This is a genomic window from Pseudoalteromonas sp. BSi20429 (genome assembly GCF_000238895.1).
In the GTDB taxonomy this organism is placed as follows: Bacteria; Pseudomonadota; Gammaproteobacteria; order Enterobacterales; family Alteromonadaceae; genus Pseudoalteromonas; species Pseudoalteromonas arctica.
This window is the reverse complement of the sequence record NZ_BADV01000023.1, coordinates 1-115,343: the sequence shown is the minus strand read 5'-3', so window position 1 is coordinate 115,343 and position 115,343 is coordinate 1. Positions and strand designations below refer to the sequence as shown.

105 protein-coding genes, 2 tRNA genes and 1 pseudogene (1 of these 108 running past the window's edge) are annotated in these 115,343 nt (G+C 38.8%); 47 read left to right on the top strand and 61 right to left on the bottom strand.

Features of this window, described 5'->3' with window-relative positions; genetic code table 11:
• Nucleotides 1–1,049 carry the 5' portion of a peptide chain release factor 3 gene (gene prfC / locus P20429_RS14330; RefSeq protein ID WP_007581628.1) on the bottom strand. Its footprint begins 541 nt before the window's first position, so the window shows 1,049 of its 1,590 coding nt (coding positions 1–1,049); its start codon is at nucleotides 1,047–1,049; the stop codon falls past the left edge of the window.
• An 851-nt stretch (nucleotides 1,050–1,900) separates the two neighbouring features.
• Here prfC and P20429_RS14335 point away from each other — a divergent pair.
• A complete protein-coding gene (locus P20429_RS14335) occupies nucleotides 1,901–4,567 on the top strand; it encodes an ATP-binding protein (protein ID WP_007581624.1) in 2,667 nt (888 codons plus the stop codon).
• 75 nt (nucleotides 4,568–4,642) lie between these two features.
• Here P20429_RS14335 and rimI read toward each other — a convergent pair whose 3' ends face one another.
• The 5 genes from rimI to guaB form a co-directional block, all read right to left on the bottom strand.
• On the bottom strand, nucleotides 4,643–5,110 hold the full coding sequence (gene rimI, locus P20429_RS14340) for a ribosomal protein S18-alanine N-acetyltransferase (protein ID WP_007581622.1): 468 nt from the start codon (nucleotides 5,108–5,110) through the stop codon (nucleotides 4,643–4,645).
• The gene (locus P20429_RS14345; RefSeq protein ID WP_007581620.1) at nucleotides 5,097–5,402 is read right to left on the bottom strand and encodes a hypothetical protein; all 306 of its coding nucleotides are present in this window, start codon (nucleotides 5,400–5,402) and stop codon (nucleotides 5,097–5,099) included. The genes rimI and P20429_RS14345 overlap by 14 nt, the downstream gene beginning before the upstream one ends.
• Before the next feature lie 64 nt (nucleotides 5,403–5,466).
• Nucleotides 5,467–5,543: transfer RNA gene (locus P20429_RS14350), tRNA-Trp, on the bottom strand.
• 155 nt (nucleotides 5,544–5,698) lie between these two features.
• Entirely contained in the window at nucleotides 5,699–7,276 is a 1,578-nt protein-coding gene (guaA, locus tag P20429_RS14355; RefSeq protein ID WP_007581618.1) for a glutamine-hydrolyzing GMP synthase, read from the bottom strand.
• A gap of 102 nt (nucleotides 7,277–7,378) precedes the next feature.
• Nucleotides 7,379–8,848 (bottom strand): IMP dehydrogenase, encoded by a 1,470-nt coding sequence (gene guaB / locus P20429_RS14360; protein ID WP_002958783.1) that lies wholly within the window; start codon nucleotides 8,846–8,848, stop codon nucleotides 7,379–7,381.
• A gap of 135 nt (nucleotides 8,849–8,983) precedes the next feature.
• On the opposite strand from guaB, the gene xseA reads away from it, so the two are divergent.
• On the top strand, nucleotides 8,984–10,324 hold the full coding sequence (gene xseA, locus P20429_RS14365) for an exodeoxyribonuclease VII large subunit (RefSeq protein WP_007581616.1): 1,341 nt from the start codon (nucleotides 8,984–8,986) through the stop codon (nucleotides 10,322–10,324).
• Between the two features lie 12 nt (nucleotides 10,325–10,336).
• On the opposite strand, the gene P20429_RS14370 is transcribed toward xseA, so the two are convergent.
• Both P20429_RS14370 and cysE read right to left on the bottom strand, forming a co-directional pair.
• On the bottom strand, nucleotides 10,337–11,017 hold the full coding sequence (locus P20429_RS14370; RefSeq protein ID WP_007581614.1) for a hypothetical protein: 681 nt from the start codon (nucleotides 11,015–11,017) through the stop codon (nucleotides 10,337–10,339).
• Nucleotides 11,018–11,052: 35 nt separating this feature from the next.
• Nucleotides 11,053–11,871, bottom strand: a complete 819-nt coding sequence (cysE, locus tag P20429_RS14375; protein ID WP_007581613.1) for a serine O-acetyltransferase — start codon at nucleotides 11,869–11,871, stop codon at nucleotides 11,053–11,055.
• Between the two features lie 618 nt (nucleotides 11,872–12,489).
• Between cysE and P20429_RS20975 the strand changes: the two genes are divergently transcribed.
• Nucleotides 12,490–12,615, top strand: coding sequence for a hypothetical protein (locus tag P20429_RS20975; RefSeq protein ID WP_007581611.1), 126 nt, complete (start codon nucleotides 12,490–12,492; stop codon nucleotides 12,613–12,615).
• Nucleotides 12,616–12,695: 80 nt separating this feature from the next.
• Here the strand turns inward: P20429_RS20975 and P20429_RS14380 are convergent, their stop codons facing one another.
• Nucleotides 12,696–15,578, bottom strand: a complete 2,883-nt coding sequence (locus P20429_RS14380) for a pitrilysin family protein (protein ID WP_007581610.1) — start codon at nucleotides 15,576–15,578, stop codon at nucleotides 12,696–12,698.
• 260 nt (nucleotides 15,579–15,838) lie between these two features.
• On the opposite strand from P20429_RS14380, the gene P20429_RS14385 reads away from it, so the two are divergent.
• Nucleotides 15,839–16,795, top strand: coding sequence for a methylenetetrahydrofolate reductase (locus tag P20429_RS14385; protein ID WP_024593278.1), 957 nt, complete (start codon nucleotides 15,839–15,841; stop codon nucleotides 16,793–16,795).
• A gap of 117 nt (nucleotides 16,796–16,912) precedes the next feature.
• On the opposite strand, the gene P20429_RS19255 is transcribed toward P20429_RS14385, so the two are convergent.
• From P20429_RS19255 to P20429_RS14400, 4 genes are all read right to left on the bottom strand, one after another.
• Nucleotides 16,913–17,110: a hypothetical protein gene (locus P20429_RS19255; RefSeq protein ID WP_024590050.1), complete on the bottom strand. Its 198-nt coding sequence runs from the start codon at nucleotides 17,108–17,110 to the stop codon at nucleotides 16,913–16,915.
• A gap of 16 nt (nucleotides 17,111–17,126) precedes the next feature.
• Nucleotides 17,127–18,107: a sensor domain-containing diguanylate cyclase gene (locus tag P20429_RS14390; RefSeq protein WP_007581606.1), complete on the bottom strand. Its 981-nt coding sequence runs from the start codon at nucleotides 18,105–18,107 to the stop codon at nucleotides 17,127–17,129.
• Between the two features lie 58 nt (nucleotides 18,108–18,165).
• Nucleotides 18,166–19,413 (bottom strand): DEAD/DEAH box helicase, encoded by a 1,248-nt coding sequence (locus tag P20429_RS14395; RefSeq protein ID WP_007581604.1) that lies wholly within the window; start codon nucleotides 19,411–19,413, stop codon nucleotides 18,166–18,168.
• Nucleotides 19,414–19,590: 177 nt separating this feature from the next.
• Complete coding sequence (locus P20429_RS14400) at nucleotides 19,591–20,292, bottom strand: DUF3581 domain-containing protein (protein WP_007581602.1); 702 nt, start codon at nucleotides 20,290–20,292, stop codon at nucleotides 19,591–19,593.
• A 112-nt stretch (nucleotides 20,293–20,404) separates the two neighbouring features.
• Here P20429_RS14400 and P20429_RS14405 point away from each other — a divergent pair, with 112 nt between their 5' ends.
• Together P20429_RS14405 and P20429_RS14410 are read left to right on the top strand one after the other, a co-directional pair.
• Nucleotides 20,405–21,274: a CPBP family intramembrane glutamic endopeptidase gene (locus P20429_RS14405; RefSeq protein ID WP_007581600.1), complete on the top strand. Its 870-nt coding sequence runs from the start codon at nucleotides 20,405–20,407 to the stop codon at nucleotides 21,272–21,274.
• A gap of 104 nt (nucleotides 21,275–21,378) precedes the next feature.
• A complete protein-coding gene (locus tag P20429_RS14410; protein ID WP_007581599.1) occupies nucleotides 21,379–21,771 on the top strand; it encodes a hypothetical protein in 393 nt (130 codons plus the stop codon).
• 4 nt (nucleotides 21,772–21,775) lie between these two features.
• On the opposite strand, the gene P20429_RS14415 is transcribed toward P20429_RS14410, so the two are convergent.
• From P20429_RS14415 to proB, 4 genes are all read right to left on the bottom strand, one after another.
• The gene (locus P20429_RS14415) at nucleotides 21,776–22,075 is read right to left on the bottom strand and encodes a hypothetical protein (protein ID WP_007581596.1); all 300 of its coding nucleotides are present in this window, start codon (nucleotides 22,073–22,075) and stop codon (nucleotides 21,776–21,778) included.
• Between the two features lie 157 nt (nucleotides 22,076–22,232).
• Nucleotides 22,233–23,717 (bottom strand): glutamate--tRNA ligase, encoded by a 1,485-nt coding sequence (gene gltX, locus P20429_RS14420; RefSeq protein WP_007581594.1) that lies wholly within the window; start codon nucleotides 23,715–23,717, stop codon nucleotides 22,233–22,235.
• A gap of 39 nt (nucleotides 23,718–23,756) precedes the next feature.
• Nucleotides 23,757–24,116 carry a glutaredoxin domain-containing protein gene (locus tag P20429_RS14425; protein WP_007581591.1) on the bottom strand — a complete coding sequence of 120 codons (360 nt, stop codon included), beginning with the start codon at nucleotides 24,114–24,116 and terminating at the stop codon, nucleotides 23,757–23,759.
• A 116-nt stretch (nucleotides 24,117–24,232) separates the two neighbouring features.
• On the bottom strand, nucleotides 24,233–25,336 hold the full coding sequence (gene proB / locus P20429_RS14430) for a glutamate 5-kinase (RefSeq protein WP_007581590.1): 1,104 nt from the start codon (nucleotides 25,334–25,336) through the stop codon (nucleotides 24,233–24,235).
• 119 nt (nucleotides 25,337–25,455) lie between these two features.
• Here proB and P20429_RS14435 point away from each other — a divergent pair, with 119 nt between their 5' ends.
• Nucleotides 25,456–26,415: a DMT family transporter gene (locus tag P20429_RS14435; RefSeq protein WP_007581586.1), complete on the top strand. Its 960-nt coding sequence runs from the start codon at nucleotides 25,456–25,458 to the stop codon at nucleotides 26,413–26,415.
• Here the strand turns inward: P20429_RS14435 and P20429_RS20255 are convergent.
• From P20429_RS20255 to pdsO, 3 genes are read right to left on the bottom strand one after another with little or no spacing between them, the layout of a single operon-like run.
• Nucleotides 26,310–26,915: a class GN sortase gene (locus P20429_RS20255; RefSeq protein WP_081473425.1), complete on the bottom strand. Its 606-nt coding sequence runs from the start codon at nucleotides 26,913–26,915 to the stop codon at nucleotides 26,310–26,312. The two genes, P20429_RS14435 and P20429_RS20255, sit on opposite strands and share 106 nt — an antisense overlap.
• Before the next feature lie 17 nt (nucleotides 26,916–26,932).
• The gene (locus tag P20429_RS14440; RefSeq protein WP_007581584.1) at nucleotides 26,933–28,954 is read right to left on the bottom strand and encodes a marine proteobacterial sortase target protein; all 2,022 of its coding nucleotides are present in this window, start codon (nucleotides 28,952–28,954) and stop codon (nucleotides 26,933–26,935) included.
• Nucleotides 28,955–28,999: 45 nt separating this feature from the next.
• On the bottom strand, nucleotides 29,000–29,731 hold the full coding sequence (gene pdsO, locus P20429_RS14445; protein WP_007581582.1) for a sortase-associated OmpA-like protein PdsO: 732 nt from the start codon (nucleotides 29,729–29,731) through the stop codon (nucleotides 29,000–29,002).
• A 204-nt stretch (nucleotides 29,732–29,935) separates the two neighbouring features.
• On the opposite strand from pdsO, the gene pdsR reads away from it, so the two are divergent.
• The 3 genes from pdsR (at nucleotide 29,936) to P20429_RS20695 (ending at nucleotide 33,209) form a co-directional block, all read left to right on the top strand.
• The gene (gene pdsR / locus P20429_RS14450; protein WP_007581578.1) at nucleotides 29,936–30,625 is read left to right on the top strand and encodes a proteobacterial dedicated sortase system response regulator; all 690 of its coding nucleotides are present in this window, start codon (nucleotides 29,936–29,938) and stop codon (nucleotides 30,623–30,625) included.
• Nucleotides 30,625–32,763, top strand: coding sequence for a proteobacterial dedicated sortase system histidine kinase (gene pdsS, locus P20429_RS14455; RefSeq protein WP_007581576.1), 2,139 nt, complete (start codon nucleotides 30,625–30,627; stop codon nucleotides 32,761–32,763). The genes pdsR and pdsS overlap by 1 nt, the downstream gene beginning before the upstream one ends.
• A gap of 281 nt (nucleotides 32,764–33,044) precedes the next feature.
• On the top strand, nucleotides 33,045–33,209 hold the full coding sequence (locus tag P20429_RS20695) for a hypothetical protein (protein WP_007581574.1): 165 nt from the start codon (nucleotides 33,045–33,047) through the stop codon (nucleotides 33,207–33,209).
• A 5-nt stretch (nucleotides 33,210–33,214) separates the two neighbouring features.
• Here the strand turns inward: P20429_RS20695 and P20429_RS14460 are convergent, their stop codons facing one another.
• Nucleotides 33,215–34,465: a multifunctional CCA addition/repair protein gene (locus P20429_RS14460; RefSeq protein WP_007581573.1), complete on the bottom strand. Its 1,251-nt coding sequence runs from the start codon at nucleotides 34,463–34,465 to the stop codon at nucleotides 33,215–33,217.
• A gap of 132 nt (nucleotides 34,466–34,597) precedes the next feature.
• On the opposite strand from P20429_RS14460, the gene P20429_RS14465 reads away from it, so the two are divergent.
• A complete protein-coding gene (locus P20429_RS14465) occupies nucleotides 34,598–34,825 on the top strand; it encodes a hypothetical protein (protein WP_007581571.1) in 228 nt (75 codons plus the stop codon).
• 30 nt (nucleotides 34,826–34,855) lie between these two features.
• On the opposite strand, the gene P20429_RS14470 is transcribed toward P20429_RS14465, so the two are convergent.
• Genes P20429_RS14470 through P20429_RS14485 form a run of 4 tightly spaced genes read right to left on the bottom strand, consistent with a single transcriptional unit; the run spans nucleotide 34,856 to nucleotide 38,721 of the window.
• Entirely contained in the window at nucleotides 34,856–35,356 is a 501-nt protein-coding gene (locus tag P20429_RS14470) for a DUF1543 domain-containing protein (RefSeq protein ID WP_007581569.1), read from the bottom strand.
• Between the two features lie 8 nt (nucleotides 35,357–35,364).
• Nucleotides 35,365–36,714: a sigma 54-interacting transcriptional regulator gene (locus P20429_RS14475; RefSeq protein ID WP_007581567.1), complete on the bottom strand. Its 1,350-nt coding sequence runs from the start codon at nucleotides 36,712–36,714 to the stop codon at nucleotides 35,365–35,367.
• A gap of 2 nt (nucleotides 36,715–36,716) precedes the next feature.
• Nucleotides 36,717–37,262: a hypothetical protein gene (locus P20429_RS14480; protein WP_007581565.1), complete on the bottom strand. Its 546-nt coding sequence runs from the start codon at nucleotides 37,260–37,262 to the stop codon at nucleotides 36,717–36,719.
• 1 nt (nucleotide 37,263) lies between these two features.
• Complete coding sequence (locus P20429_RS14485; RefSeq protein ID WP_007581563.1) at nucleotides 37,264–38,721, bottom strand: sensor histidine kinase KdpD; 1,458 nt, start codon at nucleotides 38,719–38,721, stop codon at nucleotides 37,264–37,266.
• 330 nt (nucleotides 38,722–39,051) lie between these two features.
• On the opposite strand from P20429_RS14485, the gene P20429_RS14490 reads away from it, so the two are divergent.
• From P20429_RS14490 to P20429_RS14505, 4 genes are all read left to right on the top strand, one after another.
• Nucleotides 39,052–39,285: a cag pathogenicity island protein Cag25 gene (locus P20429_RS14490; protein WP_007581561.1), complete on the top strand. Its 234-nt coding sequence runs from the start codon at nucleotides 39,052–39,054 to the stop codon at nucleotides 39,283–39,285.
• 11 nt (nucleotides 39,286–39,296) lie between these two features.
• The gene (locus P20429_RS14495; RefSeq protein WP_007581559.1) at nucleotides 39,297–39,524 is read left to right on the top strand and encodes a hypothetical protein; all 228 of its coding nucleotides are present in this window, start codon (nucleotides 39,297–39,299) and stop codon (nucleotides 39,522–39,524) included.
• Between the two features lie 186 nt (nucleotides 39,525–39,710).
• On the top strand, nucleotides 39,711–39,947 hold the full coding sequence (locus tag P20429_RS14500; RefSeq protein ID WP_007581558.1) for a hypothetical protein: 237 nt from the start codon (nucleotides 39,711–39,713) through the stop codon (nucleotides 39,945–39,947).
• A gap of 9 nt (nucleotides 39,948–39,956) precedes the next feature.
• On the top strand, nucleotides 39,957–40,193 hold the full coding sequence (locus tag P20429_RS14505) for a calcium-binding protein (protein WP_007581557.1): 237 nt from the start codon (nucleotides 39,957–39,959) through the stop codon (nucleotides 40,191–40,193).
• Nucleotides 40,194–40,250: 57 nt separating this feature from the next.
• Here the strand turns inward: P20429_RS14505 and P20429_RS14510 are convergent, their stop codons facing one another.
• Nucleotides 40,251–40,703, bottom strand: coding sequence for an energy transducer TonB (locus tag P20429_RS14510; RefSeq protein WP_007581555.1), 453 nt, complete (start codon nucleotides 40,701–40,703; stop codon nucleotides 40,251–40,253).
• Between the two features lie 181 nt (nucleotides 40,704–40,884).
• Nucleotides 40,885–41,406 (bottom strand): energy transducer TonB, encoded by a 522-nt coding sequence (locus tag P20429_RS14515; protein WP_007581553.1) that lies wholly within the window; start codon nucleotides 41,404–41,406, stop codon nucleotides 40,885–40,887.
• 172 nt (nucleotides 41,407–41,578) lie between these two features.
• Here P20429_RS14515 and P20429_RS14520 point away from each other — a divergent pair, with 172 nt between their 5' ends.
• Complete coding sequence (locus P20429_RS14520; RefSeq protein WP_007581550.1) at nucleotides 41,579–43,261, top strand: amidohydrolase; 1,683 nt, start codon at nucleotides 41,579–41,581, stop codon at nucleotides 43,259–43,261.
• A gap of 52 nt (nucleotides 43,262–43,313) precedes the next feature.
• Here the strand turns inward: P20429_RS14520 and P20429_RS14525 are convergent, their stop codons facing one another.
• Nucleotides 43,314–44,153: an HDOD domain-containing protein gene (locus tag P20429_RS14525; protein WP_007581548.1), complete on the bottom strand. Its 840-nt coding sequence runs from the start codon at nucleotides 44,151–44,153 to the stop codon at nucleotides 43,314–43,316.
• Between the two features lie 296 nt (nucleotides 44,154–44,449).
• Between P20429_RS14525 and P20429_RS14530 the strand changes: the two genes are divergently transcribed.
• Nucleotides 44,450–46,150 carry an NUDIX hydrolase gene (locus P20429_RS14530; protein ID WP_007581546.1) on the top strand — a complete coding sequence of 567 codons (1,701 nt, stop codon included), beginning with the start codon at nucleotides 44,450–44,452 and terminating at the stop codon, nucleotides 46,148–46,150.
• 41 nt (nucleotides 46,151–46,191) lie between these two features.
• On the opposite strand, the gene P20429_RS14535 is transcribed toward P20429_RS14530, so the two are convergent.
• Entirely contained in the window at nucleotides 46,192–46,596 is a 405-nt protein-coding gene (locus P20429_RS14535; protein ID WP_007581544.1) for an HIT domain-containing protein, read from the bottom strand.
• Nucleotides 46,597–46,707: 111 nt separating this feature from the next.
• Between P20429_RS14535 and P20429_RS14540 the strand changes: the two genes are divergently transcribed.
• Nucleotides 46,708–48,933 carry a S9 family peptidase gene (locus tag P20429_RS14540; protein ID WP_007581542.1) on the top strand — a complete coding sequence of 742 codons (2,226 nt, stop codon included), beginning with the start codon at nucleotides 46,708–46,710 and terminating at the stop codon, nucleotides 48,931–48,933.
• Nucleotides 48,934–49,075: 142 nt separating this feature from the next.
• On the top strand, nucleotides 49,076–50,713 hold the full coding sequence (locus P20429_RS14545; RefSeq protein WP_007581540.1) for a methyl-accepting chemotaxis protein: 1,638 nt from the start codon (nucleotides 49,076–49,078) through the stop codon (nucleotides 50,711–50,713).
• A 72-nt stretch (nucleotides 50,714–50,785) separates the two neighbouring features.
• Here P20429_RS14545 and P20429_RS14550 read toward each other — a convergent pair whose 3' ends face one another.
• Nucleotides 50,786–52,306, bottom strand: coding sequence for a leucyl aminopeptidase family protein (locus P20429_RS14550; RefSeq protein ID WP_007581538.1), 1,521 nt, complete (start codon nucleotides 52,304–52,306; stop codon nucleotides 50,786–50,788).
• Between the two features lie 129 nt (nucleotides 52,307–52,435).
• Entirely contained in the window at nucleotides 52,436–53,488 is a 1,053-nt protein-coding gene (gene dinB / locus P20429_RS14555) for a DNA polymerase IV (protein WP_033026422.1), read from the bottom strand.
• A 727-nt stretch (nucleotides 53,489–54,215) separates the two neighbouring features.
• Here dinB and P20429_RS14560 point away from each other — a divergent pair.
• The 3 genes from P20429_RS14560 to P20429_RS14570 all read left to right on the top strand — a co-directional run bounded on the left by P20429_RS14560 (nucleotide 54,216) and on the right by P20429_RS14570 (nucleotide 56,755).
• Nucleotides 54,216–54,644, top strand: coding sequence for a thioesterase family protein (locus P20429_RS14560; RefSeq protein ID WP_002958095.1), 429 nt, complete (start codon nucleotides 54,216–54,218; stop codon nucleotides 54,642–54,644).
• Between the two features lie 18 nt (nucleotides 54,645–54,662).
• On the top strand, nucleotides 54,663–55,715 hold the full coding sequence (locus P20429_RS14565; protein ID WP_007581532.1) for an aldo/keto reductase: 1,053 nt from the start codon (nucleotides 54,663–54,665) through the stop codon (nucleotides 55,713–55,715).
• A gap of 116 nt (nucleotides 55,716–55,831) precedes the next feature.
• Nucleotides 55,832–56,755, top strand: a complete 924-nt coding sequence (locus P20429_RS14570) for a hypothetical protein (RefSeq protein ID WP_007581531.1) — start codon at nucleotides 55,832–55,834, stop codon at nucleotides 56,753–56,755.
• On the opposite strand, the gene P20429_RS14575 is transcribed toward P20429_RS14570, so the two are convergent.
• From P20429_RS14575 to P20429_RS14600, 6 genes are all read right to left on the bottom strand, one after another.
• Nucleotides 56,706–57,326: a fumarylacetoacetate hydrolase family protein gene (locus P20429_RS14575; protein ID WP_007581529.1), complete on the bottom strand. Its 621-nt coding sequence runs from the start codon at nucleotides 57,324–57,326 to the stop codon at nucleotides 56,706–56,708. The two genes, P20429_RS14570 and P20429_RS14575, sit on opposite strands and share 50 nt — an antisense overlap.
• A 331-nt stretch (nucleotides 57,327–57,657) precedes the next feature.
• Nucleotides 57,658–59,625 carry a hybrid sensor histidine kinase/response regulator gene (locus P20429_RS14580; RefSeq protein ID WP_007581527.1) on the bottom strand — a complete coding sequence of 656 codons (1,968 nt, stop codon included), beginning with the start codon at nucleotides 59,623–59,625 and terminating at the stop codon, nucleotides 57,658–57,660.
• A gap of 10 nt (nucleotides 59,626–59,635) precedes the next feature.
• A complete protein-coding gene (locus tag P20429_RS14585) occupies nucleotides 59,636–60,097 on the bottom strand; it encodes a response regulator (protein WP_007581526.1) in 462 nt (153 codons plus the stop codon).
• On the bottom strand, nucleotides 60,098–61,582 hold the full coding sequence (locus P20429_RS14590) for an ATP-binding protein (protein ID WP_007581524.1): 1,485 nt from the start codon (nucleotides 61,580–61,582) through the stop codon (nucleotides 60,098–60,100). It abuts the gene before it with no gap.
• Nucleotides 61,583–61,620: 38 nt separating this feature from the next.
• Entirely contained in the window at nucleotides 61,621–61,830 is a 210-nt protein-coding gene (locus P20429_RS14595) for a histidine kinase dimerization/phospho-acceptor domain-containing protein (protein ID WP_007581523.1), read from the bottom strand.
• A 14-nt stretch (nucleotides 61,831–61,844) separates the two neighbouring features.
• Nucleotides 61,845–63,185: a sigma-54 dependent transcriptional regulator gene (locus P20429_RS14600; RefSeq protein WP_007581520.1), complete on the bottom strand. Its 1,341-nt coding sequence runs from the start codon at nucleotides 63,183–63,185 to the stop codon at nucleotides 61,845–61,847.
• A gap of 233 nt (nucleotides 63,186–63,418) precedes the next feature.
• Between P20429_RS14600 and P20429_RS14605 the strand changes: the two genes are divergently transcribed.
• Nucleotides 63,419–63,934, top strand: a complete 516-nt coding sequence (locus tag P20429_RS14605; RefSeq protein WP_007581518.1) for an NUDIX hydrolase — start codon at nucleotides 63,419–63,421, stop codon at nucleotides 63,932–63,934.
• Nucleotides 63,935–64,152: 218 nt separating this feature from the next.
• Nucleotides 64,153–65,529 (top strand): NAD-dependent succinate-semialdehyde dehydrogenase, encoded by a 1,377-nt coding sequence (locus tag P20429_RS14610; RefSeq protein WP_007581517.1) that lies wholly within the window; start codon nucleotides 64,153–64,155, stop codon nucleotides 65,527–65,529.
• 300 nt (nucleotides 65,530–65,829) lie between these two features.
• On the opposite strand, the gene P20429_RS14615 is transcribed toward P20429_RS14610, so the two are convergent.
• From P20429_RS14615 to P20429_RS14625, 5 genes and pseudogenes are all read right to left on the bottom strand, one after another.
• Nucleotides 65,830–66,267: a hypothetical protein gene (locus P20429_RS14615; RefSeq protein WP_007581515.1), complete on the bottom strand. Its 438-nt coding sequence runs from the start codon at nucleotides 66,265–66,267 to the stop codon at nucleotides 65,830–65,832.
• A gap of 1 nt (nucleotide 66,268) precedes the next feature.
• Nucleotides 66,269–66,583, bottom strand: coding sequence for a hypothetical protein (locus P20429_RS19250; protein WP_033026440.1), 315 nt, complete (start codon nucleotides 66,581–66,583; stop codon nucleotides 66,269–66,271).
• Nucleotides 66,584–66,826: 243 nt separating this feature from the next.
• Nucleotides 66,827–67,898 (bottom strand): annotated as a pseudogene (locus P20429_RS20250) (endonuclease/exonuclease/phosphatase family protein).
• Nucleotides 67,899–67,921: 23 nt separating this feature from the next.
• Complete coding sequence (locus tag P20429_RS14620; protein WP_007581512.1) at nucleotides 67,922–68,284, bottom strand: hypothetical protein; 363 nt, start codon at nucleotides 68,282–68,284, stop codon at nucleotides 67,922–67,924.
• A 76-nt stretch (nucleotides 68,285–68,360) separates the two neighbouring features.
• The gene (locus tag P20429_RS14625; protein ID WP_007581511.1) at nucleotides 68,361–68,609 is read right to left on the bottom strand and encodes a TIGR03643 family protein; all 249 of its coding nucleotides are present in this window, start codon (nucleotides 68,607–68,609) and stop codon (nucleotides 68,361–68,363) included.
• 123 nt (nucleotides 68,610–68,732) lie between these two features.
• Here P20429_RS14625 and P20429_RS14630 point away from each other — a divergent pair, with 123 nt between their 5' ends.
• The 3 genes from P20429_RS14630 to P20429_RS14640 all read left to right on the top strand — a co-directional run bounded on the left by P20429_RS14630 (nucleotide 68,733) and on the right by P20429_RS14640 (nucleotide 72,243).
• The gene (locus P20429_RS14630; RefSeq protein WP_007581510.1) at nucleotides 68,733–69,422 is read left to right on the top strand and encodes an ABC transporter substrate-binding protein; all 690 of its coding nucleotides are present in this window, start codon (nucleotides 68,733–68,735) and stop codon (nucleotides 69,420–69,422) included.
• A gap of 29 nt (nucleotides 69,423–69,451) precedes the next feature.
• Nucleotides 69,452–70,108 (top strand): YoaK family protein, encoded by a 657-nt coding sequence (locus tag P20429_RS14635; RefSeq protein ID WP_007581509.1) that lies wholly within the window; start codon nucleotides 69,452–69,454, stop codon nucleotides 70,106–70,108.
• 74 nt (nucleotides 70,109–70,182) lie between these two features.
• Nucleotides 70,183–72,243: a TonB-dependent receptor gene (locus P20429_RS14640; RefSeq protein ID WP_007581508.1), complete on the top strand. Its 2,061-nt coding sequence runs from the start codon at nucleotides 70,183–70,185 to the stop codon at nucleotides 72,241–72,243.
• Between the two features lie 36 nt (nucleotides 72,244–72,279).
• Here the strand turns inward: P20429_RS14640 and P20429_RS14645 are convergent, their stop codons facing one another.
• The gene (locus P20429_RS14645) at nucleotides 72,280–73,071 is read right to left on the bottom strand and encodes a helix-turn-helix domain-containing protein (RefSeq protein ID WP_007581507.1); all 792 of its coding nucleotides are present in this window, start codon (nucleotides 73,069–73,071) and stop codon (nucleotides 72,280–72,282) included.
• Nucleotides 73,072–73,177: 106 nt separating this feature from the next.
• On the opposite strand from P20429_RS14645, the gene P20429_RS14650 reads away from it, so the two are divergent.
• Nucleotides 73,178–74,374 (top strand): MFS transporter, encoded by a 1,197-nt coding sequence (locus P20429_RS14650; RefSeq protein WP_007581506.1) that lies wholly within the window; start codon nucleotides 73,178–73,180, stop codon nucleotides 74,372–74,374.
• Here P20429_RS14650 and P20429_RS14655 read toward each other — a convergent pair.
• From P20429_RS14655 to P20429_RS14670, 4 genes are all read right to left on the bottom strand, one after another.
• The gene (locus P20429_RS14655) at nucleotides 74,363–74,584 is read right to left on the bottom strand and encodes a hypothetical protein (protein WP_007581505.1); all 222 of its coding nucleotides are present in this window, start codon (nucleotides 74,582–74,584) and stop codon (nucleotides 74,363–74,365) included. The genes P20429_RS14650 and P20429_RS14655 overlap by 12 nt on opposite strands.
• 94 nt (nucleotides 74,585–74,678) lie before the next feature.
• Nucleotides 74,679–75,092 (bottom strand): GFA family protein, encoded by a 414-nt coding sequence (locus P20429_RS14660; RefSeq protein ID WP_007581502.1) that lies wholly within the window; start codon nucleotides 75,090–75,092, stop codon nucleotides 74,679–74,681.
• 234 nt (nucleotides 75,093–75,326) lie between these two features.
• Complete coding sequence (locus P20429_RS14665) at nucleotides 75,327–76,619, bottom strand: amidohydrolase (RefSeq protein WP_007581500.1); 1,293 nt, start codon at nucleotides 76,617–76,619, stop codon at nucleotides 75,327–75,329.
• 216 nt (nucleotides 76,620–76,835) lie between these two features.
• A complete protein-coding gene (locus P20429_RS14670; RefSeq protein ID WP_007581497.1) occupies nucleotides 76,836–77,732 on the bottom strand; it encodes a LysR family transcriptional regulator in 897 nt (298 codons plus the stop codon).
• A gap of 137 nt (nucleotides 77,733–77,869) precedes the next feature.
• On the opposite strand from P20429_RS14670, the gene P20429_RS14675 reads away from it, so the two are divergent.
• Nucleotides 77,870–78,469 carry a short chain dehydrogenase gene (locus tag P20429_RS14675; protein WP_007581495.1) on the top strand — a complete coding sequence of 200 codons (600 nt, stop codon included), beginning with the start codon at nucleotides 77,870–77,872 and terminating at the stop codon, nucleotides 78,467–78,469.
• 118 nt (nucleotides 78,470–78,587) lie between these two features.
• Here the strand turns inward: P20429_RS14675 and P20429_RS14680 are convergent, their stop codons facing one another.
• A complete protein-coding gene (locus tag P20429_RS14680) occupies nucleotides 78,588–79,694 on the bottom strand; it encodes a hypothetical protein (RefSeq protein ID WP_007581492.1) in 1,107 nt (368 codons plus the stop codon).
• A gap of 282 nt (nucleotides 79,695–79,976) precedes the next feature.
• On the opposite strand from P20429_RS14680, the gene P20429_RS20560 reads away from it, so the two are divergent.
• From P20429_RS20560 to P20429_RS14690, 3 genes are all read left to right on the top strand, one after another.
• Entirely contained in the window at nucleotides 79,977–80,138 is a 162-nt protein-coding gene (locus P20429_RS20560; protein ID WP_007581489.1) for a TonB-dependent receptor, read from the top strand.
• 118 nt (nucleotides 80,139–80,256) lie between these two features.
• Entirely contained in the window at nucleotides 80,257–80,724 is a 468-nt protein-coding gene (locus P20429_RS14685; protein WP_007581488.1) for a DUF4405 domain-containing protein, read from the top strand.
• On the top strand, nucleotides 80,724–81,017 hold the full coding sequence (locus tag P20429_RS14690; RefSeq protein WP_007581486.1) for a hypothetical protein: 294 nt from the start codon (nucleotides 80,724–80,726) through the stop codon (nucleotides 81,015–81,017). The genes P20429_RS14685 and P20429_RS14690 overlap by 1 nt, the downstream gene beginning before the upstream one ends.
• 104 nt (nucleotides 81,018–81,121) lie before the next feature.
• Here P20429_RS14690 and P20429_RS14695 read toward each other — a convergent pair whose 3' ends face one another.
• The 3 genes from P20429_RS14695 to P20429_RS14705 all read right to left on the bottom strand — a co-directional run bounded on the left by P20429_RS14695 (nucleotide 81,122) and on the right by P20429_RS14705 (nucleotide 82,813).
• Nucleotides 81,122–82,114, bottom strand: a complete 993-nt coding sequence (locus tag P20429_RS14695) for a fatty acid desaturase (RefSeq protein WP_007581484.1) — start codon at nucleotides 82,112–82,114, stop codon at nucleotides 81,122–81,124.
• 111 nt (nucleotides 82,115–82,225) lie between these two features.
• Complete coding sequence (locus P20429_RS14700) at nucleotides 82,226–82,588, bottom strand: hypothetical protein (protein ID WP_007581481.1); 363 nt, start codon at nucleotides 82,586–82,588, stop codon at nucleotides 82,226–82,228.
• 140 nt (nucleotides 82,589–82,728) lie between these two features.
• Nucleotides 82,729–82,813 (bottom strand) — tRNA-Leu (locus tag P20429_RS14705).
• A gap of 359 nt (nucleotides 82,814–83,172) precedes the next feature.
• Between P20429_RS14705 and P20429_RS14710 the strand changes: the two genes are divergently transcribed.
• Nucleotides 83,173–84,183: an SMI1/KNR4 family protein gene (locus P20429_RS14710; RefSeq protein WP_007581479.1), complete on the top strand. Its 1,011-nt coding sequence runs from the start codon at nucleotides 83,173–83,175 to the stop codon at nucleotides 84,181–84,183.
• A 74-nt stretch (nucleotides 84,184–84,257) separates the two neighbouring features.
• Here P20429_RS14710 and P20429_RS14715 read toward each other — a convergent pair whose 3' ends face one another.
• Nucleotides 84,258–84,956, bottom strand: a complete 699-nt coding sequence (locus tag P20429_RS14715; RefSeq protein WP_007581478.1) for an NUDIX domain-containing protein — start codon at nucleotides 84,954–84,956, stop codon at nucleotides 84,258–84,260.
• A 186-nt stretch (nucleotides 84,957–85,142) separates the two neighbouring features.
• On the opposite strand from P20429_RS14715, the gene prs reads away from it, so the two are divergent.
• Together prs and P20429_RS14725 are read left to right on the top strand one after the other, a co-directional pair.
• Nucleotides 85,143–85,997: a ribose-phosphate diphosphokinase gene (gene prs / locus P20429_RS14720; protein WP_007581476.1), complete on the top strand. Its 855-nt coding sequence runs from the start codon at nucleotides 85,143–85,145 to the stop codon at nucleotides 85,995–85,997.
• Nucleotides 85,998–86,007: 10 nt separating this feature from the next.
• Complete coding sequence (locus P20429_RS14725; RefSeq protein ID WP_007581474.1) at nucleotides 86,008–87,603, top strand: nicotinate phosphoribosyltransferase; 1,596 nt, start codon at nucleotides 86,008–86,010, stop codon at nucleotides 87,601–87,603.
• Nucleotides 87,604–87,705: 102 nt separating this feature from the next.
• Here the strand turns inward: P20429_RS14725 and P20429_RS14730 are convergent, their stop codons facing one another.
• A complete protein-coding gene (locus P20429_RS14730; protein WP_007581472.1) occupies nucleotides 87,706–89,778 on the bottom strand; it encodes a catalase in 2,073 nt (690 codons plus the stop codon).
• 243 nt (nucleotides 89,779–90,021) lie between these two features.
• Nucleotides 90,022–90,855, bottom strand: coding sequence for a mechanosensitive ion channel family protein (locus P20429_RS14735; RefSeq protein WP_007581470.1), 834 nt, complete (start codon nucleotides 90,853–90,855; stop codon nucleotides 90,022–90,024).
• A 370-nt stretch (nucleotides 90,856–91,225) separates the two neighbouring features.
• Between P20429_RS14735 and P20429_RS14740 the strand changes: the two genes are divergently transcribed.
• The 7 genes from P20429_RS14740 (at nucleotide 91,226) to P20429_RS14770 (ending at nucleotide 101,747) form a co-directional block, all read left to right on the top strand.
• Nucleotides 91,226–91,612 (top strand): hypothetical protein, encoded by a 387-nt coding sequence (locus P20429_RS14740; protein WP_007581468.1) that lies wholly within the window; start codon nucleotides 91,226–91,228, stop codon nucleotides 91,610–91,612.
• Nucleotides 91,613–91,942: 330 nt separating this feature from the next.
• Complete coding sequence (gss, locus tag P20429_RS14745; protein WP_007581466.1) at nucleotides 91,943–93,811, top strand: bifunctional glutathionylspermidine amidase/synthase; 1,869 nt, start codon at nucleotides 91,943–91,945, stop codon at nucleotides 93,809–93,811.
• 136 nt (nucleotides 93,812–93,947) lie between these two features.
• Nucleotides 93,948–94,316, top strand: coding sequence for a DUF2237 family protein (locus P20429_RS14750; protein ID WP_007581464.1), 369 nt, complete (start codon nucleotides 93,948–93,950; stop codon nucleotides 94,314–94,316).
• Between the two features lie 236 nt (nucleotides 94,317–94,552).
• Nucleotides 94,553–95,077 (top strand): DNA starvation/stationary phase protection protein Dps, encoded by a 525-nt coding sequence (gene dps, locus P20429_RS14755; RefSeq protein WP_007581462.1) that lies wholly within the window; start codon nucleotides 94,553–94,555, stop codon nucleotides 95,075–95,077.
• Between the two features lie 625 nt (nucleotides 95,078–95,702).
• Nucleotides 95,703–98,642, top strand: coding sequence for a TonB-dependent receptor (locus P20429_RS14760; RefSeq protein WP_007581455.1), 2,940 nt, complete (start codon nucleotides 95,703–95,705; stop codon nucleotides 98,640–98,642).
• 311 nt (nucleotides 98,643–98,953) lie between these two features.
• Nucleotides 98,954–99,745 carry a hypothetical protein gene (locus tag P20429_RS14765; RefSeq protein WP_033026419.1) on the top strand — a complete coding sequence of 264 codons (792 nt, stop codon included), beginning with the start codon at nucleotides 98,954–98,956 and terminating at the stop codon, nucleotides 99,743–99,745.
• Between the two features lie 262 nt (nucleotides 99,746–100,007).
• Nucleotides 100,008–101,747, top strand: a complete 1,740-nt coding sequence (locus P20429_RS14770; protein WP_007581449.1) for a SulP family inorganic anion transporter — start codon at nucleotides 100,008–100,010, stop codon at nucleotides 101,745–101,747.
• A 53-nt stretch (nucleotides 101,748–101,800) separates the two neighbouring features.
• Here the strand turns inward: P20429_RS14770 and P20429_RS14775 are convergent, their stop codons facing one another.
• Both P20429_RS14775 and P20429_RS14780 read right to left on the bottom strand, forming a co-directional pair.
• Entirely contained in the window at nucleotides 101,801–102,478 is a 678-nt protein-coding gene (locus P20429_RS14775) for a glutathione S-transferase family protein (protein ID WP_007581448.1), read from the bottom strand.
• 317 nt (nucleotides 102,479–102,795) lie between these two features.
• Nucleotides 102,796–105,867, bottom strand: a complete 3,072-nt coding sequence (locus P20429_RS14780; RefSeq protein WP_007581446.1) for a S8 family serine peptidase — start codon at nucleotides 105,865–105,867, stop codon at nucleotides 102,796–102,798.
• 636 nt (nucleotides 105,868–106,503) lie between these two features.
• Here P20429_RS14780 and P20429_RS14785 point away from each other — a divergent pair.
• Complete coding sequence (locus tag P20429_RS14785; RefSeq protein ID WP_007581442.1) at nucleotides 106,504–107,274, top strand: DUF1223 domain-containing protein; 771 nt, start codon at nucleotides 106,504–106,506, stop codon at nucleotides 107,272–107,274.
• Between the two features lie 25 nt (nucleotides 107,275–107,299).
• Here the strand turns inward: P20429_RS14785 and P20429_RS14790 are convergent, their stop codons facing one another.
• On the bottom strand, nucleotides 107,300–107,953 hold the full coding sequence (locus P20429_RS14790) for a hypothetical protein (protein ID WP_007581440.1): 654 nt from the start codon (nucleotides 107,951–107,953) through the stop codon (nucleotides 107,300–107,302).
• A 184-nt stretch (nucleotides 107,954–108,137) separates the two neighbouring features.
• Between P20429_RS14790 and P20429_RS14795 the strand changes: the two genes are divergently transcribed.
• Both P20429_RS14795 and P20429_RS14800 read left to right on the top strand, forming a co-directional pair.
• Nucleotides 108,138–109,496 carry a serine hydrolase gene (locus P20429_RS14795; protein WP_007581439.1) on the top strand — a complete coding sequence of 453 codons (1,359 nt, stop codon included), beginning with the start codon at nucleotides 108,138–108,140 and terminating at the stop codon, nucleotides 109,494–109,496.
• A gap of 203 nt (nucleotides 109,497–109,699) precedes the next feature.
• Nucleotides 109,700–110,974, top strand: coding sequence for an alpha/beta hydrolase (locus tag P20429_RS14800; RefSeq protein ID WP_007581437.1), 1,275 nt, complete (start codon nucleotides 109,700–109,702; stop codon nucleotides 110,972–110,974).
• A gap of 24 nt (nucleotides 110,975–110,998) precedes the next feature.
• Here the strand turns inward: P20429_RS14800 and P20429_RS14805 are convergent, their stop codons facing one another.
• Nucleotides 110,999–111,820, bottom strand: coding sequence for an AraC family transcriptional regulator (locus P20429_RS14805; protein WP_007581435.1), 822 nt, complete (start codon nucleotides 111,818–111,820; stop codon nucleotides 110,999–111,001).
• Between the two features lie 126 nt (nucleotides 111,821–111,946).
• Between P20429_RS14805 and P20429_RS14810 the strand changes: the two genes are divergently transcribed.
• On the top strand, nucleotides 111,947–112,417 hold the full coding sequence (locus P20429_RS14810) for a YHS domain-containing (seleno)protein (RefSeq protein ID WP_007581434.1): 471 nt from the start codon (nucleotides 111,947–111,949) through the stop codon (nucleotides 112,415–112,417).
• Between the two features lie 112 nt (nucleotides 112,418–112,529).
• On the opposite strand, the gene P20429_RS14815 is transcribed toward P20429_RS14810, so the two are convergent.
• Nucleotides 112,530–112,871 carry a YajD family HNH nuclease gene (locus tag P20429_RS14815; protein ID WP_007581433.1) on the bottom strand — a complete coding sequence of 114 codons (342 nt, stop codon included), beginning with the start codon at nucleotides 112,869–112,871 and terminating at the stop codon, nucleotides 112,530–112,532.
• A gap of 144 nt (nucleotides 112,872–113,015) precedes the next feature.
• Here P20429_RS14815 and P20429_RS14820 point away from each other — a divergent pair, with 144 nt between their 5' ends.
• Nucleotides 113,016–113,492 (top strand): YqhA family protein, encoded by a 477-nt coding sequence (locus P20429_RS14820; RefSeq protein ID WP_007581432.1) that lies wholly within the window; start codon nucleotides 113,016–113,018, stop codon nucleotides 113,490–113,492.
• A gap of 95 nt (nucleotides 113,493–113,587) precedes the next feature.
• On the opposite strand, the gene P20429_RS14825 is transcribed toward P20429_RS14820, so the two are convergent.
• Both P20429_RS14825 and P20429_RS14830 read right to left on the bottom strand, forming a co-directional pair.
• Entirely contained in the window at nucleotides 113,588–114,523 is a 936-nt protein-coding gene (locus P20429_RS14825; protein WP_007581431.1) for a hypothetical protein, read from the bottom strand.
• Between the two features lie 85 nt (nucleotides 114,524–114,608).
• On the bottom strand, nucleotides 114,609–115,223 hold the full coding sequence (locus tag P20429_RS14830; RefSeq protein ID WP_033026414.1) for an ACP phosphodiesterase: 615 nt from the start codon (nucleotides 115,221–115,223) through the stop codon (nucleotides 114,609–114,611).
• Nucleotides 115,224–115,343 lie beyond the last annotated feature (120 nt).

Here is a 115,343-nt window from a genome sequence, read left to right as displayed (position 1 = left end):
GCCATAAAGGTTACCGCATCAGAAATGCTCACTTGCTTGCCAATTCGCACGTGATTCATTTTCATGCCTTGGCTATACTTACCCGATACAATACGCATAAATGCAATACGGTCACGGTGCTTAGGGTCCATGTTGGCCTGAATTTTAAATACAAAACCAGTAAAGTTTTCTTCAGTTGCAACAATAAGTCTGTCTTCGGTTTCACGAGGCAGTGGCGTTGGTGCCCATTTAGTTAAACCATCTAAAACGTGGTCAACACCAAAGTTACCAAGTGCGGTACCGTAATAAACTGGCGAAAGCTCACCGGCTAAAAACAGATCTAAATCAAATTCGTTTGATGCGCCAATAACAAGCTCAAGCTCATCGCGTAATTGCGCAGCTAAATCTTCACCAATGGCAATATCAAGTTCTGGGTTATCAAGACCTTTAATGGTACGAACTTCTTGAATTTTATGACCCTGACCTGTTTTGTATAAAACAGCTTCGTCATTATGAATGTGATAAACACCTTTGAACTCTTTACCACAGCCAATTGGCCAAGTAATGGGTGCACAGGCAATATTTAGCTCTGTTTCAACTTCGTCAAGCACTTCCATTGGGTCACGAATTTCACGGTCACATTTATTCATAAACGTAACTATTGGCGTTGTACGCAGGCGTGTAACTTCCATTAGCTTACGGGTACGATCTTCTACACCCTTTGCCGCATCAATAACCATTAAACACGAATCTACCGCAGTTAATGTGCGGTAAGTATCTTCCGAGAAATCTTCATGTCCTGGAGTATCAAGTAAATTAACAAGTGCGTTGTTATATGGAAACTGCATTACAGAGGTAGTAACAGATATACCACGCTCTTTTTCCATTTCCATCCAGTCAGACTTTGCATGCTGGTTAGAGCCACGGCCTTTTACAGTGCCGGCTCGTTGAATAGCTTGTCCGAATAACAATACTTTTTCGGTAATGGTTGTTTTACCAGCATCTGGGTGAGAGATGATAGCAAAGGTTCGTCGTTTATTAATTTCGCTAAGGAGATTTTGATCTGCCATTAAAAAAGTTCTTTTAGTTTGTATACGGATATTATCCACTTTAAGTATGCTGAGCTTTCAAGGCTTAAATAATACCAATTGCATTAAATTAGCGTTCTATTATAGCGATAATAAAATAGCGCAATAACAAGGCGAAATTATCACATAGAGTTATTCTCTATGAATAATTTTTAACGTAGTTAGTGAGTTATTTAATACGCTAGAACGATCTTGTTTTAATAAAATTGGTATAGAGCAACCTCGAAAGCTCAACACACCATCAGAAAAGCCCTAAATTGGCCCTTCACATGCGATCCGTTATGTTAATCGTAATTGGAGACTATTTTCGCTGATCTTGGCCTTATAAACAATCAATGGTTGGTTATTAGCTGATCTTTTTTATTAATATGGATTTTGGGAAGCCTAACTGCAAATGAGGTACAAAAAATCAGTAATAAGCCAAATAAATAGAATCAGCACACAATACACCAAGCCTCTGCACACCATTAGAATTTTCAAGCCTTGCTTGAAAATATAACCTAGTGGCCCGGCTAACAGCCCTGCGTTAACCCACTAGTATTTATAACTGAGAGTAAATTAGAAAATTCAATTTTAAGTGATAGCATTTATCTTTAAAAAAATGACTTTAAAAGATGTAAATTTATGTAAACTTTTGTGAACAATAAAATAACGGTTATAAGCATGTAACTTATTAAATTAAAATAACTTAATAAAATAAAAAAACACCAATACAGAGCTAAATACCATGCAACTACTGATTGTAATTTAGCCACCAAGACCACCACAAGCTTGTGTAATAAAGTCGTAACGCATATTATTGATAGATTGCATGGAGGATAAGTCGTTTGGTCATGAAAACCAGTAAGTTAAGTATTAGATTATTATGGTATATAACACCCCTTGTTATTCTACCGCTGCTATTTTTAGGTGGCTTTACGCTCACCAATGTAACTAATTCAACACAAAAACAAGCTGATTTAATAATGAGCCGTTTTGTTGAGCAACAACAGCAAAAAATATTTAATTATATCGACTCTTTTCACTCTACAGCAAAACTACTTTCAACCTCGCCAGTACTTAGTGATTTTTTAGCAAACGACATTCGTGCCAACGGTAATTACACCCGAAAACTTGGCGCGCTTATGGATGTATTTGCCAGTTACAGTGAGGCTTATCCCGATATAATTAGCATTAATTTAGTTTCAGCCAGTGGTAAAAGCGATGCCTACTACTCTAACAACCTAACAACAGCGCCTAAAAGCTACCCGTTTTTTAATCAAGTATTGCAAAGTAATTTAAGTAAACAGCAATTTATGATTCAAAAGGATGATGGCACCACTAGTTTGTATTTTATTCAACGAATTTATAGTGTTGATTACTATTTAAAACGACCACAGCAGCTTGGTTTTATTGTAATACATATAGAACCTTCAATACTAAACTCTAGTATTTTAGAAGCGCCATATAACAACACGCTTAATTTAATGTTGACTAAAGACGGGAAAATTTTATTTAGCTCCGATTACAATATGCGTGGCCAATACATAAGCGAGTACGAACTTAATCAAGTGCACGACCTCGCTGATATCGGCATGCTTTCAACTATTGAACTCTCAAGCATAGACAAAATAGAGCGAATGATTTTTGCAGTGCAAATGCCCGGCGGATATTATTACGTATCGACCATTCCCAAAGGGGTGCTTTATCAATCAGGTAAAGCCATAAGTTTAATAACAGGCTTAATTGTTATTATTTCGGTGATCACCCTGCCAATATTAATTTTTGTAGTGGTCCGCAATTTATTACTTAACCCAATTGAGTTACTCGGGGCTGCGAGTCATCGTGTTGGTGATGGCGATTTGTCGGTGCACTTACCAGCTCATACAAATGATGAAGTAGGTGTTTTATTTAACGACTTTAACCACATGGTTAATCAAATAAGGCACTACCAACAACAGCTTGAAGAATACAAACACCACCTTGAAGATAAAGTGGAAAGTCGTACCCAAGCACTTGAAGCTATGAACAGCCAACTTGAGTTAGCTATTGGCCAAGCTGAGCAAGCTAATCAACTTAAGAGTCGTTTTTTAGCTAACATGAGTCACGAAATACGCACGCCGCTCACGGCCATCATGGGCTTTACAGAGCAGTTACTACATAACGATAAAGTAGCGAATGACAAACAACACCTAAGCACTATTTTACGTAATTCAAAACACTTACTAGAGTTAATAAATAACATACTCGATTTATCTAAAATTGAAGCTGAAAAGCTGGCTGTTGATTTGTCAGCGTTAAACGTAGTGCAGCTTGTGCACGACATTGAATCAATTATTCAACCACTGGCACAAGAAAAACAATTAACCCTTAATATCGACTATCAACTGCCGCTACCCCGCACCATTTATAGTGATGTGACCCGCTTAAAACAAATACTTATAAACATTGCTAATAACGCTGTTAAATTTACCGAAAATGGCAGCGTGTCTATTTGTGTGCATTATTTACAAGCAAGTCAAAAGCTAGAGTTTGTAATTAAAGATACTGGTATTGGTATGTCTGAGCATCAAATAGAACGTGTATTTAAGCCGTTTGAACAAGCCGATGCCACAACTACACGTCGTTTTGGTGGTACAGGTCTTGGGTTGTGTATTTCTAAAAACTTAGCACTGTTACTTGGTGGCGATGTAAACCTTGAAAGTGAAGTGGGTGTAGGTAGCCGAGTTACAATTAGGGTGGCATGTCAGCTATCTGATGATCAACCCATGCTTGAATTTTTAACGCAAGACAGCCAGTTAATACCAGAGAAAGACCCTCTCTTATCGTTTGCAACCAATAGCTTCGACGCCAATATATTAGTGGCTGAGGATAACCCAGATAACCAACTATTAATTAAATTATTACTGCAAACCTGGGGCCTTGAACCCGATATTGCCAGTAATGGCGCACAAGCTGTAGAAATGGCGCTCGTAAACGACTACCAACTTATTATTATGGATATGCAAATGCCTGTAATGGGCGGATTAGAGGCGACCAAAATGCTTCGTCATGCAGCGTATGATGGCCCTATCATTGCCCTTACTGCCAATGTAATGAACCATGATATAGGCACTTATCTAGAAGCTGGTTGCGACAAAGCACTGGCTAAACCCATTGATAAAGATGCTCTGGAAAACGTACTCGTAAGCTACCTGCATCTTGAAAAAGATAATCAAAATAAATGGGATAGCCTATTAAAGAGCGAAAAGTTTCAGCAAATTGCCGATAATTACTTAGCTAACTTACCTACATATTTAGAAGAAGTTAAAGCTTTGCAGCATTGTGATGATTGGGAAGCATTAAGAGGCATAGCGCACAGTGTTAAAGGCAGTTCTGGATGCTTTAACTTTGATGAAATTTACCATAGCGCTGCGGCACTTGAAGAGAACTTAAAAAGTAACAATAAAGTACCAAGAGACGAGTTGGTAAATGATTTAATAGCAGCCATTGAGCAAGCAATTAGCGACAAAGTAACCTAAAAAGCAAACTTACAAAACGGTACAAATGCAGTACTTTAGCGGCTCTATATTTTAAATGCTAATTACCGACTTTAATTATGAAAAGTTTAAACCTAGCGCCATACCCATTAAAATAGCGTCTTCAAAGCCATTTTTAGCAGGGTTATCGCTTGGGTAGTAGTTTTTACGCACTGACATCTCAGCAAAGCCTGCGCGCTCGTACAGCGCAATAGCACGCGTATTTGATTCGCGTACTTCTAAAAAGAGGTTTTCAGCATTTTGCTGCTCACCATATTCAATAAACTGCGCTAACAACTGCCTTGCAATACCCTTACCCTGGTGACTTGGTGTTACACAAATATCCATAAGTGTAAAATCAGGCCCTGCTTTTTCACCAATATAAAAACCAATCATGCTCGCCTCATCAAATGCGGCAACATTAAAATAGCGCCCACCTATACATGAACCCATTGTATTTAAAGTCCACGGATGGCTATGACACGCTGTTTCGATGGCCATTAATTGAGGTATTGCAGTTTCATCTACTGATTTAAAGTTTATCAAGGTATTCACTCATTAAAGCCCATAAAGCACGCTTCTCAGAGCCGTTGAGCTGTGGGGTTGGCAATGTAAGCTTATTGTCGTTTAATTGCATCTCACTGCCCTGTACAACGCTATTTATAATAATAGGCTCTGCACTGAGTTTAATGTCTGCAAGTAGTTGCTCATTTAGCGTTAAAGAACTAGCTATCGTGCTTTGCGATAAAGTATTAGCTTGATCATTTGCTTGAGGACAATAATGTTGATTGAGTTCAAGATTTTCTATATCAAAAATAGCTGCGTAACGTGGATGCATAACAACTCAGTAGATTAGACATTTGAACAATATAAGAAGTAATAAAAACGATGTAAAGAAGAAATGGCAGGGGCGGAGAGATTCGAACTCCCAACCATCGGTTTTGGAGACCGCTGTTCTACCAATTGGAACTACGCCCCTGCAATGACGACGAATTATAGAGAAGTTTCGCCAAAGGTAAAGAGAAAAATCACTCTTTTAGTTTAACTGCTTTTTAAATAAACAAAACGGCGAATTAGCATGCTAATTCGCCGTTTTTTAATCACTTAAAATTAGTTAATTAAAACTAAAATTAATTATTCCCATTCGATAGTTGCAGGTGGTTTACCTGAAATATCGTAAACAACACGAGAAATACCGTCTATTTCATTAATGATACGGTTTGATACCACACCTAAAAACTCATAAGGTAAATGTGACCAGCGCGCTGTCATAAAGTCGATTGTTTCCACACAACGAAGTGATACAACCCAATCGTACTTACGTGCATCGCCCATAACCCCTACCGATTTAACAGGTAAGAATACAGTAAACGCTTGGCTTACTTTATGGTAAAGATCAGCTTTGTGAAGCTCTTCGATGAAAATCGCATCAGCGCGACGTAATAAATCACAGTATTCTTTTTTGATTTCGCCAAGTACACGCACACCTAAACCTGGTCCAGGGAAAGGATGACGGTAAAGCATGTCGTACGGTAAACCAAGCTCTAGGCCAATTTTACGTACTTCGTCTTTGAATAATTCACGTAATGGCTCAACTAGGCCCATTTTCATGTCATCTGGTAATCCGCCCACATTGTGGTGAGATTTAATAACATGCGCTTTACCAGTTGCAGATGCCGCTGATTCAATTACATCAGGATAAATTGTACCTTGCGCTAACCATTTTGCATTTTTAAGCTTTTTGGCTTGCTCATCAAATACATTAATAAACGTATGACCAATGGCTTTACGTTTATCTTCTGGGTCTGACTTACCCGCTAGATCATTTAAAAACTGCTCTTCAGCCTCAACTTTAACAATATTTAAGCCAAATTTATTACCAAACATGTCCATTACTTGTTGGCCTTCGTTTAAACGAAGTAAACCATTATCAACAAATACACATGTTAGTCTTTCGCCAATTGCACGGTGAATAAGCATAGCCACAACCGATGAATCAACACCACCAGAGAGGCCTAAAATAACTTCGTCATCGCCAACTGTTTCTTTAATACGCTCGATAGCATCATCGATAATTTTTGCAGCAGTCCACAATTTTTCACAGCCACAAATATCAATAGCAAAACGCTCTAATAAGCGCTGACCTTGGTGCGTGTGTGTTACTTCTGGGTGAAACTGTACACCGTAAAAACGTTTTTCTTCGTTAGACATTGCAGCATGTGGACAAGTAGATGTTTTAGCTGTTGTTGCAAAACCAGCTGGAATATCCATTACTTTGTCGCCATGGCTCATCCATACGTCGAGTATGCCGTTGCCGCCATCGGTAATGCTGTCTTCAATTGCATCAAATAATGCACAGTTGCCTACTTTTTCTACTTGTGCGTAACCAAACTCTTTTTTATCAGAGCTGTGTACACTTCCGCCAAGTTGAGCTGCCATTGTTTGCATACCGTAGCAAATACCTAGCACAGGCACGCCTGCATTAAATACATACTCAGGAGCGCGCGGGCTGTTTTCAAGTGTTGTTGATTCTGGACCACCAGAAAGAATAATACCTTGTGGGTTGAACTCGCGGATTTGCTCTTCAGTCACATCCCATGCCCAAAGTTCACAGTAAACACCAATTTCACGCACACGACGGGCGATTAATTGAGTGTATTGTGAACCAAAGTCTAAAATGAGAATTCGTGAATCGTGAATATCTTTGCTCATGGAGTATCTCGTAAAGTCTGATGCTAAATGCCGTTTGTTAATGTAAACGACTAAAAAGAGGGCTTGCAAAGCAAGCCCAGTATATTAAATTAATTACGCTGCTTAACCTAAGCGGTAATTTGGTGCTTCTTTAGTGATTTGCACATCATGAACGTGCGACTCACCCATACCGGCTGAAGTAACACGTACAAATTGTGGTTTTGTATTTAGCTCTTCAATTGTTGCACAACCCGTTAAGCCCATAGCACTTCGCAGGCCGCCCACTTGCTGATGAATAATCGTTGCAATAGGGCCTTTGTAAGCTACGCGACCTTCAATACCTTCAGGTACTAACTTGTCTGCTTCGTTTGATTTTTGGAAGTAACGATCTGATGAACCTTCTTTTTGATCCATCGCGCCCAATGAGCCCATACCACGGTAAGATTTGTAATAACGGCCTTGGTATAATTCAACTTCACCTGGTGCTTCTTCAGTACCAGCAAGAAGTGAGCCCACCATTACACACGATGCACCAGCAACAAGTGCTTTAACAATATCACCAGAAAAACGAATGCCACCATCAGCAATAACAGGAATGTCGCGACCTTTTAAGCCTTCAACAGCATCTGAAATAGCGGTAATTTGTGGAACGCCACAACCGGTAACAATACGTGTAGTACAAATAGAACCTGGGCCGATACCTACTTTAACTGCATCCGCTCCCGCATCAGCAAGTGCAATCGCACCTTCAGCTGTTGCTATGTTGCCTGCAATAATTTGTAAGTCTGGGTACTCTTTACGCGTTTTAGTAACACGGTCAATAACACCTTGAGAGTGACCATGCGATGTATCGATAAGTAAAACATCAATACCCGCTTCTACTAATGCAGCAATACGCTCATCAGTACCTGCACCAACACTTACAGCGGCACCTACACGTAAACGACCTTGGTCGTCTTTACATGCGTCAGGTTTGTCTTGGGCTTTTTGGTAATCTTTTACTGTGATCATGCCTTTAAGTTTAAATTCATCATCAACAACAAGGATTTTTTCAATGCGGTGTTCGTGCATTAAGCCTAAAATTTCTTCGCGTGCTGCGCCTTCTTTAACGGTAACAAGCTTTTCTTTTTTAGTCATAACGGTAGAAACAGGCTGTTCAAGCTTAGTTTCAAAACGCATATCACGACTAGTAACAATGCCTACAAGCACATTATTGCTATCGGTAACCGGAAAACCTGAAAAACCTTTTTCGTGCGAAAGCTCAATTGCATCTGCAATTGTTAAATCGGCAGTCACCGTTACAGGGTATGAAACAATACCTGCTTCGTAGGTTTTAACTTTACGTACGTTTTTCGCTTGTTCTTCAATAGTCATGTTTTTATGAATAAAACCAAGACCACCTTCTTGCGCAAGGGCAATAGCTAAACGAGCTTCTGTAACAGTATCCATAGATGCTGAAATAAGCGGCAAGTTAAGTTTGATACCACGCGTTAAGCGAGTTGAAATATTTGCCGTGTGTGGCAAAACAGTAGAATGACCAGGTACTAAAAGTACGTCATCAAAGGTAAGAGCTTCTTTAGCGATTCTAAGCATTTTGGCAACTTCTCACATGTGGATCTAAGATAAGGAATTGCGGCCAAATTTTAACAGCGTTGTTGGCATGAGTAAATAATATTTCGCAAATATTTATGATAAAGTAGTGCAATAAATAGTTTTAGGTTGTTTTTTATGTTTTCGAAGCCTTCGCAGGCGGTTTACACCGTTTCACGCCTTAATAGAGAAATTCGCACAATCCTTGAGCAAGGTTTTGCATCTTTAGTGCTCACGGGCGAAATTTCTAACTTTATTACCCCTGCATCTGGACATTGGTACTTTTCGTTAAAAGACGATAAAGCACAAATTAAAGCCGCAATGTGGCGAGGCAATAATCGCAACCAAAGCTACCGCCCTGTAAATGGCGCACAAGTTACAGTAAAAGCGCGTGTATCGCTTTATGAACCTCGCGGTGACTACCAGCTTATTGTTGAGCATATGGAACCCGCAGGCGAAGGTCAGCTAAAACAAGAATTTGATGCGCTTAAAATGCGTTTAGCCGCCGAAGGATTATTTAGCTCTGCTCACAAACAGCCATTACCCCAAAATATTAATCGCATTGGTGTTATTACCTCAGCAACCGGCGCTGCTATAAAAGATATTTTAACGGTACTTAAACGTCGTGCACCGCAGCTAGAAGTCATCATTTACCCTGCTATGGTACAAGGCAAAGAAGCGCACGTGCATTTAATTAACCAAATTGAATTAGCTAATGCTCGTGATGAAGTAGACGTACTTATTTTAGGGCGAGGCGGCGGATCACTTGAAGATTTATGGTGTTTTAATCACGAACAGCTCGCCCGCGCTATTTTCAAAAGTGAATTACCCATAGTAAGTGCGGTAGGCCACGAAATAGATACCACTATTAGCGATTACGTTGCTGATGTTCGTGCAGCGACTCCATCAGCCGCAGCTGAGCTTGTAAGCCCTAATACGCAAGAGTTACACAACAAAGTAACGCAATTAGTTAATCGTTTATCTAACGCGTTTAAGCACGGCATTGCCGACAAGCGCGCACTAGCAACGCAGTTACAACACCGCCTTAATTTATGTCATCCGCGTAATCAGCTTAATCAAAAATCACAACGTTTGGATGAGCTAAGCATTGCGCTGCAACAGGCGATGCGTAATCGTTTATACCAACAAGAACGCACACTCAATAACTTAACGCCGCGTTTAATGCGCCAATCACCCGATAAAAAACTCGCTACAGCAAGCCACCAACTTTCGCAATTACAAGCTAGGCTAAACCAAGCTATACAGCATCAGTTACAGCAAGCGAATAATAGCTTAGCACTGCAAGCAAGCAGGTTAGATTCAGTAAGTCCGCTTAATGTTTTAGCGCGCGGCTATAGCATCACTAAAACACAACAAGGCAAAGTGGTTAAATCTGTGGGGCAAATTAAAACAGGCGATGTTTTGATTACAGAGCTCGTTGATGGCTCTATAGAATCACAGGTTATACCTATTACATAAAGTTGGTATTACTTAAAACTCTGTACTTAGCAACAATTTAAGCTCGCTATCGCTTGATGTGGAGGTAGTGCTTTTAAATTGTTGCCAAAACTCTTGCTTCATCAACTTGTCGTTTAGCTCTCGCCATTGAGAATTATCAAATGTGTCGTTATCAGCGGGTGCGGCTAGTTCAAATTCACATATCGTCGTTTTACATTTTGCACTAACAACATCGGGTATAATCGCTAAATCAGCTGTTAATAAAAAATCTTGTAATGCCATTTCAGTACGATAAGCCCATTCTTCGTCACGCGTTTGCTTTTCAAATTTATCACGTAAGATCTTCTCAAAATCTGAAGGACCTCTCATTTGCTTTAAAATGCTTTTAACTGTCGCTTTCTGTTCGGCGAGTTGCTGCTTAAGCTGAGTTACTTGCTCTTCTAAAGGTAGTTCATCAAGCATTTGGGTTTCTGAATAGGTTGGAGGCGTATCTTCAGCGGGCTCTATACTAGCGACTTGCTCAGGTACTGCAGAGTCTGCATTACTTAATACCTCATTACTTTGTTGTTCAGTATGAAGCTTTTGCTGTTTTTCATAACTTGGCTGCGACTTAACAGATTCTGGATGACTTGAAGCTGCATTAAAGTAGCCCCAAGTTAAACCTACACCCGCAATAAACCCAATCCCTAGAGCCAATAAACTATTCTTGTTCATGTTAATTCCTTTTAAGTTTTATAATTTTTAATTACTTATAGCATTGCACTCGTGTGCGATTCGTTTTCAGGCTCAGGATTTGCTAAAAAGTTTTGGTTCATACTTTGCGCCGGACACTCACAATCCGGTCGACCAATAATTTTAGCGGGTACGCCAACAGCGGTTGTGTGTGGTGGAACATTGCTAAGTACAACTGAGCCCGCACCAATTCGTGCGCCCTCACCTACTTCAATATTACCAAGTACTTTAGCGCCGGCGCCAATTAACACGCCCGCTCTAATTTTAGGATGACGATCGCCCTGCTCATTGCCTGTACCGCCAAGCGTTACAGATTGCAAAATTGATACGTTATCTTCAATTACTGCTGTTTCACCAATAACAATACCGGTTGCGTGGTCAAACATAATGCCTTTACCCACTTTACATGCTGGGTGAATATCAACCCCAAACACTTCAGAGTTACGGCTTTGAATAAAGCGCGCTAGCTCTTTGCGGTTTTGTTGCCACAAGCAATTAGCCAAACGGTGCGCCTGAATAGCATGAAAACCTTTTAGATTTAATATAACCGTAAGATAGGTTTCTGATGCAGGGTCGCGGTCTTTTACCGCTTTAATATCCTCAGCAACAAAAGATAGCATACGGTCACATTTTACAAATGCTTGGTCAAACAGCTCTCGGATAGTGAATGCCGATACCACCGCATCAGCCAACTTATTAGCAACAATAAAGCTCAATGCCGAACCTAAACAATCATGATTCAAAATGCATGAATAAACATGACTTGCTAATAATGGTTCACGTGTTACTACATCGTTAGCTTCGTCGCGAAGCTGTTGCCAAATTGCATGACGCATAATACTGCACTGCCTTAAGTTGATATAAAATAGCCTTTTCCCAAGTCTAACGGATTTAAAGCCTAAGGTGTTAATCCCTTAGTTATTTGTTCTGGTTATTAGATATAACTAGGGACGATTAACTCTTTGTTGCCTACACGGATGTAGATAAGAGGCGTGAGCAGGACGCGGAAGCTTTGTTCGGTTTTTACTTATTCTTACAGGGATGTAAGTCAGTAGAATAACGCAGGAGCAGTTATCGAGCCCACTAGGTTACAAACCTCGCGCCGCGATTAAATCGACCCTAGATTGAACAAATTTCAATCCACAGAGTTCAACACGCCCTAGCACCCAGAAATGATATTTCAAATACGTACCCATTTTTTAGATTAAGTTATACGACAGTAGCTAAAATTACCAATACATACTTAAAATATAGTAAATTAATAAAAATCAAAAGCTAGCAACATACGAAAGCTCACCTGTCATATGAAAAAATACGGACTGACGTACAGCTGACGGCGTAAAAAAAACGCTAAATTAATTAGGATTTAAGCTAAGTTTGTTCATTATACCGAGCTAAGCTATATTTAGTTTTATTGATTTTTTACATAAACAAATAGAAATGAGGAATTCAAAATGAGTGATGACTCTGAATTAAAAAATAAAGAAAAGCGTGGAATAAATATATTACTTCTCATTAGTTTAATAATTATGATTATTGGTATTGCCATCAAAATATATGATGCGCGTTTCATTAATTAAAGGATCCTACTACAGAGTCCTTAAAGATATAAAGTGCCCCATAAGTTAGGGCACTTTCCAACCATTAAAAACCACTTAAATTATTGAAATACTTTTTCAACTTTTACTACTTCAATATTTTTTGCAGGAATTGCTAATTTGTAATCAGCAATTACTTTATCCTCAGCAACTAGTTCCGCTGGTTTTTTTGTGTTGTAAACCATTGGTGAGGTTTGCTGCGATGCTAAACGTTTTTGCATATCAGCGCCGTCTGCGGTTATAAACACATAGTAAACATTGTCTGTTTGTAAGTTTTCTTTAATAACGCGGTTTACATCGGCAACGCTTAGCGTTTTAAGTTTATTAGTTACGTAACTTACAAAGCTATCTGTGTTGTAAAATTCGCTATCAAGCGCGTAACCTAATTGGCGGTTTTGACTTGCCACCATTTGCGGCACAAAGTTAATTAAAAAGTTACGCGTAGCTTCAAAGTCATCTTCGCTCATACCATTTTCAATTAGCTTATCTAGCTCAAACAAGGCGGTACGTGTGGCAAAGTGCGCATCGTTATTAGAGCGAAGTGGGCGTAACCACACTTGAAATATTTGCTCAGAGCGCCCTAGGTTTGCATCAGGCTTGGTTTGAAACATACCACGTGGAAAGTATTCAATGTATGCGTAATCGCCATAGTTCATGCCGCGAGTTTCACGAATGCGCTCATATAAAAAGCTGTTAGAACTACGGTGCTCACCAAAGTACGAACGCACAAGCCAAAGGGCTGTCCAGTCTTCGCTACTTCTTATTGTATCAATAGGAAAACCAAACGATACCGCTGTCGATTGCGCCGATTTTTCTACAATCGTTGCATGATGACCTTTAAGCGCTGGTGCATCAGGAATACTTAAACGGCTTTGCTCACCTTTTGGTAGCGTTGCAAAATCGCTCATCATTTTAGCTTTAAGCTTTGCAGGTACAGCCCCAATTAAACCAACCGTGAGTTTAGATTGCGTAAGCTCGCTGTTATAAAACGCTTTAACATCATCTATCGTCAACGCTTCTAAATCCGAAATATCACCATAGTTGTAGCTTTCGTAAGGGTGATTTTTGTAAAGCGCACTGTATAGCACTTCTTTGCCTAGCTCTTCATCGTTAGATGCTTTTAAGCCTGATTTAATACCGTCGATCATTTCTTTTTTAAGGCGTTTAAAGTCGTCATCTCTAAAACCTGGGTTTAGTAATTGATCGCTCACAAGTGTATACCACTGCGCCGCATTATCTTTATGAATACGCCCTTGAAACGACAGCATTTCTTTATCTATTTGATAGCCAAAGCTACCCGCAAGCGGATAAAGTGCTTTTTGAATATCTTTATAGCTTGTCGCCTCTGAGCCACCTTGTGCAAGCATAGCCGCAGTTAACGCAGCAACACCTTTTTTGCCTTGTGGGTCGGCAGCCGCACCGGTATTGAATAAAAAGTTAACATCAATTAATGGCGAGCCATTCGTTTTATCAAGTACTTTAAATACAGGTGCCGCAGGTGCTTGTTTAAGCTTTGCAGTAAGCGCATTTAAATCAACTTCTTGCTCGAAACCTGGGGCTTTATCAAGTGCCGACATTGTTAATGTGGTACGTGCGTTATCGGTAAAGTATTTATTAGCAACGGCTTTAATATCTGCGCTGGTAATGTTATCTGCCGATTTATACAGCTGGTTTATAACCTCAGGATCGCGCTCAAAATGCATGTAGCTGGCAAGAGTTGATGCAATCGCTTGCGATGAATCCAAGCCATTAATAAAGCTGTATTTAAGGTTCGATTTTAAATCACTCAACTTTTGCTCATCAACAAGCTCAGTGCGTGCTTTTGCATAAGTGCGGTTAATGGCATCGCGCGCAGTGGCTAAATCGTCTGCGTTTTCTACTTTAACAAATACGTGTAATAAACCCGGATCTTTAGTCTCAGGGTTATAAGTAAACATTTGGCTGGCAATTTGTTTGTCGACCACTAGCTCTTGATATAAATCTGAATTACTAGAAAAATAAAGCTGTGAGATTAAATCAAGTGCTGCTCTGTCTTTTTTAGCAGGCTCCCACGCAGCGCCTTTGTAGGATACAAGTAACCAATGTCCTGGTAGCGCTTCATCTTGCTGGTGCAAATATTTTGGTGCTTGTTGAACAGGCTCTGCTTTAATGTCAGCAACATAGTTACCCTTTTTCCAGCTACCCCAATGCTTTTTAACCATTGCCATTGTTGCTTGTGGATCTACATCGCCCACAATAACAAGTGACACATACTCAGGTTTATAAAATTTAGCAAAAAACTCTTTTCCGTACGCCATTTGATCTGGCATCGCTTCTATGTCTTTAAAAAAGCCCATAGTGGTGTGTTTATACGTGTGCTTATCAAACGCTTCTTCGCGTACAGCGCTTAATAATTTACGAATTGGACTCGCGTTGTTTTTTAAGTACTCACCTTTTACCGTTTGTGCTTCTGTTCTAAATTGCTCTTCGGTGTAAGTTAAGTTTTGAAAAATATCAGCTTCAAGCTCAAGTACTTTATCAAGATGCTGCTTTGAAAAGTTTAAATGGTAGTTTGTAAAATCGTTTGTTGTATAAGCGCGGTTATCAACACCTGAATTTTTTAATATGTCTGAGTACACATCTTCAGGGTATTTTTGTGAGCCTTTAAACATCATATGTTCAAAAAAGTGAGCAAAGCCTGTTTTGCCCTCTTCAACTTCGTTACGCGATCCAACCGATACCGGAATTTGCAGCGACACCACATCAGGGTAATCGGTTTTAACAACCATGACACGTAAGCCGTTTTCTAGCTCTTCAATTAAATAATCTTGCGAAAAAACACGATCATCAGCTTTGTTTACTTGTTCTTGTTGTGCTGTTGTTTGCGTGCTTTGGTTTTGTTGCATGGCGCAACCTGTTAACGCCAGCGATACCGCTAAGCTGGTTGCTAATAATTTAAATTTCATTGTTGTCCCTTTTTAAATTGAGCAAATTTGTTGTCAGATGTATTACTAACTCACTCTTTAATTATGCCCCAAAGCCAATAAATATAAGAGCCCCAAGGGAATTTATTATGTAAACAACTGTGTCAATTATAAATTATGGGAACAAGCACTATGAATAAACATCATGTTAGTTGAAAAACTTTCACTAAATAAATCTATCTAGACGTCTAAATGGCTGCTATATTAAATCCATCAAAACAAACTTAGCTGGAATGAGGATTATGGCTTTATCACTAAAAGAGAAGATAGTGGACACCAATCAAGGTGTTTATCTTATTGGTACTACCCCGCCTAAAATTGGCACCGATAAAGCGCAATTAAAAACCATTGCAGAAAAGCTATTAGGTCGCTTACACGAAATTGAATACGACGGTGTGATAATTTACGACATTCAAGACGAAAGCAGCCGAACTAACCAAGACCGCCCATTTGCGTTTAAACAAACCGTTGATCCGCGTGAATACAGCCATTTACTTCGTAATTTATCTGCACAAGATGTAATTACTTATAAGAGTGTGGCGCAGCGTGGCGTAGGCGAATTTAAAGATTGGCTAAGTGAAACTAAAAACGACTACGATTTACAAAATGTTGTTTTAGTAGGTAGCCCATCATCGATAGGCGATATAAAGCTAAGCCTGCCAGATGCTTATAAAGCGATGGCTGAGCAGTCAGATGATTTCTTTTTAGGTGGCGTTACTATTGCCGAGCGCCATTCAAGCAAACGAAATGAGCACGAACGATTAATAGAAAAAACAGCACAAGGTTGTCAGTTTTTTATATCGCAAGCTGTTTACGATGCACAAGCGACTATAGAGCTAATTACTAGCTACGCACGTACATGTAAAGCACAAGGGATTACACCTCAACGTATTATATTAACGTTTACCCCGTGCGGCGGCGAAAAAACCTTAGACTTTATGCAATGGTTGGGTATCTCAGTGCCAGAGGCAACTAAATGGCGCATGCTTGATGCAGACAATACATTAAGCGAATCAGTACGTATTTGCCGCGAAAACCTCGACTTAATACTTAAAAGCTGTGCGCATTTAGATGTACCGCTGGGCTTAAATATTGAAAGCTTAACAAACCGTAAAGAAGAAATTGATGCATCAATCAACTTATACCGTTTATTAAAAGCAATAATGGAATTAAACCTAGCCGAAAAGCTAATAGCTTAAAGGCTAGGTTAGAGCTAATTAACACCCTTCTTGGCAAGCCTAATGGCTTGCTTTTTTATGTCCGTTCTTTGAAAAATTAATTAATAAATACAAGTAAAGATTTGCAGCTTAAGCTATTTATTGAAGATGTTTTTGGTTATTACTCTCAAGCCTTTTTAAGGCAAACCCCATAGAGGAGCACATAACACCAAAAATTATTCCCTCATTAGATATAAATCTAATGCTAGGGAACGTTTCAAATAAGCTTATTATTGCTAAGGAAAAAATAAAACCTATCGCAGAAAAAACTAGCCAAGTTTGTGTGGCATGAGTCATAACGAACCTCCTTTTATTATTGTGCCTTTTTAGCGAGCTTATACGCTTGTTTATTTTTATACATTGCGTGGTCTGCATCATTTAATAGCGCTTCAAAGGGCTGCTTTTGTTTATTAGTAAAACTATAACCAATACTTAGCGATAAATCGCAAACGTCTTCTTTGAGTAAGGCTTTTGAATACTCAGTCGAAATTTTATCCATGATGTAGTTAATTTTGCTTTTATCGCTTACTTGCATTACTGCAACAAACTCATCGCCACCTAAGCGCCCTACTATATCAGCATCTCTTAAATGCGTTTTTAGCGTATCTGCCAATATAATTAAGGCTTTGTCGCCCACTTCATGTCCGCAGGTGTCGTTTAATTTTTTAAAGCCGTTTATATCGATAAACAAACAACACACGTCAAAGCCTAAACGTAGCGCTAAGTTAAGTTTTTGCTGGGCTAATAAGTTAAGTGCTCGGCGGTTATAAATATTCGTTAATGAGTCTAACATGGCTATTTCGCGCATTTGCTCATAGCTATACACAAGCGCTAGGTCGTCTTCAATCAAATCGCGTAGTTGTTCTATGAGTTCAAAATATTCATCGGTATAGCTTGTTATTTTAGTGTCTTTTAAACATAACGTGCCAAACACTTCGCCTTCAGGCCAATGAATAGGTAAACCTAGGTAGGATTCAACACCGTCTTCAACTACTTCTGGTAGGGTATTCCATGTATCGTTATTACTTGCATCATTAACATATAATGTACTGTTAGTTTCAGCTACGTGGCGACAAAACAGAGGTGTTTGAGGAGGAAGTATAGGATTGGTCTCAAAGTTAGAGCCACCTTCGTTACTTCTAATAACAACGCGATAGCCCTTGCTTGTTGCCTGAACTATATAACCAGACGGGGCTGAAAAAAGCCCCGTTATAAGGTCGATTGTTTTTTGCCATTTATGCAAAGATATTTGGCCATCAATACCAGAAAATGCCCATTGATCAATTTCAAACATTGCTTTACCTCGGCTATTTAGTAGCTCCAGTATAGGCAAAAAAGCAAAGTAAAAGCTATTATTTACGACGTCTGCTTGGCTCTCTTTTACCAGTGATGCGTTTTTTATCGCGATCTTTTCGCGACTTGTTAGTATTTTTACGATTATCTTTTGGCTTTTTATTAGGATCGGGCTCGTAACCTTCTAACCACTGCGGCGTTAAACGCGTATCGAGTAGTACTTCAATTTCTTCTAGCAGCCATTGCTCATCAAGACTTACCAGCGACATAGCAAGTCCTTGTTCACCAGCACGACCTGTACGGCCAATACGGTGCACGTAATCCTCGGCAATGTACGGTAGTTCAAAGTTAATTACGTATCTAAGTGTAGAAATATCTAAACCACGCGCAGCTACATCGGTTGCAACAAGTACGCGTGTAATACCTTCTTTAAAGTTTTGCAATGCACGGTCGCGTGCGCCTTGCGATTTGTCGCCATGGATTGATTCGGTTTTTAAACCATCTTTACACATTTCTTTAGCAAGCTGATCAGCCATTTGTTTTGTGCGAGTAAAAATAAGCACTTGGCGCCAGTTTTTCATGCCAATCATGTGCGATACAAGTTCGCGCTTACGATCCTCATCTACAGCGTAAATAACTTGCTCTACTTCAACGGCTGCTGAGTTGCGCTTATCAACTTCAATTAGTTCTGGGTTTTTAAGTAACTTTTTACTGAGTTCAAACACGCTGTCATCAAACGTAGCTGAAAATAGTAAAGTTTGGCGATCGCCCGGGATATGTCGCAATATACGTCTAATTTCATCAATAAAGCCCATATCAAGCATGCGGTCAGCTTCGTCAAACACTAAGGAGTCTACGCTTGAAAGTACCACACTGCCTTTAACTATATGATCAAGCAAACGCCCAGGTGTTGCCACTATAACTTGCGCTGTTTTAAGTGCTTTTATTTGAGGGCCAATACTTACGCCACCATAGGCTAAAGCGCCATTGATATTAGTGCCTTGTGCGTACTTTTCAAAGCTTGCAAATACTTGCTGAGCAAGCTCACGGGTTGGCGTTAAAATTACAACGCGGGCAAGGCCTTGCTCATCTTTTTTAGGGGTATTTAAAAGCTTATGTAATAAAGGTAAAACAAAGGCGGCGGTTTTACCCGTACCTGTTTGCGCGCTGCCCATTACATCACTTCCGGCTAAAATAGGCGGAATAGTTTTAATCTGAATTGCGGTAGGTTGAGTGTAATTATTTTGCTCAATCGCTGTTAATAATAACGGGTCGAGATTAAGTGATGAGAACGTAGTGGCAGACATAGGCTTAGCTTTAAAATAACAAAGAGCGCTATTGTACGCATATTACTGTACTGCGTAAATTAACCAGTCCAGAAAAGTATTTAATCGTGGTTGCTCACTTTCGCTTTAGCGCTAAAAACAATAAAAAAGGCGCTAAATAACAGCTGTATTTAGCGCCTTTTATAATTTGCTGTAGCTTTAAGCTGGCTTTAGTGTCGCTTTACGCTCGTTGTAAAACGCTATTAAATCGTCAACTGTTGCTTGGCAGTATTCGCGTATACCCGAAACTACCATATGCTTTTCACCACTACCCACTTTAACGCCATTTTCTAACAGGTTAAAACGTAGTGTAATTTTTCCGCGCTTACCGGCGTACTCAAAACTAGGCTCTGCAAACTCAAGTTCTGGTGCTGTAATATCAAGATTATCAAGGTTGATAAGCATTGATTCGTAAATAATCATTGGGCGAGCAGGGTTAATCATTACCTCTTGCTTACCCATTAATGGAATAATTACATGCGGGAAAGTAGTACCAGAAAACTCAACATAATTTTTTATTAGACTATTAGTTAGTGCTGGGCATTGGCTGGTTTTACCTTTGCGCTTTACCTTTAAAATAACTTTTTCGCCATTGGTTACATCAAACTCATCAGCCCCTTCAGGGAAGTTAAGTTTGGTGTTTTCATCAACCATACCGGCAAAAGTAAATTCCATTTGTTCACTAATACCGTAGCGGTCTAGTACCAATGAAAAAAGTAAGTCTCCTGGCGCGCAAAACTTTTTGGCATCTTTGTCGTGGAGTGGATTGTAATCGTCAGCAACGCATTTAGCGAATCGACAACCTTGCTCACGAGAGATAGAAACATAATCAGCATGCTGCTGAAAAAAAGGACTTAACATAGTTTGTTCACTGCTTAAACTGCTTATAACCTATCTATATTAACAGAAAAAAAATACTGAGAGGTCGAATCTGTTAGATTAGTTGCTAAATAAAACAGAGCAATAAAAAACAATGACCTTTTATTTATTAGCGCTATCAATTATATGTGTTTTTCCGTACTGCAAAATATCAATAATGCGGCACCCCCTTTGGCACTACTTACTAGCTTTAAGTGTTGTAAGTGCATATTTTCAAGGTTATATAAATTTATATGCCCTGCTGTTAACCGGGCTTTACGTTGTTTTATACTACTGTGCGCTAAATACAAAGCAGGCAATAATACGCGCTACTTTAAGTACTGTTTTTATAGTTTCCTCATTGGCATTAGCACTTCATTGGGTACCTGGTTTTAATAACCTCCCTATTGTTATAAACGAGCGTATTACAAGCGATGCGATTGCTTTTACCCTTTATGCTAATTTTGATAAAGCTATGGCGGGTTTATTTCTTTGTGCTTACTTTTATTCGAATAAAAAAGCTTTAAAAGCAGACTCTAATAAAGCAGACCCATTAAACGTTAAACAACCCATTTTAATAATTATTGCTACTGTTTTAGCTGCGCTCACTGCGGCTTTAATGCTAGGACTTGTAAGCTTTAACCCTAAGGTTCCTGGCTTTTGGCTAGCCTTTATTGCTATTAATCTTTTATTTACCTGTGTTGCCGAGGAAGCTTTATTTCGAGGTTTACTACAAACTAAGCTTAGCAAAATAATTACACCTACCCGTTTAGCAATACTTGCCCCTGTAATTACTGCAGGTATTTTTGCTTTGGCACATTTTGCTGGAGGAATTAACTATGTATTGGTTTCATTTATTGCCGGCTTGGGGTATGGCTATGTTTTTTATAAAACGCAGCGCTTAGAGTGGGCTATTTTATGCCATTGGTTGGTTAATGTTTGCCACTTCTTTTTGTTTACTTATCCTATGCTCAATAAAATCTAAATACATTTACAAATGCTAACAATTTACTTAGTAGTAAACATTGCCCGCATTTGATTTTGTTAGTAATTTACTATTTCAAATAATAAATTAAGGGACTAATAAATATGCTACGTTTTATAACGGCAATAACAGTGCTCGCCACAATAACGGGTTGTTCAAGCATGACTTATCATACAGATATAGACAACGGCGTTTTATCTCAAGAAATTGGCACCTACGTTAATAAAAGAGATTTACAGCAATTTTATAGCGACCAAGAAGCACACGAAAGTGGCGCAACACTTTTAGGCCGAATAGAAGCTGAAAGCTGTGATGGCGATGGACTGGGCAGCAATAATGTAAGCTACAATCGCTCTAAATCAAATGCTATCGATTTACTTAAAGCGGATGCCATGCGCAAAGGCGGAAATGCTTTTACTATCAATTCTTGTGGTGAAACGTCTGTATCGTACTGCGACCTATCTGTTTTATGCACCGGACAGGCCTACGACTATTAATAAATTATATATTAAGCGCAAAGCTCAGTAGTACACGCTTTCCAGACTCGATTTTAGATACGCTGTGTTCGTACTTATCGGGTCTGAATAAATACACGCGATTAAATAAATTTATAATGCATTTTGAGCATTTAAATACCCCACCCGCTTTAGGTTTTTCTAATACAAAGTTGAGCTTGTAATAGCGCCCTTGCTGCACAGGGTCAATATGGTTCATTACGCTATGATTAATTGGGTAAGTAACAAGGTTTATCGAAAATGTATTACTACTAAAAATAGCTTTGTTTTTAACGGTTGCAATCATACTGCCTCCTATGAGTTTATATGCCGCATTGTAGCATTTAGTAAATTGTGAATGCTTAGGCTAAACAATATCAAAATACGATGTCATATAGCTAAACAGCCTGAAACAAAAAAGCCGAGCTTAATAAAGCTCGGCTTTTAAAAGTACATTTTAGCAATTATGCACTTGGGTATTCGCGGTACGCACGCTCTATATTTTTAGCCTGCTTTTTAGAAATACCTAAATGAGCAAGTGCAACACGTAAACGAGCACGTGATAAGTCAGACCCCAATATTTCCATTGCATCAAGCACTGACGTACTTGACGTTTTGCCAGTAATTGCGACAAATATTGGCTCTAAAAAGTCTTTAATCTTAAGCTCGTGGAATGTTGCAACTTCTTTTGCTATTGCAAAAATAGCGGGCTTTTCAAAGCTACGTAAACCTTCAAGCTGCCATACAAAAAATTGTAGCGCTTGGCGAATCACGTTTTCGTCTGCTTTGCCGGCTGTTAATAGCGCAGGATCGTAAGTTGGAATACCACCTACAAAGTGCCCTGCAAGCTCAACCATATCCGACAGCGTATTAATACGTGTTTTAACTTCTGGTAATATTTTAGCGAGCATTTCGCCATTAAACTTCCAATCAACAAAGCGCTGAATTAACTGCTCGTCGGTTAGATTTTCACGGATCCACATGCCGTTTAACCAGCTTAATTTATCTACGTCGAATACTGGACCACCAAGCGATACGCGCTTCATGTCGAAGTTTTCAATCATCTCATTAAGTGTGAACTTTTCACGCTCATCAGGCATTGACCAACCCATACGGCCTAAGTAGTTAAGCACGGCTTCTGGCAGGTAGCCCATTTCTTTATAGTAATTAATAGACGTTGGGTTTTTACGCTTAGACAGCTTTGATTTATCTGGGTTACGTAGTAATGGTAAGTGACCAAGTACTGGTGCTTCCCAACCAAAATCTTCATACAGTTTTAATAACTTAGGTGCTGAGTTAATCCACTCTTCACCACGGAAAATATGACTAATTTCCATATGGTGGTCGTCAACTACGTTCGCTAAAAAGTACGTTGGAAAGCCATCCGCTTTTAAAAGCACTTGCATATCTACGTTTTCCCACGGGATCTCAATTTCATCACGTAAGTAGTCGTTAAACTTAAATGTGCCTTCGCTTGGGATTTTCATACGTATAACGTAAGGTTTGCCTTCAGCTAAGTTTGCTTTAATTTCTTCATCTGTATGGTTTAAACCACGACCGTCATATTTAGGGCGTAGGCCTTCTGCCATTTGCTCTTCACGCATTTGATCAAGCTCTTCGCTTGTTGCAAAGCAGTAAAACGCTTTACCATCATCAACTAACTGATGCGCGTATTTTTTATATAAATCGCTACGCTCAGATTGACGGTAAGGACCAAATTCGCCACCCACATCAGGACCATGATCCCACTCAAGCCCTAACCAACGTAGGCTATCCATAATCGCAAGTTCAGACTCTGGCGTGCTACGTACTTGGTCTGTATCTTCTATACGAAGTACAAATTCACCGCCTTGTTGTTTAGCAAAACAGTAGTTAAATAAGGCGATATAAGCGGTGCCAAGATGCGGGTCACCAGTTGGCGACGGGGCAACACGGGTGCGAATTGTCATGGTATATTCTCTTTAAATAAGTGAGATAATAAAAGTGGTTTATGCAGCTACTTTGTTTAAGTAAGCAATAATATCGTTTGATTCGTACAGCCATTGTACTTGGCCGTTTTGCTCTATACGCAGGCAAGGCACTTTAACTTTGCCGCCTTGTTCTAGTAGCTCTTGACGATATTGCTCATTGTCTTTTGCATCACGCGTTTCTATGTTTAAGCCTTCGCGTTTAATAGCGCGACGTACTTTTACACAAAACGGGCATGCTTTAAATTGATACAGTTTAAATTGTGAGGTTTGCTGATCAAGCTGTGCTTGCTCGTCGCTTGCACGCTTTTTACTGCGAGGAGTAAATACAAAATTAAAGAATAAAATTATACAACCTAAAAACCAACGAACTAATTTCATGTTCTGCGCTCTGCTTACAACAATTTAAGGAGCCAGATTTTAGCACAAATTTACAATCAAAAAAGTGTAATACTGCGAGAATTACACTCAAGTAATTTAATTTACTAAAAGTGCTTCTATAGCAATACCATATCATCCCTATGAAGTACTTCTGCGCCACTATCGTAATCGAGTAATAGGCCTATTTGACTAGAGTGCGCACCCTTTATTTTATTTACCTCGGTGCTACTAAAGCGCGTTAAGCCCCGTGCAATCACTTGATTTTTATTATCTATTAAATCAATTAAATCACCGCGTTCAAAACGTCCAAATGCATTAGTAACGCCTTTAGCAAGTAAGCTTGCGCCTTTATTTTGAAGGGCGCCAATAGCACCTGCATCTATAACAATTTGGCCGGTACTTTTAGGCCCGGCTAGTAACCATTTTTTACGGCCATCTTTTGGAGCGGTGAGTTTTAAAAAACGCGTGCCTGGTAACTCGTCACTCATGCATTTTAAAATAACGTTTTTACCTGCGCCTTTAGCAATAATAACTTCAACACCTGCGCGCCTTGCAATGTCGGCGGCTTGCAGTTTAGTCGCCATACCGCCGGTGCCTAAATTTGTACCACTGCCACCAGCAAGTTGTCGTAGCTCATCATTTATATGTGTTACTTCACCAATGAGGGTGGCATCGGCGTTTGTGCGCGGATCGCTGGTAAATAACCCTTCTTGATCGGTAAGTAGCAGTAACTTATTAGCATTAGCCAAAATAGCGACAAGTGCCGATAAATTATCGTTGTCGCCTACTTTTATTTCGCTGGTAGCGACTGCGTCATTTTCGTTAATGATGGGTACAACGTCGTAATTTAATAACGCATTGAGTGTATCGCGGGCATTAAGGTAGCGCTCTCTGTCGTCTACATCGGCGCGAGTAAGTAGCATTTGCCCTACGTTTACACCGTATAAAGCAAATAGGCTCTGCCAAATATGAATAAGTTGACCTTGTCCAATTGCAGCAAGCATTTGTTTATCAATTAAGCTTCTGCCACAGGGTTTTAATAGTTGTTCGCGCCCAGCAGCAACTGCACCGCTCGATACTAAAATAACGTGATGACCCTGCTTTTTAAGCTCGCAACATTGGCGTACTAATTCAACCATATGTGCTTTGTCTAGCTTATCGGTGCCGCCAGTTAGTACGCTTGTACCAAGCTTTACAACTATTACCTGTTCCCTTTGCATGTGCTTTTTACTAATGATTAATTAAAGATGAATTAATTTATACCAGCTCGGTATTTTTGAACAAGTTAAAAATTTTCATGCTAGGATCTGATTTTATTAAATTAAGTAAATTACTCTCTATGCCTGCCAGTTTATGTTTAATTATTGCCACCTTTTTATGGGGCAGCTCTTTTATTGCGCTCAAATACGCCATTGCTATTTACGACCCTGCATTGGTGATATTTTTACGCATGCTCACCACGTTAGTTTTGTCGCTTTGTTTATGGCGCTACGTTATTCGGTTTGAGTATTTAAAAGGTGACTGGAAGTATTTAGTGGGTATGTCGCTTGCTGAGCCTTGCTTGTACTTTTTATTTGAAGGCCATGCAATGGAATACACATCGGCCTCGCAGGCTGGGGTTATTGTGTCGTGCTTGCCCATTATTATTGCGCTACTTGCCTTTTTATTGCTTAAAGAATACATAAGTAAATCCATCGTAGTCGGTTTTACGCTGTGTATTGGCGGCAGTATTTTACTTACGCTTCTTTCACCAAGTACCGACCAAGCACCTAATCCGTTGCTGGGTAACTTTTTAGAGTTGATGGCTATGGTGTGCGCTGCATTTTATACCGTAAGTATTAAACATTTAGCTAATCGCTACTCGCCGCTTACTTTAATTGCGTTGCAAGGTATTAGCGGCAGCTTGTTTTTTGCTCCGTTTTTATTTTTTATCGACCTGCCAAGCGAAAACCAACACGACTTAACCGCGCTTATGAGCATTTTGTATTTAGGTTCGTGTGTAACCCTTGGTGGCTACGGCATGTACAACTATGCAATTAGCAAAGTATCGGTATTAACCGCTGCTGCGTACTCTAATTTAATTCCTATTTTTACACTTATTTTGTCAGCTATTATTTTGGGCGAAGTGCTCAACGTTTGGCAATGGCTGAGCATATTTGTGGTATTTATTGGCGTAATGATAAGCCAGCGTCATCAAGAACTTGTGGTTGATATACCGCTTAGTGAATCGGGCGAAGACATTTGCGCAGATACAAGCAATCTTAAATCAGTACCCAAGGCAAGCGAATCAAAAGGGTAACAGGTAAGCAAATACAGCCCGGGTGTTTGTAAAAATGTGTTTTGGGATTGATGAATAACCTTAATCCCCGTTACCTTATAATTTTGTATCACCCCACTTTGCAGCTGCAAAGTAAACGCTTCCCCCACTTTGGCATTTTGTAAAAATGCAAAATGGGTGTCGTTATGCCCTGCTATTAGCGCGCCTTTTTCGTTTCCAAATTCTTTTCCGCCAAGCTCCCCTGCGGGTAAAAATTGGCTAGGCGCAAACGCTAAGTTACGGCCACTCGCTCCAGCCAATACACTTAATGTTTTATTATGACTTGGCCAATCAAGCTTTGCAGTAACGTAGCTGTCGGCGTAATACCAAGGCTTTACTTTAGTACTGGGTGATTTAAGCGCCTCTTGCCATGCTTGTTCAATTAATACTTGAGCAAGCCACGCTTTTGCCTGCATATAAGTACCGTGACCAAATAATCCAAGCCCAGCTATTAGTAAGCCCGCACTTAGCCACTTTTTCATTTTAAGTCTCTTTTCATTTAGGGATTCGCTCTGTGTTTAAATTTAAGAGCGCCAAATCCCAATAATAAAATACAGCCTAATAATATGTGCAGCCTACTTTGCCCATCGGTTTGTGGTAAACGCATTGCCATACCTTGTGGTACTGCATTAGTAGCTTGCGCCGTTTGCTCTGCCACTTCTTTTATTTGAGTTTGTTCAATTGCTATAAAAGCAGTAAACGGGCTAAGTAATTGATGAGTAAACGCAAGCTCCTGTACTTCATCTTTAACTGTATTTTGCTCGTTGTATAAAAGTAATGACTTAATTTTTTGGCGCGCCCACAGTTTTGCTATACCTTGAGCGCTTGAGCTATTTTGTGTACTTAATTTAATACTTAAAGGCCCTTGTGCTGTTTGCCCAGCAAGTACCACACTTTTAGCATTATTAAGTTTTATAGCGACCATGATAGGCTCGCCAAAATATAAATCAGGTAGTGGTGACGGCCAAAAATCTAAACTGTTACCGCTTTCATCGCTTAGCGCCAAATTAGTAATAGCCGGATGCGCAAGCTTATCAAACAACTGCTGCATTTTAGGTTGCACCTCGTTTGTGCTGCCTATAAACGTAAATGACCCCTTACCGACATCTGCCGCTCGGCGCATAAAAAAGCTGTTAGGTGCGCCGCCAATACCTACCGTAAATAAGCGGCTATCGCCTAATTTACTTTGAATGTTTTTAAATAATGCATCTTCGTTGCTTACGCTGCCATCAGTTAAAAATACAACTTGGCGTACAAAACCATCAAACTCGCTGCCATCAAGTACGGCATTAAGCGCACCTTGTATTTCAGTGCCGCCGTCGGCTTCTAGGCTATAAATAAATCGCTCTGCACGGCGTAAATTAAAGTCACTGGCTATAAGTGGTTTATCGCTCATTGGAGTTACTATGTTGTCAAAACCAATAATGTTAAAGCTGTCGTCGCTATCGAGTAATGACAGCGCATAAAACAAGGCTTTTTTAGCTTGCTCCATAGATTGCCCGTGCATAGAGCCAGACGTATCAACTACAAATACCATTTCACGAGGTAAGCGTTGAGTTTGTGTAAAGTGATCCCCTGGTGGCATTAGCATAGCAAGTCCGTATCGGTCACCATTTTCAAACTGCTGAGTAAAAAATGCGGCTTGAGCTTGCTCTTTTTGCAGCGGTTTAAACTCAAGTACAAAGTCGCGATTAACTGCATTTGTCTCATTTAACGCTATTTTATATTGCCCAAATGCTGTGTTTTGTACATCAACATTATGAAATTTAGAATTGATATCCACCAGTTCTAAGCCTACATCTATATCAATGTTTAAGCTAAATTGGCTGCTTGGTACGTTATCAATTTGAGTACTATTTTGAGTGATGTTTTGAATGCTGTAAACAGGGCTTAACCATCCCGTTGGGAGCGGATTAACATGCGCTTGATTTTGAGTATTAACCTCAACTTCACCACTAATCGCATGATAACGCGGTGTAATAGTAGTAGGAAATCTAATAGCAAATGTGCCGCTGCTGTAGTCAATTATTTCTTGATACTCAAGCTCAATAATCACTTGCTCACCAGGACCAATATTTGCCACATTCGTAATAAACATATTGGCGCGTTGCTGGCGTACTAGGGCAGCTTGCTTACCTGCTTTTTTAGCCTCCTCGTATTTTTTTTCGGCCTCTACCTTTTTATCAATTTGGCCTTTAATGACTCGCTCACCTATACGCATCGTCATCGCATGTACGGCGCTTTCATCAGGCAATGGAAAAACGTAGCGCGCGTTAACTGCAAACGGGTTTTCGTTTTGATAAGTCTGCATTACTACAACATGATTAATTAGGCCAGTTAAGGTCATATTGGCGTCGCTTTTTAATATTATTGCTGGGCCTGCTGGCGCACCATTGCTATCAAAAAGCTCTAACTTGGGTGATTGCGCATGGCTTTTAAAGCTAGCTAACAGCACAATCGCTATGAATATAAAAATGCTTACTTTAGTAAGCATTTTGGTTGGTTTACTCAATTTAAACATAAATCACTCCATCGAACGCTTAGCTTTACTTAGATTCAGTTAGTTTTAGTTACTCGCCGTTTGGCCATTTACACTATTCATTGAGCGAGTGGTAAGCGTTACGCGTCTATCAAAAAAGTTATCTTCCACCGTGTTGCTGTTAGCCAATGTTTGCTGCTCGCCAAATGCCTGCGTGCTTAAGCGTTTATGGCTCACACCGTGTTTTATTAAATAGCTTTGCACGGCATTTACACGCGCTTTAGAAAGTAAAAGGTTAGCTTGCTCATCGCCGCGTTGATCGGCAAAGCCACTTAAATCAAGTGCGAGTTGTGATTGGTTGTTTAACAAGGTAACGAGTTGATCTAACTGCAGCGCAAAATGCGGGGCAATAACACTTGAACCTGTTTTAAATTGCACCGTCATCGCCAATAAGTTATTAATTTGAACTTGAGTTAACTGCTCATTTTGATTGACAAGCACTTCTAGCTGTTGCTCTAACATATTATTGTGGTTAAGCACGTGTTGGTAATCGCTGGTTTTTTCTTTCATGACCGTAATTGCACGCTCTTGCTCTGCAATTTTGTTATCAGCTACTTTTGAATCACCTATTAAGCCACCGGCAAATGCACCAATAAACGCACCAATTGGTCCGCCCACTACGCCGCCAATAATAGCGCCTGCACCTAGCCCAATAGCCGTTTCTTTATGGGCTTCTTTTGATGGCGTGTTAGATGTTGAGGCAATTGCTGGAGTACAAAAACTAGCAACCAGTGTTAACGCGATTAATGTCTTCTTCATGATTTGATCCTTAAACTTACTTTTTAATTTGTGATGTTTTGTTTTGATGGCTCTATTAAAACAAGCTCAAGTGGCAATAAAGGGGAGCAAAAATGGCAAACTGCTGAGCAATTGTGGCAAAAAAATGGCAATTGCCTTTTTAAGCGTACTTAGCTTAAAAACTTCGTTATAGTGCACAGCAGAGGCAATAGGATAATGATTAGAATGAAAAAAATAGCCATCGTTGAAGATGAAACCGCAATCCGCGAAAACTACATAGAAATGCTGAGCGCACAGGGCTACCAAGTAAGTGGCTTTGCCGATCGCGCTAGCGCAGAAGCTGCATTTAAAAATGCCCTGCCCGATTTAGCTATTGTTGATATTGGCCTAGGCCATGAAATAGATGGCGGTTTTTTACTGTGCCAAACATTGCGATCGCTTTCTAAAACACTGCCTATTATTTTTTTAACCGCCCGCGATAGCGAAATAGATACTGTATGCGGCCTGCGCATGGGCGCCGACGACTACCTAACAAAAGACATAAGCTTGGCTCACTTGGCTGCACGTATTGGTGCGCTATTTCGCCGAATGGAAGCACTTGAACAACCCGCTGATGCAAACGCCCTCATAACACGCGGGCCGTTAACGCTCGACACGCAACGTATGCAGGTATTTTGGCAGCAACAATTAGTTGATTTAACCGTAACCGAATTTTGGATGCTGCATTCACTCGCCCAGCGACCAGGCCATGTTAAAAGCCGTAACGAATTAATGAGCGATGCAAAAATTTATGTAGACGACAGCACCATTACTTCACACGTAAAACGTATTCGTAAAAAGTTTATAGCACTCGACAGCTCCTTTGATTGCATAGATACCGTGTATGGCATGGGCTATCGGTGGGAACAGCACTAATGCTAAGATTTGGTCTGCGCAGTAAATTTATATTACTTTCATGTTTTTTGTTTTTGCTACCGTGGCTTGGCTACGAGTACGTGTGGGAAATGGAAAAGTTTTTACGCCAAGGCCAAGAAAAAACCCTCGTAGGCACCACTCGAGCACTTGCTACTGCATTACATGAGCGCCCTGCATTATTTGACGAGCAAACCAACTTTTTAGACCAAGTAGTAAAAGGGCGCGATTTATACGCTTATAATCTTAAAAACCCTATTCAGCTCGACGGTAAACTTAACGATTGGGACAGCTACCAACCGCTATTTTGGCATTACGATAAGCGCTACTTACAAAAAACAGATAACAAGCATCAAGCCAGTGACTTATCGTTTGATCATATGGTGGGAAAATTTGATAACTACTTATACGCCGTATTTAAGGTAACCGACAATACCCTTATTTATCGCGCTAAAAATAGCTTAAGCATTACCAATAACGATTATTTACAAATTGGCCTAAAAACGCCTGACGGTCAGTTTAATACTTACATTATTGCGCCGCGGCAAGATGGCTGGGTTAATGCGTTTGATGCAAATACCAAAGCCCCTTTTACTAAAATCCAGGGCTATTTTGAAAGTACCAAATCAGGTTATAACGTAGAGCTGCGCTTTCCTATTAACATGCTGGGCAACAAACTTGGCTTTGCCATTGTTGACATTGATAGTAAAGAGGCATTGTTAGAGCCTAAAATAATGTCGACCTCAAACTTAAATAACCCAAACGATTTAGGCTCTGTATTAGTCCCTTCTCCAGAAATTAGCCGTATTTTAAAAGGCATGGGCCACAGTGGTAGCCGCATTTGGGTGGTCGATAACCACCATCGCGTACTTGCGCAGTCGGGTACTATTCAAAATGCAGATGGCGTTTGGGCTGATGGGCTTGCTAACCAAGCACCTAAAACTTGGTGGCAGCGCTTTGAGCAAAATTACTTGCACCCAATTTACTATAAGATATTAACGCGCCCCGAAAATGAGTTTTTAGATACCCTGCACGATGTAGCTTCTATGCAGGGAACACATTTAGCGAAAGCATTAAAAGGACAACCAGCATCGTCTTGGCGATTAACACCCGACAGTAAAGCCGTTATTTTATCGGCCGCTTACCCTATTTGGATTCAAGACCAAGTAATTGGCGCGGTAATAGCAGAGGAAACCACAAACGGCGTACGTACGCTGCGTAATAAGTCACTCGAAAAACTCTTTAACGTTATTTTAGCTGTGATGCTAATTGGTACTGTGACTTTATTCTTTTTTGCCTCACGTATATCGAACCGAATTAGGCGGCTACGCGATACAGCTGAACAAGCAATTGATGCACAAGGGCGTGTTACCGGCAGTATTAATTACAGCGATGCTAACGATGAAATTGGCGATCTGTCTCGTAGTTTTTCAAACATTGTTAGTAGACTTGGTGGCTATACCGATTACTTAGAAAATATGTCGTCACGATTGTCACATGAGCTGCGCACGCCGGTTGCTGTAGTGCGCTCGTCACTCGAAAACTTACAAAGCTTGCCACAGAACGAGCTGAGTCAAAAATACCTCGATCGCGCCAGCGAAGGCGTTGAACGCTTAGGTAAAATAATAACTACCATGAGCGAAGCCACTCGCCTTGAACAAAGTATTCAAAGCAACGAACCTGAACCTTTTGATTTACAAAAAGTAATAAATGGTTGCATGCAAGGCTATCAGCTTACTTACCCAAACCAGTTATTTACGCTTGATGTATGCCAAAACAAATTACCTATGCAAGGTGCACCGGAGTTTATAGCTCAGCTGCTTGATAAACTTATTAATAACGCGCTGGAGTTTAGTGAAGCCAATACGGCTATTAATGTAGGCCTTAAGCAGAGCGAAAATAAAGCAATATTAACAGTGAGTAATACAGGCCCCGCGTTACCCGAAGGATTAACTGAGCATATTTTTGACTCTATGGTGTCGGTACGTAGCCAGCAAATGCAGCAACAGCCACATTTGGGGTTAGGTCTTTATATTGTAAGGCTGGTGTGCGACTACCATAAAGGCAGTGTAACAGCGCAAAACAACGAACAAGGTGATGGTGTAGTGTTTACCGTAACACTGCCGTTAGTTAATGGTTAAGGCTGTATTTATACCGTTATATTCGTACCGTTATATTTATAGCCACAGCATTATATGCAAATAGTAAGTACGTAATAAATTAAATTCAGCTGTATATTTTTAGTTAAAAAGAGTTATTTTAATTTACCTTAACTCCATATAAATTAACAAATAAACCCCTCTCATCCCTCAAAACCTGCCGGTTACAATTTAGTACAACTTCAAATGTAACTATTCACTTTTAATTCAGTCGAATGACCATACCCTACATCATATTAAAGTATTAAATTGAAGGAATACTCATGAAACCATCACTAGAGCGTGAAGAACTAGACTTTATTTTTGACTTATACAGGCCCTCTAAAAAACCTGAGTCTGAAAATGTAAAACCAAAAAGTACAAACTACAAAGAGCTAAGAAAGCACGACGCGACTAAAAACCAAGGCGTATCGCACTACTTAGTCTAATTTTATTACGCTTGGGACTTCTCATGTTCTAAAAATGCTTTAATGCAGTTTATTTCTGCAAGTTTTACTTCTTCGCCTATTTCAGGGCCTTTTTTGCCATTTTTAAGTGCATTTTGCACTACCAGTTTCTTATCCATTTTTTGCAGTTCAGTATGAATTGCTCGCAGCTTAGCTGCTTGCGGGTATGGCTTATCAACAAGTGTTTCACCACGCCCTTGTGCATCGCATTGGCATGCTTGGGTAAACGCTATAAAACGTTCTGGGTGTACCAACGCATTTAAGTTAGTCACTATTAGCTTGTGAATGGTTTGCGGCCTTAACTGATCAATCGTGTGGCAAAGGGTGTGATTATCACTGGTGAGTACGCCAACATCGCGAAAACGGTTAGGCACTTTTAAGCGCTCACAAAACGCCTCAATAACTGCAACACCTTCGCGTTCGTGCCCACGTAGGTTTCCATATTTTTTAAAACTAAGCGCTTTTCCAAAATCATGGGTTAGTGCAGCAAAACGAGTTTCCAAGTTAAAATTCAAATCCGCTGCACGCCTAAGTACCAGCATAGTATGCACAAATACATCACCTTCAGGATGATGGTTTGCTGGTTGCGGTACATTAACCATGCGCTCAAGCTCTGGAAAAACCCCCAAACCTTGCAATGCTTCAAAATAAAGCTCAGGGTACTTTTCACCCAGTGCTTTTTCGGTTTCAAGCCACACGCGCTCAGGTACTAAATGATTTAGCTCACCTTTATTTTTAAGCTCGCGCATTAATGCATACGTACTTGGGTGAATACGCCAATCACTGCCATAGCGCGCTAAAAAACGGGCAATACGCAGTACTCGAACAGGGTCTTCTACAAATGCCTCAGTGGTGTGGCGCAGTGTTTTATTTTGTAAGTCAGTTTGGCCATTAAACGGGTCAATAATATTACCGTGTTCATCAAGCGCCATTGAATTTATGGTTAAATCACGCCTTGCTAAATCTTCTTCTAGCGTCACTGTTGGGCTGGCATCAACCACAAAGCCAGTATAGCCTTTGCCGCTTTTACGCTCTGTGCGCCCAAGTGCATATTCTTCTTTTGTTTTTGGGTGCAAGTAAACCGGAAAGTCGCTACCTATTGGTACAAAACCGAGCGACTGCATTGTGTCTGGCGTTTCACCAATCACTACATAATCGTTATCTTTTGATTTTATATTTAGCAGTTTGTCGCGCACTGCACCACCAACGAGGTAAACTTTTTTTAAGTTACTTTTCACTTTATTCCCATAAACATTAATAAAATTGTTTGATACTAATCATAACATTAATTAAAAAATTCTGCGGTGTTTGCCAAGCTTAAGTAAGCTCATTACAATGGCGCATTATTTTCAGCTATAGCCTCACAATTAATGAAAAACCATTCATCAAAAAAAGAACTTATGTTACTACCCATTTTATTAGTGGTTATTTTAATGTGTGTGGCGGGTCACTTTTTACTACAAGCAAATTTTCAAGACAGTAATGTGGTTGAATACATGTTAGCAGCACTGCCGTTTGCTATGTTTGGATTGGTTATTGTGGCGTTTAAAATGGCGGCTAAAAGCGAAAAGGATGAACAAAACGAGCAGGACTCTTAATCCTGCTTAGTTTTAGCTACTTATTATAATTTAAAGTATGTGATAGCCAAACCAGTCTGGCTTTATAGGCTGCGATATACCGCTGGGCGTGAGCTTAATGTTTAGCTGGCTGTCGAGTAAATCAATGGCAAAGCAATCGTCTACGTCATGTAAATCATCTTTATGGATATGGCTAAGCCCTGCTAGCAAATCGCTTTTAGCTCGCTCTTTAGCTTCATGGCTACTGCTTGCAACATACAGTGCAAAGTCGTGTTGCTCAGCCATAGAATCACTTCTGTAAGCGCCTAAATTTACAAAATAGAGTTGTTTATTTTGCTCCACATAGCTATCAACAACTTCTACTTTAAATCCATCAATATGATTAATTGCCATGTAGCTATCCATGTGAACACTACTTCTGTCGCCTACCCACTGGCTTTTTAACTTTGTATAAGTTTGCTCGATGTTTTGCCCTACAACAAAACGAATATCATGCATTTCAATGTGGCAACCTTGAATCCGGCCACCTAAATACACCATAAATAACTGCATGCTTTTCCTTAACCTAAATTATCAACATCAATATTATGCTTTTTAATCAACTTATAAAAATCTGAGCGATTGCGCTTGGCAAGCTTAGCGCCTTCGGCTACGTTACCACCTGCCATTTTTAAAGTGTTAATTACATAGTCGCGCTCAAACTCTTTTTTAGCGTCGTTTAGTGATAATGGTTCTACGTTTGTTTCATTACTATTTAGCGCAGCTAACACTAAGTGCTCTGAAATAACATCGCTTGGCGTTAATGCTACAACCTGCTCTACTACGTTTTGTAATTGGCGAATATTACCCGGCCAGTCGTAACGCACAAGCGCATGCATAGCATCGCTGGCAAAGTGTTTTTCAGTTTGCTTCATGCGCTTAGCAATGCTTGAACTAAAGTGCTGTGCTAATAAGCTTATATCTTCGCGGCGCTCACACAGTGGCGGTAATTTTAAATTAACTACGTTTAAGCGATAGTATAAATCTTCTCTAAATTGCTGGTTTAAAATAGCTTCAGGAAGATTTTTATGTGTTGCCGATACAATACGTACATCAATCGCTATTTCTTCTTGAAAGCCTACGGGGCGAATTGTTTTTTCTTGTAATACGCGCAGTAACTTAACCTGCAAGTTAAGTGGCATATCGCCTATCTCGTCTAAAAATAGCGTGCCGCCCTCAGCTTGCTGAAACAAACCTTGATGATCTTTAATTGCGCCCGTAAAAGAGCCTTTTTTATGACCGAATAATTCAGACTCTAAAAGCTCACCCGGTACAGCGCCGCAGTTAATTGCAACGAAAGGACCACCGCTTACATGACTATGCTGATGAATCGCCTGTGCGAGTAGCTCTTTACCTGTACCACTAGCCCCCGAAATCAATACATTAACTTGCGTTGGCCCAAGTAGTTTAACTTGCTCTAACAAGTGCAGCATTGCACCACTGCGCGTAACTATATTACTTTTAGGTGCTGCTTCATCTGCATTAACACCATGTATTTCTATCGCTTTAGCAAGGCTGTCAAATAGCTCATCTTTATCTACAGGTTTAGTTATAAATGCAAAAATGCCCTGCTTAGTTGCCTCTACTGCATCAGGAATTGAGCCATGCGCTGTCATCATAATGACAGGTAATGCAGGGTAGCGGCTTTGCAACTGACGATGCAGTGCCATGCCATCCATTTCATCCATACGTAGGTCGGTTATTACGGCGTCAAACACTTGGCTTTTAAGTATTTGTAGTGCGGTTAAGCCGCTTTCACAGGTCGTTACTTCGTATCCTTTTGATTCGATACGAATAGCGAGCAGTTTTAATAAGCTAGCGTCGTCGTCAACGAGTAATACTTTTGCACCTTGCACTTTAGTTGCTGCCATAGTTACTGCTCCTTAGTTTCTTCTCGTAGTAAAAGCTGCTGCTCAATTGTTGCTAACGATGAGAGGGTTTCTTGCATTTTATTATTAAGTGCTTGCTGCTCTTTTTTAGCATTTATTTGCATAGTCACTTGCTGCTTTTGAAGCCATAAATATTGCTTTATATCATCTGGCCAAAAGTAAGCAAGATCGAGTTTTAGCAACTTAGTCATTACCGTATTTGGATCATCATTTATGTTTAAGCACATAAATTTAAAAAAACGTTTAAGGTCGTTTTCACCTGTAAAAATATCTTTTTTTGGCACCAATTTAAATCCGCCACACTGATTAGCGTGCCATGCAATAACTTGCTCTGCAGACGGATAGCTAGGTTCTATTTTTGGTCTGGGTTTTGGACTAGGTTTACTGTTTTTGTCGTTTGCTATTTTGGTATCGACCACAGGTGCAGGTGTAATTGACACACGCTCTTCTTGCCCATTATTAATTTCACAACCTGATATAACCATGCTGCTACTGAGCACACATAAAATAGCGATTAAACGCAAGCGCATGTTAATTAACTCCTAGATTTTTTGTTATGGGAATTTTAATTGAAAACCGGCAACCATGTGGCTCGTTATGCTCAACAGTAAGTGTACCTCTTAGCTGTTCAACAGATTCTTTCACAATAGTTAAGCCAAGCCCACTGCCTTGCAGCGTAACATTTTTACTGTGTTTACCTTGATAAAATGCGCTGAAAATTTGAGTTTTTTCTTGCTCTTTAATACCGCATCCTTTATCAAGTACAGCAATGCAAAGTTGGTTTTGCTCAAGCGCTAAATTAATAGTAACGCTTTGCTTATCTTGTGAAAATTTTAAGCCATTTGAAATAAGCTGAATTAAAATCATCTCAATAAGCTCACTAGGCAAAGCAAGCTGTTTATTAGGTAAGTTATTTTGCCATTGTAGAGCTTGCTGACGCGCACTTAAGCGATGTTCAAAATGGCTATTAATTTTATTAATAAGATAGCTAAACTCAACTTCGCTTAGGCTGTCTTTACTGGTGCGAATCGCATTATAACTCAGCAGGCTGTCAATCATTGTACGAAGGCGCACCATAGATTGGCTAATAAGCTCAAGCACTGCTTTTTGCTCAGCAGTAATTGGGCCTACTATTTCATCAGTTAGTAAATCAGTGCCTTCGACCATTGAAGCAAGCGGCGTTTTTAGCTCATGGGTAACATGGCGTAAAAAGGTATCTTTTTGCTGCTCAAGCATATGAAGTTGCTCTTGCACCCATTGGAGTTTTTCTCCTAGCTCAACTAGCTCAGCGGAGCCTTTCACAGATATTTTTTGCTGCCAATGTCCCTGCCCTAGCTTATCAATAACCGTAGTTAACCCTTTTAGTCGCCCACTTATACGCCATAAAAAACCACCACCAACAATTAAAGTAAGCGGAATAAGTGCCACCAGCCAGTTTATAAATGAAGTTTGTAGGCTTGTAAGCTCATTTTGGTTATTGGTAATTTGCGCTTCATTTTTATCACGTAACCATAAAGTAAGCTCAGCAACTAAATCGCTCACTGGCATAAACAGCTCCGCTTGCTGTTGTTTTTGCTCAACAAGCTCTACATGCGCTGTTTGTAAGGTGACATATAAGCGTTGCCATTGGTGGGTGTAATCTTTATCCGTGTTTACAAATTTAAGTTCATCAATACTTTGCAGGGATGATTGCCATTTATCGATAATGAGCTTATCTAACGATTCGCTTTTTAACACCCAGTTTTGCCTAGTGGCGCGCTCAAGGCTGTTGAGTTCTTGTTTTAGAGTATTAAACGATTTGGTAACTTGGTAGTTGTTACTCACGATACTTTGAGTCACTGCTAATTGCTTGTTAAGCGCATTTAAAAATACAATCACCACTATAGAAAGCGGGAGTAACGAAAGCAGCATACTCATTGCAAATTGCCCAATTAAATTAGGCCGCCAGTTAAGCATTGCATGGTATTTTTTAGCTATGGTTGCTGGCATTTCGTTTAGTCCTTTTAAGTTAAGCGTTCTATTATTAAGTGCTTACCTTATACACTAGCTGAACCAGCAATTATATTTAATACGATTAACAGCCAGCGCTACAAAAACAATGTGTCGCCAAATAGAGACAACGTAAACCATTGATTTTTAAACCCTACCTTTAATCTCACTACTTAGTGTTGCAAAAGGTACACAAAAATTACAATAAACCCCGTAAAAACTTCCCACCTCTTTCAAGTTAAAAATATAAACACTTGAAAATTAACAATAATTATTTTTGGCATCATTTTTGTAGTAGGAGTAATAACTTTAATCAATAAGGAAATAATTATGAACAAACGCATTTTAGTAATTTCATCGTTACTGGCTTTAGGCTTTTTAGGCGCTAACGCACACGCAATGGACGTTCACGCGACTTTTAACGAGCTTGATAAAGACAGTAACGGCACATTAAGTGAAGCCGAAGCAGGTGAAGATGCCGTTCTACACGAAAATTTTTTACAAATTGATACTAATCAAGATGGGCAATTGTCGCTAGATGAATTCAAAAAATTTATTCAATAAGGAACGTGATTATGAAACAACTTATAGCCGCTTTTTCATTAATGTTTTTAGCAATTAGTGCCACCGTAATTGCATCGCCAACAAACGTGCGCTTTGCCCATTTAGATAAAGATATGGATGGACAAATATCAATTGTAGAAGCAAAGGAAGACAAAGAAGTAATGAGACAATTTGCCGACTTAGATGAAGACGGTGATGAAAAAGTCTCAAAAAAAGAATTTGAAAGCTTTAAGCCTTAATGAGTAATTACTGATTAAGCTTTACTTAAGCTTGTTACATGTAAACTGAATTTAAAAGCATTTGCCATAATCCCTGAGGGAGTGTGTAAAAGGATTTAATGTTGGGAGTTAAATTACGGCAAGTGCTTTTTCCTTTTTACTTTATTTTAGCCACGAACTTTTAATACATCTTTTGGAAGGAAGACCATGAAGATACTTTCCCTTGTTATAAGCATTTTAATGCTATTAAGTTTTGATGCCGCGGCACTTGATGTAAAGCAACGCTTTGATCACCTAGATAGCGACAAAAGTGGCTATTTAACACACGACGAACTTGATCCCCAACCACAACTTTTAAACACCTTTGTAAAATGGGACAAAAACCAAGATAACCAAATTTCGCTAGTCGAATTTAAAAGTTATCTAACTAACAACCTTTACTAAGTGATTTGTATGAAAAGTATTAGCTATATAACGCTGCTGGCGTTTAGTATTTTTAGCGCATTTAGTTTTGCCGCAAGTAACGACATTGCAAAGCAATTTAAAAAGCTAGATAGGAATAAAGACGGTTTTTTATCACGTTCAGAAACCGCTATAGACCCGGCTTTGTGGTCACGATTTTCAAGCTACGACAGTGACAAAGACGGTAAATTAGCATTAAATGAATATGGCTTATATGCAAGTAAGTAGTTTTATAGCTAGGTAAAAAAACACCTAGCTTATTATATTTATATCTATTAATTACGTTCAGGTTTTATTTTTAGAACAATGCGCCAAATACTCTGCATCAGTAGGTTTTGGGCTTACCATAAAATCCATTTTGAGATAAGTTAGAACAGGTTGATTACTCGTATTTTCAGTTGTCGCTTTCCAGCGCCATAAACCCACAGCAGCTGCCGCATTATTATCAAACACGCCCTCAGGGTAAGACGAGATAACCTTATACCCTTGGGCTTCACCTTGTGAATTAATTAACATAGCAAGCTCAACACAACCTGAAATACTTTTCTTTGCAGCTTCTATCGGATATCGCGGCTCTACTCTTTTAACAACATCCCAGTATTCACCGGCCTTACTTCGCAGTTCAGGACTCGATAAATCAATAAAACTCGGCATTTCATCGCTTACTTGTTTATCAGACGTTGAACTACAGGCTGTTAGCATCATACTCAAGGGGAGTAATAAATAGAGAGCTTTCATAGCATTTCCTTATTCTTGATGCTTATTTAGTTATTTGTAATATTCGTATTAAACTCATACCCATCAGATTTTATAAAGGTTCGATCCAAAATGTTACACACACTGAAGGTAACTTTAAAGTGAGGTAAATAAGTACTTTTTTTCAAACCTTGTAATTTTCCCCGTTACTTGAAATGTTTCATCAGTAGGAGATTTTTTTAATTTTACCTGTTACTTGAAATGTTTCGCCAGCCGGACAATTTTTTAAATATTTTTTACCTACTGGTATTGAATCAATCATGAAATCAATTCTGATATGAGTAAGTACAGGTTGTTTAGCTACATTTACGGCAGTAGGTAGCCAAGCCCATGCACTTAAAGATCTCGCTGCGGCTTCATCAAATAATCCTTTAGGATATGAGGAAATTACTTTATACCCCTGCGCCTTACCCTCAGAATTAATAATAGTCATTAACTCTACACAGCCCGCTAAGCCTTTTTTTGCTGCCTCTACTGGGTATCGTGATTCAACTTTTGTAAAAATACTCCAATAGTCTTTCACCCTATCGCGCAGCTCAACACTTGATAAATCTATATAATCGCGTATTTCAGCATTTGATACATCAGTATGGTTTAGCTTTTCTACACTTTTATCTGCAGTAGGTGTCGATCCACATGCCGCAAATAATGAAGTTAATGGGAGTAATAAATAGAGGGCTTTCATAGCGTTTCCTTATGCTTTATTGATTATTTTACATACTAAATAATCACATTAATTACCTATTTTGTAAACAGTTAATATAGAGAAAAGCCTTAAAATGAGGTCTATCAATTCATTGGTATTATAAAATCAAGTTTGTTAATGTAAGTAAATTAACAATAAAAATTAAGTAACTATGCCACTCAAAAAAATAATCAAACCACTCATACTAGCCAGCCTTTGCGCTAGTTCTAGCTACACTCTCGCACAAACAAAAGTAATTTATAACGCCAATGGTTATACCCCTTTATACAAAGGTGAAGTACAGCAGTTTTCTACCCTCGTTATTAAAAATGGCAAGGTAGTTAAGCTCGGTAGCGAAACACTTAAAGATAGCTACCCAGATGCCAAGCTAATTGACGCGCACGGTAATACCTTATTACCTGGCTTAATTGATGCTCATGGGCACGTTATTGGCCTAGGAGATAATTTATCGCAACTTGACGTACGCGGCGCAACATCGGTTGATGAAGTAACAAATAAACTAAAAGTATTTGCCGATAACAAACAAGGTTGGATTATTGGGCGAGGTTGGAACCAAGAGCTTTGGTCTGATACACGCTTTCCTACAGCTAAAGATTTAGACAAAGTAGTGAGCGATCAACCTGTGGTTCTTTCGCGGGTTGATAGTCACGCCATTTGGGTTAATTCAAAAGCGCTCGAACTTGCTGGTATTAACGCCCAAACAAAAGCGCCTGAAGGCGGTGAAATAATTAAAGACGAATTTGGCAATCCTACAGGTATTTTTGTAGATAAAGCAGAATCGCTAATTACCCAGCATATGCCAGCCCCTTCAAAGCAAGATATAAGTGACTCACTAGATGCAGCAGGTAAGCATTTATTAAGTTTAGGCATTACCTCTACTCACGATGCAGGTATTGATAAAGCCACATGGGAGGTTTACAAAGAGCGCGGCGACCTTGGTAATTTACCGCTACGTATTGTGGCAATGTTAAGTGGTGCAAGCCCTGATTTAGGCGCAATGTTAAAGGCAGGCCGATACCACGACAAAAATGACTTTATGGAAATTCGCAGTGTTAAAGTTTACGCCGATGGCGCACTTGGCTCTCGCGGAGCTGCTCTGATTGAAGAATACGCAGACAGACCTGGTCACCATGGTTTAATGCTTGAAACACAAGAAAAACTCGAAGCGCTCTTTACACAAAGCTTTAAAAGCGGCTTTAGCGCAAATACCCACGCCATTGGCGATAAAGCAAATAAAGTAGTACTTGATGCTTATCAAAATGTGTTTAAAAAAACGGGCGGTATATTACTACGTAACCGAATAGAGCACGCACAAATTGTAACGCCTGAGGATATCCCTCGCTTTAAAGCGTTAAAAATAATCCCTTCAATGCAGCCAGTACATGCCACTTCTGATATGCATATGGCAGAGCAACGCTTAACTGAAAAACAATTAAGCGGTGCCTATGCTTGGCAAACATTTTTAAAGCAAGGATCGGTTGTTGCAGCAGGCTCTGATTACCCGGTAGAGCTTGCAAATCCATTTGATGGTTTGTATTCAGCCATTACACGCATGGATCATAACAAACTACCTGAAAACGGCTGGCGCGCAAGTGAAGTACTAAGCCGCGAAGATGCATTACGTGCATTTACTCTCGGTGGCGCTTATTCAGCTCATCAAGAATTTAAGGTGGGTAGTTTAGAAAAAGGTAAATGGGCCGACTTTATTTTAATTGATAAAGACTACTTTAAAGTACCTGTTGACGAGATATACAAAACAAACGTACTGCAAACATGGGTAGCAGGAATAAAACGGTACGAAAAAACCAAAACAGAAAATACTATCGATAAATAAATAAAAAGGGTTAACGCAAGTTAACCCTTTTTATTTGTGTAATAAAACATGTTTAGCTAAACATGTTTTTCACATCTTTTAGCATGTCGTTGTATTCATCACTTGTGAATAATTGCATAGACGGTATTACACCTTTATCTATGTACGTTTGCAGCGCTGCTGACTTATCAGAAACCTGTAATGTTCCCTCTAAAATAGCGCCTACTCGAATAAAGTCTACGTAACTAACTTTTTCAGGTTTGTAACTTGGATCTGCCCAGCTTAGAGCTACATCAACAAACTCTTTAGGAAATTCCCACGCTTGCATAATCGATGAGCCAATTTTCCCACTCAGCTTTTGAATTGCGTGCGCTAAAAAGCTTGGGTTGGCAAACACTTCAGGGTGGCGCTCAGCTTCTGTTAAAATTGGTAATACACCAATATTGTAAACAAGCGCAGCTAATGTAATTGAATCACGATTTAATGAAGTGTGTTTATTGTTTTTTAAGTAAAACTCCATGAGTGTTATTGAATGGCTAGCAACGGTTAATGTTTTTTGCCAAGCCTTGCCCATGTAGCCTTTAATCAGCTCATTGTTTGATACAAATAATTGCTCCATAGCCATAGCTGTTGCAATATTTTTAATTTGGCGCAACCCAATGCGAGTCACTGCTTGTTGTAAATTAGATACTTTTACAGAACGTCCCATAATCGCACTATTAGCTACTTTTATCATTCGAGCTGAAAGCGCTGGATCTTGTGAGATTACATCTGACATTTGCATTAAATTCACATCAGGGTTATCTGCAGCTTGGCGAACCTTAATCGCTACTTCAGGTAGCGTTGGTAAAACCAAAGTATCGTTATTTATTCTATCGACTAGAATCGTTAATAAAGCGTTTTCTGTAGACATAAAGCTGCCGTCCTTTTGTGTTCAGCCTGTAAAGTAACTGCAAACTCAGGCAGTTAATTTTCGCATTAGTAATATAATTAGTATTGTCTAACTTACCGATAAAGTTAAGAAAATTATAGAAGTTTATTTTTATTTATAATGCTTTATCGCTCATGCTTGCCTTACAATGCCAAATACTTGCTATTTACTATTTAGTTTTGCTTTAATGCACTCACAATAAGGAAGCGTTTGTACATATTTAGTTTTTTAACTAAAGCAGTACAAATTATTAAACTTACTTTTTAACAGGTAATATAATGATCTTAAATAAAATTAGCCAAGCAATTATGCTCTCTGGTGTCGTTTTTCTTAGTGCATGTTCTGAACAAGCGCCGTCTTCTACCGACAACACAGCCACAGAGCTTGCTCAAAAAAGCAGTGCACAGTCAGGCCCTAAGCTTATTAATGCAGATAAACAACGTTTAGATATTTACACCGACTTTAGCTTACAAAGTGATTTATCGCACTTAAGCGATAATCAACGAGCAATGGTTGCAAAGCTTATTGACGCTTCAAAAATAATGGATGAGTTATTTTGGAAGCAAGCATTTGGTGAAAATAAAGATGCTTTTTTAGCAAAACTAAACGATGACAAAGTACGTGAATTTGCTGATATTAACTATGGTCCATGGGATCGTTTAAATGGTGATGAAGCATTTTTATCCAGCTATAAAGAAAAACCTCTTGGCGCACAGTTTTACCCTGCTGATATAACCAAAGAAGAGTTAAACAATGCAGACGTTGAAGATAAAACAGGGCTTTATTCTGTAATTAAGCGTGATGAGCAAGGTAAGCTTTACAGCGTGCCATATTCAAAAGAATACGCTAATGAGCTTGCAAAAGCCGCTGACCTTTTACGTCAAGCTAGCAAACTTGCTGACGATAAAGAGTTTGCTAACTATCTAAACTTGCGTGCTGATGCTCTACAAAAGGATGACTTCCAAGTATCTGACTTTGCTTGGATGGACATGAAAAACAACCCAGTAGATGTGGTTATTGGTCCAATTGAGACTTATGAAGATCAATTATTTGGTTACCGCGCAGCTTATGAATCTTACGTACTTATTAAAGATTTAAAATGGAGCGAACGCTTAGCTAAGTTTGCCGCATTTTTACCTGAGCTTCAAAAAGGCTTACCCGTTGATGCTAAGTACAAACAAGAAGTACCAGGCTCTGACGCCGACCTAAATGCATATGATGTTGTTTACTACGCTGGGCATTCAAACGCGGGGAGTAAAACAATTGCAATTAACTTACCAAACGATGAGCAAGTACAGCTAGAAAAAGGAACTCGTCGCCTGCAACTTAAAAATGCGATGCGTGCTAAATTTGATAAAATTTTAGTACCAATTTCAGAGCAGTTAATTGTACCTGAGCAGCGTAAACACATTACTTTTGATGCATTTTTTGCCAATACGATGTTCCATGAAGTCGCTCACGGTTTAGGTATTAAAAATACAATCACAGGTAAAGGTACTGTTCGTCAATCATTACAAGAACACGCAAGTGCGCTTGAAGAAGGTAAAGCCGACATTTTAGGCCTTTACATGATTGAGCAATTACTTAAAAAGGGCGAAATTACAGAAGGAACTATTGAAGATTATTACACGACCTTCATGGCGGGTATATTCCGCTCAGTTCGTTTTGGAGCATCAAGTGCGCATGGTAAAGCAAATATGATCCGCTTTAACTTTTTTGCTCAAGAAGGCGCTTTTTCTAAAAATGAAGAAGGCCTGTACCGCGTTAATATGGAAAAAATGAGCATTGCAATGGCCAAGCTTTCTCGCTTAATTTTAACCTTACAAGGTGATGGCGATTACGAAAAAGTAGATCAACTAATTGCAACGCATGGCGATATAAAAGAAGAACTTGCTGAAGACTTAGAAAAACTAAGTAAAGCAAATATCCCTGTAGATGTAACGTTTAAACAGGGTAAAGAAGTACTAGGGCTTAAGTAGTTTTAGTTAAACTTAGCTAAACCCTAAAAAAGCGTTGCAGCTTAAAACTGCAGCGCTTTTTTTAACGCTGTAATTTGTACATCTGTATACGGCACAGCTGGATACTTACCCCAAATTGGCGCAGGCCAAGCAGCATCAGTAGTAAAGCGTGCAATATGGTGAATATGTAATTGCGGCACCATATTACCCAAAGCCGCTATGTTTAACTTATCAGGGCTAAACACATCCATTAATAATTTACTTAGCTTGGCTGACTCTTTTAAATACACAATTTGATCATCCTCAGATAAATCAATTATCTCTTTTAAGTTAGCCTGCCTAGGCACTAATACAAACCACGGATATTGGCTGTCGTTCAATAAAAGTACTTTACACAGTGGCCAATCGGCAAGCTCTATACAGTCACGTTTAAGTTCTGGCGCTAGTTTAAATTCAGGGTTAGTCATTGTTATTTCCTACTTTGTCTTTAATAATCGCCACTTTATAGCATTTAGTTGCAGTTGCACACGCTTGGCTTTACCATCAAAGCAATATTTATAATAAGCTAAGGCAACCTTGTGCTAAAAAAAATAAAACACCTCTCACTAGCCCTCCCATTAATGGTTGGCGCTATTAGTGTTCAAGCAAAACCTTTATCGTTGGAGCGTATTTTTGACGATCCGAGCCTTTCAGGTAAATCACCTGTACAACTTAAATTTTCGCCTGACGGCAGCCGTGTAACTTATTTACAAGGCAAAAGCGATGACTACAACCGCTACGATTTATGGGAATACAATCTAAAAGATAACACCAACCGTGTGCTAGTTGATTCGGCAAAGTTATTTTCAGGCCCAGAAAACCTATCTGATGAAGAAAAAGCACGCCGCGAACGCCAACGTATTTTTGGTAAAGGCATATTAGAATACAAATGGTCTAAAGACGGTAAAGCACTTTTATTCCCACTTAACGGCGACCTTTACTATTACGATTTAGCCTCTGCTAAAAGTAAAAAACTAACCGACACTGAAACATTTGAAACCGATGCACGCTTTTCACCTAAAGGTAACTACGTATCGTTTATTCGAGAGCAAAACCTATTCGCTTTAGAGCTTGAATCAGGTAAAGAGATTCAGCTTAGTAAAGATGGCGGCGGCGTAATTAAAAACGGCATGGCCGAATTTGTAGCTCAAGAAGAAATGAGCCGCATGACGGGTTACTGGTGGTCAGGTGATGAAACTAAAATTGCTTATACCCGCGTTGACGAAACTCCAGTAAAAGAAGCTATCCGTAACGAAATTTACGCTGATGAAGTTAAATTATTTAACCAACGCTACCCGTTTACAGGTACCGATAACGTAAAAATTCAACTCGGTGTGGTTAAGCTAAATGACCAAAAAGTAGATTGGATTGATTTAGGTAAAGATGAAGACATTTATATCGCGCGTGCTAAGTGGCTAAAAGACGGCAATACACTGTCTTACCAATGGCAAAATCGCTCGCAACATAAATTAGAGCTTCGTTTTTATAACAGCGAAACTAAAGTCCAAAAAGTAGCATTAACCGAAAACAGCGAAACGTGGATTAACTTACATTTTGATCTTGAGTTTTTAAAAGACAAAAAACATTTTGTATGGGCATCTGAGCGCGACGGTTTTAAACACTTATATCTGTATCGCACAAACGGTCAACTTGTTCGTCAAATCACCTCAGGTGATTGGGCTGTTGATAGCTTAAAAGGTATTGATGAGAAAAAAGGCATTGTTTACTTTGCCGGTCGAAAAGATACACCGCTTGAAAGCCATTTATACAGCGCGCCTTTATTTAAAAAAGGCGATTCTAAACGTATTACCGAAAAAGGTCAGTACCACAATGTTGTGCTAGCAAAAGACAGCAAAACCTTTATCGATAATAGCTCGTCTGATAATAAACCAAACTCAGCAGCACTTCGTAAGGTTAACGGCGAATTTATTACATGGCTTGAAGAAAATAAGCTTGATAGTAACCATCCGCTTACTCCTTATTTAAGCGACTTAACAAAACCAGAATACGGCACAATTAAAGCCGAAGATGGCCAAGTTATGCATTACCGTTTATTTAAGCCTAGCAACATTACTGATGGCAAAAAGCACCCTGTTATTGTTAACGTATACGGCGGCCCGCATGCTCAACGAGTGACGAATAGCTGGCGCAGTAAAAACTTGTACTTTCAGTACATGGCGCAACAAGGTTACGTAATTTTTCAACTGGATAACCGTGGTTCGTACAACCGTGGTAAAAAGTTTGAAGATGCTATTTATAAAAACCTAGGCGTGGTTGAAGTTGCCGACCAAATTAAAGGCGTAGAGTTTTTACGTACACTTGATTACGTAGACCCACAACGCATCGGTGTTTATGGCCACAGCTACGGCGGCTACATGGCACTTATGACTATGTTTAAAGCAGGCGATTACTTTCAAGCCGGCGTATCGGGTGCTCCTGTAACCGATTGGGCTCTATACGATACGCATTACACAGAGCGTTATTTAGGTCACCCTGATACGAATGCTAAAGGGTATGAAGACAGCGCAGTATTTCCATATGCTGATGGCTTAAAAGGCCCATTAATGATTTATCATGGAATGGCTGACGACAACGTGCTGTTTACTCATTCAACTAAATTGTTTAAACAACTGCAAGATAACGAAAAACAGTTTGAAATGATGACCTACCCAGGCTCTAAGCACAGCCTACGTGGTAAACAAGTGCAAACACACTTACATCAAACAATTACAAACTTCTTTAATCGTCATTTTGATGTTAAATAAGCAAGTAAAGTAATAACAGACTAAAGGCTGATTGATAAATCAGCCTTTTTTTTGCATTAATGGGCGTTAAGCCTAGATTAAACTCTTTTTTTAGCTACGCTTATTCTATGCGCTAAAGCGCACACTTTTTGAGGATAAATGTATGCCTAGTCTACGTAGTTTTAGTATATTCCAACGTTTCTCGCTGCTCATAGCTATTGTTGTATTTGGGCTTATAGCGCTTAGTGTAGCCAGCCTAACTCACCAATATAGCTCTCTTAAAAACGAGCAGTACCTTAAAACACAAAATGTAGTAGAAACTGCGTACAGTATAATCGAGCACTTTTATGACCTTGAGCAAAATAATACTCTCACTCAACAACAAGCTCAATCGCAAGCACTTAATGCAATAAGAGCTCTGCGCTACGACAAAACCAATTACTTTTGGATTAACAATTACCAGCCAAAAATGGTTATGCATCCTATAAAACCTGCTCTTGAAGGAAAAGATTTAACCAATAATAAAGACCCTGACGGCAAAGCATTGTTTGTTGATATGGTTAATATAGTTAAACGCTCTGGCGAGGGATTTATTCCTTATAAATGGCCAAAACCAGGTAAAGAAAAACCAGTTGAAAAAATCGCATTTGTTAAAGGTTTTAATCAATGGCAATGGATTATTGGCTCAGGTGTTTATCTTGATTCAATTGACGAAGCATTTAGCGAGCAACGTAATCTAATAGTCGTCAGTGCAACAATTATGATTATTGCTGTTATTTTACTTAGTTACTTTATAGGCAAGAGCATTTTAATACCTACTCGTTTAGCAGCCGATATGATGAAAGATATTTCACAAGGTGAAGGCGATTTAACTCGTACATTAAATGAATCCGGTAACGATGAAATATCTGAACTATCACACTCATTTAATTTATTTGTTTTAAAAATGCGAGAGTCTCTTGTTCATGTATCACAAAGTGCAAACGATGTAAGCGAGCATGCGCATACAGTTGATGATTCAAGTAGAACAAGCCACTCGTTTATTGAGCTTCAAAACGATAGCTCAACCCAAGTTGCAGCTGCTATGGAGCAAATGACTCACCAAATACATGATGTAAGCCGTAACGCCGAAGCCGCAGAGCAAGCAGCTAAGGATGCAGCACAAAACGCATCAACGGGTAAAAATGTGGTTGCGCAAACAATTACAGCAATAGAAACACTCTCAAGCAACATAGAAACAGTCAGCCGTGTAACAGAAGATTTAGCCAACGAGAGCCATAATATAGGCTCTGTACTTGATGTAATAAGAAGCATATCGGAGCAAACAAACTTACTGGCATTAAACGCTGCCATTGAGGCTGCTCGCGCAGGAGAGCATGGCCGAGGATTTGCTGTTGTTGCAGATGAAGTAAGAACTCTGGCCAGTCGTACAGGGCAAAGTACCGACGAAATTCAAACCATGATCACTAAACTTCAAGAAGGTGCAAAAGCAGCAGTAGAAGCAGTTAAATCAAGCCAAGCACTTTCAGTTTCTACCGTAGATCAGGCGTCATCAGCCAATACTTCACTTAATGAAATAGAACGACTTGTTTCAATTATTACCGAAATGAACAGCCAAATAGCACGCGCCACAGAGCAACAAACTCAAGCTGCCGACGAGGTTAATTTACGTATTAATGAGCTATCTCAATCAACTGAGCAATCATTAAATAATACTAAACAGCTTACCGATGCCAGTGATAATCTTAAACAAAGTAGCCAAGAGCTTTCGAGCGTAGTTAATCGTTTTAAATTAGATTAATCGATACCGTTCTCATAAAATGCAAAAAGCCCTGAATTAACAGGGCTTTTTTATTGCATGTAAGTTTTTAGCTTACAAACAGTAACGTGCAAACAAGCTCGTTACTGATGCAGCCGTTGGCTTGCCATGCTGCCAATCACCGCCTTCAACACCGCTTCCTGCAATGTCCATATGCACATAAGGCAAAGGTTGCGCAGAGTCGTTACCGTGCTTATCAAGCCCACCAACAATAGCCATAAACGCCATAGGGAACTGATGTCCACGAGCAGTAACTGCAGATGCCGCATTATTACTAGAGAGTACATCGTCAGCTAGCGTGCGTGGTTTAATAAAGTCGTAATCTTCACGGCGAGAACGCGATACTTCTGCGCCATCGGCCCACAAATCTCCAAGGTCAGCTATTTGACGTGAAACACCTGCGCTACGAGCTGGACCGTTTTCAACATACGCACCGTAAGGACCCATTGCACGTGCCGCGTGACCCGTTAATGTAGCAACAGTAAACAACGTTGGGTTTATTTCGCCTTTAGCTAAATCTTTCATTTCGCTAAGCAGGTCGCCCATTGCTAAGCGCCCTTCTGCATCGGTATTACCAATGCGTACACGGATACCTTCGCGGCTAGTAATAATTTCATCTGGCACAAAACAATCCGAGCCAATAGAGTTACGAACAACAGCCAAGTACGATACTACTTTAACGCCTTTAGGCTGATAATCCGCAACAGCTTTCATAAAGCCCGCAACAGAAGCAGCGCCGCCTTTATCACGGCTCATGCCTGCCATATGGCCACCTACTTTTAAATCGGCGCCGCCTGTATCGTATACAAGACCCTTACCTACAAACATAAGTGTACGAGTAATTTCGCCCTCTGGTACATATTCAAGCTTAACAACACGTGGGTGATGACGCTCAACTGCATACGATGCACGAGCAACAGTGCTTAGCATTGGGTAGTTTTTATCAATAGCTGCAATATCATCAATTACGTCAACCGCAATGTTTGAGCCTTTAAATAAATCAACGCAGTAATCAGCAAAACGTGGTGGAGCCATACGCTCAGGTTCGGTGCCACATAAGTCACGCGCGGCATATTGGCCCGCAGCAATTGCATTAACAGCTTTAATTGTTTGCTCGCTTGCGCCAACTAAACCAATTTGAGTAATAGGTTCAATACTTTCACCGTGATATTCACGCGCTTCTAATGGCTGCCATAAGGCTTGGCAAGCGCCTAAATAAGCAACTTCTAAAGCATGCTGATAACGGCTATCGCCATTTAAATTTGGTAAAAATAATGCAGGGTTAACACTACCCGACGCTTTTGCTTCGTTAATTGCTAATTTAGCAGCATCAAAATAACGGCGTACATCGTCGTAATCTCTGTTTAACGGACCCGTTGGCGCAAGTACAACGCGTTTGTTTTCAATCACTAATAAAGTAACTTGTTTACCAATACGAGAATCAACTTTTGCTTGGTCTAAAATAGCATCACGTAATGAGTTATTTGGTAATAGAGAAAAGTCATCACTAATAATAATAAGCGCATCATGAGATGTGCATTCAAGGCTTGCACTAACCGCTTGAGGGTATGCCATAAATAAAGTCCTGTTAGAAAACATAAGCCCCTATTATCGTCGATTTAAATATTGAAGACCAGCAAGGTGCGATGGGCTAATTATACAACTTGCCAATAAATGGCAACTTGGGGTTACAGGCTTTACAGCTTAATCGAGAATACTCAGTTGGAAGTTTTGTTCTGGCTCGCTTTTAATGCCAACGCCTATGCCAAGTAATCTTACAGGTTGTTGTAGCCCTCGTTGATAGGCCTTAATAAGAAGTTGAATAAATATTTCTGTGTTTAGCTCGTGGTATGCCTGATCGGCTGAGGTCACTACAAAATTTGCAAACTTCACTTTAACACTCAGCTTATTAATACGGTTTTGTAATTGCTGTTTATTAAGCCTTAAAACTAATTCGTCTAACAATTTTGGCAGCTCATCTAAGCACTCTTGCAAACTTGTTTTGTTGTATTCGTAGGTATGCTCAACACTCAGCGACTTTCTGATGCGATCTGTTGACACTTTACCAACATATTCACCTGCACATTTTTGATAAAGCGACACACCAAAATTACCCACATGTTGCTGCATCCAGTTAACGCCTTTTTCACGTACATCCTTACCGGTATATAAGCCTTTTAAATTTAGCTTTTCGAGCGTTACTTTACCCACCCCCGGAATTTTCCCCAGCGGTAATTGCGCTAAAAAATCATCGACCTCATGAGGCAAAACGACAAATTGACCATTCGGTTTTTTTTCGTCGCTGGCTATTTTGGCAATAAATTTAATCGGTGCAATGCCTGCTGATGCAGTGAGCCCGGTGGCATTGTAAATATCGGCTCTTATTTGCTGTGCAATAAGTGTGGCACTGCCTTTACAAGCGGTGCTGTCTGTTACATCTAGGTAGGCTTCGTCTAAAGAAAGAGGTTCAACTAAATCTGTGTAGCGGCTAAATACTTCACGTATTTGATTTGAAGCTTCTTTGTATACAGCCATGCGCCCTGGGACAATAACTAAATCGGGGCATAATTGTTTAGCATGATAGTTCGACATAGCCGATCGCACGCCATATTCTCTAGCTATATAGTTAGCGGTTGAGAGCACGCCTCGTCGGCTATTGCCTCCAATAGCAAGCGGTACACATGCAAGTTTTGGATTATCTCGCATTTCTACTGCTGCATAAAAGCAATCCATGTCTATGTGAATAAACTTCTTCATCACCACAACAAAAACTGGTTATTTATACAGTCATTATTATAGAATCAAATGTGATAAGCAAGCCTAGGGCCTGTTTATCTTTCGAGGTTAAATTTGCAGCAGTATGTTTGGTATTTAGGCAAGGCAGAGCCTATGTAGTGTGGTTATTCCCCATAAATAGGCGATAACGTAGCACAAATGCCAAACATACGCTGCCCGAAGGGTTCTGCCTAGGGGCAATTTACTCTTTGTTGCCTACATGGATGTAGGTAAGGGGCGTGAGCAGGACGCGGAAGCTTTGCTCGGTTTTTACTTAGCCCACTAGGTCACAAGCCTCGCGCCGCGATTAAATAGCACCTAGATTGAACAAATTTTAATCCTGAAAGGTCAACAGGCCCTAGTTAGCGATTAAAAAAATCGCTTATTATCTTTTGATTCTTTATAACCACGTAGCCAATACATAACCTCAAATAAAAATCCTGCCAACATTAAAATGATAGCGCCAGATTCATTCCCCATCGCGTAACAGGTAAAAGAGGCTATAAAAACCAAACAAGCTAAGGACCAATTAATTATATTCTGCATATTATTACCTTTGTGTGTGTTTTTGTGTGTCTGTGTAATTTAACTGTAGACCTAAAATTAAACAGGTACAATCATCTTATAAAAAAACATGCCATTAATTACCTTGAGCTCGTAACACCATGTTGATAATCTAAGTACTTTGAAAATCAAGGGCCAATAAATAATGCAAACGTTTAAAGATCAGCACCCTATTCATACCGATATCACCGTAGCATGGGCTGATATGGATGCCCTACAACACGTAAATAATGTAGTGTATTTACGTTACTTTGAAATAGCCCGAATCGACTTTTTAAATAAAATAAATCTGTTCGACACAATAAGCCCAAACGGTGTGGGCCCAGTAATAAGCGAAAATAACGTTCGCTATAAACGCCCAGTAACTTTTCCCGACACACTCACTGTAGGCGTTACAATTACAGATCTTAAAACAGATCGCTTTACCATGAACTACACCGTTTACAGCCATGCACAAAAAGCAATAACGACTACGGGTGCATCTAAAGTTGTAATGTTTGATTTTACTACAGGGCAAAAAGCCCCAATCTCCGAGCCTCTTTTATCGGCTTTAATCAGCCATGCTCAAAACTAATTTAGTTAAGGAATTTTTATGCAATACAACCCACTAGGTAGCAGTGGCGTAAACGTATCTCGAGTGTGCCTAGGGAGTATGACTTGGGGTAAACAAAATACTCAAAGCGACGCTGATGAACAAATAGCCTACGCGCTAGAGCAAGGCGTAAACTTTATTGATACAGCCGAAATGTATGCTGTACCTCCTTCGCCAGAGACCTATGGTAAAACCGAGGAGATTATTGGCGATTGGCTATCGCGTAATCAGCAAAAGCGCAGCGATGTGGTACTTGCTACAAAAATTGCAGGCAATGGATTATCGTGGGTACGTGATGGTGGCAATATTACGCGCCAAACGGTAATAGAAGCCGTAGACGATTCACTTAAGCGCCTTAAAACCGACTATATTGATTTATATCAGCTGCATTGGCCAAACCGCTCTACCCCGCACTTTGGCAGACAGTGGCCCGGCACTCTTAAATTTACCGACGTAAATACACAAGAGCAACAAGCTAGTATGCTTGATATTCTAGAAGGCCTTAATGAATGTGTTAAAGCAGGTAAAATTAAGCACTGCGGTTTATCTGACGATACGCCATGGGGTATAAGCCAGTTTTTAAGTTTGGCCAAAGAGCATAACTTACCGCGTATGGTATCTATTCAAAATGAGTTTAGCTTAGCGCACGCTAAAGACTGGCCGTATTTAATAGAACAATGTGTACACGAAGATATTGCCTACTTACCGTGGTCGCCTTTAGCAGCCGGTTTATTAACGGGTAAATACCTAAACGGTGCTCGCCCAGAAGGATCTCGTTGGACCTTCATGCAGCGTAACGGTATTTTTAGAAATACACCCAATGCAGAGCAAGCAACTAAGCAATATGTTGAGCTGGCTCATGCAAACAATATTACTCCAGCACAACTAGCCTTAGCATGGTGTAACCAAGTAGATGGCGTAACTTCTTCAATTATTGGAGCAACATCTATAGCTCAATTAAAGGAAGATATAGACGCATTTAGCATAACGCTAAACGACGAAATTCTTAGTGAGATTAACACTATATTTAGAAACCACCCGATGCCTTATTAAGCATGTATGAGTTAAAAGCAGCCTTGAATGAGGTTGCTTTTGACTAAAATATTTGACCCTACTACAACCAACACTATACTTTTATTAGGTTTTCTTAATTCAACGAACACTTATCAATGCTGAAAAACGGATACTATGCATTTTGCTTATTAATTGTATTTAACGCGTACGCTGTTGAGCAAAAAGTACAGCCTCTAGAAGAAATTATTTGGCTGCAAAGTTACACGCCCCCTTTTCATATAGCTAAAAGCGAAAGTGCACCACAAGGTGGAATTTGCGACAACCTAACCGAGCAACTCATCAGAACCATAACTGATGTAAAACATACCCGCTTAATTGTTCCTCAGCAGCGTATAAATAAATATTTAAATGAAGGAAAAAACGTATGCTTCCCGTGTGTTATTTATAAAAAAAATAATAACCAACAGCTTAACTACTCAAATCCAACAACGGTATATCCCCCATTTTCAATTATCACGACTAAAGAGCTAAAGCCGCAATTAGAAGAAAAGCACGGCTCGCCTATTCACCTTATTAATTTATTAACCGACCCGCAATATGTATACGGGCAAGCGGCTGCTCGTAAATTTACAACTAAAATTAATACAATTATTGAAAATACAAAACGAGATAAAGAGTCTTCGTTAAGTTGGAGTAGCGAAAATGAAAGTCAGGCTGTTATAGCACGCTTGAGTCACGGCTTTTTAGACTACTCAATTGATTACCCGTTTATGGCTGATTACTTTAATAAACAAGGGGAGTATACGAATATAGAAAGTGTGCCAATTGCAGAAAATGACATTCAATTTATAAGAGGAGCAATAGGCTGTGCGGCTAAAGCACCTAATAATTTTGCAGAGCAAGCCCTTAAAAAAATTAACCGCGCATTAAAAAATAATGTACTTCAATCGCCTGAGTATCAACAAAGTCAGCATAATTGGCTTAAAACCACCTTTACTGACTTTGATAAACACTACCAACAGCAAGTCATTAATTTTTACTTACTTGCCACTGATGCTCAAGCAAACACTGATCATTAGCATAAAGCGCCACTGCAAAAATACTTTTAGCTGTTACCTCACCTACGCCCGACGGTGTACCTGTCATTATTACATCACCGTCTTCTAAGCTCATAAATTCACTAATTTCTTGTAAAATTGAGTCAGGGTTGTGCAGCATAAAATGAGTATCACCTCGCTGAATCACTTCATTATTAATTTTAAGTTCAAAGGTAAAGTGCTTCATTGCATCAGTTAGCGCTACAAAATCAGTTAAAATTACAGAGCCGTCGAACGCTTTAGCGCGCTCCCATGGAAGCCCTTTATTTTTTAATTTACTTTGCACAGTACGCTTAGTTAAATCAAGGCCGAGTCCAACACCTACAAATTTTTTATTTTTAACTACAAAACACAACTCGGTTTCATAATGCAGCGTATCGCCGTTGTGAGCTGCAAATAACGTATTAGTAATTGCGCTATTTGGCTTATTAAATAAGACCATTTGATCTGGCGTTTCGTTATTTAGCTCTGCAATGTGTGCGGTATAATTACGCCCAACACACACTACTTTTGATGGTGTTAATTCTTCAGATACTAACTTTATTGAATGCATATAAATAATGTCTCAGTTATTGGACCTGTTGACCTTTCAGGATTAAAATTTGTTCAATCTAGGGGCTATTTAATCGCGGCGCGAGATTTGTAACCTAGTGGGCTAAGTAAAAACCGAGCAAAGCTTCCGCGTCCTGCTCACGCCCCTTACCTACATCCATGTAGGCAACAAAGAGTAAATAGCCCCTGGACAGAACCCTTCGGGCAGCGCATATTTGGCATTTGTGCTACGTTATCGCCTATTTATGGGGAATAACCACACTACATAGACTCTGCCTTGCCTAAATACCAAACAAACTGCTGTAAATTTAACCTCGAAAGATAAACAGGCCCTAGCTAATAAGCGTTTCAAGTAAGCTCAAATTAATAGGTTTAAGTAAAACTCGGTCAATATTTAAATCTTTTATTTCTCTAGGGTCTGGCTCTGCACCACTTACAATTACCAAGCGTAGCTCTGGATATCGCTCATTAATTTGCTGGCCTAAATCAATGCCACGCCCATCGGGTAAATGCATGTCTAACAATACCTTATTAAATTGCTGGTCGTGATTAAGTATTTGCAAACATTGTGCGCAGCTAGACGCAATGACGGTTTCAACGCCTAGACTTTCTAAAAGTAGCTGCGTAATTTGCGCTGCATCGTGATCGTCTTCTACAAGTAAAAAGCGCTGCTTTTTCTCGGTTAAGCCATTGCTACAATTTATATCTTTAGCTTGCGGTGCATGCTCTGGCGCTACCAAATAATCTTGCAAACTTTGATATAAAGCCGCGCTATCAACAGGCTTTGGTATTACATCGTTAAAGCCAAGTGCAGCAAGCTCCTCATGTATGCCTTTCATAGTAGCTGCAGTGAGCGCGATTATTGGGCCTTTGTAACCCATTTTTCTAAGCTCTATGGTAGCTTCCTTGCCGCCCATTACAGGCATATGAATATCAATAAAAATAATATCGTAAGGCGCTTTATACGCATCTGCAATACGTACTTTTTCAAGCGCTTGCTGGCCATGTTCGGCATAATCGACGCGCGCACCACAGGTACTGATCATATGACCAACTAGCATGCGTAAATCACGTAAATCATCAACCACTAATACTCGCCCATGCACTTTGCATGGAGCCGATTTACTCTGTAGTTGCGGCGCACTGCTAAAATTAAGTACCTGTCGTTCTACTTCGCTAATATCACCTGGGTAAATCGAAATAGTAAACGTAGAGCCTTTGCCAATCTCAGAGTGCAAACTAATATCACCATGCATACGCGCTAACAGTTCAGCACATATTGCCAAACCTAAGCCAGCACCACCTACAGAGCGTGATTCTACATCAGCTATTTGTTCAAATGGCTTGAATATTAGTTCTTGTTTTTCAGGGGCAATGCCCATGCCTGAGTCTTTAATGCTAAAAAATAGCATTTCGCGATCATCAACCCACTGCGTCCATGCATTAACAACAATTTCGCCTTTATCGGTAAATTTAACCGCATTGTTTATTAGATTTATTAAAATTTGGCGAACTCTTGTTGCATCAAGTCGTGCAACCAAAGGTAATGGCTGATGAGATTCAAATCGCAGCGTAAGGCCCTTATCAAGCACCGATACGCGCATTAGCGTGTATACATCGGCAAGCATGCTATCAAGGTTAACTTCGCTCAAGGTAAGCTCTAGTTTATCGGCTGCTATTTTAGATAAATCGAGCACATCGTTTAACAGGCTCAATAAATGTTTACCGTTTCGATAAATAACACCTAATTCATTTTCTGCTTGCTGACTAAAGTCGCTCTGCATTAATAGTTCGGTGTAACCTAAAATAGACGATAGAGGAGTACGTAATTCGTGGCTTAAATGAGCTAAAAAGCGGTCTTTTGAGCGATTTTCAGCTTCGGCTTTTAAACGCTCTACTCGCTCACCTTCAACATCTTTACGAGCAAGTGCATAGCGAATAGCGCGTGCAAAGCGGCTCGAACTCATTTCTGTTTTTATTAAATAATCAACTGCACCGGCATCAAGCGCCGCCGAGTCTAACTCGTCGTTTGACTGCCCGGTAAGCATAATTATGGGGCCGCTAAAGCCATTGGCAATTGCTTCTTTTAATACATCTAAACCATTAGATGCACCCAAGCGGTAATCAAGCAGGCAAATGTCATGCTCATTTTTGCTAAGCGTCGCAATTGCCTGCTCTGGGGAACTTATCCATTGAATGTTAAACGTGTGTGAATCCAATTGGTCCAGATAGTCGCAGGTGAGTATGTAATCATCTTCATCATCTTCTACAAGCAGCAACTGAGTCACTTTATCTAACATACAATCTCCATTAATCGTTAAATGTTGTCGGTAGCTCTACAAACTCTACCCAGTATTTTCCTAGCGTTTTCATCAAATCAACTAAACCATCAAACGTCACTGGCTTAGTAATATAAGATGCGGCACCTAAGTTATACCCTTTAACCATGTCTTCTTCTTGCTTAGACGTAGTTAAAATAACAACCGGAATTCCCTTTAAATTAGGGTTTGCTTTTATAGCTTCAAGTGCTTCACGACCATCCATTCTTGGCATGTTTAAATCAAGTAATATCAATCCTGGTCGTGGCGACACTGTTTTGTCTTCAAACTTACCTTTACGTTCTAAATATTCAAGTAACTCAACGCCATCTTCAACAAAATGAAGTTCGTTAAGTACACGGCTTTCAGCAAGGGCATCTTGTGTTAACAAACGATCATCTTCATCATCATCTGCCATTAAAATAGTAATAGGTTTTACTTTTGAATAGGGCATTTAAGCCTCTCCTTGCAATGTGAAAAGCGCAGCTTCCACAGGTAGTTTTATAATGAAGGTTGCACCTTCACCGTCTTTACTTTTTGCTGTAATTATTCCGCCATGACGTTCCACAATACGCCTACATACAGAAAGGCCAATACCTGTGCCTTTATATTGTGAGCGACCGTGCAAACGTTGAAACGGTACAAATATTTTATCGGCATAGTCTTGTGAAAAACCAATACCGTTATCTTCTATGGTAATAACTTGAAAACTTAAATGTGCATTATGATCCGCACTAAATATGTCTTTATCCTGATAGCTGATTTTTATATGTGGACTTACATCTGGGCGCCTAAATTTAACAGCGTTCGACAATAAGTTTAAAAACAGCTGCTGCATTTGGCTTTTATCAGCCTGAATAACCGGCAAGTCTTCTACATCAATTTGTGCATCTGACTCTTTTATCGCAATCTCTAAATCACTTAATATATCGGTTACTACTTCGTTTAAATTTGTATCATCGAAGTCTTTGCCGCGTGTAGTAATACGCGAGAACTCTAATAGGTCATTAATTAAGTTAGACATACGTTGCGCTGCATTTTTCATGCGGCCAATGTAATCAATCCCTTTTTCACCCAGCTCATCTTTAAACATGGTTTCTAGGCGGTCACTAAAGGCTTGAATTTTTCTAAGCGGTTCTTGTAAATCATGGCTCGCTACAAAAGCAAACTCTTCAAGCTCTCGATTACTTCGGCTCAGTTCGTCAGAATACAACGTTAATTCTTGCGTACGCTCAGACACTTTAGTTGCTAAAGTCTCGTTTTGTTTTTCAAGCTCAAAACGATACTTAGCTGCATTTCTTAAATTAAGACGTGTCATTACAAACATACCGATAATAAGTAATAAGCTTGTGATTGCTGTAATAGCAAACGTGATTTTAGCTTCATTCTTAATTTGCGCTAACTTTGAAAAATGGCTCACTTTAAAGAGTAATTCACGGTCTTGAATTTCATTAACATACTCTCTAATTTGCTTATAAAGCTCCCGACCTTTATGTGTATTTAACACATAAATTGCACGTCGCTCTTTGTCATCCAATGCTAGGTTTACAGTTTGCTTCAGCTCTTTAATTTTGCTATCAACTAGTACTAACAACTGAGCAATACGCTCAGCTTGGCCGTCAATCTCAGAGTGTAGTGACTTAACATGATCTGTTTGAGCTTCAATTTGTTCAATAGCATCGTAATAAGGCGTTAAATAGTCAGTCTCTTCTGTTAATAGATAACCGCGCTGACCAGACTCAGCCTGCACTATTGATAAATGCAGTTGCTCAATTGCCGTTGTCAGCATATTAGTGTTATCTAAACTCTTTTGGGTTTGCGTTAAACCTTGAATCGTATTCAATGCTAAAACTGCGTTACCTACAATAATACTTAACACAACAACTATAAAAGCTGCCCAAGTAACATTCGCTTTACCTTGCTGTTTTTGCTTGCTCATTTAGCTTCCCGAATTAGAGTTTGTACAACACTTACTATTTATTGAGAGTCAGTTATTTTTTGTAAACTTTCACTACACTGTTGGCAATTGTTAATAATTTTATCAAGTGCATCTAGCGCTTTTTCTTTTGGCATATCGTTTTCAAGTACCAACTTAATAAGCTCTGCATTCATCGATATACGATTAAGCGGCGCTCTTGCATCGTGTACTAATTTATTTAGTTGCTCTGTTTGGTTATCGGATGTCATGCCCTTCCTCAAGTCTATTTATATTCGCCAATACCGCCATATGCATTAAGGCGGTTATAAAGTGTTTTGGTGCTAATACCCAGCATTTGTGCAGCAAGCGTTTTATTACCTTGCACCTTATCAAGCGTTGCATGAATAAGTTCTTTTTCAACTTCTTCAATGGTTTGTCCTGCTGATACTGGCTTTTCGGCCGCTTGATTATTAACGCGCGAAAAAGGCGACTCTAAGTTATCAGGTAGAGTAATATCGCTAGTTTGCGGATCGCTCATAATAAATGCACGGTGTATAGCGTGGCGAAGCTCTCGCACATTACCTGGCCATTCATAGCTTTGTAACTCTTTGAGCTGCGCTGGCGTCCAACTAAATGGGGTACCGTTTTCATCATTAAGCTGATCTAAAAATGCTTTAGCTAATAAAGGAATATCTTCTTTTCTATCGCGAAGTGGCGGTATATCAATAGGAAAAACAGCCAACCTAAAGTAAATATCTTCACGAATAATATTATTTTGCGCTAAATCGGTAAGCGAGCGGTTAGTGGCTGAAATAACACGACAATTGGTTGGTATTTCTCTGTTACCACCTACGCGTGTTACTTTTTTAGTTTCAAGCACTCGCAGTAAATTTGGCTGCATATCAATTGGCATTTCGGTTACTTCATCTAAAAACAAAGTACCGTTATTTGATTGCTCAAACACACCTTCTTTACGTGCAATTGCGCCTGTAAATGCGCCTTTTTCGTGGCCAAATAACTCACTACCAATTAACTCTTTTGAAAGTGCGCCACAGTTGCTAGCAACTAATGGGCCTTCGCACTGGCTTGCGTTATGAATAGCTTGAGCCACTACTTCTTTACCTGCACCACTTTCCCCCATAAGCATCACGTTAGCGTTTGTTTTAGCTACGCGTTCAATCATGCTGTATAGTTTTTGCATTGGCTCAGACTCACCAATTAACCCACCAAAGTGGCGTGTAATACCGCTCGACTTGGCTTTTTTAACTGTTTTTTTAGGGCCATTTAAAACGAGTTCTAAATCTTCGCGTTGTAATGGTTTTAATAAATGCCCTACATTTGGCTCACACATTTCAGCTAAAATGCCTTTAACTGAAGGATGACCCGATATAAGTGTAATTTTTGGAGATTGCCCAATCGTTTTTAAATGATCAAGTAAGTGCAAACCGCTACCATCAGGTAACATAAAATCAAGTAGCACATGGTCAAAGGTATTATTTTCAAACCATTGATGTGCTTCTTTTAAACTGGTGGCGGTGCTTATATTGTGGCCGAGGAATTCGACTATGTGGCAAACAACGTCACTAAATTCAACGTCATCGTCTACTAAAAGTATGTCTAACATGATAAATCCCTATGCTTTTTTTCTTATTCTACGCATCCTAAATATTAATTTAAAGGCACGCCTAGAATCTAATTACTTAAATAGCTAAGTAATCCAATGCTATTTATTTTACCAACCTTATATTTACGTATGCTTAAAAAAAACGATCACAAATTACGAAAAATAATTAAAATCGTTTCTATTTGTAGAATGGTAGCAACTGTTATCATTAGAAGCTTAAAAAAGGAGATGAAATGCAGCAATTAAAAACCTTAGTTCATTCAGGTATTAATATTGACCACGGTAGTCAGTTTACGCGTTTAACAGCTCGCGCCATTGTTATTAAAAATAATAAAATACTTTTAATGTATACAAACCGCTATGAAGATTACAGCTTACCTGGTGGTGGAGTAGATGAAGGAGAAAGTATTGAACAAGGCTTAATTCGCGAACTAAGCGAAGAAACCGGTGCACAACAAATAAGTGTAGTTAAAACCTTTGGACTCTATGAAGAGTATCGCCCTTGGTATAAAGAAGACTTTGATATTATTCATATCAAATCGTATTGCTTTGTATGTAATATTGCCGACGAGTTTGGCAAAGCACAGTTAGAGCATTATGAGCAGCAAAATGGCATGACTGCTAAATGGGTTGATATTAACGATGCAATTGCTCATAACGAGCGCACACTTGCTAACAGTGAAAAACAAGGACTCTCCATTTTACGAGAAACCTACCTACTAAAGCGCATTGCTAAAGAACTTCTATAAGTTGAATAAGCATGAGCAGTCAACCTTGTAAATTTTGCATCAATCAGAACTTTTTACTGCTTTGGATAATATATTCATAGTAGTAAAAAGTTATTAGCAGAATAAAAAACCAAAAATAGATACTAAATTTCAATAGCTTGAGATTAATTAACACTGTTTTTTTGATATTGGCTTTCGTTTTGCACCCTTATAGATAATTAATTTGTAAGGAGATAGAAATGAGTAACACAGTTAAAACGATTAATCCGGCAACTGAGCAAACCATTGAAACCTACACGCTACTTTCTCAAAAAGAAGCAGAACAGGTAATCGAAAAATCTCACGAAACATATTTAAAATGGCGCTTAACGTCGTTCACTGAACGTGCGAGATACCTTAATAAGTTAGCCTCACTTTTCGAAGAGCAAAAAGAATCTATCGCAAAACTCATGACCGAAGAAATGGGTAAAGTATACGAGCAAGGCTTTCAAGAAGTTGAACTATGCGCAGGAATTTGTCGTTACACAGCCGAACAAGGCCCACAAGTACTTGCTGACGAAGAACGTGATATGGACGGCGGCCGTGCAATTATCAGCTACCAACCAACAGGTGTACTGTTAGGTATTCAACCTTGGAACTTCCCGCTTTATCAGGTAATTCGCTACAGTGCTGCCAACATAATGGCGGGTAACACAACCGTATTAAAACATGCTGGTAACGTATTTGGCATGGCTGAAAAAATTGAAGAGCTATTTAAACAAGCCGGTTTCCCTGAGTACTGTTTCAGCAACTTACTCATCGACGGTAAAACCGCCAGCTCACTCATTGCGCACAAAGCAATTAGCGGCGTAACCTTTACGGGTAGTGATGCCACAGGTAAAAAAGTAGCTGCAGAAGCGGGTAAACACGCTAAAAAAACAGTGTTAGAACTGGGTAGCAACGATGCATACTTAGTACTCGATGACGCTGATTTAGAGCTTGCAGTTAAAACCTGTGTAACAGGTCGCATGATCAATAACGGCGAAACGTGTGTTTCAGCTAAACGTTATGTTGTTGTTGAGTCACTTTACGATGACTTTAAAGCACAAATTAAAGAGCAGTTCGAAGCCATGAAAATGGGCGACCCAATGGCAGATGGCACAGACTTAGGCCCAATGGCTCGTGAAGATTTACGCGACGGCATTCACGACCAAGTAATGGAATCAGTTAAAGCAGGTGCAAACATAGTAACGGGTGGCGAAATACCATCGCAAACAGGTTACTACTACCCACCAACGCTACTTGATAACCTATCACCTGGCATGCCGGCCTACGATGACGAATTATTTGGCCCTGTCGCTTCGCTTATTAAAGCGAAAGATAACGACGATGCTATGCGCATCGCCAACGATTCTCGCTACGGTTTAGGCGGTGGTATTTTCTCAAAAGATGAGAAAAAAGCGATTGAGCTTGCTAAAAAGTACTTCGACACCGGCATGATCAACATTAACGGCTACGGTTTAGCACAACCTAACCTACCATTTGGTGGCGTTAAAGGCAGTGGCTACGGCAGAGAACACGGCGGTTTTGGTATGCGCGAATTTGTTAATGTTAAAAGCATTATGATCGCCAACTAATTTAGCTGCATAAATGTTTTAAATACAGATTCTAATATGTGTTTAAAACACAAAATTACTAAGCCTAAAAGTGGGTAACCACTTTTAGGCTTTTTTATGACTTTTAGAAAGTAGTTTTCAGGAGACAATACTTAGTTTTTAGTAAGAGATAGTACCGTGTTTTGGATATATTCGTAGGTGCGATTTTACATCGCGCTTTTAATCTGAGGAGTCAAAGACTGCAAACATAGCCTTTAATGGGGAATAAATATCGTGGTCTAATTCTATATTTAATCGTAGACACTTATATCACTTAAGTGTTTAGTCGTTTTTCAATGCTCTAGCTAAATAATTTACTGCGGCCTGAACAACTAGCCAAGAAATATCACATGTATCGACATCAGGGTACATTTTACTAGCCATTTGCTCATAAGGATGTATTAGATTTCGGAACCCTCTAAGTGCACGGGAGAACTGTCTAGCATTTAAACCTAACCAACCTACATGATGTGTTACATCAATTACTATTTTTCGCTTACTAGCGTTACTTATAGCTGGCTCTTGGTATTTTACGAGAAAGTTTGATGAGGAATGGAGAATGATTAGGTAATATTTAGCTAGGTACTCAAAGCGCTTTTTCTCAAGCCCTAGTATTAGAAAAGCTATCGAACGCTTAGTGAATAAACTAAATTGCATAATAATCGAGTTAATTCGTTTATCTGATTTATATTTTCCAACTTCAATAAACTTTGTGCCCATTTTACGTTTCGTATTTTGCTGGAGCATCCATAAAGCGAAAACTGCCCCAGAGTAATAGTAAAAAAAACATGGGCAGAGAAGCCAATATAAGGTCATATTCTACAAAATTATCGCTAAGCCAATAGCATCCAAAAAACACCATGGGATATATTAAAACGCCCCATAGAAAAAATTTATTCATGATTCTATTAAACAATGGAATATTAATACTAGGCTTGCTTCCTAAGCCCATAAGACTAGCGATAACTGCAAATGGGTATACAAGTAAAGGAATAGCACCTAAAACCAATAAAGTAAGCCGAAAAAACTCAAACATATAATCGAACATCCAACGTTTTGAACGTATTAACGCTATTCTCAATGACTAAAAAGTACAAACAAGGTAAGTTAATTGCCAGCGCTTATTTTGAGAGCTTTACCACTCTTTACTTCTAAGAAAACAAGTATATATATTAAAAATAAAGTATAAACCAAATAACACAGTAACAATTCAACACAAGTCAGGCTTCAGCTATTAATAACTCAATGCTTTATATAAATACCGCTATATCTAACGTTACTAATCAAACCTCGGCACCTTTCGCTTATCTGCCTTATTCATAGCAAGCTCTTGAATTTCTTCTTGCTTGTGCTGCGCCGATTTAGTTTCTAATGATTGCTGATTAGCGTTTTCGTAAGAAAGCTCAGTGAGTAGCGCAAAGTGATCTGAGCCATATTTAGCTAAGCGCTTAATACGTTTTACTTTAAAGCCTTCGCTGTGAAATAAATGATCGAGCGGCCAACGCATAAAAAAGTAGCCTGCATGAAAGGTATTATAAAAACCACGGCCTTTTCGAGGGTCTAAAAAGCCACTTATTTGCATAAACAAACGCGTGCTGCGCGACCACGCTACGTCGTTTAAATCTCCGGCAACTATGGTAGGTCGTGTTGGGTTTTTAAGTGCTTTAGCCACCATTATTAGCTCTGAGTCGCGCGGACGTGATGAGTCTTCCTCCGTTGGGCTTGGTGGTGCGGGGTGAATAAAGTGCCCTTGCATTTGTAGGCCTTCATCGTTTTCAAACAGAATATGAATTGAGGGAATATCTTCTTCTATTAGCTCACATATTTGTGCATCGAGTATTTTAAACTTGCTGTATAAGTGCATGCCGTAACGATTATCTTTAGGGCATTCTATGTAATACGGGTAATTTTTTTAATGACTGATAATTTATTTTCCCACCAGCTATCGCTCTCAAGCGTAATAAGTAGGTCGGGTTGATGCTCATTAACAAGACTAATTAACTGCTCACTTTTATGGTTCGACATAAGCACATTTGCCGACATAATTCTTATACTATGATCTATATGCTTAGGTGCGCTTTGCACTTCTTTTTTAGCAAGCCACGTATACGGGTAAATCCATTTACCTTGTAAAATCATTATAAGTAATGAGGTTAAGGCTATAAACACGTAACCTATTTCGCTACTTTGCCATAATAAAAACAACGAAGTAACAGCTACAAAATTGGCAATATAAAAAACCTGTAAGCGCACAAAGTCGCAGCTACGCACTAAGTAATGCTGGCTGTACGACATAGGTAATAAGGTAACCAGTAAAAAAAGCCAATAATTATAGCCAGCGCAATGAGCATTTTAATATCCTTATAAAGTTAATTTAGCGACTTAAAATTGAAAGTATTTCTCGAGTATCGTGCACCATACGGATAACTGTACGGTCTATTTCTATACTCACTGTACCATTATCTCTAGAGCGTTCAATCACTCTACCTCTTTTGTATAAATCGCGTTCTAAAAAGTCGCCTCGATGATAGATTTTACTTAGCCCTGGTGGCGTCCAACCTGCGCGGATTAGCTGCTTTGCCTCTTTTTTAGAAAGGTAGTCATTGTCATTATGCTTATGTGAATGATGCTTTTTATGGCCGTGTTTATGACCATGCTCATCTTTATGCGGTTTTGCGTCTGCGCTTATTGAGCATAAAGCCAATGCTATTAGTGCTGTGTATGTTAGTACTCTCATAAATAATCTCTAGCATAATTAATAGCTAAAGGTTAACAAACACGGCTGAACATCATATGAAACAACTTACACTTATTTAACGCTGTTTATATTGTGTTTTACAGTGGCTTCGCATAATAGCGGGATCGCGTAATTTTAAATGTTTTGTTTTACGACCTGCATGGCGCTTACGCCACACTTTAAAACTGCCTTTTGAAACATTGTCTCGCATAAAAACCACCAGCTGCGGATACTTTAATCCGTATAGCTGCTCTATAGCCTCGTAGGGGGTTCTATCTTCCCACGCCATTTCGATAATGCGTGACTGCTGCTCTGCGTTAAACATGGTATATCTCACAAAATTTAACTTATACGCTAGGTAAAAATACTTAGATCAATGCAATTAAGCTCAGTAACTGTATAATTGGCGTTCAAGTTATGTACTTTAAAAGATATCGAATTTATATTTATGCGCGCAATATTTCTGTTTTTAGCTTTAACTTTACCCTCATTATTACTTGCAGCGCCAAGTAAAACCCTGCGCTGCGTAACAACCCACTACCCGCCTTTTACTATATTTGATGAGAAAAGCGATACGTTCACGGGTTTAGATATTGAATATTTAACGTTTATTGAGCGTAATTTAAATCTTAAAATTGACGTAATTCATCTGCCATGGGCGCGCGTTAAAAAAGAAATGGCGCTGGGTTATTACGACTGCTATTTCTCTTTGGCCAATACAGAGGAACGTGAAAAGTATTTAGATTTTACAAGCGTGCCCTTGCATACTACTAAGTATGGTTTATTTACTTTAAACAAAGATAAACTGCTCACTGACGACTTATCAAATACCCCAATAGCGATGCTGCGCGGCGTTGCTTTGCCTGAGGTTATTGCTAAAAAGTACAGCCTTGATGAGAGTAATTTACTTCGCTCACTTTCTACTAAAGACACTTTTGAGCTACTAGAAAAAAAACGTGTTGAATACGCAATAACTAACTATCAAGCGGGTTTGTGGTACTCAAAAGAATATAAAAACATTTATGCTCGGCAATTAAATGAGTTTACGTTTCCTACTTACATTGCTTTTAAGCGTGGCGTAATTGATACAAAATTAGTTGATGAGCAAATAAAGCGTTTTAAAGCACAAACTCAATAATTAACACAGCACACGTTAAGAGATAACCAATGTTTACAAAACTACCAAAGTGGGTTGAATATGGCGCGTTTACGCTCGCATTTATAGCGGGCATAGTAAACGCTGTAGGCTTATTAGGATTTGAACATCAGGCTATTTCGCATGTATCTGGCTCTGTTACTTTACTTGGTATTAAAGCAATAACTAATCCCAGTACTGCCTTATTGTTACTTTCAATAATTGTTAGCTTTATGTTGGGTTCGGCACTGTCGGGCTTTTTGCTCTCTGGTGGCTCTTTAAAACTTGGTCGTCATTACGACACTTTGCTTTTTATTGAAGGATTGCTACTACTTGCGAGTGCTTATTTACTCAAAAACACATTCGTTTACGGCATTATTTTAACGTCTGCTGCGTGTGGGTTACAAAATGCGCTAGCAACTAACTACAGTGGTGCTGTTATACGTACGACACATTTAACCGGTATTTTTACTGACCTTGGTTTAATGCTAGGTAAAGCGCTTAAAGGTGAGCAATTTGATACCCGTAAAGGCGTTATGTTTTTACTCATTATTGCAGGCTTTTTACTAGGCGGTATAACCGGCTACGTTTTATTTAAGCATTACTTAGTGCTGGCTTTGGTGTTTCCTGCTGTGGCTTGTTTTGTTTTATCAATTACGTATCGGGTTTATAGGTTACGTACGCTTTAACGCAACGAGTTTAAAAGCACATTAAAACCGCATATTATAGAGGTAATGCAATATAGATTACTTTCAAGGAATGTATGAAACCTTATTTTTTGCCGCTGATATTACCCTTTAGCCACACTGCGTTTGCCGATAATCAAAATAATGATGCAATAGAAACCATAACAACTACGGCATCACGTATTGAAGCACTATCGACCCCACTCCCTTTATCAATAAGCACACTTAGTGAAGCACAGCTAAATAGCATAGCGCCTACCCATATTGAAGAAGCCCTGCAACGTGTAGCAGGGGCTAATATTCAACGCGGAAATGGCCAAGAGTATTTACCCGCGCTTCGCTCACAAGTGCTTTCGGGCGCAGGCGCTTGTGGTGGCATATTGACTTTGGAGGATGGTATACCACTTAGAGCCGCTGGGTTTTGTAATATAAACGAGCTATTTGAGGCGCACAGCGAAATGGCGCAGCGCATTGAAGTGCTAAAAGGCCCAGGCTCTGCACTTTATGGCTCAAATGCTGTGCATGGGGTTATTAATGTAATAACGCCCGACACTACTCAAGGCGGTGGTTTAGTTGGTTTAGATTATGGCTCGTACGGTTATACTCGCTACAAATTACGTGCAGGACAAGATTACGGCAACAGCGGTATAGGCATTAACGCAAGTGTTACCGACGATAGCGGTTACCGCGACGACGAAAGCGTAGAACAACAAAAAGTAAATATTCGCCATCGCTATTCAAATAATAATTTATTACTTACCTCAGGCCTTACTTACACAAATCTTGATCAGCAAACTGCGGGATTTATTACGGGCTTTGAAAGCTATAAAAACGAAGACCTCTCGCAAAAAAACTTTGACCCAGACGCATTTAGAAAAGCACGTGCATTTAGAGCATGGAGCAATGCAACATGGCAATTAAATAACGATGATGTGCTCTCTACTACGTTATATTTTCGCGACCAAAGCATGGACTTTTTTAAGCACTTTTTACCCGGCACACCGCTTGAAAAAAACAGTCAAACTGGTTTTGGCGTACAATCGCTTTATCAACATAATTTACAAAGTAATGTAAAAGTAAACCTAGGGCTTGATGGCGAATACACGCAAGCCGACTTTACTCAAAGCCAAAATGAGCCAACTCAGGGCTCTGCATTTTTAGTTGCTACAGTGCCACAAGGTAAACATTACGATTACGATGTAAACGCGACGCTTTATGCGCCTTTTGCATCTATTGATTGGCAATTAAATAAATGGTTACTTACTGCAGGTGTACGCTACGAGCATATGCAGTACGACTACACCAATAATATGCTAGCAGGAAGAACAAAAGACGATGGCACAGAATGCGGCTTTGGTGGCTGCCGATACAGTCGCCCTGAAAGTGGGAAAAATAGCTTTAGTAATTTATCGCCAAAGCTTGGGTTGAGTTATCAGTACAATACAAATAACACACTTTATGCAAACTTTTCTCGCGGTTACAGAGCGCCACAAGCGGCTGAGCTATACCAATTACAACGCGAGCAAACTACTGCAAACTTAAGCGCCGAAATAGCTAATAATGCAGAGCTAGGTATTAAAGGGATTTACGAAAAACTACGTTATGGCGTATCGGTTTACGCTATGAGTAAACACAACACGATTTACCGCGATAGCGACTTTTTTACGGTAAATAATGGCAGCTCTCGCCATCGTGGTATTGAGCTTGAGCTTGACTACCAGCTAACGCAGTCGCTTGCGCTTAACTTTGCAGGCACACATGCAAAGCACACTTATACTAACAACCAAGTACTTAATGGTTTAAATATAAATGGCAACGACATAGATACCGCGCCGCGCAATATTGCTAATCTCGATTTAACATGGCAAGCACTCAGTAATACACAACTTGCTTTGCAATGGCATCGTGTTGGTAACTACTACACCGACCCAGAAAACTTAAATAAATACCAAGGGCATGATGTTTTAAGCCTGCGCGCACAGTGGCAAGTTACTAATAACCTTGAAGTGCTTGCGCGCATTATTAATTTAACCAATGAGGCTTATGCAGAGCGCGCCGATTACACCAGTTTTACCGGCGACAGGTACTTTCCTGGCAAACCACGTAACGCGATGCTTTCGGCAACTTATACGTGGTAATGCTTATTTAAGGGCTAAACTTATTTAAGAGCTAAGCTAATTTAACTGATTTAAGTCGCTCATGTATTTCATGGGCGACTTTTTCATTACCTTTTTAAACATAGTAATAAATGCACTCACCGACTCATACCCCAATAACTCCGACACCTGCTGCACACTTTGCTTATCAGAAAGCGCTTTTAAGGCTGTAATTATATGCAATTGCGTACGCCATTTTCCAAATGTCATACCGGTTTCTTTTTTAATTAACCGCGCTAATGTGCGCTCAGTTAATGCAAACTGCTTAGCCCATTGTGGTAATGTTTTTCGGTTATTAGGCATATTTATAAGCTGATCGCTCATGGTTTGAATTACCTCGTTTTTAGATAATACAAAATCCAGTGGTTGTACGGGCATTTCAATAAGTTGATCAAATAACACCTGCGCTAAACGTGCTGTTTTACTATTTAAAGTATAGTGCTGATTATGCCCAGCCAACTCACACATTAGCTCTTTAACCAGCGGCGTAATAGCTAACGTACAGGTATTTAACGGCATACCATTTTTACTGCTATCAATAAATAAATGACAAAGCTGCGCGTTATCAGACGCCCTATTACTATGCACCTTTTGTGCTGGGATCCAAATTGCACTGTGCGTAGGCACCATCCACATTTTGGCCGACACTTCACACGTTACATAACCATGTAGCGCTAAAATTAACTGCCCTTTAGGATGGGTATGTAGTGGTATTTCGTGACTTGCATGGGCGTGCTCTATTTTGGCTATTATGGGCTGCGCCATAGTTTCAAAATTTTTAATGTCGTCCCAACCAATTGCATCAAACATAGCTTTGTCTGTTTTTAGTTATTTAATGTCATTATCTCTAAATTATAGTTTTTGCTAAGCCTTTATACTAGCGCCTATTAAGTATTAGCTTTAATGGTCTTCCCTTTTGTTAAATAACACACCTAAATCACGCTTTGCTGGCATATTACTTGTGCTTGGCATATTACTTATTGCCGCAAATTTACGCGCCACATTTACAGGTATTGCACCTGTGCTTGAACAAATTATTAATCACTTTGGGCTTAGCGCATCGCAAGCTGGGTTTTTAACAACATTGCCACTCATTGCCTTTGCGGTTGTATCGCCAATGGCCGCAACTCTTGCTAAAAAGCAGGGGTTAGAGCGCACCTTGTTTGTAGCTTTGTTATTTATACTTGCTGGGGTTGCAGCGCGGGTAATAAATACCTCAGCCATGCTTTTTGTAGGCACCGCTATTATTGGTGTGGGCATTGCCATTGCAAACGTATTATTACCAAGTTTAATTAAGCGCGACTTTCCTGCAAAGGTTGCATTAATGACCTCAGCCTACGTGCTTACTATGGGCGTGGTATCGGGTGGGTTTTCCACTTTGGTATTTCCGCTTAGTCAGTTAAACGGATTAGGATGGCAACTTGCGCTGGGCTCATCAGCTCTTATTACTCTGGCGAGTATTATTGTATGGATGTCGCAATTAAGTAAGCACACAAAACCCGCGAGTATTGCTCAACACGCTGACACGTCAAAAGGTGTATGGCGTTATTTACTAGCATGGCAAATTACCCTACTGCTGGGCTTAAACTCGTTTTTAAATTATATAATTATTACGTGGTTACCAAGCATATTAATCGAAACAGGCCAAAGTGCCACGCAAGCAGGTGCTTATCATGGTGCTTTTCAAATAGCGACTGCATTACCGGGTTTAATATTAATCCCCCTATTGGCAAAATTAAAAGATCAAAGCGTGCTTAGCTTTATTTTAGCCATGTTGAGTGCACTTAGTGCATTGGGGCTGCTTTACATGCCTAACTTTGCTTTTGTTTGGACCCTAATGTTGGGCTTTTGCTCTGGAGCGTGTTTTATATTGGGGCTGTCGTTTATTAGTTTGCGAACTGACGATTCGCAACAAGCAGCGTCGCTTTCGGGAATGTCGCAAAGCGTAGGTTATTTGCTCGCGGCTATTGGTCCTATGCTAGCTGGTGCATTACACACTACAACAGGCAGTTGGAGTGCGCCATTATGGCTGTGCGCTATTGCTGGAGTACTGTGTGCATTATGTGGTTTAGGCAGTGGTAAAAACACTACTTTAGCTAAATCAGCTAACTAGTTGCTGTAACCACGAAAATAAACCAGACGAAGTTTTGTTGCTCGTGTGTTTTTGCTCATAGCGTTTATTAGTCGCTTCGCGCTGTTCACGGCGCTCTTGCGCTAAATTAGCCTTTGCAGCAAAACGTAAACGCTGTTCTTGAGTAAGCTCATCATTAAAACTAATGGCTGTTTTTTTTACTGCTCGGCTGCTTTTAGGTGAACTACACATAATATTCTCCAAATGACTGACTTATAAGTAGACAGTCATTTGGTTAAATAAATTTCAAACCGCTTACTAAAAAAGTGATTTTTTATCAGTATTACTAATTTTGTGGGGTTGTATCAAACGCAGGTACTTCGTGTAAGCCGCTCAACCAGCTCAATGTTGATTTAGCCCAAATTTGTGCTGTTGGCGTAAACTGTTCACGCTGATCAACCGCACCAATACGCAAGCCATATACACGGTCAGTTTTAGCTTCGTTAGTTGCATAAAGTGTTGTACCACATGTACCACAAAAGCCTTGCGCACGCTTGTTACCACTTTGCGCTGTTTTAACAAACTCTTTTGGCTCACCTTGGGTAAATACTACCGAATTTGGCTCTGCAATTATAACGGCTCTAAATGGGCCGCTCGACATACGTTGGCAATCGCTACAATGGCAAACAAGTGCATTGTTATTTTGAGACTTTGCTTGGTATTTAATTTCACCACAGTAACAGCTTCCAGTAATTTCCATTATTTAAATCCTTAATGCTTATGAAGATTGAATCGAGATATAAGACCGGCAGTATCGATTCATTATTTTTAAAATATAAAAAAACTGCTCGCCGGTTCATTTGTATATTCGGTTAGATTTTTAATTTTTGAAAGTGATTTTTAAAAGTTGAGCAAGTGCTACAAACATGATCCGATGTTTTAAATAAAACAGCAATACCACGTTAAGCTAATAGCGTAACGTGGTGCGTTTAAGCTATCTTTTATGTGCGTTTAAATAATCAACAGCTAACAGGCTAAGCGCCTTAGTGCCTACTTTAAACGATGATTCGTCGGCATAAAAATAAGGTGAGTGATTACTAGCCACTGTATTTAAATCTTGCTCACTTGGTGTGCCGCCTAAAAATACAAATACACTCGGCACTTCTAATGCGTAAAACGAAAAGTCTTCTGCGCCGGTTATTTTTCCCATTTCAACTACGTTTTCATTACCTGCTGCTTTTTTAAGGCTAGGTAACATTTGCGCAGTTAACTTTGGGTTATTAATCGTTACCGGATAACCTTCGTGAATGTGTACCTCTGCAGTTGCACCCGACGATTTAGCAATGTGCGTGGCTGTGGTTTTTATTTTTTCAAATATTTGTGCTCGGTTATCCATATCAAAGTTACGAATTGTACCTACCATTTCAACTTCTTCAGGAATAATATTATTGCGTACGCCTCCCGCTATTTTTCCAAACGAGACAATAGCGGGCTCTTTGGTAATGTTGATTTGGCGACTAACAATATGATTTACGCCTGTTACTATTTGCGCAGCTGCGGCAATTGGGTCAACCCCTGTCCACGGTGCAGAGCCGTGTGCCTGCTTGCCATGTACAGTTATTTCAAATCGGTCTGCACTGGCCATTGCAGGGCCACTTCTATAACCAATTTTACCGCTGTGCAAACTAGATGTTATGTGTAACCCAAAAGCAGCTTCTGGTTTGTATTGTTTAAATATGCCTTCTTTAAGCATTAACTCAGCGCCACCCTCTTCCCCCTCAGGTGCGCCTTCTTCTGCAGGCTGAAATACAAACATAATATTACCGTGTAGCTCATCTTTCATGTTTGCAAGCACTTGTGCAGCGCCCATTAGCATAGCCACGTGCGTGTCGTGCCCACAAGCATGCATTATGCCTACATCTACACCACGGTAATTAGTGGTTTTAGTTGATTTAAAATCAACATCGGCTTTTTCAGTAACTGGCAGCGCGTCCATATCTGCGCGTAGCATTACTGTTGGGCCTGGCTTTGCACCTTTTAATAGCCCCACAACACCTGTATAAGCAATCCCTGTTTGTACTTCCATACCCAGCGACTTTAAGTGCTTAGCGACAATACCTGCTGTGCGGGTTTCGCGATTTCCAAGCTCAGGGTTTTGATGAAAATCACGTCGCCAATCAATAACCTGTTGCTCTACCTTTTTCACTTGCTGATCAATGTTTGCATTGGCATTAAACGCACTAAGGGCAGCAAAGCCCAGCGCTATTGAAATTAGTGATTTTTTCATCCTGTTTGTCCTTATTATATTTATTGGTTTTATAATATTGATGAGCACGAGCCCTTATGTATTATTGAGAACATAATTAGTTTGCTCTATAACCACTATTACTGAAGGCTCTACAATAATCAATCCCATTTAAGCTAGATGCCCAACTATGAAGGGCCACTTCACTTTTCACTGGTTTTATCTATTTTTAGTTTGAAGTTTTAGCGCTAATTAAGCCTACCACTTTTGCTTTTGTTGATTTAAAAATGGCACTAAATAGTCCACCAAAGCGCGGACAGTTGGGCTTAATAAACGTTGCGATGGATAGAGTAAATTCACGGGTAATGGGCTTGGTACATAATCGCTTAATATTTCTATTAACTCACCAGATTGAACTGCCGCATCAACGTAAAAACTAGGCAGCTGAGCAATACCTTGATTCGCTATAGCAAAGGCTTTTAAGCTTTGAGAATCGTTAACTTCAAGGCTACCAGCTACTTTTATTACTGTGCTTTTTCCGTCAATTAAGTACGACCATCGCTTGGCATTAGTTACTGCGGTATTTATTAAACATCGATGGTTTTTAAGATCTTTAGGCGTACTGGGCATGCCGTGAGTGTTAATATAGTGAGGGCTTGCTACCGTTTTAAAGCGCATATTACCAATATTACGCGCGACCATTGTTGAGTCGTTTAAGTGCCCTACGCGTATAGCTAAATCAAAGCCTTCTTCCACCAGCTCTACTTTACGATTCATAAGTGAAATTGCTAAATCAACGTCCTGATGCAGCTCTTTAAATTCAGCTAATGCAACCGGCAGCATATATTGCCCAATCATTATGGGAGCTGTAATTTTTATAAGCCCTTTGATTTGTTGTTGCTGTGTTTTGGAGCGGCGAAGTTCGGTGACTTGTGCACGAATATCACTGAGCTTAAGTAAATATGCTTTACCGTCTTCGGTTAAACTTAATGAGCGTGTAGTACGGTTTATTAACCTAATATCGAGCCATTTTTCAAGCTCGTTAATTTGCCTACTAACGGCTGAGGGCACTAAGTTTAAACTCTCGGCAGCGCGGCTAAAGCTTTGCTGCTGGGCTACTTGCTCAAATACCTGAATTGATTTTAATAAATCCATTACTTACTCGCTAAATTACATTTGGCTATTATTCTAAAAATATCACAAATAATATTATTTATTTGTTATTTTTCATCTTTACTGATGAGTTTATTATTACCTTACATTCACAAAATACATTGTTAAAGGTAATAAAAATGAAAGTATTATTAATAGGCGCATCAGGCATAGTTGGGGCAGCAATAGCGGCAGACCTTCATGATCATCAAGTTATTAAAGCGAGCTTTAAAAACAGCGAACACACGGTAGACATTCAAGATAAAGCCTCTATAGAAGCATTATTTAAAAAAGTAGGAAATGTTGATGCGGTTATATCTACTGCAGGTTTAATTGCCTTCGCACCTATAAACGAGATAAGTGAGCAAGATTACACAACAACTGTAGGTAATAAATTAATGGGTAATATTACACTATTTCATGTGGCAACTAAGTTCATTAATCAAGGCGGTAGTTTTACTTTTACTTCAGGCTTTTTAGCACAAAATCCTGCGCCTGGTTCAGCAGCTGTAAGCATGGTAAATGCAGCGCTAGATTCATTCGCTAAAGCGGCGGCATTAGAACTTGAAGGCATATTACGCGTAAATACCGTAAGTCCTCATTTTGTAAAGGAAACGATGGAGATAATGGGTATGGATAGCACCAGTGGTATAACCGCTGCTGATACCGCTAAAGCATTTAGACACGCAATTGAAAGTAACCAAACAGGTAAAGCTTTTGATGTAGTCGACTATATTTAGAGCTAAAGCAGATTGCTTGATGTAACAATTCAACCAGGTTATTAATTGAAGCCCTGATATCAAAATAGCTGCTCTAAGCAGCTATTTAAATTAGTAACTTTAAACAGCTAGCAATCTGTTATTTAAGCTTAATTACCGATAAAGTATGTGGATTGTCAGCTTTTTTGTTAACCATATTAGGACTGTCGAACACGGCGTCAAAATTCATAATAATAATATCTTTACCACGAACAATTAATTCAGATGGTGCATCAAGCTCCCCATGAAGTCCTGTGGTATTGCCATTTTGTGCCAGTAACTCTAATTTACCTTGCATATCAATACTATAAATAGCGTTAGCAAATAAGTCTGTAATATAAATTTTGTTAGTACGCTTGTCCCACTTTAAACCGTCGGTTGCAACTAGGCCTTTTGCAAATAGCTCTGTTTTAACTTTTTCATTGCGCTCATTCATAGTGGTTTTAATTACGCTGCCATCTTCCATAATGCTAGTGTATAAATTACCTTCTCCATCAAATGTTAGACCGTTAGCGCCAAACTTAAGTGTCGCGTTAGAGGCAAATATATCAAACAGATGTGAGTCATGATTTTGAGTACTTAAAAAAGGTTTTATATGCGCTGGTTTTTGAGCATTTAACTCACTCAAACCAACCTTATACACACCACTTAACTGCTTAGTACCTTCAAGTTTTAATACTGTTTCTGAAATAAACAGATCATCGCCTTTAAATACCACTGCATTAGGAAATAATAACCCTGTTACAACAACATCCGTGCTTACAGCTTTTCCATTTACGACATTAATACGTAGTATTCGCGATTTATAACTGCCATCAAACCACATTTGCATGTCAGCTACGTAAGCATTGCCATCTGGGCCGAATGCAATTCCCATAGGTGCAATTTTACCTGTTGATGGCGCCATATCTTGCTTAGTAAAAGTATACCAATTACTAAAATTGTTATTTTTATCAAGCATGCCTATACGGGGCGCAGCAGGTGTTTGCATCTCGCCAATTTTAATCAGTGCATCGTTATGAAAGTTTGGCGAGGTAATATATACATTGCCCTCTTTATCCATATCGCTACTGGCTGGCGAATTAAAGGTGTTAGGTAAATCGACTAATAACTCAGGCGTTAATAATTCTGGTTTTGTAGGCTCAGCTAATGCGCTATTAAAAAACCCTGTTGCTAGCAGCGCTGCTGCAAAATAAAGTGGTTTCATTATGTTGTATCCTGTTAGTTTAATTTGATACAACCAGTATATTGTTTACTTTAAGGTTTGATAATCAGGGTAAATAGCAAATCACTTTATACATTTTATATATAATTAACGTTGTTTTTTATTTTTAATAGTCATGTTTAAATTCCTAAAAACAAAAGACCTATACGTACTTCTCAAATATAAATGCTAGGATAACAGCTTGTAATACAGGCTAATTATAAAACCAAATTATGAATTTAAATCAGCTCGACCTAAACCTACTCATTATTTTAAAACATAAGCATGCAGTGGCTACCAAGTCAGCTTAAAGCACTTAGCATGACCTTAGGTATTGAAAATATTTTTGATAAAACCTATTACTCAAATGCGTCATACTCAAGCGACACCGTGCAAGATTACGAAGCAGGTCGCAATGTAAAATTAAGCGCGTCGTACGTTTTTTAATTTAAAAGCTCAGTAATAATTTAAGGCTCAATATTTTATTGAGCCTTTTACTGTTTAAGGAGGGCGTACCTTAAATAGTCGCAATCAAAAAGTAATTAAAAATTAGGGTCATATTATAATGTCTAACTGGAAGCAAAACTTACAAAAATTCCGCTATGTAATGGATGCACTACTCCTTATAAGCTTTATGCTAGTAAGTGCACCACAAGCAACGGGCGTACCTTTACATGAATGGTTTAGTTTGTTTTTTATAGTGCCATTTGCAATTCACTTATTACTACATTGGGATTGGATACAGCGCAGCTTTAAGCGCTTATTATCTAAATTAAGTGCTCGAGAACGTTTTAACATAGTGTGGGATTACCTACTTTATATAATGATGTTATTGGTATTTGTGAGTGGCTTTTTAGTGTCGGTTGCTTTACTACCAGCACTTCACATTAGTTTAAACATTCAAGATTTTTGGTCAAAGATGCACCACGATACAGCCACCTTAATCATGCCAATGTTAGGCGTACACTTAGCTCTTAATTTGAGCTGGATTGTAAAACTAACCAAACGTATGTTTGCCAAGGAGGCTAAATAATGAAGCACTTAAAACAACAGTGGAAAACCCGCACCAGCATCGTTTTAATTGTATCTGTTTTAGTGAGCCTGATATTGGTGACTTTGGAGCGAACAGATTGGGCTATGCAAATAAACCTACAAGGTTATAGCCACGGCTCAGCTGAAGGAGAAAAGCCGAATATAGCACCGATATTGATGTATATTTTACCATTTGTAAAAGAACTCGTTTTAATTGGCGTGCCGATGTTATTAACGCTTGGAATAGCAAAGTTATTTGGATTGATAAAAAAGCGATTTAAAAGAGCGGATTAATTTATAGATGATTGCTTTAGTTTTATATCCAACTAAAGCAATCATACGTTATTGAATAGGCAACTGAGCACCTATGTAATAACGGTTTTTACTGAAGTTTTAGGTTATGCCTTGTAAGCATTCGCATTTTTAATGCTCTCAAAATCGTTAAAGCGCACATTATGCTGCGCCATTACTTTAAGTGTTTTTTTACTTAGCATTTGGCGTAAATAAAACGGCTGATTTGGCACAAAATGATGAATGGTATGCGTTTTACCAAAGTTAAAACAAAATAAGTGAAACGGCATAAATAAACGACTCGTTAGTACATGAGTTTGCTCAAGCATGTTATTAACGCCGCCATAGTAATGCATGCTTGAGGTAACAAAATTAAGCGAACTTGAACGAATAATATTAGGCACAATGAGCACGACCATTAAAAATTCAAACACGTTCATTATACTTAGTACCCAGCTAGGCGAATTTAGCGAAAGTGGTATAAATAAATCAACAATATGAAATACAATAACGCTATATAAAATAGCGAAATACGCAGTCGCTATCGGAAATCCCGCATTAAAAACACTCGAAAAACTAAAGCCATTAATTTCTTTTCTAAAACGTTTAGTAGAAATAACTAACCCTAATAAGCCATCTACAATAACTAGCGCACGTAAAAATGGATTTTTAATACCGTTTCCCACCAAGCGTTCTTCTAGGTCTTGTTGTGTGCCTGAGGTTTTGTGATGGTGTAAATGCATTTTACGTCGGTACCATGGACTAATAGTATTTGGCCGCATTAACCATACTGTTAGCATCATAAAATTATGCATGAACGGCTGATTGCTAAAGTATTGTTTATGTATAAGGTCGTGCTCTAACTCATGGGAAATAGATGCAGCAATAGCCGCAAGTACTATGCATACCCAAGCAGGTATGATGGCTAAATAATATAAAACACCAACACCAATTAATGCGCTAAGCGATAGCAATAAAATAATTAACCCTAAGGTATTTTGATGTGCAAGTAACGGGTGCTTTTGACGAAGTGATGCTTCCTCTGCCTTAATTGCTTTAACAATCGATTGAATGTTCTGTTTGGCACTTAATTGGGTCATGATTATTATTTATTTCAGAGTAATCTATTAATTACTATCATACCTTAATCAAATGCATGTTAGAAATTGATAGTTAAATAGCTACCGTTGGCAGCTATTTAAAACTAAAAATTACTTAGTTTTCGTATTATCCACCTCATAGATTGGATTACCTTCAACTTCAAAGTAAGACTGTCCATAAATTAATGGGATATACCACTGCACAACTTTAACGGTAACATTTGAAAGACCCACCGCCGAAGGCGTTTGCTCGATAGCATTATCCATAGCCTCTTTCATGTTAGATATTCCTGTTGGGAAAATCAAAACAGTATGTTTAACATCCTTACCAACCACACGTGTGTCATAATCAACTTTGTGATTGCTATTTGTATGATTCATATTTTTTGTAGAGGCAATTGTAAAATCACCAATACGGTGAGTACAACCAGATAAAGCCATTGCACCAACCAACAAACCAATTACTTTTTTCATTACTCTTCCTTTGCTTCATGTTTACTACCCAACTCTTGGGTGACTTCTAAATTTAGTAGCTTGATACCTAAAAATTTAACTATGACTATTAATCTTAGGCATAAAAAAACCCCAACCAATTTGGTTGGGGTTATAAAAAGTGGTACCAGCGGGCGGACTCGAACCGCCACTCCTTTCGGAAGGGGATTTTGAATCCCCCATGTCTACCAATTTCATCACGCTGGCGTCATTTTTCTTTAACCTTCTAAACACGAGAAGATAAAGAAAAACCACTTTAGAGCTAAGGATTATTTATGTGCCTTCGTCTCTATGCCAAGCATTATACAAACAATAGGGTTAGCGGCAAGCGTTTTATGATATTAGCGCGATCAATCGCTTAACAATTAGGCAATCATTAACATTTGAAAGAATGTATAACTATTTAAAGCCCAGGACTAAATAAACCCTAAATACAATGTTAAAATATCTAGGTTTTTTAGATAAACGTTGTTACCTCCAATAACTATTCTTCACTACCCCTGTTTCATGACAAAAAATATGTTATGTAGCGGTGAGTGTGTAACCTTTAAAATGGAATTTATAAAATGAAAAACATAATAACTTACACTGAAAATTTAAAAGAAAATAATTGGGGTGATTTTCACTTTGATTTAATAAAAATAAATACACTGCCAGAGTTTGAAAATTTAGATGGCTTTGATGCTATGAATATTTTTAGCGAATCTATTTTTAAAGAAATATATAATCTAACAGCAAAGAGTACGTTAAAGTTACTCATTATTACCCCAGATTCAACGTCAGAAAAAGCGTATGGTATTGCTTTTTTACAGGACAAAGAAATTTTAACCATGCAAGTAGAAGCAACGCCTCTATTTAATCAGTGGTTTAGCTCAATTAATGACGATGCCTCAACACCTAAAGTATATACGTTTACAAGTAATAGCAGCTCAAGTCGCTCCCTTTTTAACAACGAAAAAGAGCTCACTCATAAAGGTATGGGAGAGTTTATTTGTAGCCAAGTCCCAAATAGCTTTATTGCTGAAAAGTTAACCAAAGAAAAAGCGGACTTTTTAACGCCCTTTATACAGCTTAGTGCATGCGATGACTTTAAATTGATAGAACAACATTTTATGGCGTTGGTAAAACAAAATAGTCTCAATATTATTGAGCCCAAAAACAACGACGCTATTTATGATGAATTTGAAAACGAAGCCGGATTTGCATTCCCAGCTATACTAAAATCGTTTTTAACACTCCATGATGGTGTTAAAAACACAGCATTTATGGGTGCTCAACGCATTTTAAAAGAGTGGCGCGACTGGCAGTCTGTTTATAATGAATGGACTCAAGAAGAGTTATTCGATACCTATAGTGAAAACAATGTAAAAACCCTACCCATGTACGTTACCCCCTACTGGGTACCATTTTTTAATTTGGGAGGTGGAAACTTTATAGCACTGGATTTTGCACCAAACAGCCAAGGGACCGCTGGGCAAGTAATATCATTTGGGGCTGACGAACAAAGCGCCACTTACGAAGCCAAAACGTTAAGTGATTTTCTAGCTGGGTTTATTACAGCTGGTGGCTCAGAATAACTCCATTAGCTTAAGCACTTACCTTAAGTAACAAAGCGCTCTTACAGTTACTTTAAGAGCGTTTATTTAATTTATTAAACACTTAAGTTTCGTTCAAAGTTTACAATATCAACGCCGGCTTTTACTTTGTATAACTGCGCTAAGCGTCCGCCCGATTTAACTTTTTCATCTAGTGTTTCAAACATATCAGCAGCTTCAATGCGCCTTATTATACTTTTACGCTGAACAGGCTTGCCTATAATGGTCTCAATGACTGACTTAAATTGCCCTACGGTAAAATGCTCTGGCAAACAATAAACCGGCGCCATTGAGTACAACGCTTTTTGTTTTAAGCGCGCTTTAGCTTGCTCAATAATATGCTTATGATCAAAAGCCACAGGTAAATCACTAACTTGTTCAACATCAATCCACTTTGCATCATCAACTGTTTCTATGTGGGTTGATACCTGTGCCTCTGCAATTAAAGCAAAATAAACTAACGTGACACTAAACCCTCTCGGATCACGATTAATGCCTGAGTATGTTTGTAGTTGCTCTAAATATTGAGGCGCCACACTGGTTTTTTCTTTAAGCTTTCTAAGCGCCGTCATACTCACGCTATCGTCAATATCTATATCAACAAACCCACCAGGAAGTCCCCACCGACCAGTAAAAGGTTCACTCGCACGCTTAACCATGAGCACTTTTAGAGTACCGTTTTTAACGGTAAACAACACACTATCAACTGTAAATAATGGATTTTTGTATTCGGTGATATCGTAATGGTTAGTCACAGCGTACTCATATTAAGTTAAGGTCTTAGTGACACAATAAATTAAACACATCTCAATTTCAAGCTACTGTAAAATTACAGACAATTAATAAGTTCAGTGGGTTAGTTTAAAAAATAGCTTGATTACTATAGGTACATTTGATAATTTAATTGTGTCGCTAGGACACAAACATTAAAAGGACAAAAAATGAAAGTATTTAGCTATGACTCAACAGGAAGTAAATCGTTAGTTGATTATGAGAATTTCACTTTTTCTGGTGGTGAAGAGCATGTCAGGTTTAACGCCGCTAATTTTTCAGACTCTATAAAAATAGAGATTTTTGAACGACTAACCAACTCATCTAAAATGGTTAGATTAATGATTGCTGTCGATGCCTTAAAAAGATTAACAAATGAAAGTGCACCTATCGAACTTGTTATTCCTTATTTTCCTTATGCACGCCAAGACCGAGTATGTGTTGAAGGAGAAGCGTTAGGCGCAGCTGTTATGGCAAATTTTATTAATGGCTTAAACTTTTCAAAAGTGACAATTTGGGATGCGCATAGCGATGTATCCCCTGCTTTAATTAATAGAGTAACCAATATTGAACAAATTTCGTTACTTGCACGCTGCGAAGAGCTAAGCCAACGCTTAGCAAAAGGCGAACTAACTCTTATTTCTCCAGATGCTGGGGCGAGTAAAAAAACCATTAAAATTTCAGAAAAATTCAATGGTGTACCTGAAGTTATTCAAGCTCAAAAAGTAAGAAACTTAAAAACAGGCGAAATAGTAAAAACAGAAATTATTGGCGATGTTAAAGGTAAAAGCGTACTTATTGCTGATGATATTTGTGACGGCGGCAGAACCTTTATCGAACTTGCCAAGGTACTAAAAAGTAATGGCGCTGTTGAAATTTCTCTTTTTATAACTCATGGCATTTTTTCAAAAGGGCTTGATGTTTTTGAAGGCCTAATTGATAAAATTTACACAACAGATTCGTTTAAACCAGCTAATGAGTTTAAAAATAGTAACAACATTAGTTTACAAATAATTGAGATGTAAGGAAAACACGATGACTATTACAGCTGCAAGTATGCAAAAAGACGTTTATAAAGAATTTCATAGCCGCGCTTATCACCCTGACGTAACGCAAGTATATGCAAATTATACCTCTCGTAGTGGCAAACTAAGTAACATAGAAAATAACAATAAAGTCGCGTTTGTTGGTCTTCAATACTTTATTAAAAGTTACCTTCAAGAAGAATGGAATGAGTTTTTTAAAGTAGATAAAGCGACGGCTGTTGCTAACCATAAACGTATTATGAGCTCAATGCTTGGCTATACTGTTGATGTAGAATACTTAGAAGATTTACATGACTTGGGTTACTTACCATTAAAAATAAAAGCATTGCCTGAGGGGACATTAGTTCCTTACTTAGTACCGCCAGTTACTATAGTGAATACAAAAGCGGGTTTTCAATGGCTAACTAATATGATTGAAACAGTATTAAGCTGTGAAAACTGGCCAATTCAGACAAGCACTACAACGGCTGTCGCTTATTTAAAAGTATTTAAAGAATTTGCAATTAAAACTGGCTTAGATATGGATTTTGTACCATTTCAAGGTCATGACTTTAGCTTTAGAGGTATGTTTGGTAAACATGCTGCGGCAATGAGTGGCTTTGGTCACTTAGCTTCGGGACTTGTTGGTACTGATGTTATTACTGCGGTTTTATTTGCTGAAAAATATTACGGTGCAAATGTAGATAACGAACTTGTTGGTTGCTCAGTAGATGCAACAGAGCACTCGGTTACGTGTTCTTGGATACTGGAAGGCGAAATTGAGTTCTTTAAATATTTAATGCAAGAACAGTCACCTAAAGGTATTTTAAGTGTTGTTTCTGATACTTGGGATTTTTGGACTCTAGTAACTGATTATTTACCGCAGTTAAAAAGCGAAATAATGGCACGTGATGGCACGCTAGTTATTCGCCCCGACTCAGGGGATCCGGTTAAAATGTTAACCGGGTACAATGTTTCTCCTATATCAGATTACAGTGAATTATTTACAACTCAAAATGAAGCAGAAGCCGAAGTAATTAATAAAGGCTATGAAGCGTATTACTTTAACGGCCAATATTTTGGGTTTGAAGACAACAACACTATCGAACTAATGGAATGTGAAGTTAAAGGGCTTATTGAATGCTTATGGGACATATTTGGTGGCACAACAACACCTAAAGGTTATAAGTTACTTGATGAGCATATTGGTGCTATTTACGGCGATGCAATTACTTTAACGCGCCAACGCCAAATTCTACAAAGACTTATGGACAAGGGTTTTGCATCAAAAGTGGTTTTAGGTATGGGTTCATATAGCTATCAATATGTAACACGTGATACTCACGGCTCAGCAGTTAAAGCAACAAGCATAGTAAAAAATGGTAAGCGTGTTGCTATATTTAAAGACCCAAAAACTGATTCAAAGAAAAAGTCAGCTAAAGGGCTTTTAAAAGTTGAACGCGTAAACGGCGAGTTAACTTTGTTTGATGACGTAACCGAGCAAGAAGAAGCACAAGGACTATTAGAAGTAGTTTTTGAAGATGGCAAAATAATTAAAGAAACTACCCTAAGTGAAATAAGAAGCTTAATAGATCAACAAATTTAAAGCTTATTAGCACTAAACTAAAAGCCGCTGTAGCAATACAGCGGCTTTTAAATTTAAGAGAAAATTAACTTACTTCAAAATATATTTAGAATAAATAACTACTTAGCGTTGCCAAAAACGTAAATTACGTAACGTTTTAATAAATGCCTCACCCGATACGGTAACTAAATCAATCCAGCCATTATCTGCTTTATCATCGAGCCCTGCGGCTTTAAATAAAGGCTTAGCCTCACTTGTAAAACCTATGTATTTCATATGTGCATACGCATCACTTACAAAGTCTTTAGCTTCTGCAATAGCTGCTAGTTTTTCGGCTCCCTCTTCAGTGGTGAGTACAAATACTGCATCGTATAAAACCGACGGACCACCATTAATAACCTGATCGGCTTCAAAGTGCTTACCCTTACTACATTTAGCACCGCCGACTTGTGGGGCAATAATTTCAAAGTTTGCGCCTTCACTTTTAAGTGCATTGGTAACCGATTCAAAAATGTCTGCATTAAAGCCATCACTTACTAAAATACCTAATTTACGGCCTTTGAAGGTGTTGGGCGCATTTTTCAAAATACTTAACGCATCAGATACAGGTAAGTCGTCACGTGTTGGCATAGCCGCTTCAGCTGGGTCTGGCATTTCTTGCAAGCCAAGTCCTTCGGCAACTTTATTTGCGAGGTTTTCGTCAATATTTAACAAGTGCGATACCAAACGTTCTCGTATTGGTAAATGCTCAACTTTAGACAGCTCAAACACGTACGCAGATTGAATATGCGCCTGCTCTACCTCTGTTTGACTTAAATAAAATTGACGGGCTTGACTGTAATGATCGCTGAATGTTTCTGAGCGATAACGCAGTTTATCACCGCCGCTTACTTCAGGCTCGCTTGAGCTTTTAAAGCCATGTACTGGGCATTCGCGCGGGTTGTTTTCGTCGCCGCTCCATGAGTTTGGCTCATAATTAACACGCCCTTTTGGATTGTGCATTGCCATGTGGCCATCTTGCTGAAAATGACGCATTGGACATTTAGGCGCATTGACCGGAATATGCGTAAAGTTAGGACCACCTAAACGCTTAGTTTGAGTATCTAAGTATGAAAAGTTACGACCTTGCAGTAGCGGGTCGGGTGTAAAGTCGAGCCCCGGTACAATGTTTTGAGTACAAAATGCTACTTGCTCTGTTTCTGCAAAAAAATTGTCTACAACACGGTCAAGCACCATACGGCCAACAATTTGCACTGGTACTTGCTCTTCAGGTATAAGCTTGGTGGCATCAAAAACATCAAATTCAAATTCATCAGCAAATTGCTGATCAAACACCTGTACACCTAGCTCCCACTCAGGGAAGTCGCCGTTGCCAATAGATTCCCACATGTCTCTGCGATGAAAATCAGGGTCCGCGCCGTTTAATTTAAGTGCCTCGTTCCACACAACTGATTGCATACCGCCTTTTGGTTTCCAATGAAATTTAACGAATTTCTCTTCACCTTTGGCATTAATGAATTTAAAGGTATGAACGCCAAAACCTTCCATAAAGCGTAAAGAGCGCGGAATAGCTCTATCAGACATTGCCCACATAACCATGTGCATTGACTCAGGCGATAAGCTCACAAAATCCCAAAAGTTATCATGTGCTGTTTGCGCTTGCGGAAAACCTCGGTCGGGCTCGGCTTTAGCTGAATGAACTAAGTCAGGAAACTTCATCGCATCTTGAATAAAGAATACCGGTATATTGTTACCGACTAAATCCCAGTTTCCTTCTTGGGTATAAAATTTTACCGCAAAACCACGTACATCACGTGCTAAATCTGGAGACCCTTTATTACCTGCAACTGTAGAGAAACGAGTAAATACTGGGGTTTTTTCACCTTTTCGCTGAAAAATATCTGCACAGGTTAAATCTTCAAGCGTGTCGTAAGTTTCAAAATATCCGTGTGCACCATAGCCTCTAGCGTGCACTACACGCTCAGGAATGCGCTCGTGATCAAAGTGAAAGATCTTCTCGCGCATTATGTGATCTTCTAATAATCCTGGGCCACGCTTTCCTGCACGTAATGAGTTTTGATCGTCACTTACAGGGCAGCCCTGCGCGGTGGTCATGGTAGGGTGTTCATCCGACGCTTTTTGATGCAATTCACCGCCATGCCCTTTATTACCTGAGTATTTAAATGATTCAGCCATGTTTAGTCCTTCATACAGTTTGATTTAATGGGTCAATAGTTTTTATGAGCTTTAAAACTAAAAGCGACTATGCAAATGCAAAATAAAGACCAGCCATCCAACCTAGTAAAAAAGGGCTGTACAGATAACAATGTAGTATTTGAAGTGGTTTATAAAAGAAAAGGTTACACAGGTATGTAACTTTTTCAGACAAAAAAAGGGCACTTTAAAAGTGCCCTTAGGTTTAAATCGTTTTAAATTTAGTTAATCTTTGCTTTCGTTAACTAAAATAACTTTACGATGTGGGAAAGGTATTTCAATATTATTTTCATCTAGTGCTTTTTTAATTAACTCTGGCACAGTGTAAAGAATATCGAAGTAATGCTCGCCCTTACAAAAAGGTCTTACTAAAAAGTCTACTGAGCTGTTGTTAAGAGTTTCTACTTCAACAAAAGGAGCTGGATCTTTTAGTATGTGTGGGTGCGCTGCAAGTACGCCATCTATAACTTTACGTACAGCCGTTGTATCTTCACCGTAAGCAACACCAAAATGCATATCCACACCACGAATTGGATGATGTGAATGGTTTATAATTTGCGCGCCCCAAATTTGACTATTTGGAATAATAACCTGTTGGTTATCGAACGTTTGTAAAATAGTAGTAAACATATCTACTTCTGTTACTTTACCAAAACGCCCTGCTGCCTCAATAAAGTCATTCACTTTATAAGGTCTGAAAACTAGTAGCATAACGCCTGCTGCAAGGTTCGACATTGCACCTTGTAACGCCAAGCCTATAGCAAGTCCCGCAGCACCTAGCAAAGCAATAATAGAGGCTGTTTGTACTCCAAAGCGATTTAATACAGCAATAATAACGAACGCTAATATGATGTAGCGAGCCATGCTGCCTAAAAAGCGAAAAAGCGTATCATCAAGATGAGTGTATTTATGGCATAAGCCAATAATTAAATTGCGTACTTTGCCTGCCAGCCATAAGCCCGCAAGTAAGATTGCAATCGCTAGTAATATGTTGGTTGCCCACGTAATTGCAGCGGGTAAATATTGATTAATATCAATGTTGTTTATTATGTCTTCCATTGTTTTTCCTGTTTTAAAAACTTTTAACTGACTTCAATCCATACTAAGCGCAACAGTTTAACAAAAAATTAACCAAAGTACGACTATAGGAGTAATTTAAAACATAAAGAAAGAGCGTTCCCTCAAAAAATGTCATCGCTCACGTAAATCTTTCAACACATAATTTTGCTTTACCCCTTGGTTTATAGCTTAAATAATTAAACTTTAACTAGTTCATAAATAAAGCTAATACCCGAGATAAATCTCGGTTAACTCTCTTAATTTTCTAATTATTGCTGGCACTCATCTATAAATTTACCGATAATCTCACCTAAGCGCGCATATATTGGCGAGACAACACAATTGGATGAAATTAAAACAAAGGATTATTATGAAAAAGTACTCAATTTTACTTACAGCGGCAGCACTTACTGTACTTGCTGGTTGTTCAACATCTGTTGCAGTAAGAGACTTTGAACAAAACCCTATTCCGCAAACATCAACAATTACCAACAGTGAAGCTGACGTAGAAAAGGGTATTCTAAAGGCATGTATTCAGCTTGGTTGGAAGTGTACGCCTATGAGTGAAGGTAAAATAAAAGGTGTACTGGATATTCGAACACACCAATTAACTGTCGATATTGCGTATGACAAAACGGCATACTCAATCAACTATAAAGACTCTATTAACTTAAACTACAACGGCAAAAAAATTCACCGTCAATATGTTAATTGGGTATCAAACCTAATACGCCATATAGATGCTGAAATGATTTAGCAGCGCGTTAACCTGCTTTACATATTATAAAAATCACTAAATATGAATAATAAAAGTGGAGAAGTTACCTATAGCTTCTCCATTTTTTAGTTGAGATTTAAACAGCAATAATCAAGTCAAAAATATCAATAACTTTCAACCAGTTACAAGTGAAAAAGCACCAAACCTAACACTATTAGTAAAAGTACTCTCCCGTATTTCCACTCTTTAATGAATGAGTGATTTTTTACTTATCCCCCTTCGTAAAAACATATTTTATATCTTGCTATAACGCAGTTTCGCTCATATAGTCAGCAAATTATCACACCTTTATTTTGAACATCTTTGTTTATGAAATCTTCTGCTCCAGCTAGTGATTTTGGTACCTTATTAGGTTATGCACCTGGTAATGTTGCTGTGTATTCATCTGATTATGATACGGCTGACGAAAGCATTTATCCTAATCGTAGCGCCTATCGTAGTTACCTTGATGGCATTTACATGGGCTATAAATGGCAATGCGTTGAATTTGCACGTCGATGGATGTATCTCAACCATAGCTATATTTTTGATGATATTGCTATGGCTTACGATATTTTTGAGCTGCGTTCAGTGCGCGATGTAAATAGCCAAAACAGATTGCCACTAAACGCGTTTAAAAATGGTGCTAAACATCACCCTCAAGTAGGTAGTTTACTTATTTGGGAGGAAGGCGGCGAGTTTGAAGAAACAGGCCATGTTGCTGTCGTTGTTGAAGTGCACGAAGATAAAATACGCCTTGCTGAGCAAAATGTAGGGCATCAAATATGGCCAAAAGATCAAAGCTGGTGTCGTGAGCTAAAAGCAAAAGTAACTAAAGATGGCGACTATTGGATTGAGTGCTCTTACAGCGACGCCACTATTTTAGGCTGGATGACACAAACTGATGAAACAGAATATGCTGAGCCAACGTCTGAGCTAAACACTGATTTATTTATTATAGAAGCCCATAAAGCAGTAGATACAGGCCAAGCAAACAAGTCATGGTTAAATATTGCGAATGACGATGAAGCTGCCTACGTAGAAATGATGCAAGGCCATAAACTTACATCAGTAGCTGCGGATCAACATAATTACTTTGCGATATCTCAAACGGCGCAGCAAAGCATTGAGCATGCAACAAATGAGCTGCATGGCTTATTTATGCATGCAACCGACTATGTACTGCAGCACCCTGAGTTATTAAAAAAGTTTAATTTACCCGATGTTGTGATTAATAAAATTCGCCAATCGTGGGATAACCGCTTAAACCAATTAATTACCAGTCGGTTTGACTTTGCTTTAACAGCAGCAGGTTTAAAAGTTTACGAATACAATTGCGATTCGGCATCGTGTTACATGGAAAGCGGCAAAGTTCAGGGTAAATGGGCAAAACACTTTGGTGTTAAAACAGGTGTAGATGCAGGCCAAAATTTATTTAAAGATCTCGTAAAAGCATGGCGTAAAAGTGAGGTAAAAGGTCTTGTTCATATTCTGCAAGATGATGAACCAGAAGAGCATTACCACGCATTATTTATGAAAGAAGCTATTGAAGCCGCTGGCTTTGAGTGTAAGTTAGTAATTGGCTTAAGCACACTTCGCTGGAATGAATCAGGCAACATAGTAGATGCAGATGGCGCACAACTGAGTTACGTGTGGAAAACGTGGTCGTGGGAAACCGCACTTGATCAAATTCGTGAAGAATGTGAAGCCGACCAATCATTAGGTGATAACTTTGAACCACAATTCAAAATTGGTGAAACGCCACGCTTAGTCGATGTGCTGCTGCGTAAAAACGTCATGGTATTTGAACCGCTGTGGACATTGATCCCAAGTAACAAGGCTATTTTACCAATACTGTGGAGTTTATTCCCTAATCATAAATATTTACTTAATACCGCGTTTGAGCTTAACGACGAGTTATTACAAACCGGTTATGTAGTTAAACCAATAGTAGGACGTTGTGGTGCTAATATTCAACTTGTTGATGAACAGCAGCAAGTTATAGAAAAAACAATGGGGCACTTTGCCGAGCAAGACCAAATATACCAACAACTATTTGCACTGCCTAAAGTAGATGACTACTTTGTACAAATATGTAGTTTTACAGCCGCCGGAAAATACTCTGGTGGTAGCGTACGTGTTGATAAAAGCATGATCATAAACGGCCATAGCGATTGTATGGCACTGCGTATTAAATAAATAATACTAAGCCCGCAATTTTGCTGCGGGCTTAAGTTTGTGTAGACCCCCTTCCCTCTTTTAAGTTTTATAGCTATCTCAAGCGAGTTACTCCTGATAGAGTAAATTTATTAAACACCACAAACTAAGGTATTTCATGGCGAATCAATTTAATGTACTTGGCACACGTTTAAAACTATGTTGCGGTAATGGTGGCTACACACGTGAAGGATTTTGTTATGTACCAGAATCAGATCTTGGCAATCACAGTGTGTGTGCAATTATGACTGACGAGTTTTTACAATTTTCAAAATCACAAGGTAACGACTTAATAAGCCCAAACCCTCTTTACGATTTTGAAGGTTTAAAAGCCGGTGATAAATGGTGCTTGTGTGCAGTAAGATGGCTTCATGCTATTTCAGCAAACGTTGCGCCACCAGTGGTACTTGAAGCTACAAATAAAAAATCATTAGAAATAGTGCCGCTCGATGTTTTAAAAGCGCACGAATATATAGCCAAAGTTTAAATACACTTAAGCGTTATTAAATTAAAGTCTGCAGATTTTACAAATGTATGCAGGCTTTTCAAAAATTCAATCACCCCTCCAGCCTCTAAAGCCTTAAATAAAAACATAACCTTATGTTTTTAAATCACTTTTAAAAAAGATCAACTTACGGCATAACAGTTGCTTCATTAAGTTTAAGTCATGCTCATAACGCAACATATTATATGAGCAACACATTACTTAATGTAGGAGAAATTATGAGTAACAATAACGAATCAAACAAAACGACTAAATTTACCGCGCCAGGTATGAGTGACGAATCAGCTCAAAAAACAATAGCTACGCTAGATAACCGTATGGTTGCATTGATAGATTTACAGCTTACTTTAAAGCATATTCACTGGAACGTAGTGGGACCTAACTTTATTGGCGTACACGAAATGATAGACCCACAAGTAGACATTGTGCGCGAAATGACAGATACAATTGCAGAGCGAATTGCGACACTTGGTGCAGTACCTGTTGGCACACCAAAATCAATTGTAGATCGTCGTACATGGAACGAATACTCAGTAGGTAAAGGGTTAGTAACCGAGCATTTAGCCGCACTTGATAAAGTATACAACGGCGTTAATGGCGATCACCGCAAAGCAATTGAGACTCTTTCTGAATTAGATCCGGTGTCTGAAGATATGATCACCAGCCAACTAGCTGACCTAGAGCAATTTCAGTGGTTTATTAGAGCCCATTTAGAATCATCTACAGGCGAGTTAAAAAGCTAATACATTTAATCTAAGAAAGCCCAGCATTAATATGCTGGGCTTTTTTTTTGCGTAAAAATCACTCTATTTATAATAATATATAGATATGTATCAGTAAGCTCTAATACAAAATTCATATAAAAACAATAGAAAATTGGTATTACCAAAACAAATAACCAAAATAAAATTGAATGATTTTATACTCCTTACTATTTCGCAAATTTATAAGCCATACCCAACCTTTAATGAACATCTCATTATTTTAACATCACTTAAAAAACAAACTAAATACGTATAAAAGTACGACATAAAATTTAAAAATAGTACTAAAAAACGTATTTAATAGTACAAATAATATAAAAAAACGCCTTTGGTAAACATACTTCAATAAAATTCACTCAAAATATAAAAAATAAAAATACACCATAAGCTATTAAATTTATTAAATATAAGCAAAATAAAAGAACACTTTGTAATACACCTTGTGAATTTTTGGTAAACAAAGGTTGTAATAAAAGCTGAATTGGACTAATTTCAACCATACCACCTGTATGACACACTACAGGGAAACAGCAGTTAAATTGGTTAACCAAACCAAGTAACAACACACACAATGACGTAAGTCGTACCCAAACGGGAGAGATACATGAAACTCAATCAAATTACTTCAACATTAATTAATAAACATAAAAGAAGTAGCTCTACAACAATCAGTGCAGCAGCCCTTTTACTAATGGCTTCTTCAAATATTGCAGCGCAAGAGGCTCCGGCAGCTTCAGAAACGGCAGCTGCAGATATTGAAGTTATTGAAGTAAAAGGCATGCTAGGTAGTATGAAAGCCGCCGCTATGCTTAAGCGTACTGACGGACGTATTGTAGATGCGATTGTTGCTGAAGACATTGGTAAGTTACCTGATAATAATATTGCAGAAGCACTGCAACGTATTACTGGTGTATCTATTAATACCGATTTTGGTGTGGGTGACAGTGTTTCGATTCGTGGCTTACCTCAAAACCGTGTTGAATTAAACGGCCGCTCTACTATTGGTGACTCTCGTGACGGTATTAGCTTACAAGATTACCCATCAAGTTTCTTAAAAACAGTAGAAGTCGTTAAGTCTCCTACTGCCGATATGATTGAAGGTGCATTAGGCGGAACAGTTAGCTTAAAAACAGTTCGCCCATTAGAGCTGGACAAACTAACTGGCGCAGTTTCATTAGATGGTGAATATGCAGATAAAACAGAAAAAGTAGCACCTATTTTTAGTGGTTCACTTGGTAACAACTGGGACTTTGACGAAATGGGTACCTTTGGTGCTATTGCTATGTTTTCGTATCAAGATCGTGAAATTCGTCAAGATGAAACGTCTAGCCGTGTTAAACCTCAAGACATTGATATTAATGGCCAAGAAGGTAATACACCAAGTGGCAACGCTATCGTACGAGACGAGCACAGTGTTGAACAATATGTAGAACAACGTAAACGTACTGCCGTAAATTTATCACTTCAGTGGGCACCGCAATCTGGTAATGGCATGGTGTATCTTGATTTAAGTGGCACTAAACGCTCTGGTGAGCAAAGTGGTAACTCTATATTAGGTGTTGCGGGTTCGTTATCAACAGATGCAAATACAACTCAAGATGCTAACGGTGTAAATAATTACACGCTAACAAACGAATTTGGTATCCCTAAAACATACAGTGACTTTCGTGAAACTGACTCGTTTTCAAATGCACTTGGTGCAGAGTGGAACCTTACTGACAGTATAAAAATCTCTGGTGAAATTGCAGTAGCATCATCAGAAAGCGTAAGACCTGATTCTGAATTTACACTTCGCCCAATCGAAAAATCAACATTTGAAGCAAGTGGCGGAACTCAGCTAACAAATCATTTATATGATGGTGCATTTTCTCAAGACGGTAATAAATTACCAAGCATCATTCATTCAGATCCAAATGCATTTACTGACCCACAAAACTTAGCACTTCGTACGTTTAAAAGTGAAGATAGAAGAACAGACAATGACGAAACAGCTATTCGTTTTGACGTTGAAATGTTTGAACCTCTCAGCAGCTTAAGCTGGGTATCTAAAGTAAAAGCAGGTGTACGTGTTACTAACCGCGATTACGAATATGAGCAATACAAAGTAGAAATTAAAGACATTTACAAAAATGCATTTAACGACTCAGATGGTTCATTAGCTACTTTATGGGTTGATGACTACAACGCTGCTTTTTCAAATAGCTTCACAACAGTTAGCCACGACAACTCTTTTGACCAATTAGGTCATTCAGGACAAAATGACCTACTAACGTTTTTAAGCTACAACGGTTTATCTAACCCTGCAAATACTTACGCTCAACTTCAGCAGTTACTTGCAGGTACTAACCTAGCATCAACAGGGAGTCTTTCAGATAACCAAGAGTTCCAAGAAAGCGCATACCGCAACGTAGTTGAAGATACAGCTGCTGTGTACATATCAGCGTACTTAGACTTTGATAACATCACTGCGATTGTGGGTGGTCGTTATGTAACTACAGATTTAGAATCAAGCGTATTTCTTAATGGCGAAAAAGTAACTGGCGACAATGACTACAGCGACTTTTTACCAAGCTTAAACGTTACGTATAACTACTCAGACGAAACATTATTCCGCTTTGCTGCTGCAAAAGTTATGCGCCGCGCTGACTTTAGTGAGCTAAGCCCTGCATTTGACGTTAATAATGACATTACAGGTGCAACGCAAGGCTCTATTGATTTAGAACCATACCGTGCAACGCAATACGACTTATCTGTAGAGCATTACTTTGATGAAGGTAACGTACTATCTTTCGCAGTATTTTATAAAGATGTTGAGTCTTTCTTAAGTAACGAAAGTAGCTGTGTAGCTGCATCAAGCACTTCAACAGGTCAAAACGTAACTCAGTGGAACCAAGTATGTCAGCTTGACGTTGCAGGTGTATCTCAAGACAACCTAGTTTACTCAGATGCGACTGACTATCCTGTAGATATAGATGGCTTTAACCATGTTGCAGGCTTGCGTGACGCAGGACTAACGGGTATTGATACAGTTAAAAATGTAAACGGTGAAAACGGCTCAGTACAAGGTTTTGAAGTTGGTTACCAACAGTTCTTCACAAGCTTACCTGGTGCATTTTCTGGCTTAGGTGTTAATGCAAACTACACGTATGCAGACAGCGAACAACCAAACGGCAACCCATTATTAGATATTTCTAAAAATACGTACAACTTACAAGTATTTTGGGAATACGAAGGGTTCTCTACTCGTATCGCTTATAACTACCGTGACAGTTTCTTAGATACAGAAAACGAGAAACGCGTAGAAAATATTAACTCAGATGGCAGCATTTCAGCAGAAGGCACTGTTTACGGTAATAACTACCGCGACGACAGAGGCCAGTTAGATTTCTCTGCAAGCTGGGATATTAACGAAAACGTGACCTTAGTAGGTAATGCGACCAACTTAACGGGTGAGCCTTCAATCTACCTATCTGAACTAGGTGGTGCTTGGAAGTACACTGAAGCGGATCGCCGTTACAGCTTTGGTATTCGCGCTAAATTTTAATTTTCCCTGGAAACTAAAGCCTGCTTTTATGCAGGCTTTTTTACGTCTATAAAAAAGTGACACTTGTGTTAAAACACAGCACAATTTTTATAACTGAATATTTATTTAAAGCAATAAAATTATCACTGAATAGTACTCCAAACTAAAATTTAGATAACGCGTAAACAATATCAACCTCCTGCACTTCACCTTTAGCGCACAAACTAAGCACCATAAAAATCCCACCAAAAATCAAGCAACCTTGCAGCCTGGTTATAAAGTGTCTAGTATTCTAAAACCGTACTCATAATTGGTACGAAAAAGGATTAACAATGTCTCTAAAATATATAACAACAATATCAATCACATTATCATTACTATTATTAACAGCATGCGGATCTGGGGGAAGTAAAACAAAAGTGGCTGTAAATACTGAAATAATAAAAACAACAGCAATCATTAATAACAGCCCTTTAAATGAATACAAAATAATTATCTATGGTAATAGCCATAGTTCACAGTTAGGGGGGTTGTTAAACACGATTATTACAGCTCAACTACCTAATACTTCAGTTAAAACGATGACTGTCAGTGGCCGATTTTTAGATGAAATAGTCGCAGTAGATACGAATGTCGATAAATTAAAAAGTGATAACTGGAGTCATGCTATTTTTCAAGGACAAAAGTACTCACAATCAGGTTCGACTGACTACCCTACAAGTGCAACGGAGCGATTAATCTCGAACGCAAAAGAGCATAAAATTACACCAATTTTATTTCCAGAGCATCCTCAAAAAGGAGATCCCGCAGAAGCAAAGCAGGTTTACGACCTCCATTTATCAATCAGTAAAAAACAACCTAGCTGCATAGCGCCTGTTGGCTTTGTATGGAATCGAGTATTAGAAATAATGCCTAGTATAAACCTTCATAGTGCCGACGGTAATCACGCATCCTATGCTGGCAATGTCCTTACAGCGATGACCTTTTATCAAATCATTACCTCGGAATTAACAGACACAATGCCATTTATTCCTGCTATAGATTTAACACAGCAAGAACAAGCTTTATTTGGACAAGTAGTAACAGAAGTACTTGAGTTATATCCAGCATGTGGTGCTAAATAATCTTAAAAAATTTAAAAACTAGATTTAGTGATTTCCTGAGGTGTTCAATATCAGTACATTAATACTATGCACATAGGCTGACTAAAAAGACAAACGCCTCAGGAACATTAACTTTTATAATTAACTTTTCTGCCAAATTATAAATTTAATACCTTGATAAATAATCACCTGCAATTTATTAAAATAACCACCCTCCTAGCTATACTTATTTGAATATTAAATTTACTATCAAAACGTTGTAACTATTAGCAAGGATACTGAAGTGCTGTCGCGTTTATATAATTTTATGCCGGGTTTAGATACATTGCTGCACTACGAGCGACAATGGTTTGCTGATGATGTAAGAGCGGCGCTATCGGTAGCTGCCGTAGCCTTACCTGTTGCTATTGCTTACGCACAACTAACCGGTGTTAACGCCGCCGTCGGGTTATATTCTTGTATACTGCCAATGATGTTATATGCTCTTTTTGGCACTTCTAAACAATTAATAGTCGGCCCTGATGCCGCCACCTGCGCCGTTATTGCAGCAGTAGTAACACCTCTTGCTGCAGGTGACAGCTTTAAGCATTGGCAACTTGTTGTCACCATGACCGCCATGACCGGCTTTTGGTGCTTTATAGCCAGTAAATTTAAGTTAGGTGTATTAGCTGACTTTTTATCTAAACCTATTTTAATGGGCTTACTAAACGGCGTAGCTATCACTATTATTGTGGGTCAATTTTCTAAAGTATTCGGTTTTACCTTTGATGAGCGCTACTTACTTGAACGCCTAGGTGGTGTACCCACATACCTAGCGCAAACACATGTTCCCACCTTACTAATGGCTTTGTTTACACTGGCGGTTTACTTTGCCATGAAGCGCATAAGACCCACGTGGCCTGCATCTATGTTTGCCATTGCTTTTGGTGCGCTTTTGGTATGGATTTTTGAATTAAAACAACTTGATATAAAAACTATTGGCACCGTAACTGGCGGGCTTCCCGTTTTTAATACCCCTGTTTTTGATTTAGGGATTATTCGTGAGCTAGTGGTACCCGCACTTAACTTAGCCATCGTGAGCTTTGTTAGTATGATGCTAACTGCCCGCAGCTTTGCAGCTAAAAATGGCTACGACATAGATGCCGATAAAGAATTTAGAGCGTTAGGTATTGCCAATATTGCGTCGGCTCTTTCGCAAGGGTTTGCAGTCAGTGGCGCCGACTCACGCACCGCTGTTAACGATGCAACAGGTGGTAAAACGCAGTTAGTATCAATAATAGCAGCGGCCATTATTGCGCTCATAGCCGTGTTTTTAACAGCCCCACTTGAATTTATTCCAAGCGCAGCGCTAGGTGTTGTACTCATTATTGCCTCTGTTCATTTACTCGATTTAAAAGCGGTTTGGCAATTAAAACGAAAAGATAAACAGGCATTTTATCTTGCCTCAGCCACCTTACTTGCGGTGTTATTTATTGGCGTTATACCAGGGATCACACTTGCTGTATTACTGGGGTTATTTCAATTTATTCGCACTGTAATGCGCCCAACCGACAATATACTCGGCGTAGATGTTAACGGTGTAGTAAGAAGTTTAGACGCCACAGATAAAGCAAAAGCAGTGCAAGGCGTGTTTATCTATCGCTTTAATTCACCTTTAACTTACTTTAATGCCAGCTACTTTAAACGCAGATTACTTGAGCAATACGCAAGGCAAAAAGACGACACCCACTGTGTAATAATTGATGCTGTGCCCTGCTTTACTCACTTAGATTTAAGCGTAATGGCAATGCTTGCCGATCTAGATGTTATATTTAAAAAGCGCGATATAAGGCTTGAGCTTGCAGGTAGAAAACGCCAACTACTTTCGTGGTTTGAAATTGCAGGAATGAAGTCGGGAAAAGAAGGTATATATATTCACTCAGACCTATACATCGCCCTAAAAAGAAATAGCGTAAGCCAGCACACAGAGGAAGTTAATTTATTCGTGGCAGATGAAAATAAAGAGGTGCTAACACAGCCATGAAATACTAAACAGCAGATCAGCTAGCTGATCTGCTGTTTAGAATTAAGTACTTTTTATACTTTAGGGTAATTTGAAGGGAAAAACGCTTTTTTAGCGTCTTCATCAAACTCTTTTTTAAAGGCTACATCAGTACCAATTACGCGTGCACGTGCAACCGCTGGGCGGCTATCAATGCTTTCAAACCAACGCTTAAGATTTGGATACGGTGCTAAGCCCTCTTCACCTAATACAACCGGTGCTTTATCAATCCAGCCCCATGCAGATACATCAGCAATGGTATACGTATCACCCACAATAAAGTCACGACCTTCAAGGTGAGTATCAAGTACTTCGTAATGGCGCTGCGCTTCACGTAAATAGCGATTAACAGCGTAATCAAGCCCTTCTGGCGCCATGTGTCTAAAGTGTACACTTTGCCCTGAATACGGACCTAAACCAGATGCGATAAACATTAACCACGACAGCATTTCAGCGCGGTCATCGCCCTTGCCTTCTAGCTTTCCATATTTTTCAGAAAGGTACATTAAAATAGCATTCGAATCGAACACACGAGTTTCACCATCAACAATTGCTGGCGCTTTAGCGTTTGGATTAATCGCTTTAAATTCAGGTGTATGTTGCTCACCTTTTAAAGTATCAAGAGGAACAAGTTCAAACGGTAAGCCTGTTTCTTCTAAAAAGAGTGCAACCTTCATTGGGTTAGGAGTATGGTGAAAATAAAATTTAATCATGTAAAGTTCCTCAATAATTGAGCAACGATTAAAGCACAACTTGAGCGGGTGTTCAAATTAAGTTTTAACCAAGTAAAATATACAGTTAAAACGTGATTTAATTGTGAGTATTGCGTGATACTTCAATCTTAAAAATCACTTATGCTAAAGAAAAAATAAACTTTTGTAAGAAGTAATACATTTAAAAATCAATTATATAAACAACAAACTAAAAGCATGGCAAGTATTAGCACTACTCATATTTGGCCCATTAAATAAAAAGCCGATATTGAGCGTTGCTCAATATCGGCTTTATTAATCATTTAATTTTGTCTAAATTAATCGGCTAAAGTTGGAACTGTAATAGGAATTACAACCCTTCTTACAACTGCGCTACCATCACCTCTTATCCAAAGTATCACTTCGTAATTTAATTCCTCAAGAGAGGCATTTTTAATCCCTTTCAAATTAATTTCAAAGGTCACTTCTTCATTTGGTTTAACGTTCTCAATTAAGACTGGTGTAATGGTTTCAACCCACTGTTCCCCTGAAATCACTTCAATTGAGAGATCGATTTCTTTTAAAGCCTCATCAAGAGCTGAAGAAATAGTCGCTGCAATTTCGTTACTATCATACGACAATAAAAATGTTTGTCCCTTAGTAGCTAACACAATTGAATCTAAATCATCTGTAGCTAGGCCAATAGAGCCGCTTTGCAATCCAAATACAGTCACACCTTTTTCTTGTAATATATTGATGACCTCAGTTTTGCCCGCACCTGGGTAATTATCATCTATATCTGAATCATGAAATGGCGCGTCTGTCGCTAATAAAATAACTTTTAAAGCACCTTCACGCCAACCAATATTCATAGGTTCAATATCACCCAAACTAGTATAATTTCCATCGTTGTCTATATCTCTACCAGCCCCAGTTACAGCTTGGTACAAACCTTCTAACTGTGACTCTTGATAATCATTACCTGAATAAATAGTTAAATTGTTAATACCTATTTTTGCGACATCTATATCCGTTGTCATCGACTGTAATAAATAGAACGCTTCATCACCATCGTATTCACTGCCATATCCATCAATAGGGAAATCTGAAAAAGCAGAAACTCCAAAAGCAACATTAATTCCACGGCCAGATAAGTTTTCTAATATTTTGTCAGCTTGCTCTTTTAAACTGGCTATATCATCAGCATAACTACCGCTAACATCAATTAAAAACATAACATCAATTGCTGTCACAGTAGTTGCAGGTAAGGTAAAACTTAATTGCGAAGTAGTTTTATCCCCTTTAGATAAAGCAATTGGAGCCTTAACTTCTAAAACAGAATCAACAGTTAAATCGGCTGTTTGTATTGCAGAATGAATATTTAGCAACTGCGTAGGACCGGTTGTGCCTAGCGCTTTTGACTCTTCAGAAAGCGTTAAATTAGAAGATGTAGCAACTAAAATATCTTTAATCTCCGCTGCTTTTAATGAACTATTAATTCCTTTCACAATCCCTGCAGAGCCAGTTACTAAAGCAGCTGAAAATGATGTACCTACGCCTAAGCTACCATCAGTATTCCCCCACCCCATTTGATCACCAGGAGCTGCAATATTTACGACGTTACCCATACGTGTAAAATCAGTTTCTTTATCATCTGCATCTGTTGCCGCTACAATCAATGTATTTGTTTGCCAAGCATCTTGGGCAATATCATTGATATCAACTAAAAGTTGATCATCATTTTTTTCACAGTTATTACCAGCCGAATAAACTAGTAATACATCTTTTTCTTTTGCGTATTCCACTAAGTTAGTTTGTTGTAGACGCCAATTTCTATTACTTTTTAATCTAACTTGTGAGTCGTCAGCACAAGTGCTTGTATCACCCCAAGATATATTTACAATGCTCGCACCGTTATCTATAGTCGCCTTAGTTCCTGCTATTAAATCAGTTATATAAGTTTTAATAGGAGATTCATATGAACACTCTTCAGTAGTTGATCCATCCTTGCAACGCTTAACATAAATATCGGTATGTATTAAGTTGGCACTGTGATCAACACCATACACTGCACTGCCTTCGCTCGTGTTATGTCCTGCAATAAAACTAGATACCCACAACCCATGAGAACTATCAGTTTCTGTATCATCACCTTCAACAACACCAAATTGGCCATTCTCTTGTGCGCGTAGACGAGTTAAGCGAGAGCTTTCAATGCTATTTTGTCCTGCACCTATACCGGTATCAACAACACCTAATGTCACTGGCGCTAAAGTACGTTCTTGTAATGCATCCCATGCTTTATCTGCGGCTACAGCTTTAACCCAATAATCTCCAGAAAAAAGAGGCTCATCAGTGCTTTCCTCTGCAATATATTGTATTACAGTGTTTTTATTTTTGATTACATGATTGTAATTACTAATCAGACTTAAGTTTTTTGACTCGATAACAGTATTTAAACCTGCATGCCTAACGCCGCCCATTTCACCAATTTTTGTTATCAAGCTATTTTCAGAAGCGCCTTCTCTAACTCTTATCTGTAATACTTTTAATGCATCATCAAAACTTGCGATTCCAGCATCATTATTACTAATCTCATCAAAAACAGCTTCTAATTCAGCTTCTGTAACATCATCGTTTAAATGTACTAATACTTCATTCAGCGCTGCTTCAACGGTTTGCCCATCTATTACAATATTTTCACTACCACCAGGTATAGACATAACACTTGCGGCAACATTAGTCACATCAACAAAAACACTACTTGTAGCTGTTTGACCATCATTATCAGTCACTGTTAAGTCAAAAGTTAACGTTGTATCAAAATCAACTTCTGGAGCAATAAATTTTAAAGAATCATTAGTTAAGTTATCAATTTCAATGATAATGCCGTCAGTTTGTTGCCAAGCATACGAAACTATTGAGCCATTAGAATCTTCTGCTATGCTTGTAATTTCTACTTCTGTATTTTCTTCAACAGTGACTCTTTCGTTTAAGCTCAATGTTGGTTCTACTAGTACATTTTTAATAGTAATTGAAATAGAGTCAGATGCAGTTAAACCACCATCATCAGTAGCAACTAATTCAAATACAACAACTTGCTCTTCATCTACTTCTGGCGCTGTAAAAGAAAGGGTGCTTGTATCTAAGCCGCTAAGCTCTAAATCAATCCCTGAGGTTTGCTGCCATGCATAGCTTGCTATTGTACCGGTTGAGTCTTCAGCAGTTCCTGTAAATGAAATAGATTGATTTTCATCTACGATAAGGTCAGCTCCTGCATTTACTGAAGGTGCTGTATTGGCTACTACTTTAGGTGTTTCACTAGTACTAGATGGGTCTTTATCACTGCCACACGCAGTTAAAATAGAGGTTGCGATTAAACACAATGCAAAGCACTTTGTCTTTTTCATTTAATAAATCCTTTTGAAATTTACTGATTTTTAGTAAACCAAACATCCGTTTAAAACTAAAATCGGGTGTTTTGACCCAATAAAAAGTCATATTGAAACCTTATTTTAACTAAATGACACTTAAAGGCAACAATTAAAAGTCAAATAAAACAACAGGATAGCAACTTAGGCAACATAACACCGTACCACTTATCAGAACAATAAAAAACTAAAACACAAATAATTAACTTAATTAAAATAATAAAACGAAGCGATACTTCCTAAAATAACTCACTATCCCCTTATTTCTAGATAAAAAAGGCTAAAAAACTAATTAGCATAATATTTATTAGGTAAATATAACCCTGATAAATATCGCAATCTTTATTGCCAATAACTAAATAAAAACTCAAAATTTGATAACCTCTATATAAAAAAAACACTTACACACTAAAGGTTGACGCTTTTAACTAACAAACCATCAGATTAAGTATAATATTTCCTAAAAATAAAATTTAGTCATGTAAAGTATTTCAATAATTGAGCAGCTAAATAAAATACACAGTTAAAACGTGATTTAATTGTGAGTATTTCGTGATACTTCAATCTTAAAAGTCACTTATGCTAAGATGAATATTAGCCTTTGTGAGTCACACCATGCTTTCTAAAACATTATCCCGTCCATTTTTTATCTCACTTGTTGGGTTAATAATTTTTTGCTTTCAAAGCCAAGCTGCTGAGCAAGTAACTATTACCAGTACAGCTAATCCGACTACCTTTTTAGAGCTTTACACATCGCAAGGTTGCAGTAGTTGCCCACCAGCAGAGCGCTGGATTTCAACGTTTACAGATAATGAAAAGCTATGGACTGATTTAATCCCTATTAATTTTCATGTTACTTATTGGGATTATTTAGGATGGAAAGACCCGTTTGCCTCTGCTGTTTTTAGTAAAAGACAACGTACTTATAAGGCACTCGGTAAAAGTAGGATTGTAGCAACCCCAGGATTTATGGTTAACGGCAGCGGGTGGCAAGGTTGGTTTTATAAGCAAGCTATTCCTGTAGCTAAAGCCCCTTATTTAGGTAATTTAAAAGCGACTATAAACAATAGTAAAATTAATCTCGAATACGATACTGTTAATACCGAAGATAATACTAACCAAAACTTAATAGCCCATGTAGCTCTGTTAGGCTTTGGCATAGAAACACAAATACACAGCGGCGAAAACGCAGGCCATAAGTTAAAACACGACTTTGTTGTTATTGGCTACGAGCAAAGTGACATGCAGACCAAGCAGCAATTATCATTAACTGACTTACCCCTGCCTCGCGCTAATAATGTATCGCCAACAAAGCAAGCCTTAGTATTTTGGGTATCTGAAAAAAGCGACCCTACCCCACTACAAGTTGCAGCAGATTGGTTTTAATATGGATAAAATAAACAGCTGAAGTTTAAAAATAGGCCACCATTACACCTTTAACTATACAGCTTGTTAGTAGTCCACTCATACCCATATACGTAAACATAAAGCGTTGTTCAGAATCTGTTTTAAACACGAAAGCGACTAAATAAAGAGAAGTAATAATAGCTACGCTTAGCATAAGCCCATAAATAAATGAGCCGCAATAGTGTGGTAATACAGCTAAAGCGAGTGCGGTTAAATTAGTGCCAAAGAATGCTACGGGCTTTTTAATACCGCGTAAAATGGCAAATAGCGGTATAACAAAAGTAAGACAATACAACCAAATAATATGAGTAGACCATCCGTAACTTAAGGGAGCTTTAACTTCAAAAGTAGAAAGCTTAAAATTACTCGAAAAGGTCAATCCTGTATTAATAATTACACTTACAATAAAAGCCCCAATAAATAGAGCGACTAACACCGCAATTGCACCGCCTGCGGTAGCCCCTGCTTTCTCTTTTTCTATAATTAAAATAATGACACTTAACAGCCCACTTAATTGCAACCACTGCCAATAGTCGCCCGTAAAGAGAGGGATAGCAGCTAAAACGATCGTAGTTATAATTAACTTACTTCCATCATTTGAGCGCAATAAATAAAAGGCCATTATGGCAATATAAAATAGAGCCGTTACATCAGGCATATCAACAACTTCCCTGTAAAAATATAATAAAAACCAATAAACGCACCGATTATACCTATTACTGAGCCCCTATAAAATCCGATAATTGTGTTTACTTTTTAGCTGTGCAATATTAACTCACTATAAAACACAAGGATCGCTAAGCCTATCTAGAGGTTTGGTATAAAAACTAAAAAGGATGAATATGATTAAGCCATTTTACGCTAGCTGTTTGTTAGCCCTCTCGCTATTAACACCCAGCCTTGTAAAAGCAAACCCGACGGCCTCGCAGTATCAGGAAATTCTTAACGATAATCTTGCTGAAAACGAGCCTGGGGTATCGGTAATTATAAGTAAAAATGGCAAAGTACTTTTTAAAGGAACGCGCGGGCTTGCCAACCTTGAGCATAACATTGCACTTAATGAGCAAAGCGTTTTGCGTTTAGGTTCTATTTCAAAACAATTTACTGCAGCTGCAATTATGATGTTGCAAGAGCAAGGTAAGCTAGCGGTTACCGATGATATTCATAAGTATGTTGTAAGCTTCCCAACAGAGGGCAACCTCGTCACAATCGAAAACTTATTAACCCACACCTCAGGCATCGCCAACTACACAGATGACGACGACTTATTCGATAAAGAAATACAAGTACCCACAAGCGTTGACGATGCACTAGCGCGATTTGCCAAACACCCAATGGTGTTTAAACCCGGCGAAGCCATGGCTTATTCAAATACCGGTTATTCACTGCTTGGTAAAATAATTGAAGTAGCAAGTGGCCTGTCTTACAAAGACTTTATTGAACAACACATATTTAAAAAGCTAAAAATGAACCAGAGTAGTTATGAAGGGCAAGAAATTGTTGCCCATCGCGCATCTGGCTATGAGCAAACAGAGCAAGGATTTATCAACACCAGCTACATTAATATGGATTGGCCATATGCCGCAGGTGCGCTTATATCTACTCCAACTGACTTAAACATTTGGTTTAGTGCGTTATCGTCTGGCAAGCTTATTAGTAAAGCAAGTTATGAGAAGATGGTCAGCCCTTTTGAACTAAACGACGGCAGCGTTTCATCCTATGGTTACGGATTAATTATTAAGCCTTTGAATGAATACACCGTAATTAAACACACTGGCGGAATAAATGGCTTTTTAGCACATGCACGCTATATTCCAGAACAAAAGCTATATGTTGCAGTACTGGCTAATTCAAACCACATAAATCCTATTTTTATCAACGAAAAACTCACAGCCAGAACTCTAGGTATTACACTCCCCGAGTTTAAAAAAGTAGATGTAACAGAGCAGCAATTAGCGCCCGTATTGGGTGATTATCGTATTGATGAAAATACCTTACGCAGCCTAATTTTTGAAAATGACGTTTTGTATTCAAAGCGCACTGGTGGCGATAAAACAAAACTTATTACCATGTCTAAAAATAGCTTTTACTACCCTAATTCAAACAATTACTTAGTAATAGAAAAAAACAGCCAAGGCCAATTGGTAATGAAGTATTTTAGTGGATTATCAACAATGCCTACTGAAGCGACTAAGATTTAGTTTTATAACCCTCCCAAAAGCAATGCCCGCAGCTTTCTCTACTTATAAGCTCGGTATTTTTATTTTGAATCCTCGTTAACGCAACAATACATTATAAAATTAGTATGTGATGTGTGAAAGGTAATAAATATGTTACTTTTTATATGCTAATTTTATACTTAACCCCTTTAAAATAATTTATAAACCGAAAATAAGGAATAAGCATGCTTTTTCACCCTCACGGTAAATCCTATATTTTCGCCCCTTTGCTCATTATTTTGCTATCTGCTTGTACTTCAAACCCAGCTTTAATGCCTACACCCAATTTATATGTAAGTACGCCTTATTCAGAAGCCCAAGTACCTAAAAACCTACATAATACAAGTATGGAATTACTCTATGTTACAGACCGAGCAATTTCTGAAAAAGAGGGGGTTATGTATAACGCAAGTCGCTCGCCATCAATTGCGTACGGTGTAGCAAAAGTAAATTTTGGCGATAAGTCGTTGCAGTGGAGTGAGCTATTAGAGCAAAGTAATCTTAAAAATCGCTCCGCTAATTTAACTTACGTAATGGAAAAAGCCGATGAATTAGGTCGCTTTCCTTTATCGCCTTATAAATTTAGACGCGTAAAAAACAAACTCCAAATTGATGAAGATATTTTAGAACGCAAAATTTTTCACGAAACCCAGTTAAACAAAAACATTAATCAGCGTTTAAAAAACAGTAATAACAAAGACGTTATTTTGTTTGTGCACGGCTTTAATAATACCTTTAACGAATCGGTATTTACCCTTGCCGGTATATGGCATTTTTTAAACCGACAAGGCGTACCTATTGTTTACTCTTGGCCTGCTGCCGCCACAGGATTAACCGGCTATTTTGAAGATAAAGAGTCTGGTCAATTTACTATTTTTCATTTAAAAGAAACTTTGCGACTACTTTTTAAAAATCCTGAAATAGAAAACATTCATATTATTGCGCATAGCCGTGGCACCGATGTAGTAACCACAACACTTAGAGAGCTTATAATTGAAAGCAGAGCCAGTGGCGGAAATCCCCGCGAAGACCTGCGTATCGAAAACTTAATTTTAGCAGCCCCTGATCTCGATTTTGGTATTATTAAACAAAGACTAATGGCAGAGCAATTTGGGCCTGCGTTTGGGCAAATCACCATTTACACCTCTCAAGAAGATAGCGCGTTGGGTATTTCACAGTGGCTAACAAACAGCTTAAGCTTTGGTCGGCTAAACACCAAAGATGTAAACATAAACGAGCAAGACATATTCACTTCTGTAGGTAACGTAAGCCTAATTAAAGTACCTAAATCTGGCAGCCTAATAGGCCATGACTACTTTCATAGTGATCCGGCGGTCAGCTCTGATCTGATTAATTTGATATTACATAAAGCATCGCCAGGCTCTAAAAAACGACCTCTACAAAAGCTCGAAAACAACTTCTGGTCGCTCGATTCAAATTACTTAATCAAAAACGAATAGTAGTTAGCACACAAAAAATAAAGCTTACTGCTGACTCAATAACCACTCTTTTGGCGCTTGCCCTGTTTTTTTTCTAAATACACGGGCAAGTGCAGAGCCATTTTCGTACCCAACCTGATTAGCCACTAAATCCATATTTTGATTTTTTAAAATAAGCTTTTTAGCAACCGATAAACGCCAATCAGCCAAATAGTCAGCCGGTGTTTGCTCAATTACTCGCTTAAAGGTATCGGCAAATTTAGAGCGCGACATACCACATTCCTCAGCCATAGTGCTGAGCGACCAGCTTTGTTCTGGGGTTTGGTGTATTTTTATTAATACCTTAGCCAACTGAGGATGGGCAAGCCCCGCCATCATCCCGGTTTTAATGGCACCCTCTTCTAATACCTTGCGCAAAACACTAATTAAAAATACATCGCATAAGCGATCTATAATTAAATGCTTACCGCTGGCGTCTTTAAATGCCTCATCAAAAATCCAAAAAGCGCTCTGCGCTAATAATCCATCACCCGTTAATTCGTAATTTAAGCAAAAAGGCAGCGCCTGCAATAAAGGGCTATGCCCTCCACTTTGGTAGCTAATTTGTGCGCACACTAAATCAGCACCGTCACCCTTATCCGAAAATAAACAGTGCCCTGTAGAGTGAGGAAAAAATATAACCGAAGGCGTAGACAAAACCACTTCAAAACCACTATTACTACGTACTTTTAACGTACCTGAGCGCAATAAGTGCAAATGCCCAACACCTTGATCGTCACTAAAGTCACTCGTACCGCACATGTTCCCACTAAAAAACACATTGGCATTAAGCGAAAAGTGACTCAGTACACTCGAAAGTACGTCCATAAGCGCCTCTTTGGATTATTGGTATGAAAATATAGACTAATAGACGCATATTAACCAAGCAATAACGATAAAGTACAGTTGAGTTTTAAACAAACACACTAATTAAATTACCCTTTGGAGATACACATGAAATTTTCGACACTCACTAAATCAGCTTTTTTTGCAGCATCAGTCCTTGCCAGTTCACTAAGCTTTGCAGCAGACATAGACGCAAATGCCGACGTTAACGACATTGCAATTAGTGGTTACGACACCGTTGCTTACTTTACCCAAAACAAAGCGGTAACAGGCAGTTCTGAATATACTGCAACACATAAAAATGCCATTTATAAGTTCAGCTCAGCTAAGCACCGCGACTTATTTAGAGCTAACCCAGAAAAGTACGCACCACAATTTGGTGGCTTTTGTGCGTTTGGTGTATCAATGGAGAAAAAGTTTGACGTAGATCCAGAGGCTTTCAAAATTTTTGAAAACAAACTTTATTTAAATCTTGATAAATCGGTTCAAAAACAATGGCTAAAAGACGTACCTGGCTTTATTACTTCAGCCGATTCAAACTGGTTTGACATAAAAGACAAAACAGCAAAAGAGCTTTAATAAAACCAATTTAAAGTTAATTTTTGAGGTTGCTTCGGTTTATAACCGTTCACCCTCAAAATGCCATTTAAATTAATAAAATTTTAGGTTTAAGCTCTTAATTTAACTAATATTACTTTGATTTATTAAGCATCGCTTTTAAATCGGCAAATGGAGAATGCGTCGCAGCCTCAACTTTGCGATCTGTAGTCGACCCGCCATACATAATATGCTCGTGGTATTTATTATGCTCATTGTCGTGGCAATAAATACACAGTAACTCCCAGTTACTTCCGTCTTCAGGATTATTACTGTGGTTATGATCAACATGGTGCACCGTTAACTCACGTAAATTTGAGTATTCAAACTCACGAGCACAACGCCCGCATACCCAAGGGTATAATCTTAAGGCTTTTATTCTATAACCTTCTTCTTGCTTAACATAAGCCTGAGGTACATCGTTATTCTTACTCATAATATTCCAGTTAAATTTGTTATTTCTATGCTTAACAAGTAAATAGCCAATATGTTAAAGCAAATATAAAAGTAAAAAGTTCGTAAGGGATCTAACTTAAGCTACGTTTCGTATAAGTCAGGTCTAATTATAAAGTTGAGCAACATGGAAAATATATTCCAAACAAGTCGGTTTTTGGTCGTAATCGCCGTTATTACCGCTGCAATATCATCATTACTCGTTTATGTTTCATGCATTAATATTGTAGCTAATATAGTAATAACAACGCTATTTGACCTGCCTGATTCAGCTAAAGCCGGTAAAGCTCTAATAGTTGAACTACTGAAAATTCTTGATTTGCTACTAATCGGAATTACCTTACAAGTTATTGCTATTAGCTTGTACCGACTATTTATAACACCATCTAAGCCTGAGGAAAGTAAATTTCTTGCTGCTTTTAATATTAAAGACTTTCATGATTTAAAAATAACTCTGGTACAAGTAACTTCGGTTGTACTGGTAATACTATTTTTAGAGCACGCAGTTGAGTTCGGCGGCACAATAGAAACACTCTACTTAGGTATTGCCATTGCGATCGTTATTGCAGCATCTACATTTGCATGGCGCTCAATGAAAGACTAACTAAGCACTCATTACTATTAAGTAATTACATGCAGGTGTAATTACTTATCCCTAAAATTCTGCAAAAACTTAAGTGAGAGCCCCACCACTCAATATTAAAAAAACTTAATTACTGACAAGTCACCAAAAGAAGTATCTATATGCCTACCTGTTTGCTCCCACGCACGTAGTACTACCATGAGTTTTTTGTTACTTGAAGTCCAAGAAATACCACCGCCGTATGCCGCTACTTTTTCACCGCCCGAATCTTTTAATCCCAGCCCTGGGTCTGTATTTCGAATATTTCCCTTACCTACTTTGTATTCAGCAAATACGTGAACATTATGCGGCAACGAAAATGATAAAAGCGAGCCAATACTCGCCCCGTACGAATTAGAAATTAACTTAGTGACCTGTGGTGCAGACGAATTTAAAAAATCAGCCTGAAACACAATATTATCTTTACTCTCAAGAGATACATGCTTGAAAGACCACGCGCCAACAACACTTAACGACAAATCAAATTTGCTGCTTAGCTTTGGTCTATTAAGAAAAAAATGCTCAAACAAAGACTCTTTATTATTGAAGGTATAGAAGTTGTGTTGGCCAGATAGCTCAAACTTGGTTGAACGTGTATTTTGCGAGAAAATTTGATCCGTTTGATTGCCGCTTAAATTGCTAGCCGTGCTTTGCAGCCCTTCAAGCGTTTGATAGTTAAAAGTGATTTTAGAATTTTTAAATTTTCTATACGAAAGCAGTATATCTTGTGTTTTTGTTTCAACATCATCTTCAAAAATATCGGCAGAGTAGCCAATTTCAATGTCGTTAATATCAAAAAACACACCCACACGTTGGTTGTTTATGGGCTCTAACGAAAACAGTGTTTTTTGATTACTCCCAGCCAAGTCGTCGTATATTAACGCGTGACTAGTGTTAGGGTTTGAAATAGTGGTTCGTACCGACTTTAAGTCAAAGTCGAAAGCCAATACAGCACCAGATTGAAATGCCGCTAAAACAGCAAAGCTCACAATAACCAAGTAATTGCGATTCATTAAAAACACTCAAAAATTAATTTGTATTAGAGTAGCGTTTTTTTCACCTTAAATTATCACAAAAGGTTAACAATTGATGAAAACTTTAAATAATGCGCTTTATGCCATTTTTTGGGGTGCTTTCAAGGTCAAACTCACTTACATGCTCAATTAGCTCCGGGAAGAACGCTAAAAACACGGCTTCTAATTCATCGTAATTCCTTGCTATATCATCAGCCGCGCCCGCAAAAGTGTTGGTAAAGCGAATACGCTTGGCAATATTATCAAGTGCTAGCCCTATTCCATCTATGGTTTCGTATTCTTTAAACCAATCGTTTTTAGTCATACTTGTTACAACATGCTGCATACGCGTTGGCATAACAGGTATGCGATTATTTAAAAGCTGATAGCTGGTGTACTTAAAGTCACTTAAAGGTTGCTCGCTAAAGCGCTGCCAATGCACAATTAAAAAATGATCAAACACCACATCAATAGCTACACCAGCAAAGCGCTTACGCTCGGGTGAAAAGTACTGTTTAGCGTGTTTTACTACTGGGTGAGAGTCGGTAAATTTATCGACTAAATAGTGGTTATCGAGCCCGTTTATAACCGTATTTGGTAAGTGTTCTACATGCCTTTTACCACCAAAGTCGCCCAACAAGTTCCCAAAGTGAGAATCGGCTGTAGGCTGTGCTAAATAAAGGTGAGCTAAATAATTCAAAGTGTTCTCGGGCTTAGTATTAATACAGTTAAAATAATAACTTAATTGTAAGCGCTACTTAAAGTTAGATTTTATGCCTAATCAAAAAAATAGCATAAAAAAGGTGAACTAAGTTACTAC

Coding starts and splice junctions, on each gene's coding strand:
- pdsS (WP_007581576.1), top strand. CDS start 30,625: ATGCTAAGATTTGGTCTGCGCAGTAAATTTATATTACTTTCATGTTTT.
- P20429_RS14780 (WP_007581446.1), bottom strand. CDS start 105,867: ATGAAAAAGACAAAGTGCTTTGCATTGTGTTTAATCGCAACCTCTATT.
- P20429_RS14405 (WP_007581600.1), top strand. CDS start 20,405: ATGACCTTTTATTTATTAGCGCTATCAATTATATGTGTTTTTCCGTAC.
- P20429_RS14485 (WP_007581563.1), bottom strand. CDS start 38,721: ATGCCAGCAACCATAGCTAAAAAATACCATGCAATGCTTAACTGGCGG.
- P20429_RS14410 (WP_007581599.1), top strand. CDS start 21,379: ATGCTACGTTTTATAACGGCAATAACAGTGCTCGCCACAATAACGGGT.
- P20429_RS14710 (WP_007581479.1), top strand. CDS start 83,173: ATGAAAAACATAATAACTTACACTGAAAATTTAAAAGAAAATAATTGG.
- guaB (WP_002958783.1), bottom strand. CDS start 8,848: ATGCTTAGAATCGCTAAAGAAGCTCTTACCTTTGATGACGTACTTTTA.
- P20429_RS14515 (WP_007581553.1), bottom strand. CDS start 41,406: ATGAAAGCCCTCTATTTATTACTCCCATTAACTTCATTATTTGCGGCA.
- P20429_RS14615 (WP_007581515.1), bottom strand. CDS start 66,267: ATGGGCACAAAGTTTATTGAAGTTGGAAAATATAAATCAGATAAACGA.
- P20429_RS14765 (WP_033026419.1), top strand. CDS start 98,954: ATGTCTCTAAAATATATAACAACAATATCAATCACATTATCATTACTA.
- P20429_RS14380 (WP_007581610.1), bottom strand. CDS start 15,578: ATGAAATTTAAATTATTAGCAACCAGCTTAGCGGTATCGCTGGCGTTA.
- proB (WP_007581590.1), bottom strand. CDS start 25,336: ATGCAAAGGGAACAGGTAATAGTTGTAAAGCTTGGTACAAGCGTACTA.
- P20429_RS14640 (WP_007581508.1), top strand. CDS start 70,183: ATGAAACCTTATTTTTTGCCGCTGATATTACCCTTTAGCCACACTGCG.
- P20429_RS14510 (WP_007581555.1), bottom strand. CDS start 40,703: ATGAAAGCTCTCTATTTATTACTCCCCTTGAGTATGATGCTAACAGCC.
- P20429_RS14475 (WP_007581567.1), bottom strand. CDS start 36,714: ATGGCAGCAACTAAAGTGCAAGGTGCAAAAGTATTACTCGTTGACGAC.
- P20429_RS14520 (WP_007581550.1), top strand. CDS start 41,579: ATGCCACTCAAAAAAATAATCAAACCACTCATACTAGCCAGCCTTTGC.
- P20429_RS14370 (WP_007581614.1), bottom strand. CDS start 11,017: ATGAACAAGAATAGTTTATTGGCTCTAGGGATTGGGTTTATTGCGGGT.
- P20429_RS14810 (WP_007581434.1), top strand. CDS start 111,947: ATGAAATTTTCGACACTCACTAAATCAGCTTTTTTTGCAGCATCAGTC.
- dps (WP_007581462.1), top strand. CDS start 94,553: ATGAGTAACAATAACGAATCAAACAAAACGACTAAATTTACCGCGCCA.
- P20429_RS14560 (WP_002958095.1), top strand. CDS start 54,216: ATGCAAACGTTTAAAGATCAGCACCCTATTCATACCGATATCACCGTA.
- P20429_RS14600 (WP_007581520.1), bottom strand. CDS start 63,185: ATGTTAGACATACTTTTAGTAGACGATGACGTTGAATTTAGTGACGTT.
- P20429_RS14825 (WP_007581431.1), bottom strand. CDS start 114,523: ATGAATCGCAATTACTTGGTTATTGTGAGCTTTGCTGTTTTAGCGGCA.
- P20429_RS14425 (WP_007581591.1), bottom strand. CDS start 24,116: ATGAAATTAGTTCGTTGGTTTTTAGGTTGTATAATTTTATTCTTTAAT.
- P20429_RS14820 (WP_007581432.1), top strand. CDS start 113,016: ATGGAAAATATATTCCAAACAAGTCGGTTTTTGGTCGTAATCGCCGTT.
- P20429_RS14795 (WP_007581439.1), top strand. CDS start 108,138: ATGATTAAGCCATTTTACGCTAGCTGTTTGTTAGCCCTCTCGCTATTA.
- P20429_RS14525 (WP_007581548.1), bottom strand. CDS start 44,153: ATGTCTACAGAAAACGCTTTATTAACGATTCTAGTCGATAGAATAAAT.
- prs (WP_007581476.1), top strand. CDS start 85,143: ATGAAAGTATTTAGCTATGACTCAACAGGAAGTAAATCGTTAGTTGAT.
- P20429_RS14400 (WP_007581602.1), bottom strand. CDS start 20,292: ATGTTAAGTCCTTTTTTTCAGCAGCATGCTGATTATGTTTCTATCTCT.
- P20429_RS14800 (WP_007581437.1), top strand. CDS start 109,700: ATGCTTTTTCACCCTCACGGTAAATCCTATATTTTCGCCCCTTTGCTC.
- P20429_RS14655 (WP_007581505.1), bottom strand. CDS start 74,584: ATGTGTAGTTCACCTAAAAGCAGCCGAGCAGTAAAAAAAACAGCCATT.
- P20429_RS14595 (WP_007581523.1), bottom strand. CDS start 61,830: ATGACATCCGATAACCAAACAGAGCAACTAAATAAATTAGTACACGAT.
- P20429_RS14620 (WP_007581512.1), bottom strand. CDS start 68,284: ATGAGAGTACTAACATACACAGCACTAATAGCATTGGCTTTATGCTCA.
- P20429_RS14395 (WP_007581604.1), bottom strand. CDS start 19,413: ATGTCTGCCACTACGTTCTCATCACTTAATCTCGACCCGTTATTATTA.
- gltX (WP_007581594.1), bottom strand. CDS start 23,717: ATGACAATTCGCACCCGTGTTGCCCCGTCGCCAACTGGTGACCCGCAT.
- P20429_RS14565 (WP_007581532.1), top strand. CDS start 54,663: ATGCAATACAACCCACTAGGTAGCAGTGGCGTAAACGTATCTCGAGTG.
- P20429_RS14635 (WP_007581509.1), top strand. CDS start 69,452: ATGTTTACAAAACTACCAAAGTGGGTTGAATATGGCGCGTTTACGCTC.
- P20429_RS14465 (WP_007581571.1), top strand. CDS start 34,598: ATGAAAAACCATTCATCAAAAAAAGAACTTATGTTACTACCCATTTTA.
- P20429_RS19255 (WP_024590050.1), bottom strand. CDS start 17,110: ATGACTCATGCCACACAAACTTGGCTAGTTTTTTCTGCGATAGGTTTT.
- P20429_RS14735 (WP_007581470.1), bottom strand. CDS start 90,855: ATGGAAGACATAATAAACAACATTGATATTAATCAATATTTACCCGCT.
- gss (WP_007581466.1), top strand. CDS start 91,943: ATGAAATCTTCTGCTCCAGCTAGTGATTTTGGTACCTTATTAGGTTAT.
- P20429_RS14605 (WP_007581518.1), top strand. CDS start 63,419: ATGCAGCAATTAAAAACCTTAGTTCATTCAGGTATTAATATTGACCAC.
- P20429_RS14680 (WP_007581492.1), bottom strand. CDS start 79,694: ATGAAACCACTTTATTTTGCAGCAGCGCTGCTAGCAACAGGGTTTTTT.
- P20429_RS14790 (WP_007581440.1), bottom strand. CDS start 107,953: ATGCCTGATGTAACGGCTCTATTTTATATTGCCATAATGGCCTTTTAT.
- P20429_RS14575 (WP_007581529.1), bottom strand. CDS start 57,326: ATGCATTCAATAAAGTTAGTATCTGAAGAATTAACACCATCAAAAGTA.
- P20429_RS14670 (WP_007581497.1), bottom strand. CDS start 77,732: ATGGATTTATTAAAATCAATTCAGGTATTTGAGCAAGTAGCCCAGCAG.
- P20429_RS14645 (WP_007581507.1), bottom strand. CDS start 73,071: ATGTTTGATGCAATTGGTTGGGACGACATTAAAAATTTTGAAACTATG.
- P20429_RS14570 (WP_007581531.1), top strand. CDS start 55,832: ATGCTGAAAAACGGATACTATGCATTTTGCTTATTAATTGTATTTAAC.
- P20429_RS14470 (WP_007581569.1), bottom strand. CDS start 35,356: ATGCAGTTATTTATGGTGTATTTAGGTGGCCGGATTCAAGGTTGCCAC.
- P20429_RS14730 (WP_007581472.1), bottom strand. CDS start 89,778: ATGGCTGAATCATTTAAATACTCAGGTAATAAAGGGCATGGCGGTGAA.
- xseA (WP_007581616.1), top strand. CDS start 8,984: ATGTTTTCGAAGCCTTCGCAGGCGGTTTACACCGTTTCACGCCTTAAT.
- P20429_RS14505 (WP_007581557.1), top strand. CDS start 39,957: ATGAAAAGTATTAGCTATATAACGCTGCTGGCGTTTAGTATTTTTAGC.
- P20429_RS14805 (WP_007581435.1), bottom strand. CDS start 111,820: ATGGACGTACTTTCGAGTGTACTGAGTCACTTTTCGCTTAATGCCAAT.
- pdsO (WP_007581582.1), bottom strand. CDS start 29,731: ATGAAGAAGACATTAATCGCGTTAACACTGGTTGCTAGTTTTTGTACT.
- P20429_RS14665 (WP_007581500.1), bottom strand. CDS start 76,619: ATGAAAAAATCACTAATTTCAATAGCGCTGGGCTTTGCTGCCCTTAGT.
- P20429_RS14750 (WP_007581464.1), top strand. CDS start 93,948: ATGGCGAATCAATTTAATGTACTTGGCACACGTTTAAAACTATGTTGC.
- P20429_RS14390 (WP_007581606.1), bottom strand. CDS start 18,107: ATGTTTGAAATTGATCAATGGGCATTTTCTGGTATTGATGGCCAAATA.
- P20429_RS14630 (WP_007581510.1), top strand. CDS start 68,733: ATGCGCGCAATATTTCTGTTTTTAGCTTTAACTTTACCCTCATTATTA.
- pdsR (WP_007581578.1), top strand. CDS start 29,936: ATGAAAAAAATAGCCATCGTTGAAGATGAAACCGCAATCCGCGAAAAC.
- P20429_RS14695 (WP_007581484.1), bottom strand. CDS start 82,114: ATGACCCAATTAAGTGCCAAACAGAACATTCAATCGATTGTTAAAGCA.
- P20429_RS14815 (WP_007581433.1), bottom strand. CDS start 112,871: ATGAGTAAGAATAACGATGTACCTCAGGCTTATGTTAAGCAAGAAGAA.
- P20429_RS14345 (WP_007581620.1), bottom strand. CDS start 5,402: ATGCATCCACGTTACGCAGCTATTTTTGATATAGAAAATCTTGAACTC.
- P20429_RS14700 (WP_007581481.1), bottom strand. CDS start 82,588: ATGAAAAAAGTAATTGGTTTGTTGGTTGGTGCAATGGCTTTATCTGGT.
- P20429_RS20255 (WP_081473425.1), bottom strand. CDS start 26,915: ATGAAAAAGTGGCTAAGTGCGGGCTTACTAATAGCTGGGCTTGGATTA.
- P20429_RS14785 (WP_007581442.1), top strand. CDS start 106,504: ATGCTTTCTAAAACATTATCCCGTCCATTTTTTATCTCACTTGTTGGG.
- P20429_RS14550 (WP_007581538.1), bottom strand. CDS start 52,306: ATGGCATACCCTCAAGCGGTTAGTGCAAGCCTTGAATGCACATCTCAT.
- P20429_RS14675 (WP_007581495.1), top strand. CDS start 77,870: ATGAAAGTATTATTAATAGGCGCATCAGGCATAGTTGGGGCAGCAATA.
- P20429_RS14335 (WP_007581624.1), top strand. CDS start 1,901: ATGAAAACCAGTAAGTTAAGTATTAGATTATTATGGTATATAACACCC.
- P20429_RS14580 (WP_007581527.1), bottom strand. CDS start 59,625: ATGTTAGATAAAGTGACTCAGTTGCTGCTTGTAGAAGATGATGAAGAT.
- P20429_RS14610 (WP_007581517.1), top strand. CDS start 64,153: ATGAGTAACACAGTTAAAACGATTAATCCGGCAACTGAGCAAACCATT.
- P20429_RS14480 (WP_007581565.1), bottom strand. CDS start 37,262: ATGCGCTTGCGTTTAATCGCTATTTTATGTGTGCTCAGTAGCAGCATG.
- P20429_RS14760 (WP_007581455.1), top strand. CDS start 95,703: ATGAAACTCAATCAAATTACTTCAACATTAATTAATAAACATAAAAGA.
- P20429_RS14495 (WP_007581559.1), top strand. CDS start 39,297: ATGAAACAACTTATAGCCGCTTTTTCATTAATGTTTTTAGCAATTAGT.
- P20429_RS14685 (WP_007581488.1), top strand. CDS start 80,257: ATGTCTAACTGGAAGCAAAACTTACAAAAATTCCGCTATGTAATGGAT.
- P20429_RS20975 (WP_007581611.1), top strand. CDS start 12,490: ATGAGTGATGACTCTGAATTAAAAAATAAAGAAAAGCGTGGAATAAAT.
- P20429_RS14415 (WP_007581596.1), bottom strand. CDS start 22,075: ATGATTGCAACCGTTAAAAACAAAGCTATTTTTAGTAGTAATACATTT.
- guaA (WP_007581618.1), bottom strand. CDS start 7,276: ATGAGCAAAGATATTCACGATTCACGAATTCTCATTTTAGACTTTGGT.
- P20429_RS14545 (WP_007581540.1), top strand. CDS start 49,076: ATGCCTAGTCTACGTAGTTTTAGTATATTCCAACGTTTCTCGCTGCTC.
- P20429_RS14725 (WP_007581474.1), top strand. CDS start 86,008: ATGACTATTACAGCTGCAAGTATGCAAAAAGACGTTTATAAAGAATTT.
- P20429_RS14385 (WP_024593278.1), top strand. CDS start 15,839: ATGGCTTTATCACTAAAAGAGAAGATAGTGGACACCAATCAAGGTGTT.
- P20429_RS14660 (WP_007581502.1), bottom strand. CDS start 75,092: ATGGAAATTACTGGAAGCTGTTACTGTGGTGAAATTAAATACCAAGCA.
- P20429_RS14690 (WP_007581486.1), top strand. CDS start 80,724: ATGAAGCACTTAAAACAACAGTGGAAAACCCGCACCAGCATCGTTTTA.
- cysE (WP_007581613.1), bottom strand. CDS start 11,871: ATGCGTCATGCAATTTGGCAACAGCTTCGCGACGAAGCTAACGATGTA.
- P20429_RS14625 (WP_007581511.1), bottom strand. CDS start 68,609: ATGTTTAACGCAGAGCAGCAGTCACGCATTATCGAAATGGCGTGGGAA.
- P20429_RS14740 (WP_007581468.1), top strand. CDS start 91,226: ATGAAAAAGTACTCAATTTTACTTACAGCGGCAGCACTTACTGTACTT.
- dinB (WP_033026422.1), bottom strand. CDS start 53,488: ATGAAGAAGTTTATTCACATAGACATGGATTGCTTTTATGCAGCAGTA.
- P20429_RS14535 (WP_007581544.1), bottom strand. CDS start 46,596: ATGACTAACCCTGAATTTAAACTAGCGCCAGAACTTAAACGTGACTGT.
- P20429_RS14440 (WP_007581584.1), bottom strand. CDS start 28,954: ATGTTTAAATTGAGTAAACCAACCAAAATGCTTACTAAAGTAAGCATT.
- P20429_RS14775 (WP_007581448.1), bottom strand. CDS start 102,478: ATGATTAAATTTTATTTTCACCATACTCCTAACCCAATGAAGGTTGCA.
- P20429_RS14585 (WP_007581526.1), bottom strand. CDS start 60,097: ATGCCCTATTCAAAAGTAAAACCTATTACTATTTTAATGGCAGATGAT.
- P20429_RS14490 (WP_007581561.1), top strand. CDS start 39,052: ATGAACAAACGCATTTTAGTAATTTCATCGTTACTGGCTTTAGGCTTT.
- P20429_RS14435 (WP_007581586.1), top strand. CDS start 25,456: ATGCCTGCCAGTTTATGTTTAATTATTGCCACCTTTTTATGGGGCAGC.
- P20429_RS14500 (WP_007581558.1), top strand. CDS start 39,711: ATGAAGATACTTTCCCTTGTTATAAGCATTTTAATGCTATTAAGTTTT.
- P20429_RS19250 (WP_033026440.1), bottom strand. CDS start 66,583: ATGTTTGAGTTTTTTCGGCTTACTTTATTGGTTTTAGGTGCTATTCCT.
- P20429_RS20560 (WP_007581489.1), top strand. CDS start 79,977: ATGCAGTGGCTACCAAGTCAGCTTAAAGCACTTAGCATGACCTTAGGT.
- P20429_RS14530 (WP_007581546.1), top strand. CDS start 44,450: ATGATCTTAAATAAAATTAGCCAAGCAATTATGCTCTCTGGTGTCGTT.
- P20429_RS14590 (WP_007581524.1), bottom strand. CDS start 61,582: ATGAGCAAGCAAAAACAGCAAGGTAAAGCGAATGTTACTTGGGCAGCT.
- P20429_RS20695 (WP_007581574.1), top strand. CDS start 33,045: ATGAAACCATCACTAGAGCGTGAAGAACTAGACTTTATTTTTGACTTA.